Genomic DNA, 115,343 nt, shown 5'->3' on the forward strand with positions numbered 1-115,343 from the left:
ATGATAAAAACAGCCGAAGATGTGTGGGCTTCCTGCTTAAGATTTATAAAGGACAATATTACTCCAGTTGGTTACAAAACTTGGTTTGAACCTATTGTGCCGGTTAAATTAGAAGGCGGAGCTTTAACAATTCAGGTACCTAGTAAATTCTTCTTTGAATTTTTAGAGGAAAACTATGTTAAAATCATGCGAAGTGCTTTGGTTAGAGAGTTGGGGAAAGAAGCTAGACTTTTGTATGATGTTCGTCTAGAAAACTCATACAGCAGTAAAGTTCCACAAACGGTTAAGATACCAAGCTCTAACAGAGCTCCAATGAAGGCTCAAAACGTAACATTTCCCGCAAAAAGTGTTAGTAGAGAGGTAAAAAATCCGTTTATTATTCCTGGATTGCAAAAAGTAAAAGTAGAATCAAACCTAAACCCTAACTATTGTTTTGATAACTTTATGGAAGGGGAATCTAATAGATTAGGAAGATCTGCAGGAATGGCAGTTGCCAATAAACCAGGAGGAACATCTTTTAATCCGTTAATGATTTATGGTGGTGTTGGATTAGGGAAAACCCATTTGGCACATGCTATAGGTGTTCAGGTAAAAGACAAATATCCAGACAAAACAGTATTGTATGTATCTACCGAAAAGTTTATTCAACAATACGGAGATGCTGTTTTAAAAAACAACAACAGAAACGATTTTTTACATTTTTATCAAATGATAGATGTATTAATTGTAGATGATATTCAATTCTTATCAGGGAAAACAAAAACCCAAGATGCTTTTTTCCAAATTTTTAACGAACTGCATCAAAATGGAAAGCAAGTAATTTTAACATCAGACAAAGCCCCTGTAGATATGCAGGACATAGAACAACGTTTGTTGTCTCGTTTTAAATGGGGACTGTCAGCAGAGTTGCAAGCTCCAGATTACGAAACAAGAATAGGAATTTTAAAAAACCGTTTGTATAGAGATGGTGTAGAAGTTCCAGATGATGTGATAGAGTTTATAGCCAAACACATAAAAACAAATGTTAGAGAATTAGAAGGAGTTGTAACTTCTTTAATAGCACAATCTGCATTTAATAAAAAAGAATTTAGCTTAGCTTTAGCAAAAGGAATTGTAGATAAGTTTGTTAAAAACACTAAAAAAGAAGTTTCTGTAGATTATATTCAGAAAGTAGTTTCTAAATATTTTGAAATAGACTTAGCCACTTTGCAGTCTAAAACCAGAAAACGTCATATTGTACAAGCTAGACAATTGGCAATGTATTTTTCTAAGAAATTAACAAAATCTTCTTTAGCAAGTATTGGTGCTCAAATAGGTAAAAGAGATCATGCTACGGTATTACACGCTTGTAAAACGGTTGATAATTTAGCTGCTACCGATAAGAATTTTAAGACCTATGTAGAAGAAATTTCTAAAAAATTATCTTTCTAAAAAATGAAGACCACTAAGGTTTTAATGGTGTGTTTGGGGAATATTTGTAGATCTCCGTTAGCAGAAGGAATTTTAAAATCTAAAGTAGATTCAGCTATTGTTGTGGTAGATTCTGCTGGAACAGGAGCTTATCACGTAGGCAATTTGCCAGATTCAAGATCTATACAAGTTGCCAAAAAATACGGATTAGATATTACAGATCAACGAGCAAGAAAAATTCAACCATCAGATTTAGATACCTTTGATTGTATTTATGCAATGGATGAATCTAATTATAGAAATATTATTGCTTTGGCCAAAACAGAGGCTCAGAAAAGTAAGGTGGGTATGATTATGAACGAACTACAGCCTGATGAAAATATTTCTGTACCAGATCCTTATTACGGAGGAGACAACGGGTTTGAAAATGTATATCAAATGTTAGACAAAGCATGCGATGTTATTGCTAAAAAAATAAGTGAGTAAACAATGAAAGGAAATTTATATTTAATACCTACTACTTTAGGAGATAATGAACCGTTAGAGGTAATGCCAATATCTGTAAAGTCTGTGGTAGAAAGTTTGAATCATTTTATTGTGGAAAACGAAAAATCTGCTAGAAGATTTATCAAAAAAATAACTCCATCAAAATCTCAACCTAGTTTAGAATTAAAATTAATTGATAAATATGTAGATCCGGTAGAGGTAAACACGTATTTGGATGTTTGTATGGAAGGAACTTCTGTAGGTTTGTTGTCAGAAGCTGGTGTTCCTGCAGTTGCAGATCCTGGTTCTGATGTAGTGGCTTTGGCTCACAAAAAAGGGATTAGAGTTATTCCTTTGGTAGGACCTTCATCTATTTTAATGGCGATGATGGCTAGTGGAATGAATGGACAAAGTTTTGCTTTTAATGGATATTTACCTATTGATAAAGCAGATAGAAAAAGAGAAATTAAACGTTTGGAGCGTTTGTCTAAAGAACACAAACAATCTCAGATTTTTATAGAGACACCTTATCGTAATCATAAAATGTTAGACGATTTAAAGGCAACATTATCTCCCAATACCAGTTTATGTATTGCTGCAGATATAACCATGCCTAATGAGTATATTAAAACCTATACCATGGCAGAATGGAAACATCAAAAGCCAGAAATTCATAAAATTCCTGCAATATTTATTATACACGCATAAAGTTAATTTTTTAACAAAGCATTAAAAAAGCCAAATCTGAATAAGATTTGGCTTTGGTGTTTAAAATAAATTGAGGTCAATCTATTTTTATTTTGTTGATGGTGAAATTTAAATGCTCTATGCCATCTTTTACTTCGTTAATTCTAGAATTGGTATAATACAATTCGTTATTGTAAATACTAAAAGTGTCTGCCCATTTAATTTTTTCTCCCTCGGCAAAAACTTCTATTTGATTTGTTGAAGTTTTTAATCTCATTATTTTGTTGTTTTCTAAGTCTGCAAGATACAGGTTGCCAGATTTGTCTAAAATCATCCCATCAGGAGCTGGAGTTTTTTTAATAAATTGTACGCTGTTTTGAATTTCTTGCTCTGTACCATTTATCAATATATCAGTAGGAACAGCATAGAGACTATATCCGGTTAAAGAATGGTAGTAGAGTAAACCTTTAGTAGTATCTAAAGCAATACCATCAGAATGAACTGTATTTATCCACGTACTGTTGTTGAATGTTAAATAATCAGTTTCTGCAAGTGTAGAGCTATGGTTGTCTAAAACTCTTTTAAAGTTTCCTGAGTTTAAATCTAAAATTAAAAGTCCAGCATGTCCAGAATCTGTAAAATAAGCTTTGTTGTGTTTAGCATCTATACGTAAATCATTAATGTAGGAATCTTTGTGAAAGCTATTTTCTGAAAGTATATAAGTTCTACTTAATTGATGAGTATTTAAATTAAAAACGAATACTCTAGGATTACTCTCTACACCTTTAAATAATGGGTTTCGAGTATCTAAAACATATAATTTGTTGTTGTGTGCTACTACAGATTGTACGGCAACAAAAACAGAATCGTTTAAAGGAGTGTTTAGTGTCCAAGAGTTCCATTTCTGGTTAGGATAAGGAGTGGCTGTTCCTTTGGGATCAATTTGTACTACAGAGTTTTTAACACCTTGTCTCCATCTAGGAAAATTTGCAAATATTTGTCCTTTATTACTAACTGTTACACCGGTAACTTGTTGTCCTTTAAAAGAAGCAACCTGGGTAATTGTTTTAGGTTTAGAACTGCAGCTAATTAAAAATAGTGTAGATATAAATAATATAAATCTGTTCATGTCTAATAATGATTTTAATAAATTGAATTTATCTATGTACTCTTTGTTTGTTTAGCCAACGTTGGTAGGCAAAAGCATTTCTGTTGTGTTGACTTAATGTTTTTGCAAAATTGTGGGTACCAAAATTTTCGGGACTTGCACAAAAATAATAGTAAGAGTGTCTTTCTGCATTTAGAACCGCATCAATGGCATCAATGTCTGGCATGGCAATGGCAGATGGTGGAATGCCTCTGTTTAAATAAGTGTTATAAGGGGAGTTGTGTTGTAAATCTTTTTTCAAAACTCGTTTAATTACCGTATCACGTCCATATTTTTCTTTCAAAGCATAAATAATAGTTGGATCCGCCTGTAAAGGCATTCCAACTCTAATTCTGTTTAAATAAACACCAGCTACTCTTTTTCTTTCCGGTTTGTGTTGGGTTTCTTTGTGTACAATGGCAGCTATGGCAATTACTTCGTTTTTAGATAAATTTAAACGTTTAGCTTTGTTAATTCTATCCTCATTCCAAAAACGATGGTATGCATTTAGTAATTTGTTTCTTAATGCATTTGGAGAAATGTTCCAATAACAATCATAGGTGTAGGGCATACAAATATTTAAAACTGTTTTGTGTGTAAAACCTTTTTGTTTTAAAAAAGTAGGATCTGTTAAACTGTTTAAAATACTGATAGAATCGGCTTCTATTTGTTGAGCTAATCTTCCTGCTAAATCTTCTATATAATTCTGATTGTTAAAGGTAACTTTTATTGGGGTTTGTTTTCCACTGCGTAATAAATTAATCAATTCATTAGCGTTTAACCCTTCTTTTAAAACATACATTCCTGGTTTTACATGATTGTATTTTTTTAAAGACATCACTTTTTTTACATCATCAATATCTGTACATATAGAGCTAAGAGTATGAATAACATCTTTAACAGTATCTGTAGATTTTAGGTATACTTTTGTAGATTGATTGATTTGGCTACTGTAAATAATAGAGTAGTAGTACAATCCGATAGAGAGAATTAGCAAAGTAAAAATACCAAGACTATAATATATTTTTTTCATGAATGATTAAGGGTGCATCAATTGATAAAAGGCAACATCTTTAAAATTTCCATCGCTAAAAATCCAGTTTTTACGAATCCCTATACTTTGGTATCCTAATTTTTCAAAAAGATGGATGCTGTTTTTATTGTCTATAGCTATGTTAGCATATAGTTGTTTTAGGTTTAAAGTAGTAAAAGCATAATTGTTTACTAGCTCAAGGGCTTGTGTGGCATATCCTTTTTGTTGGTGTTTAGAATCTATTAAAACACCAATGCCTGCACGTAAATGTTGTGGGCTAAAATCAAATAAATCAATCATGCCCACAATGTTATGTTGTTTGTTTTCTATAGCAAATCTAAGTTGTTTTGCTTCGTAAATGTCTAAATGACTATTTTCTAAATATTGTTTTAAAAGATAACGAGAGTAAGGAGTTTGCGTACTACTAACTTCCCAATAAGCTTGGTCGTTCTCTATATTGTATAAGAACTCCAAATCTTCAGGCTCTAAAGCACGCAATTTTATTAAATTTCCCGTTAGTTTACTCATTGTAACTTAGGTTTCCTTTAAACACAAAAGTAGCAGGTCCTTTTAAAAATACATTTTTGTATCCGTTTTCTGTAGGAGTAAAAGAAACTTCTAATTCACCACCTTCTACTTGTAAAGGTACTTTAGTGTGAGTGGTTTGTTTTTGTTGATACATGGCAATAGCAACAGCAGTTACACCTGTTCCACAAGCAAGAGTTTCATCTTCTACACCTCTTTCGTACGTTCTTACTCTAAATTTTCCATTGCTAAGCGATTCTACAAAATTTACATTGGTTCCTTCTTGAAAATAAGGAGCACCATAACGAATTGTAGATCCGTTGTTTTTTACATCGTAGTTTCCAATATTTTCTACCAATTGTACGTGGTGAGGAGATCCTGTGTTTAAAAAACAGTGATTTTCAAAAACATCTACATTTGCAACATCAATCATTTGTAGGTTGGTAATTCCATTTTGGTAAGAAGCATAATGCAATCCATCTACCGCATCAAAAGTTGTTTCTGTTTCAAAAATCCCTAATTTATGAGCAAAAGCAACTAGACATCTACCTCCGTTTCCACACATAGTACTTTCTGTACCGTCAGAGTTGTAGTAAACCATGGTAAAATCATAGGTGTCAGATGGATTTAACAACATCAATCCATCAGCTCCTACACCAAATCTTCTGTTGCATAAAAAGTTGACTAATTTTGTATTTTCTCTAGGGAAACTTAAATCACGATTGTCAATTACAACAAAATCGTTTCCTGTGCCTTGATATTTATGAAAAGTAATGTCCATTTTAATTTGTATTGAGCCTACAAAAATACAAAGAAAAATAATGAAATGTAAAAGTTAATATTGCGATGTTTTATAATTATATTGTCCAAAAAAAAGAGAAATGAAAAAGAAAATTTTTGTGTTGCTATTTTTATTTTCAATAGCAATGTATTCGCAATCTGATTATAGAGATGGCTATGTTATTACACTTGAAAAAGACACCATATATGGATTGATAGATTATAGAGGAAGTTCATTAAACACTCAAAGTTGTCATTTTAAGAAAGCTAAAAGTAATACAGTACAAAAGTTTGATCCTAATGAGATTTATGCCTACAGGTTTGTTGATGGAAAGTTTTACATAGCTAGAGAATTACAGTTAAAGTATCAAAAAAAAATGGTGTTTGTAGAGTTTTTGGTTGATGGTGTGGTAGACTTATTTTATTACACAAACATGGTATATGATGAGTATTATTTGGTTGAGAACGATAAGGGAGAGCTGTATCAATTAACAAATAAAGAAAAGAAATATTATAAAGACAATCAAGAATACATTAGAAACACTAATAAATACAAAGGGGTTTTAAAGTTTTTGTTTAAAGATGCAGAAAAAACAAGAAATTCTGTAGATCATATAAGTTTAACTAAAAAATCACTAGTTAAGATTTCTGAAAAATACCATAATGAAGTCTGTACAACAGGAGAAGAATGTATAAATTATATGTATAATAGTTCTAAAGTAATATCTTCTTTTGGGTTTATTGTTGGGGTTGGTCATACTTCTTTAACGCAAGTTAAAAATGTTCCTCCCAATACTAAATACTTAGTTAATAGTAATTTTAATACATCTACATATCCCGTGTTTGGAGTATACTATAAAAAAAATCTACCTAATTGGATCGAAAAAATGTTTTTTGAATCAAGACTGATGTATTCTACTTTAGAACATACAACGGTTAATGATAATAGTAATGCTGATATTAATTCGATAAGGGATGTTTACGAGGTGAATGCTAAAGTTTCTTCGTTAGGGTTGGATTTGTTGTTAAAGTATGAATTCAATAATAATTTTTTAAAGCCTAATTTTCATATTGGTGTTTTTGGAGATTATTATTTTTCTACAGATTATAAAGCAACTAGGACTAGTACTTTTTTCTCGTCCGGAAATGAGGTTGATAGCAATAATTATGATAATGTTGAAGATAATTTTAATAATTTTAACACAGGTGTGTTGGTAGGTTTTGGTTTACGAAATTCGATTTTAAATAAAAATGAAATAACACTTGATATTTCGTATAAATATGGTTTAGGTTATAGTAGTTTTTATAACACTAACACAATTAATGTAAGTTTAGCTTACGGATTTATAAAAGAAAAAAGATGAATTATATAGTACAGTTATTGGTAAATGCTTTGGCGGTAATAATTATAGCTAATTTTTTACCAGGAGTAGAGGTGAGTAGTATGTTTACAGCAATTTGGGTGGCTTTAATATTAAGTATTTTAAATTTATTTGTAAAACCAGTATTGCTGTTGTTAACCTTACCAATAACGGTGTTTACATTGGGACTTTTTTTATTGGTAATTAATGCGATTATTATAAATATGGCAGCTTATTTAACTTCGGGCTTTTCTGTAAGTAGTTTGTGGATTGCTTTGGTTTTTAGTTTGTTGCTTTCTATTGTTAGCTCCATATTATCCTCTTTATTTGGAATAGAAGAAAAATAGGCTTAAAAGTTTATTACTTTTAAGCCTATTAAAAAATAAAATTGTATTTAATAGTTACAATTTAGGTTCCCATCCTTTTTCATATGTACGTTTGTAAAGTTTTAAAGCTGCTTTGTCTTTTTTAACTCTTCCTGTTTTGGTATCAATGTGTAAGGGTCTTCCTAATTCTTGAGCAATGTTTCCTAAATGACAAGTCATAGTTGTAATACTTGCATCTGTAATAGGAGAGTTTTGTTTTTCTCCTACTCTAATGGCATTAAAAAAGTTAGAGATGTGTTTTACATCTAAACTACCACCACCTGCAGTTCCTAAGGTAACATTTTTACCTGCTTCTTTTTCGTTTTTGATAAGTTTTCCTGATAAATCATATAAGGAATAACCTCCACGAGTTAATGTTATAGCTCCTTTGCTTCCGTATATAGTAGCTCCACGACCAGGTTGATTTGGTTGTATTTTTCCACGACTGTGTCCAGTCCATGTAATAAACTTACCATCATCGTAGGTAAATGTTGCTTGTTGGTTGTCTGCAAATTCCCAATCATCTTTATAAGTGTATTTACCACCAAAAGAAGAAACAGTTTTAGGAATATCTACACCTAAAGCCCAACGACAAATATCAATTTCGTGTGTTCCATTGTTGTGAATTTCACCTGTTCCCCAAGTTTTAAACCAATGCCAGTTGTAAGGGTGTATATTGTCTCTGTATGCTTCTCTTGGAGCAGGTCCTTGCCATAAATCCCAATCTAAAGTACTTGGTATCGCAATTTTTTTACCAACACCAATGCTTCCTCGGTTGTTGTTATAATAGGCTTCTCCTTTAAAAACATCACCAATAATTCCTTCTCTAATTTCTTGTACTCCTTGTTGACTTGTTACAGCTGAGCGTTGTTGATTTCCCATTTGAACAACTTTACCATATTTTTTTTGAGCAGCAACTAACATTTCGTTTTCAAAAAGGTTGTGGCTACAAGGCTTTTCTACATACACGTGTTTCCCTGCCTTTAAAGCTGCAATGGCCATAGGAGCATGCCAGTGTTCTGGTGTAGCTATAAACACAGCATCAATGTCTTTGTTTTCTAATACTTTTCTAAAGTCTTTTTCAACGGCAGGAATGTAGCCTAATGTTTCTTGACAGAAAATATTATTTTTCTCAATAATTTTATCATCTACATCACAAGTAATAGCAACTTTGGCTTCTTTGTATTTTCCGATAGCTTTGGTAAGAGATCTAGCTCTACTTCTTACACCAATAACAGCTACATTTAATCGTTCGTTAGCACCTATAATATTAGATCCATTTGTAGCAAAACTCAAATTAGGGATTAACATGCTACCCAAAGCAATACCAGCAGAACCAGCTGCTGTTTTCTTTATAAATTCTCTTCTTGTATCCATTTGAATTGTTTTTTTAGTGTTTTTTAATTTTAATGTTTCTGAAAGAAACTAAATCTCCGTGGTCTTGTAATAAGATTCTCCCTTCATTGAGCAATCCAAAGTTTTTCCATTTTTTGTATTTACTTTCTGATACTAGCTTTTTAAAGTGAGGGCTTTTTCTTTCGTACTCCAATACTTTTACACCGTTTAACCAATGCTCTACATGGTTGTTAACAGATTTGATATAAGCTGTATTCCATTCACCTATAGGTTTAACAGGTTTGTTTACATCTGCTTGAATTAAATCATATAAAGAAGCAATAGTTCTACTTCCTTCGTGGTTTCCTTTTTTAGCATCAGGATGTAATGCATCATCTAAAATTTGAAATTCCAAACCAATTGAAGAACCAGGTCCTTTGTTAATGTTAGTGTCTACATAATACTTAATACCACTATTAGCTCTAGGGGTCAGTTTAAAATCTACTTTTAATTCAAAATCACTAAAAGATTCTTTGGTTACAATATCTCCACCTGCAGCAGATTCAGCACCACCAGAAGCCAATACGCTAAGAATTCCGTTTTTAATTTTCCAACCTTTTTTAGGGAATTCGTCTAACTTGGCACCTTTCCATCCTTTGGTTGTTTTACCGTCCCATAACAACTTCCATCCTTCGGTTTTTTCTTGCTTTGTTAAATGGTTTCTTTTAACTGCTACAGGTGCTGTCGTTTTGGTAGCGTATTTTCTAGGATTTTCATCAATAATACGTATGTTTTTCCAACGAATTTGTGTTCCTGCTTTTCCTCTATGAACTTGCAAACCAATAAAACCACTAGCGGTCTCATTGTCTACTAAATGAGCTGCAGGTATACCGTTGATCCATGTTTTAATAGTGTCTCCAATAGCTTCAACTCTATATTTATTCCAATCATTATGTTTGAAAGCCTTTTTTGCAGGAACGTTGTCTTCTAGATCGTTCAGCCATCCTCTTTTTCCTTCTTCAAAAATTCCTCCGCTCCAAGCTCTTTCAGAAGGATCTATTTCTACTTGATAACCATGCACTCTTCCGTTTTTATATTCAGGAAAACTGTTGCTTCTTATTTGTATTCCTGCATTTGTATTTGCATCAACTAAATATTCTATTTCTAATATAAAATCACCGTAATGTTTGTTGGTTGTTAAAAAAGTATTAGGTTCTCCCTGAACTGTAGTTCCTGTAATAACACCTTCTTTTACATCGTAGGTGGATTTTCCTCCTTTAACGTTCCAACCCTCTAAGGTATCTCCCTTAATTAGGTTTTTCCAGGGACTTTTACTTTCCTGAGATTTACAAGATGTTAAAACTGTTAAAAGAGTAACAGCAGAAATAAGTAGTTTTTTCATTATTTTTTATTTTAATTACAAATCTTCGTGTTCGTGCACGATTGTAAATTTATTAATTTTTTTCAAATAATTTATTTATAGTTTATTATTTATGGGTTTTTATTAGGAATAGGTTGGTTAAGTTGAGTTTTATGACAATGTTTCCCTTGGCATAGTTTTTGAAAATTAGGCTTATAGAAATTAAAAATTTAAATAACATGAAACAGAATATTAAATTATTTGTGATGGCATTATTTGGTGGTTTTATGTCGATTCTTATATACAATCAATTTATAGATTCTAAAGAAGAAACAGAACAAGTTAAAACGACCAATATACAGCAATTTCCTGTATACACATCTAATACAAAATTAGTGGCAGCTGAAAATTTGACAGATTTTACCACTGCTGCAGAAGCAACAGTAAATGCTGTAGTACACGTTAAAAACACATCGGTAGGAGTGCAACAAGATCCTTTTGCTGAATTGTTTTTTGGACACGGATACGGAGGTAGAAAATATGAAAGAGTAGGAACAGGGAGTGGAGTAATTATATCGCCAGATGGTTATATAATTACCAATAACCATGTGATCGAAAATGCTTCGGAAATAGAAATTAGTTTAAACAATAAAAAGAAATACAAGGCTGAGTTAATAGGTACAGATAAATCGACAGATATAGCTCTAGTAAAAATAAAGGCAGATAACTTACCGTTTGTCACTTTTGGCGATTCTGATATTTCTAAGGTTGGAGAATGGGTGTTGGCAGTAGGAAATCCTTATAATTTAACATCTACTGTAACTGCCGGAATTATTAGTGCCAAAGGAAGAGATTTAGAAGGAAATAATAATATAGAATCTTTTATTCAGACCGATGCGGCTGTAAATCCAGGAAATAGTGGAGGGGCCTTGGTAAACACCAGAGGAGAATTAATAGGAATTAACACAGCTATTTCTTCTCAAACAGGTTCGTTTGTAGGGTATTCTTTTGCAGTGCCCTCTAACATAGCTAAAAGAGTTGTAGAAGATTTAATGGAAAGTGGATCTGTAAAAAGAGCAGTGTTAGGAGTTACAACTCAGGTAAAATCTGATGTAGATGGAGTTTATATTTCTGAAATTTCTAAAGGTACTGGTGCAGACAAAGCAGGAATGAAACCTGGAGATGTGATAAAGAAAATTAATGCTGTTAAAATTCATAAATTTTCTGATTTGGTAGGACAATTGGTGGCTAAAAGACCTGGTGATGAAGTGTTGGTAACTATTGATAGAGATGGAGTAGAAAAAATATTAAAAGTAAAACTATCTGAAATAAGTGAATTGGTAACAGAAGCTTTTGGTATTCAGTTTAACGAATTAAAATCAGAAGAAAAGAAAGAACTAGGTACGTTAAGTGGAGTAAAAGTGTCTAAAATAGATAATAAAGATTTACAAAAATTAGGAATAAGATCGGGATATGTAATTGTAGCAATTAACAATTATGAGTTAAATACATTAACAGATGTAGAAAAAGTAAAAGCTGCTGTAAAAAAATCTGACAACATCAACAAGCTTGTTGTTATCAACTTAAAAGGAGAAAGAGAAACTTTTTCTAGAGGGTGGTAATTTATTGAATTTATTCTACTGAAAAACAGACACTTTTTTAATTTATGTTAAATTCTTACAGCTTATTTTTATTTAGTAGATATTCTCTAAATAAAATACTAAATTTGCAGGCTAGCACAATTATTAAAGAGCATAAGTAAAAGATGAGTAGTTTTTTGGGAACAGGAGTTGCATTGATAACCCCTTTTGATAATGATGGTAATGTAGATGTTCAAACTTTAGAAAAGTTAGTTGAATTTCAGATAGATAATGCAGTTGAGTATTTAGTAGTATTGGGTACTACTGCAGAAGCAGTAACCTTAACTAATGAAGAAAAAGAATTGGTAAAAGCCACAATTGTAAATACAAACGCAGGTAGATTACCTATTGTATTGGGAATTGGAGGTAACAATACAAATGCCGTTATTCAAGAAATAAAAGAAACTGATTTTACAGCAATTAATGCTATATTATCAGTTTCTCCTTTTTATAACAAACCTTCTCAAGAAGGTATATATCAGCATTATAAAGCAATTGCAGAGGTATGTCCTGTAGATATTATTTTGTACAACGTACCAGGTAGAACAAGTTCTAATGTATTGCCTAAAACAGTTGCAAGATTGGCAGAAATTCCAAATATAATAGGAATTAAAGAAGCAAAAGGTGACATGGATCAAGCTTTAAAGTTGCTTAAAGCAGTTCCGAAAGATTTTTTAGTAATATCTGGGGATGATATGTTAGCTTTACCAATAACTGTAGCTGGTGGGGCTGGAGTAATATCTGTAGTAGGACAAGCTTTTCCAGGAGAATTTTCTCACATGATTCGTTTAGGTTTGTTAGACAAATCAAGAAAAGCATTTAATACACAATATAGAATTCAAAAAAGTATTGGATTAATTTTTAACGAAGGAAATCCGGTAGGAGTAAAAGCATTGCTAGAAATTTTAGGAATGTCATCTGCTAAAGTAAGGTTACCTTTGGTAGAAGCTACTCCAAAATTAAAAGCAGAGTTAAAACAATTTGTAGAATCGTTTTACGTTGCTTCATAAAAATAGATATATGTATAAAAATTTTAAATATAGTTTGATTGTTGTTTTAGCAACTGTTGTTTTAATATCTTGTGGAAAATACAATAAGGTATTAAATAAAGGAACGGGAGCAGAACGTTATAAAATGGCAAACGAATTGTATAAAGAAGGTGATTACGACAAAGCCATTCGTTTGTATGAGTTGGTAATGTCGGAATATGCTAATAAACCACAAGCAGAAGTTATTACTTTTAGGTTGGCAGACTCTAACTACAATATAAAAGACTACTTAACAGCAGTTTATTATTATGAAAAGTTTATAAGAAGTTATCCAAAAAGTACAGAAATAGAAAACGGACAATATAGAATTGCAGAAAGCTATTTTCACTTATCACCCAAATACAGTGTTACACAAACAGACACAAAAAAAGCACTAGAAGCTTATCAGAATTTTATAGACAGCAACCCAGATTCTGATAAAATAGCCCAAGCAAACAAAAGAGTAGACGAATTAAATTTAAAATTAGAAAAAAAAGCATTTGAAATAGCAAAGCAGTACTACAAAATAGGAAACTATAAGTCTGCCATTGTAGCTTTTGACAATGTGATTTTAGATTATTTAGGAACTTCTTACAAAGAAGAAGCTATGTTTTACAAGTTTAAGTCAGCTTATGAATTGGGAATCAATAGTGTTGTACATAAAAAAGAAACTAGAATTAAAGAAGCTTTAAAAGCTTTTAACAGATATAAAAAAGCTTTTCCTACATCAGAATACTTAAAAGAAGCTGAGGGATTGTACGAAAGACTTTTAAAAGAGAATAAAGCAAAACAACAACAAAACAGTTAAGATAATTATAAAATACTATGGATTACAAAAAAACAGAAGCTCCATTATCTACAATTACATATGATAAATCTAAAGTAGAGGCAGAAACACAAAATATTTACGAAGCTATTTCTATCATATCTCAAAGAGCTACTCAAATTGGTAGTGATTTAAAGAAAGAATTGGTAGATAAGTTAGATGAATTTGCTACTTACAACGATAGTTTAGAAGAAGTATTTGAAAACAAAGAGCAAATAGAGGTTTCTAAATTTTATGAAAAGTTACCAAAACCACATGCTATTGCAGTAGAAGAATGGTTGAATGGTAAAGTATACCATAGAAAACCAGAACAAGAATAGTTCTTTATGAGTGTATTAAGTGGGAAAAAAGTTTTATTGGGGGTAAGTGCTGGAATTGCAGCTTATAAAACCGCTCATTTAGTAAGACAATTTATAAAAGCAGGTGCCCTTGTGCAAGTAGTACAAACACCTGCTTCTAAAGAATTTGTAACTCCCTTAACATTGTCTACTTTATCTAAAAACCCGGTACATTCTACTTTTTACAATGAAGAAGATGAGAATGCGGTTTGGAACAACCATGTAGATTTAGGTTTATGGGCAGATTTAATGTTAATTGCTCCAGCAACTGCAAATACTTTGGCAAAAATGACCAATGGAGTGTGCGATAATTTATTATTAGCCACTTATTTGTCTGCAAAATGCCCAGTGTATTTTGCACCAGCTATGGATTTAGATATGTATCAACATCCATCAACTAAAGAAAGTATTCATAAATTAACTTCTTTTGGTAACATATGTATACCTGCAACTAGTGGAGAATTGGCTAGTGGATTGGTGGGAGAAGGTAGATTAGCCGAACCTGAAGATATTGTTGCCTTTATAGAAAAAGACATTCTGTCAAAACTTCCTTTAAAAGGTAAAAGAATTCTAATAACAGCCGGACCTACATACGAAGCTATAGATCCTGTTCGTTTTATAGGAAATCATTCTTCTGGTAAAATGGGGTTTGAATTGGCCAAATGTGCAGCAAATTTAGGAGCTCAAGTCACTTTAGTTTCAGGTCCATCTCATCAGCAAATAAAACATAGCTATGTAAATAGAATAGATGTAGTTTCTGCAGAAGAAATGTACAATGCATGTCATCAATATTACAAACAGGCAGACATTGCTATTTGTTCTGCTGCTGTAGCAGATTATAAGCCAGCTGTAGTGGCTCATCAAAAAATTAAAAAGAAAGATGCCAGTTTGCAAATAGAATTGGCACCAACCAAAGATATTTTAGCTTCTTTAGGAAAAAACAAAAAACACCAATTGTTGGTAGGCTTTGCTTTAGAAACAAACAACGAAGAAGAGAATGCTAAAGCTAAAATACAGCGTAAAAATTTAGATTTAATTGTCCTAAATTCTTTAAAAGATAAAGGAGCAGGGTTTGCAAAAGATACCAATAAAATTACTATTATTGATAAAGATTTTGGAATACAAAAATTTGACACCAAACCCAAAACAGAAGTTGCTACTGATATTTTAAATGCTATTATTCAAAAAATAAATGTATAAACAATTTGCTTTATGGATTTTACTGCTTGTTTTTACTGGGATAAAAGCACAAGAATTAAATTGCAGTGTAACGGTTAATGCAGATCAAATATCGGTATCTAACAATCAAATTTTTAAAACATTAGAAAATTCTTTAACAGAATTCATCAACCAAACAAAGTGGACAAACGTTCAATTTAAAGAGCACGAACGTATTAAGTGTGCGTTTACCATTTTGTTAACAGAACAAACCGGTACCAATTCATTTAAAGGAACTATTCAAGTACAAGCATCAAGACCTGTATTTAATTCTACTTATTACAGTCCGCTTATCAACCACCAAGACAATAGTTTTACTTTTAGATATACGGAGTTTCAGCCTTTAAACTTTAACATAAACCAATATGAATCTAATCTTGTATCGGTTATTTCTTATTACAGCTATTTAGCTATAGGTGTGTATGCCGATACGTTTGGTAAATTAGGAGGAGAAAGTTATTTAAAAACAGCCTTAACCATTGCCAATCAAGCACAACAATCTGGAGCAATAGGTTGGGATAACGCTATTAATAAAGTAACTAGATTTACGTTAATAGATCAATTATTAACAGATAGTAATCAAGATTTTAGAAATTTGTATTACACATATCATTATAATGCTTTAGATGATTTTGAAAGAAATCAAAAAACGGCAACAAAAAAAATAATGGAAGATATTATATCAATAAAAAAAATATATGATTCCAACCCAAATAACATTCTTATTAGAATGATGATGGATGCCAAGGCAGATGAAATTGTAAATGTTTTTAGAAAAAATAGAGGAGTAAACACTTCTCAAATCTTATCAGTATTAAAAAAAGTTGCTCCTAATAATTCAAAAAAATGGAAGCAAATTTATTCTAATTAAAAACCTAATTATATATGTTAGTTTCTTTAGCTGTTCAAAATTATGCTTTGATCAAGAAGTTACGAGTGGATTTTACCAAAGGATATTCTGTTATTACAGGAGAAACTGGAGCAGGAAAGTCTATTTTATTAGGGGCTTTAGGATTGGTTCTTGGAAATAGAGCAGACTTGTCTAATTTAAAAGATAAGGATAAAAAATGTGTGATAGAGGCAGAGTTTGAAATAGAAGCTTACCAATTAGAAGCTGTTTTTAATGAATTGGAATTAGATTACGAACCTAATACAATTATTCGTAGAGAATTATTGCCTAACGGAAAATCTAGAGCATTTGTAAATGACACTCCTGTAAATTTAAAAGCACTACAGTCTCTCAAAGAATATTTATTAGACATACACTCACAACACAATACAATGTCTTTGTCTGATAAAAACTATCAGTTTTATGTGATAGATGCTTTGGCAGGAAACTTAGAGCTTTTAAAAAAATACCAATCAGAATTTAAGAAATACAGAAAAGAAGTTAAGCATTTAGCAACACTAAAAGCTAATCAACAAGAAGCACAGCAACAATATGAATATAATTTGCATTTGTATAAAGAATTGCAAAACGCAAAATTAAAAGAAGCCAATGAAGTAGAAACTTTAGAAGCAGAAATAGAAAAACTGTCGCATGCCGAAGATATAAAAACATATTTGTTTGAAAGTTTACAAGTATCTACAGAAGAACAAATAGGAGTACAAACGTTGTTAAATCAATTGCAAAATGCTTTAGGTAAAATAGCTCCTTTTGATGTAGTATATACGCAAATACACGAAAGAGCCAAAAGTTTAAAAATTGAATTAGATGATTTGGTTTTTGAATTGGAAAAACAAGCCGAAAAAGTAGAAGCAAACCCAGATGAGTTAGAAAGTTTAAACGATAGATTAAGTTTGTTGTTTGATTTGCAAAAAAAACATTTTGTAACTTCTTTGCAAGAATTAATGGAGGTTAGAGATAGTTTAGCTCAAAAAGTAGGTCAGGTAGAAGATGCTGCCGATGTTTTAAAACAAGCAGAACATAATGTAAAAGCTCAAAAGACAAAAACATTAGAAATAGCCAAACAAATATCTAATAATAGAAAAAAAGTTGTTTCAGGTTTTAAAACAGAACTAGAAACGGTTTTGGCTAAACTAAGCATGGAAAATGCTCAGTTTGTAGTAAATATTGAACCTGTAAAAGAATTTACAGAGTATGGAATTGATGATGTTTCTTTCCTATTATCATCTAACAAAGGTTCTGATTTTGGTCTGCTAAAAAAAGTAGCATCAGGAGGAGAATTGTCTAGAATTATGTTAGGAATAAAAATGATTTTATCAAAGTTTGTGAGTTTACCTACTATTTTGTTTGATGAAATAGACACAGGAGTTTCGGGTGAAGTAGCTACTAAAATTGCTGATGTAATGGTAACTATGGGCCAAAATATGCAAGTAATTACCATTACCCATTTGCCACAAGTAGCCTCTAAAGGACAACAACATTATAAAGTTTACAAGCAAGTAGAAGGTGATGAAACCGTTACTTATTTAACACAGTTAGATACTAAAGAAAGGGTAAATGAAGTAGCAGAGATGTTGGGAGGAAAAGATAAATCTCAATCGGCAATAGAACATGCAGAACAATTATTAAGTATTTCATAGGAAAAACTTATATTTGTGGCAATCTATTTAAAATTATAGAATACACTATTTTAAACAATACATATGTACAATTTATTAAAAGGTAAAAGAGGAATCATTTTTGGAGCTTTAGACTCTAATTCAATTGCTTGGAAAGTGGCAGAATCTGCACATGCAGAAGGAGCAACTTTTGTGTTAACAAATGCACCTATCGCTATGCGTATGGGTGAAATTAAAGAATTGGCAGAAAAAACAGGTTCTGAAATTATACCTGCTGACGTTACTAAATTAGAAGACATAGAAAACCTAATAGAAAAATCTGTAGAGATTTTAGGAGGAAAAATAGATTTTGTTTTACACTCTATTGGAATGTCTGTTAACGTACGTAAAAAAATTCACTACACAGATAATAACTACGATTTTACTCATAAAGGATTTGATATTTCTGCATTGTCTTTTCACAAAGTAATGCAAGTGTTATATAAAAAAGATGCCATGGCAGAATGGGGATCTATTGTAGCTTTAACTTATATGGCTGCTCAAAGAGTATTTCCAGATTATAATGATATGGCAGACAACAAAGCTTATTTAGAGTCTGTAGCACGTTCTTTTGGGTATTTCTTTGGTAGAGACCACAAAGTACGTGTAAACACAATTTCTCAATCTCCAACAGCTACTACAGCTGGTAACGGAGTAAAAGGATTCTCTGGGTTTATTAACTACGCAGAAAAAATGTCTCCATTAGGAAATGCAACAGCTCAGGAATGTGCAGATTATACAATTACATTGTTCTCTGATTTGACAAAAAAAGTAACCTTACAAAACTTATTTCATGATGGAGGATTCTCTAACATGGGAGTTTCTACAGAAATTATGGCCGCTTTTGACGATCAAGAATAAGAGAATATTTTTATAAAATTAAAAAGCCTTTACATTGTGTAAAGGCTTTTTTTATTTGATATTAAATTTCTTCATAATCTTTTCTTTTAAGTAATGATCTAATTTTTTAGGAGGATCAAACCTATATCCCAAGTAAATATTCAATCTAAGTTTTTCATCTATTAAGGTAGATGTACTCCTCTCTTGAAAATATTTATCAAACTTTTGGGTTAAATTAAAGCCAGAAAACAATCGTCCGTTATCATACCCTAAAGTAAAATAGGTTTCTATTTGTATAGAGTTGCTATGATTTTTGCTTATTTGAGTAGAATTATTTGTATTTACAGATAAGTTGGTAAACTTATAACCCCCACCTCCTGTAGCACCTGTAGATAAAAACATAGAATTAGATAGTACATAGTTGTACAAATATCCTACCTGTAAAATAAACTCTAAATTGTTAGAATTTTGTTTCCCGTTGCTATTGGTAATACTTTCTTGATTGTTTATAGTATAATATTTATAAGCTATAGAAGGAACAAAACTCCCCACACTTAAATTTTGCTTTTCGCTTTGATTGGTTAATGATTTAAGGGAGAAATAAGGATTTAAAGCAAATGTAGAAACACCCGAATATTCCCTATAAACCATATCGGAAAACTGAATAAAATCATCTTTATCTGTATTCCAATTTGGAATAAAATCTTCGGTATTTTTTAAATAAAATCCTTTGGTTTTTTGATACAAAAAATAATGATGCCAATGAGGCATAAAAACATTTAAACCAATATCTGTAGTTTCTGTTTTTCCTTTTCTAGGATCAAAATTATTAATATAATTAATAATTGGAATGGTAACCTGAACAGATATAAACTGGTAGTTTAAGCCTATTTTTGGAATTTGTTTAGATTGTGGAGATAACGTGTATTCTGTTTGTGGAGATTTTATAGTAAAGCTTTTAGCATTGTTGCTACTACTTAACTTAACGGCAAAATATTCTTTAAAGGATTTAATGTATTGCTCTTTTTTATTTCCATTTTGTGCATTTACACTGGAAGCAAAAAAGATAAAACAACTAAGTAAAAAACATTTGGCTAATTTCAATGAAATTGATTTTATAATGTAAAAATACAAATTGACTATTTAATTAGAATAAGTTGTATACCCATATTTTTTTAATATTTGTTGAGCTTGTTTACTGTACATAAAATGATAAAATTTTAAAGAATATTGTAGAGAGTAATCATCTTGCTTTAAAACAACAATTCCTTGATCAATGGGAGCGTAGTCTTTTTTTGAAATGGATTTATAACGATAGGTAGATGCTTTTTTTTGAAGTACAGAAGCACTTGTAAAACCAATTTGTGTTGCTTTTGTACTAATAAATTGATTTACTTGAGAAATACTTTCTCCGTAAACTAATTTGTTCTTAATACGATTATACAAATGGTGCTTTTTTAAAACATTTATAGCAGCAACACCATAAGGTGCTGTTTTAGGATTTGCAATTGCAATGTGTTTTATTTGAGAAGAACTCAAAGTATTTAAACTAGGTTGTACACTGTCTATACAAGTCCAAAGAATAAGTTTTCCGTAGGCATATGTTTTAGGCTTGTTGTGTGTTAGTCCTTTTTGAAATAGAGTAGTAGGGTATTTTAAATCTGCAGATAAAAAAATGTGGTAAGGAGCTCCTTGTTCTATTTGGGCGGTTAATTTGCCCGATGAAGCTACAATAGTGTTAATGTTAATTCCTGTTTGTTGTGTAAACACATCAGACAATTCTTTAATAGCGTATTGCATATTGGCAGCAACGGCAATGTTTAATTTTTTTTTAGGGGCATTGTTGCAAGCATTTAGCCCAACAATAATTGCGAATAAAATAAAAACATTTCTCATAATTTTAATTACGGATGTTTAAAATATTGGGAGTCCAGTTGATTGATAAATAAGTAAACTGAGCAATTTTATTTACATCTCCATTTTTTCCAGTATCTATAGCGGTTATATTGTCATTTGGCAATAAAAATAAATGTGCTAACTCTACCTTTGTATACTTATTGGGTCTATAAAAAAATCTAAAATCGTTTTCCCAGGCATAAAAAGGATTGTGGTATTTAGAAGAGTTGCTGGTTGCTTTTTTTAGTTGAGTTTGACTACCTAAAAGATGACTTTGCCAGTTTAAACTAAATGTAGGTGAAAATATAAAATTTTGCATAATATAAGGGTTTATAATTCCCTCGTGTTCATTAGTTCTAACAGTTCTTTGTGTATAATCCATCCCTCCATTGTGTCTGTGAAAAGCTCCGTATTGTGCCAAAAAAGAGGTAGATTTATTATCTGTTTTGTTATGGTCTCCACTAAAAACTTGAGCTCCTAAACGAATGTTATAATCCTTGTTTTTAACCCATTTTATTTCAGGTTCTAAATAATAAGCATTGTGTTGTTTTCCATTTTCTATTTTACCCCACTGATAATATCCTGCGAATGTAAGTACAATTTGTTTTTTCTTATAAGTAATTCTTCCTCCGTTGGTAGATTTCCAAAAACCTTTTATGTTATTGGTAGATGGATCTGTGTATTCATCAGCAATATTTATAGCAGTAAGACTAAGATTTGAATTGACATTGTATTTGATGAAATTTGCAGCCATTGCTCTATAAATATCCCAGTCTACATTGTAAGCTACATCAAATTCATTTGCTTGGTTTTGATTGTATGCACCAATAAGATCTACATTTAAGTTCTCTTTTTTATACATAAACCGAACAGCATCATGTTGTCCACCTGCTTGTCTCCAATTGTTTTCTGCAAACAAACGTTGGTTATCGTACATAATTCTTTGTCTACCAATACGGGCTGTTAGGTTGTTGGTAAGTTTTGGTTCTACATAAAATTCATAAAATTGAGCTTTACCATTTGCATCTCTAGGGTTGGTATCTCCCCAAACTCTAATATCTTGTAGAGTTGTGTGGAATAAAAATTTTTCAGTTTTAAAATCTACATTTATTCTTGCTCTGTGTGATATAAAAAATGCTGCGTTTGAGTCTTGTTCGGGCAAACTTCTATATCCTTTTCTGTATTCTGCTCTAGGTCTATACTCCAAACTTAAATTAAACTCTGAGTTTTGAGTATTAAAAAAAGAATGATTGGTTTGAGAAAAAGAGCAATAGGTAATGACTAAAAATAACTTATAAATATTTTTTTTAGAAATAAACATTAAATAGATGTATTGTCTGGTTAATAATTTACAAACCTAAACAAAATCTATAGAATTTACGTATTTAATAAATATTGTGTGTACAAGAAATTTGTTTATAAATCGTCTAATTTCCATGTTCTAACCCAATCGTATTTTGTGGTCAAATCATCAAAAGAACCTGTTTCAAAAATACTTCCTTCTGGGTCTATAGGATTCCAATCATAGGTTTCTATAGCCATTGTTATATGTCCTTCCAAATCAAATTCGGTAGTAGGTGTAATGGAGTACACGTATTTTCCATCTAAATAAAATAAAATTTCTGTTGGAGATTTCCACCAACAACCATATACAAAAAAGCGACTGTTGTTTTGTTCTGTTAAATTTATTTTTCCAGACTTTCTAGTTTCTTCTCCAATATCACAACTTCTGTTATGTCTTATTGCGTTTGAATGAAAAATTTTATCCCAATGACTTGCCCAAGAATCTGTATTGGCATGGGTTCTACCTACACATTCTTGTATGTCTAATTCTAATTTTCTGATAGGTCCAGAATTGCAGTTTTGCTTAAAAGCAATCCAAAATGTAGAAGACATAACGGTTTTGTTGGCTTTCATTCTACATTCGTAATAGTGCCCTTGTTTGGCAGTTGTTTTAGATCTAATAATAGCTCCACCGTGTGTCCAGGTTGTGTTGTTAACGTTTTTTGGAGTTTTGTATTTTAGGGTGGTAACATTCAAGTATCCATCATCTACACTTACGTTTTCAGATTCAAACAATGCAGGAGGTCTACCGTACCATTTAAATCCATCAGTAGCAGGATTTCTATGCCATTTATCATCATCAAAAGTAGTTGCGTTAAATTCGTCTGAAAGAGCTTCTACTTTTGTCCATTTCTTTTGTCCAGGGGTTGGATCTTCATTACTTAGAAAGTAAGGATGAGTGTCGGGAAAAGGAATATTTTCGTTATTGTTTTCATTTTCCTCGGTTTCATTTTCTGTTTGTGTAGGAGGAGGTGGAACAAAATTTACAGTACTGTTGTTTTTTGTACATGCGGTAATACAAATGTAACTAAGTAGTAAGGGTGTTCTAAGGTATTGAAAAATAAAAAACATATTTAGTAGTTAAAATGTATACAAAATAACTAATAAATATGTTTTTTTAAGGTAACAAACTGTTTATTAACAGGCACAAAGGTTGAATTTAAGCACCGAGCCAGTTTTTTAATTTTGCTAACAGTTCGTCTCTAATAATTGGTTTGGTAATATAATCTACAGCACCTAGTTGCAAAGCTCTTTCTTTTTCTTCGGCTCTTACAAAGGCAGATTGGACAATTATTTTGGTGTCTGGATATGTTTTTAGAATTTCTTGCATAGCATCAAACCCATTAACAATAGGCATTCTAATATCCATTAATATAATATCTATTTCTTCATGTTTTTCGTTGTATATTTCAATGGCCTCTGCTCCGTTTTCTGCAAAAATTAAATTGATATTAATATTTTTAAATACTTGTTGAAAAAATATTCGAATCAAACGTTCGTCTTCTGCTATTAATATGGTTTTGCCTATTAATGTATTGTTGTTATCTACTTTTGGTTTTTCAATAATTTTTGTTTCAACAACGTTTTTAATTTCCGATTTATTTAAAGGGATTTGTACCGTAAACTCTGTTCCTTCACCTAGTTTGGAAGTAAAAGAAATATCACCACCTAACAAATCTAAAATTCCTTTGCAAATGGTAAGTCCAAGACCTGTACCTCCATATTTAGCATTGTCGTGATAATTAACTTGTTTGAATCGTTCAAAGATTTCATTGTATTTGTTTAAAGGGATTCCAATTCCTTCATCTTTTACAAAAATGTGTAGTTGCGTATTTATAATTCTAAATCCGAAACGAATAGTTCCTTTTTCAGAAAACTTTAACGAGTTGTTTAATAGATTGGAAATGATTTGTTTAATACGTAGCTTATCTGTGGTTATTTGTATTTGACTATATTCTTGAGGTATGATTAATTGAAATTGAATATTATTTTTATTCTTATTAACCTTAATTTGATTAAAGGTTTCTAGAATTTCATTTAAAATTTTAGGTAAGCTAAATGTTTCGTTGTGTATTTTTAATTCACCAGATTCAATTTTAGCAATGTCAATAATGTCATCAATTAGGTTTAACAATTGTTTAGAATTGTTGTCTATAATTTTTAAGAAATTAGTTTTGTCTTTTTCATTTAGGTTTTTTTCTTTTAACAATTCAGAAAAACCAATAACGGCATTCATAGGAGTTCTAATTTCATGACTCATATTGGCAACAAAATGATTTTTTTGCGAGTTAGCGTTTTCGGCTGTTTTTTTTGCCAAAATCAATTCTTCTTCTATAGATTTTCTTTCGCTAACATCTTGTGCGGCTCCTCTAAGTCCAATAATGTCTCCATGCTCATCCTTAATGGCTTCTCCAATTACCCACATCCAACCTTTGGTTCCGTTGCTGCGTATTGTTTTTAACTCTAATTCATATGGAACTCCAGTTAATCTAGTTTTTTCTAAAGATGTAGACAATAGTTCCCAACTTTCAGGGGTAAATAGTTTTTGATGTTCTGGATAAGGAGGTACGGGCTTATTAGGGTCAAAACCATACATTTTATAGAGTTCTCTAGACCAGGTTACTTCATTGGTTTCTGTGTCTAAAGACCAACTACCAATGCGTGTTATTTCTTGAACCTTTTGAAGTTCATCTTTACTGTTTTTTAAAGCTTGTTCTTTTTTCTTTAATTCAGTAATATCTGCAAATGTAGCTGCAAATTCTCCTTTTTTAGGAGAAAAAGCATGTACAATGTAGTATTTTTTTAAAATAGAAGTATAGTTTTCTAAATTTTGTTCGGTACCCTCTATGGCTGTTTTACCGTAAAACTCAACCCAATTAACATTGTCTTTTGTGATTTCAGGAAATATTTCGCTTACTTTTTTTCCAATAATATCTTTAGCACTAATACCTACTTGCTTTTCAAAAGCTGGGTTTACGTTTAGGTATTCCCAATCTATAGGTTTGTTATTGGCATCGGTAATAATTTTGGCATGAATAAAACCTTCATTAAGGTTTTTAAATAAATTCTTGTATCGTTGTTCTGTTAAGGCTAGTTCTTCTTCTGTTTTTCTTAATTCGTTTATATCTATAAAAGTAATAACAACTCCTTCTATTTTTTTGTCTACTGTAATAAAAGGAAGTATGCGTTTTAAGAAAATATTACCATCAGCATCTGTTATTTCTCTTTCTATGGTAATTAATTTGTCAAGAACTTCTTTAGAGTTATCAATGATAGAACGTTTAATTTCTTCTCCAAAACTAGAGGTGAAATTTGTTATAGATCTACCAATATCTAAAGTTTGTAAATTAAAGTGTTTTTGAATAGAAGGGGTAAATTTTCTAATGTTTAGATTAGTGTCTAAAAATAGCGTAGCAATATTAGTACTATTTAAAAAGTTTGTAATATCGTTGTTAAGATATTCTAACTCTTTATTCTTTTCTTGCAATTCAGAATTTACGGTATAAAGTTCTTCGTTTACAGATTGAAGTTCTTCGTTAGTACTTTGTAACTCTTCATTAGAAGCCATTAACTCTTCGTTAGAAGATTGTAATTCTTCGTTACTTGTTTCTAATTCTTCAACTACATTTTGAAGTTCTGAACGTGTTGCTTTTAATTCTATTTCTAAATCTTCGTAATGCTGTTTAGATATTTCTTCAATAGGAAAATCACTAATAACAATAGTGTTTTGTTCATCTTTACTTTCTTTACTAAATTCAAGAACATAAGTGCCTATTAAATCGGTGTTGTTTTTAGATTTGTGTATTGTTAAATCAAAAGTATAGATTTTGTCTTCTTTTTTGTTAACAATATTTTTAATTGTAATGTCTTTATTTTCTTTTTCTACCTTTTGCACACTACTTCTTATAATAGCTGCTAAATCTGGTTTTACAATTTTTAACAAATTGTTTTGAAACAAACCTTCAACATGTGTTAATTTGGCCCCAGCATCTCCAATTATATATAATATATTAAAGTTTTTATCTATAAAAATAGAATCGGGGCTGTGCTTTTTGCTTAAGTATTTATGGTATACAGATTCTGTATTTTCTTTAGGTTTGTAATCTGTTAAAAAAGAGGTTTTTCTTAGTGGACTATTTTTATAACTAAAAGAATTTATTTCGTTGGAATGAATAGATTCTGTATATCTAAATTTTTCTTCAGAAATGTTTTTGTAAACTTTCCATTTGGTGTCTATTACATCGTAACATTTAGAAATTTCACCTAAAGATTCGCTATTTCCTAAAAACAAGTATCCGTTTTTATTTAAAGCAAATTGAAAGTTATACATAATTTTTTTCTGAGCATTATTGGTAATGTATATCAATAAATTTCTACAAGAAATAAAATCCATTTTAATAAATGGAGGATCGCTTAATATGTTGTGGTTAGAGAAAACAATTTTTTCTCTTAAATTTTTAATTACAGCTATTTGATCTCCAGATTTGATGAAATATTTTTCTAAATATTTTTTTTCAATTTCTGTAATTGTGTTGATGTTAAAATAACCTGCACTAGCTACAGATAAAGCATCGTTATCTATATCGGTAGCAAATATTTTAAAGTCTAGCTGTAGTTTGTTTTGAGTTATATAATCATCAAAAAGCATGGCTAAAGAATATACTTCTTCACCAGATGAGCAGCCCGCCGTCCAAATTCTAATAGTATCTAATGGTTTTTTAGTAGAACAAATATTAGGAATTACTCTATTTTTTATAATGTTAAATGCTTCTTCATCTCTAAAAAAACGTGTAACACCAATTAAAAAATCTTGTTTTAATGCTGCTTTTTCGGGATCAGATTTGCGTAAGAATTTTAAATAATCAATAATTTTTTCAATATTATTGATGTTCATTCTTTTTTCTATTCTTCTTACAATGGTGTTTTTTTTGTAATTCTTAAAGTTGATGTTGGTGTGTTTGTACACTTCATCTAAAATAGAATACAATAATTCTTCGTTGCTTTTTGCGATTAATTCTTCGTCTAAAGAAGTAAATTTATTGTTGTAGGGAATTTTTTTGATTACGGTAGCAATTCCTTCAGGATCCAAAACATAATCTACTAATTTTGTTTTAATAGCAGAATTAGGCATTCCATCAAATTGAGATGAAATAGGGTCTTGAACAATAACAATACCGTTGTTTTCACTAATTGTTTTAATTCCTCTAGATCCATCAGAACCTGTTCCAGATAATATAATACCAACGGAATTTTCTTGATATTCTGCTCCTAACGTGTGGAAAAAAATGTCTATAGGAAGATTTAAATTAGGGGTTTTATCTATTAAATGTAACTCTGTACCTTTTATTTGTAAGTTTTTATTTCTTTGATTTAAGTATATACAGTTAGGATGAATGGTTTGGTTCTCATCTGCTGTATAAACGGGCATTTTAGTATGTTTTGCTAAAAGCTCTGGCATTAAACTTACAAAATTGGGTGACAAGTGCTGAATAATTATAAAAGCCATGCCTGTGTCTTCTGGAATTTGATCAAATAATTGTTGAATTGCATCTAGTCCTCCAGCAGATGCACCAATAGCAACAACCTTAAAATTTTGTTCATTCTTAATCATGATAGGCAGGTATAATAAATTAGGTAAATAAGTACTGAATACGTATCACTAATATAGTTTTTTTACTCTTTATTTTAAAAGAAAAATAAAGAGTATTTTGTATAGTAAAAATAGATTTGCTTAGAATAAAGCAACTGCCATTCCTAACAGAATAGCAATAAACTTAGGGTAGCTAAACTTGTGGTTTTCGGAGCTTTCAAATAAAATTACAGTAGAAATGTGTAAAAAGATTCCAATAATAATAGCTGTAATATAGTTTTGATAATGTTGGAAAAAATAAATTTTAGAAGCTAATAAGCTTCCTAAAGGACTCATTAATGCAAAAGCAGTCATAAAAAACACAACTTTTTTTAAGTCGTATTCATGTTTTAAAAAAAAGGAAGTTAACACTATTCCTACCGGAATTTTATGAATAACAATGGCCCATAAAAAAGATTGATTGTTTTCGTATCCTAAAGGAATTCCTTCTGAAAAGGCATGTAAGCACAAACTGGCAAACAGCATCCAGGGAAATTGTTTTTTTTGATTGTGAATGTGTACATGACCATGTTCTGCACCTTTGGAAAACGATTCTAAAACTAATTGTACTAAGATTCCTAATAGTATAAAAACTCCAATAAGTTTGGTGTTAATTTCTTCTGAATGTACATGTGAATGCTCTGTGTTGTATAAACCAAAAGTTTCGGGCAATAAATGGCTAATAGTCATAGACAACAAATAGGCACCACTAAAAGAAAGTAACAATTGAATGAACTTTTTTTTAGGATGGCTAACGCTTACAAAAAGAACACTAATTAAAACGGAAGCTATTAAGTATATATAAATCATTTGCTTAAAATCAAGATCAATCTATCTGAAGTTTGGGTGTTGAATTCTGATAAATTATAATCGCCAAAGATATGGTTAATTTTTAAATTTGCTTGCTTGCAATAGTTTCTGAATTTGTCTAAATCTATAGCTTTTACTCTCTCTTGAAAATGAAATTCTTTTCCATCATCTATTAAATCTATATCTTTAGTAATAAACCCGTTGGTAACGTGTCTTTTAATCTTAAAATCAAGATGATCTCTGGTAACAGTTTCACTTTTAACTAGGTTTTTAATTACTTTAGGAACGTTCATGTAATCAATAACAGCCACTCCGTTTTGCTCAATCATACTCTCTATGTTTTTTAGTACTTTAATGTCATCATTATCATCATCAAAATACCCAAAACTGGTAAACATATTAAACACGGCATCTACCTTTATTGGAAAGGGCTTTCTCATGTCTTGAACCATGAATTTTAAAGTGCTGTTTGCAAATTGATTGGCATATTGTATGCTGTTTTCAGACAAATCTGCACCAATAACATTGTATCCTAAAGAGTTTAAAAAAATTGAATGTCTTCCTTTTCCACAAGCTAAGTCTAGAATAGTAGCACTTTTAGGTAGGTTTAAAAAACGAACTAAGTTTTGTATAAATTTTTGAGCTTCTGTATTGTTTCTGTGCTTGTATAGTGTATGGTAATAGGTGGTATTAAACCATTCGCTAAACCAAGTTTTTGTGTTCTCCATTTATTTTTATTTGTGGGCTGTCAAATTTAGTTAATTTATTCTTTAGTAGTTTTATTCAAAAGACATTACAAAGAATTACTTTTGTACAAAATTTAAAAGTTTATGAGTAGTAATTTTAAAATGGTGGCAACAACCTTACAAGGGTTAGAAGAAGTGTTGGAAACCGAATTAAAAGAGTTAGGAGCGCAAGATGTAAAGGCTGGAGTAAGAATGGTAGAGTTTGTTGGAGATGAAGGGTTTATGTACAAGGCCAATTTGTACCTAAGAACTGCTATTAGAATTTTAAAACCCATTATGAAGTTTAAAATCAGAAATGAAGATGATTTGTATAAAAGCTTGTTAAAAATTAGATGGGAAAAATACCTTGCTGTTACGGGAACTTTTGCTACCAAAGGAACCAATCAATTTAGTGGATTAACAAACAACACTCATTATTTAGCTCTAAAAACCAAAGATGCAATTGCAGATTATTTTATGGCCAGATACGATTCTAGACCTAATGTAGATATTAAACACCCAGATTTAAAAGTAAACGTACATGTTGATAGGAATGGTGTTGCTACGGTTTCTTTAGATAGTTCTGGAGATTCTTTACACAAAAGAGGGTATAGGTTAAACACCAACTTAGCTCCAATAAACGAAGTTTTGGCTGCCGGATTAATTATGTTATCTGGTTATAGAGGTGATGAAAATTTTATAGACCCAATGTGTGGTTCTGCAACACTTTTAATAGAAGCTGCCATGATAGCTTGTAACATTCCTGCTAACATTAATAGAAAAGAGTTTGCTTTTGAAAAGTGGAATGATTTTAATGAAGAGTTATTTTTTGTGATACAAGATTCTTTGATTAAAAAAATTAGAGATCCAAAATTTAAAATTATGGGGTTTGACAAAGCTCCATCTGCCGTAAGAAAAGCAAACGAAAATATTGCCAACGCTAATTTAGAAGAGTTTATAGGAGTACACCACGTAAACTTTTTTAACTCTACTAAAGAAGTACATGGGCCTACCACTATTTTATTCAATCCGCCTTACGGAGAACGTTTAAAGCTTGATGATGTTGAAGGGTTTTATAGAAATATTGGTGATACGTTAAAGCATCACTATCACAATTCATCTGCATGGTTTATTACTTCTGATATTGAGGCTTTAAAATATGTAGGTTTAAAAACCAGTAGAAGAATTGCTATTAAAAACAGTGATTTAGATTGTAAATTTGTAAAATATGAAATTTACGAAGGAAGTAAAAAAGCCAAAAAGAACGATTATTAAAACACCACAGTTTTTTTAAACTAAAAAAGAGCTTTCATTTTTTTTTGAAAGCTCTTTTTTGTTAATCAATCGTATCAAATTCTATAAGGTAAAGATGTTCGTCTTTTTTCTTATAATGGTATTTTTCTCTTGCGTAATTGTTTAAGTTTTTCTGAATAGAAAGTTCTTCTATGGTTTTTCTGTTTTTCTTTATTTCTTTCTGATAAAATTCAATACTTTTTTCCAATCTTTTTATTTCTCTATCATGTTCTAGTTGATATAAATAGGAATTGGCATCAAAAAAAAGCATCCATATAATAAATATAAAAACAACTATAGGAACAATAATTTTTTTGTTTTTAAGAAGTTTTAACTTCATGTTTTATATAGGTTTTTTCTTTGTAAATATGTTTTTAATGTGTTGGATTATAGATGTTTTTTCATCGGAATGATATCCGTAGGAACCATAACCATAACCGTAACCATAACCATAACCATATCTGTAACCATATTTAGATGATTGAGCAAAATCATTCAATACAAAAGCTATATTCACTACCTCGTAGTTGGTGTATTTTTGATCAATCATTTTCATCATTCCTTTTTTGGTGTACCCTTGTCGGGTAACATAAATGTTGGCATCAGAAAATTTCATTAAATCCAAAGCATCAGATACCAAACCAATAGGAGGGGTGTCTATAATAATGTAATCATAAATCATTTTTAATTCTGCAAACAATTCTTTAGTAGCATCGCTTAAAATTAATTCTGATGGATTTGGAGGAATGGTTCCTGTTAAAATAATATCTAACCCAGGAACTTCGGTAGGTTGTATTACTTGTTCTAGGTTTAAATTTCCTATAATATAATCCACCAATCCAATTTCATTATTCTTTAAATGAAAGTCTTTGTGTATTTTAGGTTTTCTTAAATCGAACCCTAATAAAACTGCTTTTTTTCCACTTAAGGCATAAGAACTAGCAATGTTCATAGAGGTAACCGTTTTTCCTTCTCCACCAATAGAAGAGGTACACAATATGGTTTTGCTGTTTTTGTTTACGTTTTCTTTATGAAATAGGTATGGAATGTTAGATCGAATAGCTCTGTATGATTCTGCTACCGATGAATTTGGAGAATTTAACAACACCAAATTAGAATTGGTTTTGTTTTTTCCAATAACTCCTAAAACAGGTATTTTGTAGAGTTTTTCTATTTGTTCTACGGTGTATACGCTATCATCTAAAGCTTCTATAATGGTAATAAAAATTAAAGGTAAAATAATGGCCAATAAAATGGCAACAACATAATTAAAAGAAGCTTTACTTGCCAAAGGACCTTGACCTATATCTTTAGCGCTGTCTATAACCTTTATGCTAGATGAGTTGGCTGCAATGGCAGCTCCAGTATCGTAACTTTTTTGTTTTAAAATGTTATAGTTACTTTCAGACATTGCGTAGTCTTTTTCTAACTGCAATAACTGATGTTCTTTTAAAGGTAAATCTTTAATAGAGTATTTAATTTCGCTAATATGAGTGTTTATTTTTTTAGACTTTTCTGTGTTGTAAACAATTAAAGCATTAATTCTGTTTTTAATATTAGCTTTAGAAAGGTTGATTTTGTTTTCTAAATCGATAAAATCAGGATGTGATGGATAAATGTGGTTGCTAAGTAGTTTGTTTTTTAGCATTAATTGATTGATAAGCTCTGACAACGATGTTTGTAAACCTACATCTTGAATTTGAGAAATAGGTATGTTCTGAATGTCTAAGTCGTTGTTAAGGGTATTGTTTTTAAAACCAAGTAACAATTCGGTATTGTCTTTAATTTCTTTTAATTGGTTTTCGTAATCTAGAATTTGATCATAAGCTCTTTTTCCTTCATCAGATAGTTTTACAGAATTGTCTGTTTTAAACTTAATTAATTGATCTTCAATATTGCTTAGTTTGTTAGTTTCTATTAAGAATAAAGAGTCAATAAACTTTTTGGTGTTTACAGCATATGTAATTTTTTCTTGTTTTTCTTCTTCACCTAAAACTTCTACCGTTTTATTAATATAATCAATTAAGCGTTTTTTGTTACTCCCTTCTAAACTTAGGTTTAATAAAGAGGTTCCGGTAACAGCTGTTTTTATATCAATATTTGTATACAATGCTACTGTTCCGTTAAAAGAGTTAAAGCTAATGTAATAAGGTTTGTTTAAAATAGGTTTGTTAACCAAATGCAAATCAAACTCACAAAAAGGGGTTTTAATACTTTTTGTAATGTTAAATGTTTTCTGATAAAAATTACTTTTTAAGCTAGTGTTAGCTGTGGTGTGTGTAAAGTAATTGTATGTGGTTAGGTTTTTAGTTTCATCGTTTAACTTTAACGATAGCTGTATGGTTGTTGGGCTTGTAAAAATTAACTCTATTTTTTTGTTTAAAACTTGGTAGCTATTAGGGTTGTTTAACTTAAGAATAAACGGAGTGTAACCATAAATGTCTTTGTATCTGGTTTTAAAAAGAATTTCCTCTTTTTCCAAATAGTTAATGTAAAACTGTAGTTTTTCAACCACTTTTTCGTTATGAGTTCTAGATTTAAACTCTGCTTTTACAGATTCTACCATATCACTAGCACCACCCCAATTAAAGGAAATGTTGGTGTTAGAAGAAAACATAGGGTTCGACTTTTCGTTGATGGTTATTTGAGTACCAATGTTATAGATACTAGTATTCATCATATTTTTATATTTAGCAAAGGCTAAGGATATTAAAATAGATAATATAAACAACTTCCAGTAACTAACTACTTTTAGTAGGTATCCTTTTAAATCTATAGAACCAAAATCTTTGGTTATGTTATGTAGGTTTTTAGAATCCATATATTTTACAAAGTATTGATAAATAAAAATGTAGTAACCGCTACTGTAAACGTAGAAAGCACGGTGTTAAAAACCCCTAAACCAGTAGTTCCTACACCAATAGGTTTTTGTTTAATAGGTTTTATGTTGATGATATCATTGTTTTTTAACAGAAAAGCATTAGAGTTTAAGCTTTCCACATCGGTTAAGTCTACCACATATTTTTGTACTCCATTTTTTTCTTGTCTAATAATTTCTACATTGGTTCTGTTTCCATATTCTTTAATATCTCCAGAATTTGCAATGGCATCAATAATAGTAGCTTCATAAGCTTGTATTGTATTGGTACCAGGGCTTCCTATTTCTCCAACAATGGTGTATTTTATTCCTGCATTTTTAACGGTAACAAAAAAGGCATCTTTGTTTTGAATGTATTTAGACAATTCAATTTCAATTTTTTCTCTTATTTGATCTAATGAATATCCTAGCACATTCATTTCTCCAATATAAGGCAACCTAATGTTTCCGTGAGTATCTATTCGGTATCCTGTAAGATATGGGTTGATATTCATTCCGTTATTTTGGGTGTTGTTGGAGTTGCTTAATGAATTAAAAAATTCAGTTAATTCTTTATCTTTAGAGGTAACCGTAATTAAAAGGATATCATTTACTTGAGTTTTAAAGATCCCATGAGGAAAATCGTATTTTTTATTAGAAAGATCTCCTTGTAAATAAGTTATTCTTTTATTGCTTACGCACGATGTTAATAAAATAAGGGTAATTAAGGTCGTAACAATGTTTTTCATAGAGTCAGAAATGTCTTTAATAACAAATATAAAATTATAAATTAGAGTTTCTAACTTTAATTTACTTTACTTTTACACTTGTTTTTTAGTGAAAATCATGATTAAAGAATACTTCCGTTTTATAATTAATTCCACCAATCAGCACGGTGTACATTCACCCTTTGTATATAAGTTAGTTACGTGTTGTTTTTATCAAAAAACAACCAAAAACATTAAGGATCAAATACAAGCTTATCAACAAAAATTAAAGAAAAATAAAAACCACATATCGGTTACAGATTTAGGTTCAGGGTCTCGTGTTTTTAAATCAAACAATAGAAAAATAGCAGATATTGCTAAAACAGCATCTGTATCTATTAAATACGGACAGTTATTAAATAGGTTGGTAAATTATTTAAATTGTGAAAATATTTTAGAGTTGGGAACCTCTTTAGGAGTAGGTACTTTTTGTTTAGCAGTTAACAATCCTACGGCAAAAATAACAAGTATAGAAGGTTGTCCAGCAACTTTACAAATAGCCAAAGAACAATTAAAAAACTATCACAATCAGCTAAATTTAATTCAGGGAGATTTTAACAATGTACTGCCAGAGGTATTAAAAAACAAACAATACGACTTAATTTATATTGATGGCAATCATCAAAAGCAAGCAACCCTTACTTATTTTGAACAATGTTTAAAAGCAAAACATAACAATTCTGTGTTTATTTTTGATGATATATATTGGTCTGATGGAATGAAACAAGCTTGGGAAGAAATTAAAAACCATCCAGAAGTAACAGTGACTATAGATTTGTTTCAATGGGGATTGGTGTTTTTTAGAAAAGAACAAAACAAAGAACATTTTAAAATAAGATTCTAAAAAATGAAAATATATACAAAAACGGGAGATAAAGGTCAAACTTCTTTGTTTGGAGGCAAAAGAGTATCAAAATCTCACATAAGAATAGATGCTTACGGAACCGTAGATGAATTAAATTCTTATTTAGGATTAATTAGAGATCAAAACATAGCACCGCAACACAAAAACTTTATCATTAACATTCAGAATCAATTGTTTGCTGTAGGTGCTTTTTTAGCCACACCTCTAGAAAGTGAAACCTTAAAAAATGGAAAAAGTAGATTGGGGTTAGATCCTTTTGATGAAAAAGAAATTAATGAGTTAGAATTAGAAATAGATAGGTTAGATGGTGAGTTACCACAAATGACACATTTCGTATTACCAGGAGGACATATGGCGGTGTCATATTGTCATATTGCTAGAACAGTGTGCCGAAGAGCCGAAAGAATAAGCGTACTATTACACGAGAATGAACCTGTCAACATACATATAATATCTTATTTAAATCGCTTGTCCGATTACCTATTTGTATTGGCACGAATGTTGTCAAAACAATTGTGTGCGGATGAAATAAAATGGATTCCAAACAAATCAAAATAAGTTCTTTAAAAGACTAAAAAAAAACTTGACTTTTTTAATTAAAAAATTATTTTTGCAATAATTATAATTTGAAAAAAAATGTATTGGACTTTAGAATTAGCTAACTATTTAGCAGATGCACCTTGGCCAGCTTCAAAAGACGAACTGATTGATTTTGCAATTAGAACAGGAGCACCACTAGAAGTTGTGGAGAATTTACAAAGTTTAGAAGATGAAGGAGAAATCTACGATGATATTGTAGAAATATGGCCAGATTATCCGACTGAAGAAGATTATCTTTGGAACGAAGAAGAATATTAAATTACAACAGAATTAAATAAAAAAAAAGTCTCATTAGAGGCTTTTTTTTTATTTATTTTTGAGACATAAACAATAAAAATAAAATGGGGATATTAGACTCAGTAATCAAAATATTTGTTGGTGATAAACAACAAAAAGATTTAAAATTACTACAACCTATAGTAGCAGAAGTAAGAAGTTACGAAGAAGCATTGCAAAAATTAACAATAGACGAATTAAGAGCAAAAACTGTAGAGTTTAAAAGCTTAATTCATAAAGCAACAAAATCTATAGAAGAGGAGATTACTGCTTTAGAAGAAAAAGCTAAAACAGCTCAATTAGATGATAAAGAAGGAATCTATAATCAAATAGATGTTTTAAAAGATCAAGCCTATGAGGCTTCAGAAAAAGTATTAAAAGAAATACAAGCAGAAGCTTTTGCTGTTGTAAAAGAAACAGCTAGAAGATTTACAGAAAACACACAAATAGAGGTAACAGCAACTGCTTATGATAGAGAGTTGTCAGCAACTAAAGAATATGTACAGTTAGTTGGAGAGGATAAAGCAGTTTGGCAAAACTCGTGGGATGCCTCTGGAACGCAAGTTACTTGGAACATGATTCATTACGATGTACAGTTAATAGGAGGATCTGTATTGCATCAAGGTAAAATTGCCGAAATGATGACCGGGGAGGGAAAAACCTTAGTAGCAACCTTACCTATATATTTAAACGCTTTAGCAGGAAAAGGAGTACACGTAGTAACTGTAAACGACTATTTAGCAAAACGTGATAGCGCTTGGATGGCACCATTGTTTCAATTCCATGGGTTAACAATAGACTGTATAGATCATCATCAACCCAATTCCGATGCACGTAGAAAAGCCTACAATGCAGATATTACTTATGGAACCAATAACGAATTTGGTTTTGATTATTTGCGTGATAATATGGCTAGTACCTTAGAAGATTTGGTACAACGCAAACCTAACTATGCTATTGTTGATGAGGTAGATTCTGTATTGATAGATGATGCTCGTACACCTTTAATTATTTCGGGTCAAGTACAAGATGGAGATAGACATGAGTTTAACGAACTAAAACCTAAAGTAGCAGATATTGTTAAGTTACAGAGTCAATATTTGGTGAGTGTTTTAGCCAATGCTAAAAAATTAATCAAAGAAGGTGATACCAAAGAAGGAGCTTTTCAATTGTTAAGAGTCTATAGAGGTTTGCCTAAAAATAAAGCTTTAATCAAGTTTTTATCTCAAGAAGGAATTAAACAGTTGTTGCAAAAAACAGAAAATTACTACATGCAAGACAACAACAAAGAAATGCCTAAGGTAGATAAAGAGTTGTATTTTGTTATAGAAGAAAAAAACAATTCTATAGAATTGACAGAAAAAGGAATTGCAGCCTTATCTGGTCAAGAAGGAGGAGACTTTTTTGTGTTGCCAGATATTGGAGTTAAAATAGGAGAAATTGATGCAGCAGCCATTTCTGATGAAGAAAAAATAGAACAAAAAGAAGATTTATACAGAGATTTTAGCATTAAAAGCGAAAGAATCCATACGTTAAATCAGTTGTTAAAAGCATATACTTTGTTTGAAAAAGATGTAGAATATGTGGTTATGGACAACAAAGTAAAAATTGTTGACGAACAAACTGGTCGAATTATGGATGGTCGTCGTTATTCAGACGGACTACATCAGGCAATAGAAGCTAAAGAAGATGTAAAGATTGAAGCAGCTTCTCAAACCTATGCTACCGTAACGCTACAGAATTACTTTAGAATGTATCGTAAATTATCTGGTATGACAGGTACTGCCATTACAGAAGCTGGAGAATTTTGGCAAATTTACAAGTTAGATGTTGTAGAAATACCAACCAATAGACCTATTGCAAGAGAAGATAAAGAAGATTTAATTTACAAAACAGCAAGAGAAAAATACAACGCTGTTATAGAAGATGTTGTGAAACTAGTAGAAGCAGGTAGACCTGTTTTGGTAGGTACTACCTCTGTAGAAATATCTGAGTTGTTAGGTAGAATGTTGTCCATTAGAAAGATAAAGCACAATGTGTTAAATGCAAAATTACACAAAAAAGAGGCAGAAGTAGTTGCCGAAGCTGGGAAACCAGGAATTGTAACCATTGCAACCAATATGGCAGGTCGTGGTACCGATATTAAATTGTCTGAAGAGGTTAAAGCAGCAGGAGGTTTGGCAATTATTGGTACAGAACGTCACGATTCTCGTCGTGTAGACCGTCAGTTACGTGGTCGTGCTGGTCGTCAGGGAGATGTGGGGTCTTCTCAGTTCTACGTATCATTAGAAGATAACTTAATGCGTTTATTTGGTTCTGATAGAATTGCCAAAATGATGGATAGAATGGGGTTAGAAGAAGGAGAGGTCATTCAACACTCTATGATTACCAAGTCTATTGAAAGAGCACAGAAAAAAGTAGAAGAAAACAACTTTGGAATCCGTAAGCGTTTGTTAGAGTACGATGATATTATGAACTCTCAACGTGAAGTAGTTTACAAACGTAGACGTCATGCTTTAGATGGTAAACGTTTGCAAGTAGATATTGCTAATATGATTTATGATGCCTGCGCAGCCATTGTAGACAACAACAAAGCAGCAAACGATTACAAAAACTTTGAGTTTGAGTTAATTGTTTCTACTTCTATGAGTTCTCCATTTACTCAAGAAGAATTTGAAAATACGTTACCACAACAATTATCTGATAAGTTGTATGAGGTGGTAATGAAACATTACCAAGATAAAATGGCTAGAAATGCCAATACAGCTTTTCCTATTATTAAAAACGTTTTTGAAAACGAAGGAGATAAATACGAGCGTATTGTGGTTCCTTTTAGTGATGGTGTAAAATCATTAAGAGTTGTTACTGATTTGAAAAAATCTTACGAAACAGAAGGAGCAGAGCTAATTTCTGATTTTGAGAAAAACATCACCTTAGCCATTATAGATGATGAGTGGAAAGACCATTTACGTAAAATGGATGATTTGAAACAATCGGTTCAAAACGCATCTTATGAACAAAAAGACCCTTTGTTAATTTATAAGTTTGAAGCTTATGAATTGTTTAAAAAGATGTTAGAAAAGGTGAATAAAGAAGTGTTGTCTTTCTTATTTAAAGGAGAGTTGCCAGAAAGTAATCAGCAAATTTCTGAAGCAAAAGAACAAAAGAAAGCTCAGAATATACAAACTTCTAAGCAAGAAGTTTTAAATTCATCAGAAGCAGCTAATAAACAAGCTATTCAGAATTCACAAGCAGCTCAGCAACCAGTACAAGAAACAATTGTTAGAGATCAACCAAAAATAGGAAGAAATGATCGTGTTGTAATTCAGAATGTGCAAACAGGAGAAAAAAAGGAAACAAAGTTTAAGCAAGCAATTCCTTTGTTAGAAACAGGTCAATGGGTGTTGACTGGTTTGGCTTAAGAGATAAAAAACACACAATAATTCAGATAAAAAACCGTCAATATTGACGGTTTTTTTATGTATTAAAGTTAATATAGAGGCTTACCAAATTGTAATTCTATTTACATTTTTACCTTGGTAGTTGTCTATGTCATCAGAATTAAAACGAAAAGTAACGTCTGCTTTGTTAAAAGAATGGTGATCTCTGTATTGATAATATCTAATAGAACTAGTTTCGTTATCGTAGGATCTTTTTGTTGTGGGAATTCCAAAAATTTCAATCACTTTATCCATTGTAATGGTATGATTGCTACTTAGCTGTCCTAAGTTATTTAAGTAAGAATATGGATTCATTATGTATCTAGAACCGTTAATAGTAAAATTCGTCACTTCTGCATAAATATATACTTCATGTATCCAACCATTTACAGTAATATTTCCTCCTTTGGTTCCTACAAGTAAAGAAAATGCAAAACCTTTGCTAAAATAAAACCAATCTTCATATAAATAAGTTGTTGAGGTACCATTTAGAGTCTCTTTAGTTTCATAACTATAAACAAGTTCTGGTTCACCATGTAATTGTTTTATTCTGCCAGAAGTGTCATCATCTAACGTAATTCCTTCAAACGTAAGAAAATCTTCTGTACCGTGTTTACTGAATTTAATAGATAAAACTTTATTAATTGTTTCTGCTTTGTTTTTAAGGGTTATAACAATAGGAGCGGCAATAGCTGTAGTAGAAGAAATTTTGAATGAATTAGATGAGTTTTTTACGATAGATAATGCAGAAGCGGTACTTTTTACTTCTATAAGATCAGCATTATCAACATCAATATTTAAAGTAGCTACATCGTTAACAAATAGTTCGTTTTTACTTAGTTGTACATTGTTAATGTTAATTTTTTGAGTTGTAATTAGTGGGGTTTCTTCAGTAATTTCTTCAATTTGAGATTCTTCTGAACAAGAAAATAGAATGCACAGCAATGCTGTTGCAAATAAATAAGCAATTTTTTTCATAGTTTTTTATAATAACGAATGTAAAATTTCACATAAATTATTAGTTGTCTCTATGGTTTATTATACAAACCAAATTCAATTTTTGGGAAACTATGAGTGTTGGAAGGAATACGAATCGTTAATTTTTATAACAATATTTATATGATTGATTTTTTTAAGAAAGAAATAGGAGAATTTTAATGTTTGCTTAAAATTAAATCAATGATTTGTTCTGTTTCATCAGGATAATCAACTGGAATATATTGATCTTCGGCAATCCATTCATGTAGAATTTGAATGTGTTTGTTTTTTAGTTTTTTTATTACAGGGACACCAAGTTGTTTTAATGCTTCTGCATTGCATTGTTGTTCGTATTGGTTTTTCATAGGAACAACTAATAGCTTTTTTTGTAAAAATAAGGCTTCTGCAGGAGTTTCAAAGCCAGCACCACAAATAATTCCTTCACAACTTTCAAAACTTTTTATAAAAGCCTCATTGTTTACAGGTTCAATTGATATGTTTTTTTTACGATACGATTTTTTGGTATGTTTAGAAAAAATGTGCCAGTTTACTTTTTTAAATTGACTAAAGAATTTAATTAATTTCTCATCGCCGTAAGCAGGTAAATATACCGTAAAATAGTTTTTAACAACCGGATTTAAGTCTCTAATTTCTTTTCTAATAATAGGAGTGAAAATTTGTGAGTTGTATTTTTTAAAGTGAAAACCGTAGTAAGTTTGGGTAGGAGCGTAACGTTTTAAGATACGTTCTCCTAAAAAATCTCTTTTTTTGGGTTTTGGACTTTCTTTAGCTTTTACTGCGGCTTGATGACTCATTGAAACGCAAGGAATTGACTTTAGTTTTGCAGCCCATGCTGATAATGGTTCAAAATCATTAATTACCAAATCGTATTGACCAATATTTATTTTGTTCATTTCTTTACGAAATGTTTTAAAATCTGAATTTTTAATGGTTTTCCATAAATCAACACCTCCTTTTTGACCAAAAATAAAACTCAAGCCTTGTAACTGATGTTTGATGGGAAATGGCAATTGTACATCTGCTTGTACACCACTCACTAAAATATCTAAATCAACCTTTTGTTGTAAAATAGGAATAATATCTCTAGCACGACTAAGGTGTCCATTACCAGTACCTTGAATGGCATATAAGACTTTTTTCATGCTTATTGAATAGTTTTGTTGTCTATTACGTTAATTTCTTTCATTAACTCTTTAAATAGATCTTTGTTTTTTAAATCGGCTTTTCCTAAATCATTTTCATGATCGTGTTCTGTAGGTAGTAGTTTTTGAGCGATGGCATCTTCTTGATAATGATAAATTGTCCAAGCTTTGTTATTGTATTCTAAAGCTGTTAAATTTTCAATCCAATCTCCAGAGTTTAAATACTCTACAGAATCATTTTTTTCATTCTTAATAATTCTTTGTTGAGGTTGGTGAATGTGTCCACAAACTACATAGTCATAACCATTTAAAAAAGCAATATCGGCCGCTGTGTCTTCAAAATTATTAATGTGTTTTACAGCAGATTTTACACTGTTTTTTATTTTTTTTGAAAAAGAAATACGTCCTTTTCCAAGTATTTTTTCACTAATCCAATTTACCAAGGTGTTAATCATAATTAAGGCATCATAACCAACACCACCTAATTTAGCAAGCCATTTAGAATGTTGCATGGTAACATCAAAAACATCTCCGTGAAAAAACCAAGCTTTTTTACCGTCTAATTCTAGGACTAATTTGTTTACTAGTTGAAAGTTGCCAATTTCAAAGCCCACAAATTTACGAAGCATTTCATCGTGATTTCCTGTAATATAATACACTTCTGTTCCTTTGGTTACTAAAGAAGTTATGTATTTTATTACTTTCATGTGTGGTTTAGGAAAGTATCTTTTTTTAAACTGCCAAATATCTATAATATCTCCGTTTAAAATTAGTTTTTTAGGTTCTATAGTTTTTAAATAATTCAATAATTCTTTGGCTCTAGAACCGTATGTTCCTAAGTGTATGTCAGAAACAACTACGACATCTACTTTTCTTTTTTGTTTCTTTTTAGATGTAGGCATAAAATATAAAAACTATTAATCCCACAAACGTATGTTTATATTGTTAGAGACGGTTTAAATAAAGGTTATGAAAACACGTTTTTTAACTGTTTTTTTGTTAAATCTGTGTAAATAAAATTTAGAAGCTAAAATATAGCCTCTAAGATGTGTAAAATCATGAATTTCTATATGAATATGAAAATTAACATAGATTAATTTTTATATATTTGACCATCATATAAAACAATTTTTTTGGAAAATTATATACTCATAAACTTAGAGCAAGTAGAACAATTAAAAAAACAAGGATGCCAGTCGGATCATTGGGATAAAGTTTATATAAAGAGTACTACTGATTTAACTAGAATAATAAATGTAACATTTTCTGGAGAAAATTACATAGGAAGAATAGAGGGGGAAAGAGTTTTTTATGGTGGAATTGTAAAAAAGAACACCATTAAAAATGTACATTTAAATAATTGTAAAATAGGAGATGATCCGTTTATTAACAATATTAAAAGTTACATTTCTAATTACAATATAGGAAACAATGTTGTGATAGATAACGTTGATATTATTGCTGTAAACGGTTCTTGTAGTTTTGGGAATGGAGTAGAGGTTGATGTGATTAATGAAGGAGGAGGAAGAGATATCCTAATCTTTAATCAACTATCTGCACAAATAGCTTATTTATTGGCATTGTATAGACATAAAACAGTGTTGATAGATGAGTTAAAAAGAATGATTGGAGAGTACACAGAATCGGTAACAGATACTGTAGGTAGAATAGGAAATAATGTCAAGATTTTAAATACAAATACCATAAAAGGTGTTTGTATAGGAAACGGAGCTTCAATAAAATCAGCTTCAAAACTTGTGAATGGAAGTATCAATTCTACAGATACTGCTCGTGTTAAAATTGGAACAGGAGTTATGGCTACAAATTTTATTATTTCTAGCGATTCTAGTGTAGATAATTCATCTATTTTATCAAATTGTTTTATTGGTCAAGGTTGCCAAATAGACAAGCATTACTCTATAGAGCACTCTATATTTTTTGCAAACTGTCAAGGGTTTAATGGAGAAGCTTGTTCTGTGTTTGCAGGCCCTTATACGGTAACACATCATAAATCAACCTTGTTAATAGCTGGCTTATTTTCGTTTATGAATGCAGGTAGCGGATCTAACCAAAGCAATCATATGTATAAATTAGGACCTATCCATCAAGGAATTATGGAGCGTGGAGCTAAAACAACAAGTGATTCTTATGTGTTATGGCCTTCTAAAATAGGACCTTTTACATTGGTTATGGGAAGACATTATCAGCATGTAGATTCTTCTGATTTTCCATTTTCTTATTTAATAGAAAATAAAAACAAATCTTATTTAGTACCAGGTGCCAATCTAAGAAGTGTAGGTACTGTTCGCGATGCTCAAAAATGGCCTAAAAGAGACAATAGATCCGAAGGAAATAAAATGGATATTATCAATTTTAACTTATTGAGCCCTTATACCATTCATAAAGTTACCAAAGGATTAAAGCACTTATATGATATTTTAGATATTTCCGGAGATAAACTAGAAGAATACAATTACAGAGATATGGTAATTAAAAAATCTAGTTTGCATAGCGGAATTAGAATGTACAATATTGTTATTAATAAATTCTTAGGAAACTCTATTATTTCAAGAGTAGAAAAAGAAAATATAACCACTTTAGAGCAACTTAGAGAAGTGCTAAAACCAAAATCAAACATAGGGCAAGGAAAGTGGATTGATGTTAGTGGTTTGATTTGTCCAATTACAGCTTTAAATATGTTTGTAGATAAAGTTGAAAAATTAGAAGTCAATACTATTGAAGAAGTTATTTTAGAATTGTCTAAAATCAATAGCAAGTATTATAAATACGAATGGAATTGGGCTGTAGAACTTATAGAAAGTTATTACGGTATTAATATAGAAACCATAACTCAAGATCAGTTTATATCCATCGTTAAAAAGTGGAAAAAATCTGTAGTAGAGTTAGATGAAATGCTTTACAAAGATGCTAGTAAAGAGTTTGATTTGCATACACATGTAGGTTTTGGTGCCGATGGAAATGAAGAGGAAAGATTGGCCGATTTTAAAAGTGTAAGAGGGGTTTTTGAAAATAATTCTACAGTAGTAGAAATATTAAACCATATAAAAAGAAAAGAAAAATTAGGAGACAAGATTATTGCTCAAATAAAAGAAATTAAAGGATAAATTATGTGCGGAATTGTTGGATACATTGGAACTAAAAAAGCATCAGATATTTTAGTAGAAGGCTTAAAAAAGCTGGAATATAGAGGTTATGACAGTGCTGGAATTGCAGTTTTAGATAAAGACATTTTAATATATAAACAACCAGGAAAGGTAGTTAATTTAGAAAAAAGTATAGATGATAAAGTAGAAGGTGTAACTGTGGGAATTGCACACACTCGTTGGGCAACACATGGTGAACCTACACAAGAAAACGCACACCCACATAAGTCTAATAACGGAGAAATTGTAATTGTGCACAATGGAATTATAGAAAACTATAAGTTTTTAAAAGATGAGTTGTTAGATAATGGATTTTCTTTTTTAGGACAAACAGATACAGAAGTTTTAGTAAACTACATTCAGTACATACAAGACAAAGAAAAATTAAACATAGAAGATGCGCTTAAAAAAGCCTTACAAAATGTAAACGGAGCATATGCACTGGCTATTATAGATAAAAAAGAACCTAATAAAATGGTGGTTACTCGTAAAGGGAGTCCACTTGCAATTGGTTTAACAGATAGTAATGATGAATTTTATGTTGCTTCGGATGCTATTCCAATTATTGAGTACACACAATCTTTAGTGTATTTAAATGATGATGAAATTGTAGTCTTAGAAAGAGGTCAAAAAATGAAAGTGACCGACATTTACGGAGTAGAAAAATCATACAAAGTAAAAAACATAGACCTTAATTTAGATAAAGTTAGCAAAGGAGATTATGAACACTACATGTTAAAGGAAATTTTTGAGCAACCTTCTACAATTAAGAATACTTTATTTAGTCACTTAAATACCGAAAATGCTAATATTCATTTCGAAAATTTAGATGAATTAAAAGAAAAATTAGTAAAAGCCAAAAGAATAATTATTGTTTCCTGTGGTACTTCTTGGCATGCAGGTATTGTTGGAGAATATATTATAGAAGAATTAGCGAGAATACCCGTAGAGGTAGAGTATGCTTCTGAATTTAGATACAGAAATCCAATTATAACTAAAGATGATATTGTAATGGCTATTTCTCAATCAGGAGAAACAGCAGATACATTGGCCGCTTTACGTTATTCTAAAGCGCAAGGAGCTACAACTTTCTGTATTTGTAATGTTTTTAACTCTTCTATGGCAAGAGAGTGCGATTTTACTGCTTATACTTATGCAGGTGCAGAAATTGGAGTAGCCTCTACCAAAGCATTTACAGCTCAAGTAGCAGTTGTTTCTTTATTGGCTATTCAGTTAGGATTAGAAAGAAATGAAATATCTAAAGAAAAAGCTACTGCTTTAGTTCAAGAAATTAAAACAATACCATCCGTTGTAAATCAAATATTTGCTACCGATGACCATATTAAAACAGTGGCTAAAAACTACACAGAAACAACAAGCTTTTTGTTTTTAGGTAGAGGGATTAACTTTCCTATAGCTTTAGAAGGAGCGTTAAAGTTAAAGGAAATTTCATACATTCATGCCGAAGGATATCCAGCAGCAGAAATGAAACACGGTCCTATTGCTATGATAGAGGAATCTTTACCAACAGTAATTATAGCCACAAATAATGAATATTATGATAAGTTGGTTTCTAACGCTCAGGAAGTAAAAGCTAGAAAAGGACCAATTATTGCAGTTGTAAATGATGATGATAATGAAATGATTGATACAGCAGATTATGTGTTTAAAGTACCAAGAGTTTCAGATATGTTACAACCAATTGTCTCTGTTATTCCATTACAGTTGTTTTCTTACCACGTAGCGGTGCTAAAAGGATGTAATGTAGATCAGCCAAGAAACTTAGCAAAGTCTGTTACTGTAGAGTAGTAAAAACAAACAAAATAAAAAAAAGCCTCATAAATTTATGAGGCTTTTTTTATGGAAAAATAGCATTGTAAAACAGGAGTTTTTTGTTATGAATTGATTGTTTTAAGGGTGTTACAGTTGATTTGTGTGTTGTGAAGATACAAGCTAATATTATGATGAATTTATATTATATAAGACAATCAGACAGTAATTTAGTTATTGTTTAATTTTAATTAAAAAAGTATTGTAGGTCATTTTTTATAATGATTAAGCTTATATAGTGTTAATATTGTTGTTTTTTATAAGTTATTTTTAAATTAATTTAAAATTTAAAAATAATGAGGCTTTCAAACTTCTTTTTATTTAAGGCTAAAAATCAAACTTTATTCTTGTTGCTTTTGGTGTTGTCTTGCTCAACAAAAAATAATGATGACAACGTATTAGAAATGATTGATGATTTTTCAGAAGTAGAAGAAGCTAAAAAAGAAGAGGAATTGCCAAAAGTATATCCGTTTTCAGATAAAGTAAATAAAGGGAATTGGGTATTAAATAAAGACTTAACAGACGAATTTGAGGCTACAGTATTAGATGAAGAAAAGTGGCTTGTTCAAGGTAGAAATGGAGAGTATAGATCTAGATTTAAAGGAAGAGCTCCTTGGCAATTCTCAACAGAAAATATAAGGTTAGAAAATGGAAAATTAAAAATAACCATTAAACATGAGCCTAATTTTAATTGGGTAGATCCTGGCAATGAAGAATATAAATACACAACTGCAGGAATCAATACTAAAAAATCGTTTACGTATGGCTATATAGAAATAAAAAGCAAACTACCTAAAGCTAAAATAGTAGGATCTTTATGGACTACAGGTGATGGTGTTTTATCTGAATTAGATGTATATGAGGCAATTGGTAAGGGAAATAGAGAAAAATTAATGTGGTCTACCATTCATGATTGGTCTATTCCTAACCCTAATAAAGTTTGGACAGAAACAAATAGTTTGCCTTTTAGTTTTTCTGACGGATATCATGTATATGGGGCAGAGTGGAGTAAAGGTTCTGTAAAAATATATGCAGATGGTGAATTGGTAAAAACAGCTACGCAACAGTGGGTGGAAGAAAACGGTATAGATTCTAATAAATGGCCTTTAAATGGTGCACAGCGTATATGGATTGACTCAGAAATATTTCCATGGTGGGGTGAGCCTGAAATAAAAAATTTACCTGTAGATTATGAAGTTGAATATATAAGGGTTTGGCAAAAGGAAGAATAAGTTTATTCTATTTCTCCTCCTACTTTTAAGTTACTAGGTACTTCATTAGGAATTTCTTTATCAAAGTCTTCAGAATTTAAAGTGTTAAAAAAAGAAATAATAGAAGACATGTCTTTTACTTTAATGTTTATTTGTGGAACTAAGCTGTCCATTTGAGAGTTGTCAACCAAAGGGTTTTGAGAAATTCCTGTAGAAATATCTTCGTAAAATTCTAAAACTTCTAACAAAGTTTTTAACTTCCCGTTATGCATATAAGGTCCTGTATGTCTTAAATTTCTTAAGGTTGGAGTTCTAAATCCGTAAGAGTTTTCAAATCCATCATCGGAAAAATTTAGTTTGAGATTGTCTTTCATACCTAACGTGTGTATTTTATAATCGCTAAACATGGGACCAGAGTGACACAAATTACATTTTGCTTTTTTAAACAATTCAAATCCATCTTTTTCTGCTTGAGAAATAGCGTTTTCATCACCTTGTACATAACGGTCAAAACGAGAGTTAGGAGTAACCAAACTACGTTCAAAACAAGCAATAGCTTTTGCCAGATTGTTTTTATCAATGGTTGGGTTTTCTGGAAAAGCACTACTAAACAAGTTTTGGTATTCAGTAATTTGTTGTAGTCTATTTACAATAGTATCTATTATTACAGCTTCGTCAATTTTATGACCACGCATTTCTTCTAATGCTTGTATGGGTTTTAACGCTTGTTCTTCTAAACTATGAACTCTATTGTCCCAAAACATAGGAGCGTTGCTAGGGTTGTAATTACCTTTAATGTTAATTCCGTTGTATGCAGCATTTAGAACAGTATGTGCGTTTCTTTTTACAAGCGGAATGGTATTGTTCTTATTAAACTTTCTGCGATTACCTAAGCCAGTAGCATTGGCTCCTAACGATAAATCAATGTTTTCTGCATATGCAAATTTAGGATGGTGACAGGTGGCACAAGCAACATCTTTGTTTCCGGATAATATAGGGTCGTAAAAAAGTAGTTTTCCGAGTTTAATTTTTTCAGGAGATGTAGGATTGTCTTTGGGATGAATTACTTTAGGTAGAGGTATATATACATCATTGTTGTTATTAAATACAGCTGTTTTCTTTTGCTGACAAGCCCATAAAAAAACAAAAACAATAATGTATATATACTTACTCATTACTTTAATTTACACCAGCTACTAAAATTGGTTTTTTGTTCTTGTCTACAAATGTTTTTATATGATCTGTAGTTACTTTTGTTTGCCATAAATATACCTTTTCTAACTTTTTAAAAGAAGCAAGTATAGGTAAACAATTGTTATCAACTTCTGTAGCATACAAACCTAAAGCCTTTAAATTAGGTAAATTCTTTAACAAATCAACTCCTTTGTTGGTAATTGAATTTTTGTTAAGTTTTAACTGTCTAAGATTGTTGTAAGAAGACAGGCTACTTAAATGTTCATCAGTAATATTGTTTTTTTCTAAAGAAAGCCATAATATATTGTCTTTCATTTTGTTTAAATTTTCAAGTAGTTTTAGAGCATCTTCTGGAGATTTTGCGGTGTTGTTGGGTAATACAACATCATACAAATGACCTCCGTAAACCAATTCTCGAATAGCAAAACCTTTAGATAATAATTTTCCAATGTATAAACTGTCTACAGGTTGTACAGTTGGCATTTTATCTGTACTGTTTCCTTCTAATTTTAAATATGCCAACGCTATTTTAAGAATTTCATCTTTGTTAGGAGCATTGTTTAATTTAAAGTTAAAATCTGTTTTGTTGCTAGCAATCCAAAAACTTAATAATTTAATTTCTTCTTCGGTTAAAGGAGTTTTTCCTTCAGGAGGCATAAAACCTTTGTCGTGTGGATTCATAGTTACACGATGAATTAATTCAGATCCATCAACGTCTCCAGGGCTAACGGCTACACCTTCTTTTCCTCCTTTAAGAACACTTTCTAAATCATGTAAAGCCAATCCCCCTTTTTTCTTAGAAGGATTGTGACAGCTAGTACATTTTTCTTCTAAAATAGGAAGTACAACGTGTTCAAACATAGCTACTTCTTCTATCGTTTTAGGTTTTGTTTTTTCTTTAGGTTTTTCTCCAAAGGGTGCGTATTCTGTTAGATATTCTGAACCGTGAGTTAAGTTTCCTCCGTAGTGACCTGTAATGCTGATTAAAACAACCAAAAGAGTTAAGGTAGAAATGTTGGCTTTGAATCCTTGAAAAGCATTAATCTTAATTTTTTCGATGGAAATTAACCAGGCAATTAATGTAACAGCGGTAGTCGCAATTCCAAACCAAAAGTGACCGTCAAGCATAGGTCCATCATATTCACCAGTCATAGATAGCATATATCCTAACGCACAAGCTTTTACAGCTGTTAAAAAGGCAAATAATAATGCATAGGGAATGGCAGCTCTTAATTCATTTAAGTTTTTCCATTTGCTTATTAATTCTAAAAGAAAAGCAAACATTATAAATCCAATAGGTAAGTGGACAATTAATGGGTGGAATCTTCCTAGAAAGATGACTATATCAGCTACTTCGTTCATTTTGTATTGTGTTAAGTACCTTAAGAAAGGTACAAAGTTTAGTTGTTGTGTGTTTTAGTTTAGAGGTACAATAGGTAAGTACAAATTATTATTTTGTACTACTACTGTTTAAACTCTAGTTAATTTATATGGAGCAGAATGATTTGCGTTCCATTGACAGATGTATAAATTTTTGTCATTGTCTACGCAAACATCATGGCCATGTAAAATGGGTTTTTGAGGTAATTGATATGTTTTTTGCAACTCTCCATTTTGATAAACAGGTTGTGTTCCTCCAGGATTAGAAACTACTTTGTCTCCTTCCATAATGGTTACAAAACCTGTGTGGTCTTTCCAGTTTGTTTTTCCTTCTTTAGGTTGTGACCAACACACACCTGCATATAAGTTATCATCATCAAAAACAGCTCTACAAACTTGCATGTTTGGCATGTTTACAGTTTTAATGTATTTACCATCTAATGTATAGTATTTAAAACATTGCTGAGAACGAGAAGTACACACCACCATTGGATTATTTTTGTCTCTATAATCTATAGCCACACCATGGGCACTTACCAATTTATAATTTGGATCTGGATTGTCTTTTCCTCCCCAGTGACGAATGTATTGTCCGTTGGCATTGTATTGTATAATTCTACTTTCACCATAACCATCTGCAACATAAATATCTCCGTTAGGACCTATAGCTGTTTCGGTAGGACAAAAAGATTCACTTGGTTTGTAAACTCCAATAGTCATTGGGTGACCAATGTCAAAAAGAACTCTACCATCAACAGTTGTTTTAGAGATTCTACCATTGTGTTTAATCATTTTACCATTTGCCCCCATAGCCCATCCAGAATCTGCTATGTATAACATGTCTTCACCACCTTCATCATGAAGTGTCAATCCATGTCCACCTTGATAAGCTGTACCCCAGTAATCTAACAATTTACCAGATTTATCAAAGATTAAAATATTGTTTTGAGGATGATCACCAATCATAATTAAACGACCTTTGCTATCCATAACCATTTCATGACAATTCAACAAAGGAATTCTAGTAGGGTTTATTTCTGCCCAATTTTTTTCTAGTTTGTATTTGTAATCACCATGACCTAAAATCATATCCGTTTCGTTCAAAAGCCAATCAGATTCAGATTCACCTCTTTTAGAAATAATGGAAGCTCCAAAAGCCGAGGGAGCTGCAGCTACCATAGAGGCTGTAGTAGCTTGTTTTAAAAAATCTCTTCTTGTAGACATATGTATGTTATTAAAAACTGAAAGAGGTGTATAAAAATGATTTAAAACCGATGCACTTTCAGTTTGATTGTGAATATTTTTAAGTTAGTAAATCTTTTACTACATGACCATGTACATCAGTTAAACGGTAACGTCTACCTTGGTGTTTAAATGTTAGCCTTTCATGATCTACACCAAATAAATGAAGTAAGGTTGCATGAAAATCATGTACATGTACAGGATCTTTAACCACATTGTAACTAAAGTCATCAGTTTCTCCAAAAGAAAAACCTGGTTTTACACCTGCTCCAGCCATCCACATAGTAAACGCTTTAGGATGATGATCTCTACCATAGTTTGTTTTGGTTAATTGTCCTTGAGAATATACCGTTCTACCAAATTCACCTCCCCAAACAACTAAAGTGTCTTCTAACATTCCACGTTGTTTTAAATCTTTAATTAAAGCAGCTGTAGGTTGATCTGTTTTTCTAGATTGACTTTTTACACCTCCTGGGCAATAGTTGTGTTGGTCCCAACCTTGATGATACAATTGGACAAATTTTACTCCTTTTTCTAATAATTTACGAGCCATTAGACAGTTTGCAGCATAGGTACCAGGATCTCTACTATCTTTTCCGTAAAGTTCAAAAATATGATCAGGTTCATCACTAATATCGGTTACTTCAGGAACTGAGGTTTGCATTTTGAAGGCCATTTCGTATTGAGCCATTCTTGCTTGAATTTCAGGATCTCCATAGGCATCATCTTGAATATTATTTAAATGACCTAGATAGTCTAACATATGTCTACGATCGTTACCATCATAGTTTTCAGGATCACTTAAATATAAAACCGGATCTTTTCCTGATCTAAATTGTACTCCTTGGTGTTCTGTTGGTAAAAAACCATTCCCCCATAAACTAGCGTTTAAGGGTTGTCCTTTACCGTTTTTAGAAACTAAGGTGATGAAAGTTGGTAAATTTTCATTGTCAGAACCCAAACCATAACTCAACCAAGAACCGATAGATGGTCTACCTGGTAATTGGTTTCCTGTTTGCATAAAAGTAATGGCAGGAGTGTGGTTAATCTGATCTGTTTGCATTCCTTTTATAAAACACAATTCATCTACAATTTCTGCAGTATATGGCATTACTTCACTAACCCAAGCTCTAGACTCTCCGTATTGTTTAAATTTAAATGAAGATGGGGCAATAGGTAAGGTACTTTGAGCTCCACTCATTCCGGTTAATCGTTGGCCACCGATAATAGATTCCGGTAGTTCTTTTCCAAACATGTCTGTTAACTTGGGTTTGTAATCAAACAAATCCATTTGTGAGGGTCCACCACTTTGAAACAAGTAAATAACACGTTTTGCTTTAGGTAAATGATGAGGTAAACCTAATCTGTTTTTGTTGTAGGTTTCTAATATTTTTTCGGTCATCTTTTCTTGACTTCCAGCAGCCCATAATTTTTCGGCACCTAATAAATTTCCCAAAGCCAAAGCTCCCAAACCTAAAGAAGTCTTTTTTAAGAAATGTCTTCTATCTATTTGTTTTTCTATTTGTTGTAAATCTCTATTATTAGATCTAAATTTGCTGTTTTCTAAATCGTTACACATAGTTTTTTTATTTGGAGGTTCACAAATTATCTTTTGGTAATACTAGCATCAGCATTCATAATTGTACTTGCTACAATGGCATTGGCAGTAACTAATGCTTTATCATCTGTATTGTTAACTTTAAATACTCCTGTATTTAACCATCCTTTGGTTTTTTCTGGATGATTTTTAAATTTTTCGTATTCTTTTTGTTGTAATTCAGTTAATATTTTTAATTCTTTTTCTGTAATACTTCTACCTGTTAGTTTTCTAAATGTAGTTTTAATTCCTTCGGTAATGTTGTTTGCTTCTGCCATTTGTTTCCCTAACACTCTAGAAGCTTCTATATAAGTTGGGTCGTTTAAAATAACCAAGGCTTGTAATGGAGTATTGGTTTTTTGTCTACGAGAAGTACACAAATCTCTTGTAGGAGCATCAAAGGTCGCTAAGGTTGGGTTGGGAACACTACGTTTCCAGATGGTGTACATACTTCTTCGGTACAATCCTTCTTCACCATCTTGTTTGTATTCTGCACCGTTTACTTTCCACAATCCTTTAGGTTGATAAGGTTTTACACTTTCTCCTCCAATTTTTTTGTTTAACAAACCAGAAGCAACAAGGGCATTATCTCTTAACATTTCACCAGATAATCTTACAGCAGGACCTCTTGCTAACCATTTGTTATCTCCATCAACTTTTATTAATTTTTCTGATACTACAGAGCTTTGTTGATAGGTGTAAGACATCATAATAGTTTTGTGTAGTTTTTTTACATCCCATCCAGATTCTACAAAGTTTGTAGCTAACCAATCTAATAGTTTAGTGTGTGTTGGCAATTCTCCTTGGTTTCCAAAATCTTCAGAAGTGTTTACAATTCCACGTCCGAATAAATTTTGCCAATATCTGTTAACAGTAACTCTTGCTGTTAATGGGTTACGTTTGTCTGTAATCCATTTGGCCAATCCTAATCTGTTTTTTGGATATTCTTCTGGCATTGGAAAAATACGTTCTGGTACATTAGGAAAAACAGAGTCTGTTGGTGAGTCGTACAAACCTCTATCTAACACATATGCTTGACGATTGCGTTTACTTTCTTTAAGTACCATAATTTGCTTTACATTATTAATACTATCTACATAAGCCAATCTGTCTTTTTCTAATTTATGAAGAGCTTGACTGTAAGCATCTGAATTTGTTGCTAAATAATATTGAGTCAATTGCTTTTTTTGATTAGTAGATAAATCTGCATAATTTGCTTTTTTAAGTTCGTTAAGTGCATTTGATTTTGCCAATTGCATTACTTCAATGTCACTCAATTCTCTTTCGTATACCATTAAATCATCTACAATAGCATCTTTTATTCCTTTTCCTCTCCATACTGCTCCTATTCGTAATCCTGGTTCTATACGTTTGCTCTTTTTTCCGTACAATTGCAATCCGTGGAAAATAATGTCTTTATACAAGTTGTCAAAAATGGTTTCGGTTTTTTGTTTTTCACCGTTTACAAAAATTCCTACACCGTTGGCTGTACTAGAACCATCATAGGTCATGGTTAAGTGTACCCATTTTTCTCTAGGAACATCGTTAAGTGTTTGAACTACAATAGCGTTGTCTGGGTAAACATGTGCTAATAGAGCTTCTAATTTATTGTCTTTAATTTTTAAATGATATCCTCTAAAACTGTGTAGTTCTGGGCTGTTCATTTTATGAAAAATAACACCATCTTTTAAGTCTTTAGGAAGAAACACTTCAATACCAATTGTAAATGGTTCGTTTCTTTGAAAAATACCAATTTTATCTAAATCCATCCAAGTATCACCATTCATAGCCAAACCTTTTCCGGTTTTTCCTTTTTTAGTGATGATAGGTTCGTTTCTAACAAACTCTTGTCTCATTTGGTATTTTTGTTTTTCTTTGGTTTTAACTTTATTGGTTAATTTTCCATCGTTAAAATCAAAGTGCGCTACTAAATTTTTTGAGTTTGGTTTGTTGGGTATGTTTTTAAAAGCATTGCTAGCCATCCATTTGTTAGCTTTGGCAGCTTCTTTTTGAGCTACACTTTTGGTTTCTTTTTTTGTGTCTTCTACAATTCCTTTTAAATATGCTAAAACTTCTTCTTGCTTTTTAGTAGGTAGTAACATAGCAGGCACAGGTGTTGCTCTGTCCCAAGGAATCAGTCCTGTTTCGTCTACATTGTTAAAAAACGCAAACAATTCGTAATAGTCTTTTTGAGATATAGGGTCGTATTTATGATCGTGACATTTGGCACAAGCATAAGACAAGCCTAGCATTCCTTGGCTAACAGTTGCTGTTCTATCTGCAACGTACTCAACTCTAAATTCTTCATCAATAATTCCTCCTTCAATATTTTGTGGATGTAATCGGTTGTAGGTTGTAGCCAAACGTTGCTCTCTAGTTGCGTTTGGTAATAAATCTCCTGCTAATTGCCATGTAATAAATTGATCATAAGGCATGTTTTCATTAAACGATTTGATGACCCAATCTCTCCAAGGAGATACGTCTCTATAAAAATCGTTACTATAACCATGCGTGTCAGCATAACGAGCAACATCCATCCAGTCTAAAGTTCTTTGTTCTCCGTAATGAGGAGAAGCTAGTAAACGATCTATTTGTTTTTCAAAAGCGTTGGCAGATGTATCGTTTAAAAAAGTTTCGATTTCTTGTTCTGTAGGAGGCAATCCTGTTAAATCTAAAGAAGCACGTCTTAACAAAGTTTCTTTATCAGCTTTTTTAGAGGGATTTAGTTTTTTTTGTTCTAATTTATTTAAAACAAAATTGTCAATAGGGTTTTGAACTTTATCAGCCAATTTAACTTTTGGAATTTCAGGATTGTCTACAGGTTCAAAAGCCCAATGTTTTTTGTACTCTGCACCGTCTTCTATCCATTTTAACAATACGGCTTTTTCGTAATTGGTTAAGTTAAGATGAGACTCTGGTGTGGGCATTACATATTTAGGGTCGTTAGATAAAATTCTGTGGACCATTTCAGAGTTTTTTAAGTTCCCTGGATCAATAGCTACTTTTCCTGGAGATTCTGATAATTCTGCATATGCTTTTTCGGCAGTGTGTAATTGTACACCACCTAGTATTTTTTTCTCATCGGGTCCGTGACACAAATAACACTTATCCGATAAAATTGGTTTTACATCTTGATTAAAGTCTAGCTTTTTTGGCAGGTCTTTATATGCTACTTCTACTTCTTCAGGAATGCTAATTCCGCAAGAAAAAAGACAAAAGGCAGCAATTGTGTAAACGATCTGTTTCATGTAAAAGTTGTTTTTTACAAAATTAACTTTGAACCTTATGTGTTTTCTTATATTTGTCAGATATTTTTAAGTATAAATCCGACTTTTAATGCTCTTTTTATGTATTAATCTTAATAAAGTATGTATAAATCTATAGAAAATATAACATTATCTCTTTTAAATGTAGGATATGTTAGTTTAAATAAGAAATGGAATTACGAGAATGTTATGAGTCCTTTTTTTAGAATGTATTATATAACAGAGGGTGAGGCAAAGGTTTTTCATCACAATCAAGAATATGTTTTAAAACCCGGATATATGTATTTGGTGCCTAGTTTTACCTATAGTCATTATAAATGTGATGAACATATGAATCAGTACTATATAAGTGCTGTTGAGGTTTCTGAAACAGGACATTCTATTTTTACGTTGTTGAATTTTATTTATGAGGTTAAGGCAGATCATATAAGTTTACTTTATTTTAAAAGACTTTTAGAATTAAATCCTAATAGAAGAATAGTAAGAGATGACCCTAAAGTGTATGACACAGAAGACGGACTTAGAAATTTTAAAACAGAAAATCAGAAATTATCAGAAGGAGCTTATTTAGAAACTGCAGGACTGCTTAAAAGCATACTTGCCAAATTTGTGGTTGCTTATAAAAGACAAGAAGCTTTAAAAGAAGATAAATCTAAGTTAAAAGGAGTGATCAATTTTATAGAGGTTAATTTGCACACACAAATAACAGTTAAAGATTTGGCAGATTCTCAAAATTTAAATGTTGATTATTTTTCGAGGTTATTTAAGAAAATATATAAAATAAGACCTAATGAATATATTCAAAAAAAAAGGGTAGAAAGAGCTCAATTGTTGTTAATGGCTTCTTCTAGTTCTTTGCAAGAAATATCTGATACAGTAGGTTTTTCTAACATTTCTTATTTTTCTAGAGTATTTAAAAAATATACACAAAAAAGCCCTTTGCAGTATAGAAAAGAGAATTGGACAGTATAACCACAAACTGCGTTAAAACGCAGTTTGTGATTTTTTTCGACGAAATGTTTTTTTTTATCGTTAAAATGTAGTTTCTTTGAGGTAAGAGAATAAAATGTAATATTAACTAATTATTTACTTATTACGTTTTTTTAAATTTTAAATGTTGTGGTTTAAGGTTTACAAAACAAACTAATAGGAAATAATACAAATTATCTTAATGCTATGAAAAAGATAAAAACATTAATAATAACTGGAATGGTTGTGGTTCTAGGATTATGCAGTAAAGCGGTAGCTCAAAACGGAATTATTCAATTGTCTATAGATCCAACAATGTTGGCAAACGGTCCCTATGCCGATAGCGAACATGGAGAATTAGACATTGTGTTTAAAGGAGCTAAAATTTTTAAAGAAAATAATGAAATAGGTATTTTTGTAGAGCAATTTTCTGCAATGAAATATACAAGTGCAGGGTTTTTGTACAATAGAAAAGCAAATATATTTCCAGAATCATCGGCTATGTGTGATAGTGTTGAAACATTGTTTGGAGTTGATGCAGGAACTATTAAAAGAAAAATAGAAGGACATAATGATATGTATCTAACAGTAGGTTTAAATGCTGAATTTAGATTTTTATTATCGAAAAAGTTTGGTTTTAACCTAACCTCAAATTACAGATACAGAGGAGATTTAGATAAAATTTACAATGATAATTCACCATTTGTATTCAGCGGTTACGTTGGGGTGTTTTATAAGCTATAACTCATAGCGTTAATTAATTATTAGGGTTAATTAGTTAATTAAAGACTCACTTGGGCTACCCTGCCTTAGTGGGTCTTGCTATTTTAAATAATACACTTTTACTAGGCATATATTAATTGTGTAAGATTATCTTTGTAGTCTAAAAGTATTATATGCCTGTAAACACTTTATTAATAACACCTCCTTTTACTCAATTAAACACAGCTTATCCTGCAACGGCTTATCTTAAAGGATTTTTAGAATCTAAAAATCTAAGAGTATCTCAAATGGATTTAAGCATAGAGTTGTTTACAGCTATTTTTACCAAAGAATTTATAGATGCAATATTTAAACAAGCAAAAATGCTTGAAAACAATGACTTTCCTTTGGTTTGGAAACAAAAGGAAGCATATATAAATAAAGTAGATACAGTAATGAACTATTTAAGACAGCAAGAAGTTACAGCTGCTTATCAAATAGTTCACAAAGATTTTTTGCCACACGGACATAGAAGAATAAAACTTCAAAAAGATTTGAGTAATGAGTTTGGTAAACTTGGAATTTTAGACAAAGCCAAACACATAGCAACCTTGTTTGTAGAAGAATTAGGAGATTTTATAAATGCCAATGTAGATGAGTTTTTTTCTTTTACAAGATATGCAGAACACATAGCTAGAGCAGCTTCTAGTTTTGATACGATTGATGAGTTTTTACAATACGAAACCACTTTGATAGAAGATGAAATGTTGTATCTCCTAAATGAAAAATTACAACAAGAAGAATACAATTTAATATGTTTTACAGTTCCATTTCCAGGAAACTTGTTTTCTGCTTTGCGATGTGCTCAGTTTATAAAAAACGAATATCCACATATTAAAATAGCTATGGGAGGTGGGTATTGCAATACTGAACTAAGACGTTTGTCTGATTCTAGAATTTTTGAATTTGTTGATTTTATTACGCTAGACGATGGAGAAGGCCCTTTGTTAAAAGTTATAGAGTTTGTTGATGGATTGATTACCTCTGATCAATTAGAAAGAACCTATGTGTTAGAAAATCATAAAGTTGTTTATTTAAATAAAACTCCTAACACCATTTTTCATCATAAAAACTTGCCGGCTCCTAGCTATGTGGGCTTGCCAAATGATAAATATCTATCGTTTTTAGATGTAATGAACCCAATGCACCGAATGTGGTCCGATGGAAAGTGGAATAAATTGACCATTTCTCATGGTTGTTATTGGAAACAATGTTCTTTTTGTGATGTAACTCTAGATTATATAGGGAATTATGAGAATACCACAGCTGATGATTTGGTCAATAAAATTGAAAAAATAATTTCTGAAACAGGAGTTACCGGTTTTCATTTTGTTGATGAAGCCGCTCCACCCAAAATGTTGCGAGCTTTGGCTAATAAACTAATAGAACGCAACGTATATATAACTTGGTGGACCAATATTAGATTTGAAAAAACGTTTACAGCAGAACTATGTTCATTATTGTCTAAATCAGGATGTATTGCGGTTACAGGTGGTTTAGAAGTTGCATCGGATAGGTTGTTGGCTAAAATGAAAAAAGGGGTAGATATTAAACAAGTGGCTAATGTAACCAAAGCTTTTTCTAATGAAAATATTATGGTACATGCGTATTTAATGTTTGGGTTTCCTACAGAAACAGCGCAAGAAACCATAGATTCTTTAGAGGTTGTTCGTCAATTGTTTTATCACAATTGTATTCAATCTGCTTTTTGGCATCAATTTGCTTGTACGGCTCACAGTCCTGTTGGTAAAAATCCAGATGCATTTGAAATTCAAATCATAGGTCCTAAGTTTAAAGGGTTTGCCGAAAATGATCTGTATCATGAAGATCCTAAGGGGGCAGAACATCATTTATTTAGTGAAGGGCTAAACAGAGGCTTAAACAATTATTTAAATCACAAAGGCTTTGATATTCCGTTGCATACATATTTTAATTTTAAAGTACCCAAAACAACTTTACCTAAGAATTTGATTGAAACTTATTTAGAAAATTAGGGATTATACTAAGTGCGGAGCAAAACTCTTTAAAGCTTCTTCGTAACCTTTGTAAATTAAACGTTCGGTTTGTGAAGTGTTAATTCTATCAAAGGCAGATAGATCTGGAGTAATCAATATATCGGCTCTTTGAGTTTGTGCTTTGGCTGCTGCTTCTAATGTAAAGTGAAAACTATTTTGTAAAACCTCTATCATATTCTGAGGTTTACCATACATGTGTTTTGCATTCAAATCTATAGCTACAATATTTGTTGCGTTCATTTCTTCTAAAGCAGAAATAGGTACGTTTTCAGAAACAGCACCATCAACAAGCATTGTATCATTAATAATTATAGGTTTAAAAATACCAGGAATACAAGAACTGGCCATTACAGCTTTAGAAACACTACCTTTTCTTAAAATTACTTTTTCACCATTAGAAATATCGGTAGCTAAAATAGCTAAAGGAATTCTAGCATCTTCAATATTTACTTTTCCAATATTAGCCTCCATAAAATCAGCAATTTTGGTATTGCTAAGCAATCCGTATTTGGAAATAGAAAAAGCAGTAATGTCTCTCCAACTAATTTCTAAAGCAATATCTTTTACTCTTTCACAATTATTGTCAAAAGCATATAAACCGGCAACCATAGCACCAATACTTGTACCAGCAATCCATTGTATGTCTAAACCAAGTTCTTCTACAGCTTTTAAAACACCTACGTGTGCAGCTCCTAAAACAGCCCCACCTCCTAAGGCTAAACCAATTTTGTCACCTTTTTTTAGTGTTTTCATTGTGTGTGTTTGTGGGTTTACTTTTCAAAAAAACTAAACATGCAACCACCATACCTTTTAACTTGTGTAAAGTGTTCTAAATGACTTAAATCTGTTTGTTGGGAGTGTTCTATTACCAAAGTACCCTCTTCATCAAGCAATCCTTTTTCAAAAACCAAATTGGCTATGTTAGAAAATTGTTCGTCACTAAAATCGTATGGAGGATCTGCAAAAACAACATCGTATGTACCTTGATGTTGTTCTAAAAAAGAAAAAACATCTGCTTTAATGGTGTTAATATTAAATTCTAATTCTTTGGCTATTTTGTTAATGTAATAAATACATCCGCTGTGTTTATCTACCGACAAAATGTCTTCTGTTCCTCTAGAAGCAAATTCAAAACTAATGTTTCCTGTACCGGCAAACAAATCTAAAACATGAATATCATTAAAATAATACCAGTTGTTTAAAATGTTAAACAATCCTTCTTTAGCCATGTCTGTTGTAGGCCTAACAGGTAAATTGTTGGGAGCGGTTAATCGTCTAGATTTATATTTTCCTGAGATAATTCTCATAAATGTAATTGTAATAAGTTGTAATGTTCTTGAGGTAATGTGTTGATGTTACGATCAAGATTGGTGTTTAATTTAGAGTATACAGACAGGTTTCTAATATAGGTATATGCTAATTTAAAAAGGTCTGTTTGTTCATGAATGGTACCAAATAATGTTAAATTAAATTGGTTTGGATCCATTTTTAGTTGTTCTGCTACAAATAATATGTAATATACAAAGTCTTCTTTGGTTTGATAATTAAAATGATTGGCAAGAATTAGTTGATTGTTTTCTAAAACTACCAATTGAAAATCACGTTTAAAAACATTAATGAACATTTCTTTTTTAGAAACATTAAAGGTTTTTAAAAGATTTATTAAAAATACAGAAGAACTATGTAGGTATGTAAATTCACCAAAAGAATCAAAAATAAAATTATTAATATTTACAAAAGGAATGTATACATTATTGGCTTTTATAGAATGAATTTCATCGTAGCTTATAAAATCATTTTCAAAAGTTTTGATGGTGTTTTGTAAATATACAGACAACATACTTTCATCAAAAAAAGTTTGAGGAACATATGTGCTTAAGTTGTTGTGGTGTATAATAGTTACTTCATTATATGTATTGTGTAGTATTTCTTCTTGTTCAAAAATTTGTTTTACTTCTTGTAAAAGAAGGTTTGGGTTCAGAATGTTTTGCTCTGAAAAGTAAATATGTTTAAAAAAAAGATATTTATTTTGTTCAGGAGAATACGTACAAAAAGAAAATCCATCCGAACTTAATTGGATGGATAATCTTTTAATATTTTGTGTAAGAGTTTCCTTATTCATTTCTTACCATTGCATCAAATAAAGGTGGCCAGTTTCCGTTTACACTTACTTCGTTTAAAGAACCAATGCTAATAAATGCACCAGGAATATCATCTCCACCTAAAGCTTCTTTTTCTTGCTTTATTAAAGATTTATTCATTCCTGCTAAAACTTCTGCTTTGTCAATTTTTACTTCAAACACTGAAGCTAAAATTTTATTAGCTCTTAATATAGCCGATGTTTCAATTTTAAAATCTTTATCAGTACCAGGAATTGTTAGCATGTTTTTGTAATCACGTCCTTCAAATACTTTATCCTTTACAGATTCGTATCCAATAGTGTCTGTAACTTTCTTTTCTACTTCTACCCATAAAGGAGACCAAGAGGTTCCTCTGTTTTCTTTTACAATTTCTGTATGTGTATCTGTAACAGGGTATTTAGCTGTGTCAATAAACTTAATTAAGTCATCACCATTGCTTGTGAATTTTCCTAAAATTTCATTGTGAGCATCTTCTGCATCTGCAATCATTTTTAATTGCTTAATTACTTTTGCATAACGTACTTTTTTCTCTTCATGAAATTTAATGGGTTCCATAATACCGCTGTAAATTAAATAAGATAAGTATCCTGCTGCTCCTAGTAATACAATAGATACAATTGGAGTTAATTTAATAGGTAAGAATTTTACAATAAGTAATGCCAATCCAAAAGCTACTACTACACCTAAAAGAATAAATAAAATCATTGTTTTTTATTAATTTTATAATGAACGAAGACAAATCTACAATTTTTTTTTATTGATAAAAATTTTTAGGAGGTTTTCAATCTTTATATTTGTGTAAACTTTTTACATGATAAAAACAGCTCCCGAATTTTACAAAAGATTACATCAAAAATTTCCTTTTGATCCTACCAAAATTCAAGAAGAATTATTAAATCAATTGGCCGAATTTTCTTTTGATAAAGATGACGATGCCATTTTTATACTAAAAGGTTATGCAGGTACAGGAAAAACAACAACCATTAGTACCTTTGTCAATCATTTATGGGAAGTTGGTAAAAAAGCTGTGTTGTTAGCTCCAACAGGTAGGGCTGCTAAAGTAATTTCTAATTACTCTAAAAAAAAGGCCTATACCATTCACAAAAAAATATACCATCCTAAAAAACAATCTAACGGTAATGTTGCTTTTGTAAAACAACCAAACAAGCATACCAATACGATGTTTATTGTAGATGAATCTTCTATGATTGCAGACAATTCTGGTGAAGTAAGTTTGTTTGATAACAATTCTTTGTTAGACGATTTGATGGATTATGTGTACAATGGTTTTAACTGTAAGTTAATTTTTATTGGAGATACTGCACAGTTACCACCGGTAAAATCGGAGTTAAGTCCTGCGTTATCGGAAGATCTATTGTCAATAAACTATCATAAAAACCCTTATTTGTTAGAATTAGATCAGGTGATGAGACAAAATGAAGGGTCTGGAATTCTAACCAATGCAACCACCTTAAGGGGTCAGTTGGAAAGAGATGGTTTTTATGATTTTCAGTTTGATTTAAATTTTCCAGACATTGTTCGTTTAGAAGATGGTTATGATATAGAAGAGGCTATTGTAAATGCATATGATAGAGCAGGAGTAGAAGATACAGCGTTTATTGTACGTTCTAACAAAAGAGCAAATCAATACAATCAACAAATAAGAACCAAAATTCGTGGTCAAGAAAGCGAAATTTCTGCTGGGGATTATGTAATGATTGTAAAGAACAATTATTTCTGGTTAAAGGACACCACAGAGGCTGATTTTATTGCCAATGGTGACATTGCCGAAGTACAAGAGATTTTTAATATTAAAGAATTGTATGGTTTTAGATTTGCCGAGGTAAAATTAAGATTGATTGATTATGCAGATTTAAAACCTATAGAAACCGTTTTGTTGTTAGACACCATAATGTCAGAAACTCCTTCTTTAACTTATGAACAGTCTAACAGACTGTATCAAGAAGTTTTGCAAGATTATGCTGATGAAAAATCTAAATACAAACAAATGTTAGCGGTTAAAAACAACCATTACTTTAACGCTTTACAAATAAAGTTTGCCTATGCAATGACTTGTCACAAATCGCAAGGAGGGCAATGGGATACTGTTTTTATAGAGCAACCTTATTTGCCAGATGGGTTAACAAAAGACAGTATGCGTTGGTTGTATACAGCCATTACTAGAGCCAAAGAAAAAGTGTATTTAATAGGTTTTGAAAAAGATTTTTTTGAAGATCAGCCTTAAAAAATAAACCAATCGTTACAGCATCAGGAACATACGTAGTATCGTATTAGGTTTTAAACTCATAATTTGAGCAGGTAAATATGAATCAAATAATTATGTGTAAAAAACTTACGTTTCTTTTTTTAGCAATGCTATCTATTGTTTCCTGTAAAAAAAATAAAGAATCAAATTTAAACAGTCTTAAAGAGACCAAAGAAATTTATACTCCAGATTGGGAGTCTTTGTCAAAACATAAAACAGTACCAGATTGGTTGAGCGATGCTAAATTTGGAATTTATTTTCATTGGGGAGTTTATACAGTACCTGCTTATGAAAACGAATGGTATCCTAGTAAAATGTATATTAAGGATCATCCTGTTTACAAGCATCATTTAAAAACCTATGGTTCTCAAAAAGAATTTGGGTATCATCATTTTGTGCCCGATTTTAAGGCAGAGCATTTTGATGCCGATGAGTGGGTTTCTTTGTTTAAAAAAGCGGGAGCTAAGTTTGCTGGACCTGTAGCGCAACATCACGATGGTTTTGCCATGTGGAAGAGTAAAGTAAATCCTTGGAACTCTTTTGATAAAGGCCCTAAAAAAGATATTACTGGAGAGATAGCTAAAGCGATTCGTAAAAACGACATGAAGTTGATAACAACCTTTCATCATGCAAGAAATTTACAGAGAAATGCAGATCAACCAGAAAATTGGGGAGATTTTAATAGTCATTACACCTACAATCCAGACTGGCATACATCATCTAAAGATCCAGAGTTAAGTATTTTGTATGGAAACATGCCTAAAGAAAAATTTCATCAAAATTGGGCTCGTCAAATTAACGAAGTCGTAGATCAATACCATCCAGATGCTATATGGTTTGACTCTTGGTTGGATTTTATTCCTGAAAAGATAAGGCAACAAATGTGTGCCGATTATTTTAATGAAGCTGCTAAAAATGATCAAGAAGTATTTATAGGTTACAAACAACGAGATTTACCTAAAGAAATTGGAGTATTGGATATAGAGCAAGGAGGTAAAAAAGATATTACAGAAAAGTTATGGATGACAGATATTACCTTGAGTTACAAATCTTGGAGTTATGTTGAGGGACAAACCTATAAGGATACACACATGGTAATGAGTAATTTGATTGATGTGGTGAGTAAAAATGGAGTTGTTTTGTTAAATGTTTCTCCTAAGGCTGATGGAACCATTCCACAAGAACAACGCAAGATTTTATTAGAAATGGGAGATTGGTTTTCTAAGTATGGAGAGGCTATTTACAACACCAAACCTTGGGATGTATTTGGATTTGGAAATGCTCAGAGTGAAGAGGGAGTTCACGGAGGTCAGTCGGCTACAATTAAATACACCGCAGATGATATACGTATCACCCAATCTAAGGATGAAAAAAGTATGTATTTAATTTTCTTAGGAAAACCCAAAGTAGGCAAAGAGGTTTCTCTTCGTTTATTGGCAAAGCATAGATTGCCTCCGCGTTCTAACATAAAACGTATTGTGGTTTTAGGTTCTGAAACTGAAGTAGCTTATGATTGGGGACATTCAGGTTTTAAACTAACCATTCCCGATGCTCCTATGAGTGATATTGCCACAGTATTAAAGTTTGAATTGGAATAAAATAAAGAACCACTTAATTATTAAGTGGTTTTTTTAGCTGTTATAGATATTGATTTCTTTTCAAAATATTTAACTGTATATAGTTCTTTTTTGTTTTTAATTATTTCTAAATTCACTTTTAATAATCAACAAAATTAGAAATGGATATTAATGCAGATTTAGGAGAGGGTTTTTTGTTTGATGAGGAGTTAATGCAAAAAATTTCTTCATGTAATATTGCTTGTGGAGGCCATGCAGGTACAGAAAACTCCATGAGAGCTACCATTCGGTTGGCTAAAAAATATGGAGTAACTATTGGAGCGCATCCTTCGTATCCAGATCCAGAGCATTTTGGACGTAAAGAAATGGAAATTGCTCCAGAATTGCTAAAAAATAATATCCAACATCAAATATTAACGCTAATTAACATTGCCAGAGAAGAAGGTGCTGTAGTTCGGTATGTAAAACCTCATGGGGCTTTGTATAACAAAGCCGCTGTAGATGAATTTACAGCCAATTTGTTGGTAGATGTGGTTAAAAACATAGAGCCTAGCGTAGCTTTAATGGGGTTGTCGGGTTCTGTATTAGAACCTATTGCTAAAAAGAATTACGTATTGTTTTTAAAAGAAAGTTTTGCAGACAGACGTTACAATAGTGATGGTAGTTTGGTAAACAGATCCGAAGAATTAGCGGTAATTCACGATAAAAAAGAAGTTTGGCAACAAATAGAAAAACTTTTAACCACTAAAGAAATAATAAGTGTGCAAGGGGAACCGTTAGTAGTAAATGTAGACAGTATTTGTTTTCATGGAGACACTCCAGAAGCGGTAGACTTAGTTTCTTATGTTTGTGAGCAGTTAAAGAAAAAAAATATAGAGATAAAAAATGCAATATGATGTAATTACATACGGAGAAAAAGCACTTTTAATGAGGTTTAAAAACGAAATTTCTTTAGAAGTTCATTACCAAGTAAAATCATGTTATTATTATTTAAAAAACAATCATATTAAGGGTGTAGAGTCTTTAATTCCTGCATACAACTCTCTTACAGTACTTTTTAATCCTGATAAAATTGAGGGAAAAACATTAAAAGTATTTTTAGAAAACACTCCTTTTCAAGTTTCAGATGAAATTTTACAAAGTCAAAAAACGGTAGAAATTCCTGTTTGTTATCAGGGAGATTTTGCTTTAGATCTAAATGAAGTTTCTAAAAAATTACAATTATCTCATCAAGAAATAATAGACTTACATACAGCAAAACCTTATTTAGTTTATATGTTAGGGTTTGCACCTGGTTTTATGTATTTGGGTGGTTTAGACAAGCGTTTGCATATGCCTAGAAAAGCCAATCCACGATTAAAAATACCTGCCGGAGCAGTAGGTTTGGCAGATCAGCAAACGGGAGTATACCCATTAGAAACTCCTGGCGGATGGCAAATTATTGGACAAACTCCTTTAGAGTTATTTTCTAAAGAACAACCTGCGTTGGTAGTTATGGGAGATTTGGTGCAATTTGTACCTATTACTGAAAATGAATTTTATAAAATAAAACAATCATGCGTATAGAAATTATTGCTCCAGGACTTTTTTCTACAATACAAGATCATGGTAGGTATAATTTTTTGGACAAAGGAATACCAACTGCTGGGTTTATGGACGTAGCAGCAGCACATTTGGCCAATTTATTGTTGCATAAAAATCCTTGTTCAGCATTAATAGAAACCACATTGTTAGGGGTAAAATTTAAAGTAAGCAAAGCTGTTACTATAGCCATAACAGGGGCTGACATGCAACCTAAAATTAACGGAAAAAAAGTAGCAATGAATAAAGTGCTACAAGTTCCAAAAAATGGAGTTGTTTCTTTAGCTGCTGCACAACAAGGGATGTATGGTTATGTTGCTTTTTCTGGAGAAATAAATGTAGAGTCTGTTTTTAATAGCAAAGCAACTTATGTACCAGCAACTATTGGTGGTTTTAAAGGAAGAGCATTGCAAAAAGGAGATGTTTTAACCATTGCTGATGCTAAAACAATAGAAAGCAATGCAAAGGTAAAAGCAACAACGTATAAAAATAATATTGAAATTGATTGTTTAAAAGGTCCAGAATGGGATCGGTTTAAAAAAGAAACACAATTACAATTTTTACAAACAGTTTATACGGTTAGTAAAAATAGCAATAGAATAGGAATTCGTTTAGAAGGAACCCCTTTAAAAATGCCTGTTGTTGATGAAATTATATCATCAGGAATAGTAAAAGGAACAGTACAAATTACCAAAGCAGGAACTCCCATTGTTATGATGGCCGATGCTCCTACCACAGGAGGATATTTGCGAATGGTAAACTTAACAGAAAATTCTATAAACAAATTAGCTCAATTACCAATAGGAGGTAGCGTTACTTTTAAAATTAAAGAACAAGCTTAATATTTTTATGTATTAAGCTTGTTATAAATGCTTACATAGCCAAGGACACATAGTTGTAAAAGTTTTGGTGTGTAGAAAATTGAAATTCAAACTCTCTTTCTTTTTCTTCTAATTTTTCATTTTCAGAAATCCATAAACGCATCAATTCATCAAATTCCTCTTCTGGCAATTCTTTTTGATTGATAATGGTGTCATAAATTCTATTTAAATTTTTTCTTTGTTGGTGTAAGGATAATTCTGTGTACATAATATTTAATTTTTTATTTATGACAAATATGAATGTTATGTGTGTTTTCTTTGTGCACAATTGATTATTTTCGTTTTTAGATAGAAGATAAAATTTTAAAAGAATAGCTCATCAATCACAAAATCTTAGAAAATGGCAACTAATAAAAACGCAATAATTCGTTACCAAGCATTAGATAAATGTTTTAGAAACACAGGAAAAAATTATTCTATGGTAGATTTGATTGAAGCATGCAATCAGGCTTTGTACGATTTTAATGGAACCACCACGGGGATTAAGCGTAGACAAGTGTATGAGGATATTAATTTTATGAAAAGTGAACAAGGTTATGGAGTAGAGTTGGAGATAACCAAACAAGGAAGAACGGCTTATTACAGATATACAGATCCTAGTTTTTCAATCAACAACCAGCCTATGAACGAGACAGAGGCTCTACAATTAAAAGAAGCTTTGTTAACGTTAAATAGAATTAAAGGAATGCCTCAGTTTGGTTGGGTAGAGGAGTTAACATTAAAACTAGAAAAAGATTTAGATATACACGAAACTCCTAGAGAAATTTTAGGGTTTGAAAACAATCCTTATTTAAAAGGACTGGAACATTTAAACGAGTTGTTTAATGCTATTTTGTATAAAAAAGTACTGTCTATAGATTATAAAACGTTTAGAAAAAACAAAGTAGAAACATTTGTAATGCATCCGCAATATTTAAAACAATACAACAACAGGTGGTTTGTGTTAGGAACACACTCTAAATACAACCCTGTAACTACTTTGGCCATTGATAGAATTGTTGCTGTCCAAGAACGACCGGAGGATTACATAGAATCGGATATTGATTTTACAGAACGTTATGAAGACATTATAGGAATTACAAGAGGGTTAGATACAGAATTAACAACTATAAAATTACACGCAAATGCAAGTTTGGCATCATATATTTTAACATCTCCACTACACGGAAGTCAGAAAAATAATGATGTTACAGAACAAGGATTGATATTTACTTTAGATGTTATTCCAAATTATGAATTGGAACAACAAATTTTATCTTATGGAGAAGCTATAAAAGTAATAGAACCCCATTGGTTTGTAGAAAAAATTAAGAATAGAATTAAAGCTAGTTTAGAAAATTATTAACAAACACCTCAAAAGACATATAGCCTTTTGAGGTGTTTGTTTTTTTAACAACAAAAGTGTTTATTTGTTATTATTCTTTTTCCAAGCAGCTCTTAATGCTTTGTTTTGCTCTTCAGATAAAACCTCTTTTACTTTATCGTTTTTTATTTTTAATTCTGGTTTTAATGCCACCCATAATTCTTTTTTATCTTTTATGGATTTTCCTTTTTCAGCTCTAACTACAGCAAACTCTTTATAAATTGCAGAAATTTTTTCAGTTTGTTCAGCTGTTAAAACTAAAGTTTTGTTTGTTTCAGCTAACATTTTGTTTGTTCTCTCTACTTCATTGCTTACTTGTTTGTCAATCCATTTTTGCGAAAAAACACTTGTACTTAATACTAAGGTCAATCCAAATAAAATTTTCTTTAAACTCATTTCTAATGTATTATATATTGGTTAATACCGTAAAATTAGTTGAGTGTGAGTAAAAAAAATGTTCTATGCGTACATAAAAAGTGCATGACTGTTTATTTTAAGACTTTTAAGGCATAATTTTAAAAAAAGCATCTTTATAAGATCTTCCAATAGGAATTTGATGTTGCTGATGCAATAACAAGTGATTTCTACTTACTTTAATAATTTGTTTAAAATTGATTAAATAAGATTTATGAACTCTTATAAAGTGATGAGGTTGTAGTTCTTTTTCCCAAAAATGTAAAGGTTCAGACGATAGAATGTTTTGTTCTTTAAAAACAAAAACAGTGTAATCGGCATCTGATTTTATAAATAGAATTTGATCAATTTGAATGCGGATGTGTTCGTATCCAGATTTGATAAACATTTCGTTGTTCAGATGCTTTACCTCTTTAATATTTTGGTTTTGTTGAGTTTTTTGTAGGGCCTTAACAAAACGCTGAAAAGAAAAAGGCTTTAATAAATAATCAACAACATTTAATTCATACCCGTCTAAAGCGTAATCAGGAAAAGCTGTTGTAAAAATTACTTGAGGAGGATGATTTAAACTTTTTAAAAAATCTAACCCAGATATTTTAGGTAAATGAATGTCTAAAAAAATAAGTTGAACTGTGTGGTTTTTTAAAAATTCCATGGCAGCTATAGCATTGCTAAAAGTTGCTATAAGTTGCAATTGACCATAATCTTGAATGTACTTTTTTAAAATACGTTGTGCAGGTAGTTGGTCTTCTATAATAATACAATTCATAGGTTCCGTTTAAAAGAGCTGTATGTTTAAGCACACGCTATATTGTTGCTGATTTTTTAAAATATTTAAATCATACATGTCCGTATAAAGCAAATCTAATCGCTTTTTTACATTTGCTAGGCCAATACCTTTAGATAAGTTTTGGGTATTGGTGTTGCTTAAGTATGTGTTATCACAAACAAAAGTTAAAAGTCCTTTTGGATTTATAGTAAGGTTTATGTTAATTAAAATATCATCAGTTTGACTGCTGGTACTGTGTTTAAAAGCATTTTCTACAAACACCATAAAAATAAGTGGTGCTATTTGGTAATGTATGCTATTTCCATTGTATTTAAAGTGTACTTTACCTCTACCTTCAATTTGCATTTCATTTAGTTTGATGAAATTTTTAAGATGTTCAATTTCTTTATCAAGAGCTACAAATTGTGCTTTACAATCATACAACATATACCTAAGCATGTCTGATAGTTCTAAAATAAATTCAGGTGTTTTGGCCGATTTTTCAATAGCCAACGCATATAAATTATTAAGATTGTTAAATAAAAAATGAGGATTGATTTGGGTTTTTAAAAACTGCAACTCACTTTCTTTAGCCAATAATTCTAGTTGTTGTGTTTTTTTACGTTCTTTAATGGCATCCCAAGCAAATTTTGCTCCTAATAAAATTAAAAGTGTAGGCAATACATCAAGCACATCAAAAATTTGAGCAGCCAAATTTCGTCCTCTTGTAGTAGGATAATAAATACGCTCCATAATTCCTTCTTCTACAAAAACAACCCAAGAGATTGTTAAAAAACTAAAGAGTGTAAAACGTAAATATTGTTGAGTATAATAGTACTTAGGGAGTAAAATAAATCCAATAAAAAAGGCTCCCATAGCATGATTGCTAAAGAAAAATAATTCTTGTAATGTAATTACTCTATCATGACGTCCGTAGGAATATAAAATAAAAACAAGTCCAGTTAAACACAACTGAAAAAGAAATTCTTTAACAAAGGAAGAAAATTTGTTTTTTACAATCATACAATCAAAACTATAAAAATAGCTAGAATAATAAGAATCTAATCTGTAAACTCCTTTTTAAACAGGTTCAATAACAACTTTATATAATTAATGGTTGTTTGTGCTAAAAAAATGGTTGTTTGTAGATTAGATTTTAAGGTGAAATTTTGAAATGCTTTTTTTGTAGAAGCTAAAAAATACATATTCAAATGCTTTATAAAAATAGTTTACTTTTTACCTTGTTACTTGTGTGTTTTACTTTAAATGCTCAACTAAAAAATGCACATGTTTTATTAGGAGAAATAAAAGATTCATCAACCCAAACACAAGTTCCATTTGCAACTGTTGTGGTAAAAAATGCTGAAAATAATCAGGTAATAGAAGGAACTACATCTAACGAAAACGGGGTTTTTAGCATAGGTACAACGGCTACTAATTTTTATGTGGAAATAAGTTTTATGGGGTTTAAAACCAAAATAATAAAAGATTTTAATGCTTTACAAAGCCGTATTAATTTAGGAACCATTTTTTTAGAAGAAGATAGTCAGCAGTTAGAAGCGGTTCAGGTTAGAGCAGAAATTTCTAAAACACAGTTTAAGTTAGATAGAAAAGTATTTAATGTAGGTAAAGACATTGCCAGTACAGGAGTAAGTGCTTTAGAAGTGTTAAACAATGTTCCTTCTGTAAACGTAAATATAGAAGGAGAGGTTAGTTTAAGAGGGAGTAGTGGGGTACAAATTTTAATAGATGGTAAACCTTCTATTTTATCAGATGATAGTAGCAATGCTTTAGGAACTATTACTGCAGATATGATAGAAAGTATTGAAGTGATTACAAATCCATCAGCAAAATATGATGCAGAAGGAACTGCAGGACTGTTAAACATTATTCTAAAAAAAGAAGAAAAAAAAGGATTGAATGGTTCGGTGTCTCTTAATACCGGAACACCAGATAATCATAGTGTAGGACTAAGCTTAAATAGAAGAACAGAAAAATTTAATTTGTTCACTCAATTAGGAGGAGGATATAGATCTATGCCAAGAGAAAATAGCAATACAAACACAAATAAATTAACCAATAAAACTGTTGAGAGTATTGGAAAAGAATATAGAAATGAAACGTTCTTTAATTTAATATTAGGAACCGATTATCATATAGATGATTACAATGTACTAACCCTATCAGGTAATTTTGCTTATGAATGGGAAGGTCAGCCTTCTAAAACAAATTATAGTTCTTTTGATGATGATGTGTTGAATAGCGAATGGCAAAGAGAAGAAGAAACAACGGCTAAAAATCCAAAGTGGCAGTATGAATTTAACTACAAAAAGGAGTTTAAAAACAACAAAGAACATACATTGTTATTTAGTGCCTTGGGAAGGTTTTTTGGAAAAAAAACAGATTCTGAATTTAACAATACAACTACTTTTGGAACAAACAATCAAGATCAATTACAAGAAACCAATACAGATTTTCAACAAGCAGATTACACGTTTAAGTTAGATTACACCAATCCTATTACAGAAGAATATACAATTGAAGCAGGAAGTCAATATGTTATTAATGATGTAGGAAATAATTATGAAGTAAGAGATTTTAATGGAACTGAGTTTGTTGTAGACCCTAATTTGACTAATAATTTTGAATACAATCAAAAAGTATTGGCTTTTTACGGAACAGGAGCCTATGAAGCAGCCCAATGGGGATTAAAGTTAGGTGTGCGTTTAGAACACACCAACTTACATACTTTGTTAACCAATACTAATAAGGATAACACTCAGAATTATACCAACTTTTTTCCTACAGTTCATACCTCTTATAAACTAACAAATGACTTTTCGTTACAAGCAGGGTACTCTAAAAGAATTTATCGTCCACGATTGTGGGATTTAAATCCGTTTTTTAGCATACGTGATAATTTTAACATTCGTGCCGGAAATCCTAATTTATTACCAGAATTTACAGATTCGTATGAGTTAACAGCTGTGTATGATTTAGGAAAGGCAAGCATGAATACAAGTGTATATCATCGTTATACTACCGATGTTATGGAACGTATTTTTCTTTTTGATGAAAACAGTAACGTTACTACTACCACCCCCTTTAATATTGGAACTAAAAACACAACAGGAGTGGAGGTGAACGGAAAATACAGTCCGTTAAAATGGCTTACTGTAAATGGAGATTTTAACTGGAATTACTTTACAAGAGAAGGGGAGTACAAAGCTCAAAATTTTGATTTTTCTGGAGATAGTTGGAGTTCTCGTTTGACTTCTAAAATAGGATTGCAATCAGATATAGATGTAGAAGTTACAGGAAATTATAGATCAAAATATAAAACAGTACAAGGACAAACATCAGGTTTTGCGTTTATGGATATAGGTTTGCGTAAAAAACTGTTGAAAGGTAAGGCTGTGATTAATTTTGCTATTCGTGATGTGTTTGCTTCTAGAATTAGTGAAAGTGAGGTAAATAATGACACTAGATATCAATATAGTTTTGGTAAACGAGGACGTTTTTTTACTTTAGGCTTTAGTTATGGTTTTGGTAAAGGTGAGGCTATGACATATTCAGGAAAAAGAAGATAATTAAATAATGTATTCATATGAAAAAACAACTATTAAGTAATAAGTCTTGGGGAGTAAATATAGCCATGCTTTTATTACGTGTAACTTTTGGTGCCACTATGCTTTTTGGACATGGTTTAGGAAAGTGGACTAATTTATTCTCTGGAAAAGAAATTAAATTTTTTGATTTTTTTGGAATAGGAGAAACAGCATCTTTAGGATTGGCTGTTTTTGCAGAAGTGATTTGTTCTGCACTATTAATTTTAGGATTGTTAACTAGATTGGCTTTACTTCCTTTAATTATAACAATGTCTGTAGCTTTGTTTATGGTACATGCAACAGATGCTTTTGCTGTGCAAGAAAAATCTATATTGTACTTGGTCGTTTATATTACCATTTTTATAAATGGTGCAGGTAAATTATCTGTAGACAATTTTTTGAAAAAATAATTATAAAAAAAAAGGAAATCAAAAAATTTGATTTCCTTTTTTTTGTTGCTATTTCTTTTTAACTAAACTTTCGTTAAAAACTTGTGTTTGAGAAGGAGATAAGACTTCTCTAATTTTTCCATTAGCTTCTTTTGTCAATGGAAATGTAGTACTCCAAAACTCTTTTTTATCAAAAGTTCCTGCTTTTTTCATTTTTTCTTTTACTGCCGACTTGGCTAACATTAATTCTTTGTACACAACATTAATTTTAGATGATTGTTCATCTGAAAGTTTTAAATCGGAACTAGAAGTAGTTAATGTAGTGTTTAATTGTGAGGTTAATACCTTAGCTTGTTTGTCTGCCCAGTTTTGAGAAAATGCTGTAGTAGATACAATTAAAGTAAGTACAAGTATAATTTTTTTAAAATTCATGGATGTTTGTTTATAAGTTTTCATCCAAATATATATTGTTTTAGTAATACTTTAATAAAACAAATCAATATTGGGTAATACCATGTCAATATTCATCTTTAATTGTTTTTAATGCAATTGCAATACGTGTGTTTTCTGAAATAAAAAAAATCAACATTAATTGTTTTTGTAAAAACCATATGTATTCTTAAGTACATATAATCCTGTTTAGTTTTGGAGGGTATTCATAAACCAAATAAAAATGAAAAAAATAATTTGGGCTTTGTTAGCCTGTATGCAAACCGTAAGTTTTGCTCAAAACACAACTTACTTTAAAAAACTACAAACACAGCAAGTTTCTAGTGATGATAGACTTACTTGGACATTAATAGGACCAGGGAATTCTGGTTATAGTGAAGATTTGTTTATTCACCCAACAGATGCAAACACCATGTTTTTAAATTACGACATGGGAAATGCTTACAGAACAACAAACAAAAGTAAATCGTGGGTAACCTTAAATGATTTTGATGGAAAAGGAAGTCAAATCCGTCCTAATTGGATTGCATTTTCGGTGCAAGATCCTAATTTTGGATTGATGTTAGAAAAAAGTTCTTTAAGCAAAACTTATAACAAAGGAAAAACATGGATTTCTTTAAAGAATTTCCCAGGAACAAAGAAAAATTCAGTAGTTGCTATAGATCCTAATGATAAAGATACCTGGTATGTTGGTGCCGGACAATATTGGAAAGTTAAAGAAATACACAGAAGTTTAAAAGATCCACACGGAACAAAATCTAACAATACAGATTATGGTTATTTATTAAAAACCACAAATGGAGGTAAATCTTGGAAAAAAATACTAACGCATGTTTCTAATTATTTAGATGTAGGTCGTATTGTTGTTAACCCAAACAATTCTAAAAATATTATTGTTTTAACAAACTATGGATTGTATCAAACCACAGACGGTGGAGATTCTTAGCAACAAAGTAACAATGGCTTGCCATACAATGATGTTAGAGATTTAACTTGGTATTATCACTCTAAAGACAAAAAGTTTTATTTGTATTGTGTGTTGCAAACCCATTACAAGTTAAAAGATCAAACAACCATAGCTACTGGTGGTGTATACAAAAGTGTAGATGCAGGTGCTAGTTGGACAAATATAACAGGAAATTTAGCAGCAAATTATAATTTACAAAAAATCAATCATAAATCTAAAAGTTGGTTGTATTATAAAACTATAGGATATTGGTTAAATCAGCCATTAGGAAAAGTTAGAAAATTAGCTCCAGAATATCCAACAGCTACCTTACCCGTTTACAATAGAATTGCAGTCAATTCAGAAAATCCAGATGAAATATATATATCTAACAACTTAAAACATGATTTTAGCTTTGGTCCTGGGGAATTAATGCAAACAACCGATGGAGGAAAAACATGGAAAGTCGCTTTACGAGCAGGAAAATATTGGGCAGACAAACAAGATGCTGCTTATTGGCAATCTTTAGGAACTCCATTAGGAATAAATGCCAAATTTGCTCATTTAGAAAGTGTCAATCATGAAGATGGTACAATTGGAGTTAGAGTAATGCAAACCAATGCCGATGGAGAAATTATTATTTGTTACGAACAACAACATTTAATTTCTACCGACCATGGAAAAACTTGGCAACAAATAGATGATGATGAAACTAGCCCTGGAAGTGGAAACTGGGTAGGACGTGGAGATAGTAATTTACCAGGTTTTGGGTTGAATTTAAATACACATGAAAAAGGACAATATTTGTTTTATACAGAAGAGCATGGTATTTGGAAAAGCACTTTGGATGGCGATAAGGTATATAAAGGAGCTACAGCTCTAAGGCAAATAGAAGGGCAGTCTGTAAATCATAAAGAAAATTCAGTAAGTATTACTGCTTTAACCGTAGACCCTAATAATTCTAAAACAGTATATACGCTTACCAACAGACAGAAAAATGCAGGATGTTTTAGAAAATCTACCGATGGAGGAAGAACATGGGTAACCATTTCTAAACCTATCAAAAACATGAAGTCCAATAATTTACTGTATTTGTTTAGTATTGTGGTAGATAAAGATACTCCTACCAATATTTTATTTTGCGTTCCTTCTCAAACAGAAAGAGGATGGCATCCTTCTAAATGGAACAAAAACAATAAAAAATATGCAAGTTTTTCTGATTATGGAATTTATCAGAGTAAAGATGGAGGAAAAACATGGAGACATAACAACACTGGGTTGCCAGAAAATTTAAATGTTACACATCTTTCTTATGATGAAAATTACGAGGTTTTATATGCAGCTTTGGCCACAAGCAAAGGAAACACACCAGGAGGTTTGTATAAGAGTATTAATAATGGAGATTCTTGGGAGCAAATGAAATTACCAAATGGAGTAACAAGTGTTAAGTTTGTAAAGTTTGATAAAAACGGAGTGTTATATATAGCCACTGGAGATGGAAGTACAGCTGTTGGCAAAGGGGGTGTGTTTAGGAGTTACGATAAAGGAAATGAATGGGAGTTGATCTTTAACATGCCTAATACCAATAGGGTAGATGTATCTAATTTAGACCCTGATTATATAGGTGTTGTGGTGGCTCCTAACAGAAAAACACAGTTGCTAAATCCAGGAATTTATATTTCTAGAGATGGAGGAAAAACATGGCATAAAAGCAATAAAGGTTTAGGGCAGCCAGATAAAATAGAAGGTTTTGGATTTGATCCGTTTGATAAAAATATTTTTTGGTCTGCCAGTCATGGTAGTGGTTTTGCCAAAGGGGTGTTTAAAAATTAATTGTAAATAAAAAAATCGATGAGAATTTCTCATCGATTTTTTTTATTGTAATAACAATAGAATTATTTGTTTACCAATTTGTATTGTGTTTCTAAAGGCACACCATACAAACCTTCAAGTTCCGATTTAATTCTTTTAAAAAATTTAGTATCTGGTGGCATACTTAAATCGTTCCAAAATTTAGGATTGTAAGGTAATTCTAAAGATCCCATATCTTTATCAATTCCATAAGGAGTAATTTTAGCTTTTTTTCTATCAGTAATTACATTTAAAACAAAAGCTTCAATTTTGTATTCCAAAGTTTCTGCAGGTGTTCCTAATAGGTTTGCTGGTATTTGATCTTTAGGGAAATTCCATTCATTTTTAAAGTAACTTAAATACATTTTACCGCTTTTGTGTTTTTTGTAAATAAATAAAGAAGGTCCTCTTTCTATTCTATAAATTTTGTATTCATCAATACCTACGTACAAGGTAATTTTTTCCCATTTTTTATCGGGGTTATGACCTTCAAGTATTACAACATCAGCACCATCATAAGAAGAGCTACCTGTTTTTTTCCAAATAAACTTTTTTAAATTTCTTTTATGAAAAGAATCTCCAGGTCTTATAGGGTTTACATCACACATATTGTTTATAGAGTGTCTCCATTGGGTACGTTTCCAAGTTCTATAATCTGCAGATTTTCTAGCTTCGGTAACTTGTATTGTTCCCATCCAATAAGCAGGTCCTCTGTCTTTAAACTTAACAAAGTTTTCTACAAAAAATTTAGATTTTCCTTCTTCTGTAGCGGCTCTTCTATATAAAATTTCTTTAACATGTGGTTTGCTAAGTGTATTTTTCTTTAAACTTTTAAGAGCATTTTCTACATAATCAATAGGGTGTAATAAAACTACAGTGGTTAGGTTTACTACATTTTCTTTTAGAACAATTTTTTGAATTTTTTGATTGATGTACTCTTGAACTTTAATTTTATAACTATCAAAACCTAATGATGATACGTACAAAGTGTCTTGAAGTTCGTTCTCTGACAATAATAAAGAGAACTCACCATCTTCTGTACTTGCAGTACCAATAGTTTTGTTTACAATTCCTACCGTAACAAAAGGAACGGTTTCGTTGGTTTCATCGTAAATAGTTCCGTTAAGCACAATTTTTTTTTGCTGTGCAGTGGCAGATATAAAAAATAGTAAAAAAAGGAGATGAAATATTTTATTTAGTTTAAGTATCATTGTTGTTATTTTAGTTTGTTGTAAATAAATTATATAGGGTAGTAGTTAGGTTTATTTATTTACAAGTTGATATTGTTGTTCTAAAGGAACTCCGTACAATCCCTCAAGTTCTGATTTAATTTTTTTGTAAAATTTAGTATCAGGTGGTAACGTAAGTTTAGACCAAAACTCAGGATGATAAGGCAAGTCTAAAGATCCCATGTCCTTATCTACCCCATAAGGAGTAATTTTCATTTTTTTCTTATCTGTAATCACATTTAAAACAAAAGCTTCTGATTTGTATTCTAATGTTTCTGCAGGAGTACCATGTAAATTTAAAGGAATATGTGTTTTAGGAAAGCTCCATTGATTTTTGTAGTAGCTTAAGTACATTTTACCGCTTTTGTGTTTTTTATAGATAAAAAGATTTTGACCTCTTTCTATTCTAAAAACTTGGTAATTGTCTATACCCACATACAGTGTAATTTTTTCCCATAAAATATCTGGGTTCTTACCTTCTAAAATAACCACGTCTTCACCTTCGTAAGAAGAGCTCCCTGTTTTTTTCCAAGTAAATTTTTTAAGATTTCTAGCGTGTTCAGAATCGTTTGGAGTTAAAGGGTTTGTATCATTCATTCCCATAACAGCATGTCTCCATTGTGTACGTTTCCAAAACCTATAATCTGCCGATTTTCGTGATTCTGTCACTTGTATTGTTCCCATCCAATATGCAGGACCTCTTCCTTTTAATTTAATGTAGTTTTCTACAAAAAACTTAGCTTTTCCTTCTTCTGTAGCAGCTCTCCTGAATAAAATTTCTTTAACATGTGTTTGACTAAGTGTATTTTCTTTTAAATTTTTAAGAGCTTTTTTAACATAATCTATAGGATGTAATAAAACAACAGCAGTAAGGTTTACTACGTTTTCTTTTAGAACAATTTTTTGAGTTTTTTGATTGATGTATTCTTGAACTTTAATTTTATAAGTATCAAAACCAAGAGAAGAAACGTATAATGTGTCTTGTAATTCTTTGTCCGATAACATTAAAGCAAATTCACCATCTTCTGTACTAGCTGTACCAATCGTTTTGTTTACAATTCCTACCGTAACAAAAGGAACGGTTTCGTTGGTTTCATCTAATATAACACCGGTAAGAGTTATTTTTTTATTCTGACCAAAAATATGTATGGTACTAAGAAATAAGAAACTTAATAAAAGTGTTTTTTTGAGTAGTTTGTGTATCATATTTTATTGTTTTACGTTTCAAAAATAGAAATTAAGGACATGTATTATGGCTATAATTGTCCAATTTACTATAATAAAGGTTTATTTTGTGTAGATATTACAGTAATATTCCTTGAAATATTAATTTTTGTTATGAAAACAACAAATTTTTTATGAATTTATCTTTGCTCAGATTTTTCTTTTTTACCCTTTAAAATAAACTTATCTGCTTTTTGAATTAAAGATTTTTTTGTGGTTTGTTGATTGTTTTGTGTTTTGTATACACAAAATTTAACAGATAAAGGTAAATGATCTGAGTTGATGTTTTTTAGAGTTTTTAAAAGGTCTACATGTATATCACTTGTGTGATATAATAAATCTAAAGGAATTTTAAAAAATCTATAATTTGCCGGAAATGTAGAAACAAGTCCTCTACCAATTCTTGCATCTTTTAATCCAGAAATTTTAGAAAACAATTTAGTGGCTCTAGACCAAGCTACACTATTAAAGTCTCCAACCACCACAGTAGGCTGTTTTTCCTCTTTTACTTTTTTGGCAATACTTAGTAATTCACCATCTTTTTCTTTAGAGTTGGGTTCTTCGGTAGGACTTGCTGGTGGCGGATGTATGCCGTAAAAAATAAAATGAGTATCGTTATTTGTTTTTAGACAGGCTTTAATACTTGGAATGTCATCAGAAATAAAATAATTAACTTCTAAATTTTCAACTTTTAGATTGGTGTAAAAATGCATTCCATAAGTGTTTTCTAAAGCAATTTTTTTAGAAGTAGCATACATGCTATCTAAGGGTAGTAAGGCTTTTTCCCAGTCTTTGTTAGATTCTATTGTTAATAATATATCGGGTTTTTGTTCTTTAATCAAATCAATTAAGTGATGATATTCTGTATTGTATTGATATACATTTACAGAAATAAGAGAAATCAAATCATTACACCCGTCTGGTTTTCTGCTTCTTTTTTTTAACAATAAATACGGATACAATACATATATATTGTAAATAGTTGTAGGTATCAATACACCGTATGTGATTTTAAAAAAGATAGTTTGTTCTATAAAAAACAAACCAACTAGAAGAAGAGCTAACTGAAGTGCTGTTAGTTGAATTTTTCCAAAACTGGCAATTCTAAAAAACCAATATTGAGATTGAACCTTTGGTAAAAAAGAGAAAACAATGGTGAGAATACATAATAGATAAAATACAATGTCCATATTTTTAGGGTTTACTCTTTAACATAATCATTAACTAATACCAGCGTTTCTTTTTTGCTTTAGAAGCTGCAGATTTTCTCCCTTTTTTATGTTTGCTTCCTTGTTTTTTATGAATTTCTGGCTTTGCTTTAGGGTCTAAAGGATAAGGATGATTTTCTTCAATAGGAATTAGTGTACCTAGTAATTGTTGTATGTCTTTTAAATATGCTTTTTCATCAGCAGAACAAAAAGACAAAGATCTTCCTTGTTTTCCCGCTCTACCTGTTCGTCCAATTCTATGCACATATGCTTCAGGAATGTTAGGAAGGTCAAAATTAATAACAATATCTAATTCTGGAACATCAATTCCACGAGCAGCCACATCTGTAGCTATTAAAATATTTACATCGTTGTTTTTAAACTTATTCAAAGCTTTGGTTCTAGCTGCTTGAGTTTTATCTCCGTGAATAGTGTCTACTTTGTAGTTGTTTTTTAATAAAGTAGCTTCAAGTTTATCAACTCCAAATTTGGTACGTCTAAAAATAATAATGTTTCCTCTTAAATTGTTTCTTAAAAGATGCAAGCACAATTCAATTTTTTTAGGTTTGGGAACCATGTATAATTCCTGTTCTATGGTTTTTGCTGCAGATGATAGTGCTGAAACAGAAACTTTTTCAGGTTCGGTTAGCAATTCCTTGGCAAGTCCTTCTATTTTAGGAGGCATAGTGGCAGAAAATAATAAGGTTTGTTTTTGAGATGGACACAATCGGGCTATTTTCTTTACATCATCAATAAACCCCATATCTAACATTAAGTCGGCTTCGTCTAAAACTAAAACCTGAATATAATCTAGGTTGATTACATCTCTTTTATGCAAATCTAACAAACGACCAGGAGTAGCAATTAATACATCTATTCCTTTGTGAACTTGGTCTATTTGAGGTTCTATAGATATTCCCCCATAAACAGCTGTAGTTCTTATGTTGGTGTAAACACTATATTGTTTAAAGTTTTCTTCTATTTGAATAGCCAATTCTCTTGTAGGACTTACAATTAAGGCTTTTATTTTTTTTTGTTTGCTACTTGCACTAGTTTCAGAAAAAATACGATCTAAAATAGGCAATGCAAATGCAGCTGTTTTTCCTGTTCCTGTTTGTGCACTAGCTATTACATCCACACCATCTAAAACTAGAGGAATGGTAGCTTGCTGAATTGGAGTAGGTGTGGTGTAGTTTTGTTCTGCAACTGCCTTTAAAATTTTAGCGTTTAAGTGTAAGTCTTTAAATGTCATAAATAGTGTTTACTAGTAATACAAAGATAAGGAAGTATTTATGTAGATTTAGATTTTGTGAGTTCTAATCTGTGAAAAGATTGTTCTGATAACGTGTTAATATCCAGTTATGCTTTGTTTTTACAGTGGATAAGAAGGGATGGTGATTTTAATCAACACAGCAGTTGATAGAGGTTGTTATAAAAACAGCAATGTCTGTTTACCTTTGAATAAGTATTAATCAAAAAATAAAAGATATGAAAACGTATACAGAAAAAATTGGAATACAATTAAATTCTTTATTAGAGAAAAATTATGATGCAGAAAAAGGATATAAAAATGCAGCAGAAAATGTAGAGAATCAAGAATTGAAAAACTTTTTTATTAAAAAGTCTGCAGAAAGAAAAGGTTTTTCTCAAGAGTTAAAAACAGAAATTGCTTCTTTTAATCAGGATCCAGATAAAAATGGAAGTGTAACTGGAGACTTGCACAGAACTTGGATGGATTTAAAATCAATTTTATCATTAAACAACGATGAAGCTGTTTTGGAAGAGGCTATTAGAGGAGAAAAAGCATCGGTAGAAGAATATGAAACCGTTTTAACAGAAACAGCTTTGCCAAGTAGTACCAAATCTATTTTAGAATCTCAAAAGAGAAAAATTGAAGCAGATTTGGCATCTGTTAAAGTATTAGAGTTTTTACACTAATAGCATATAAAAAATTAAGTTTTATCTATAAAAAAAGCATTAAGAGTTTGTCTCTTAATGCTTTTTTATATTGGGTGATTTTTTTTAATAAAACTTACTTTGTTAACCATTCTTTAGCGTTTACAAAAGCTTCTAACCATGGAGAAACTTCATCGTTTCTATCTGCAGGGTAGTTTGCCCAGTTCCATTGAAAAATAGAACGCTCAATATGTGGCATCATTACCAAGTGACGACCATCTTCAGAACTCATCATTGCTGTATTATAGCTAGATCCGTTAGGGTTGGCAGGATATCCTTCATAACCATATTTACCAACCAAGTTGTATTGGTCTTCTGTATATGGTAAGTTGAATTTTCCTTCTCCATGAGAAATCCAAACTCCTAATTTACTTCCTGTTAAAGTGCTTAACATAACAGAGTTGTTTTCTGTAATTTCTACAGATGTAAATCCAGATTCGTGTTTGTGAGAATCGTTGTGTTCCATTACAGGCTTTTCTGCATGCTCTGGGTTAATCAATCCTAATTCTATCAACAACTGACATCCGTTACAAATTCCTAAAGACAAGGTGTCTTTACGAGCGTAGAAGTTGTCTAAAGCAGCTTTTGCTTTTGGGTTGTATAAGAAAGCACCCGCCCATCCTTTGGCAGAACCTAAAACGTCTGAGTTAGAGAAACCTCCTACAGCCGCTAAAAAGTTTACATCTTCTAAAGTTTCACGACCAGAGATTAAATCGGTCATGTGCACATCTTTTACATCAAAACCAGCCAAATACAAAGCATTGGCCATTTCACGTTCAGAGTTAGATCCTTTTTCACGTAACACAGCAGCAACAGGTTTCTTTCCACTTTCTATTTTAGGAAGTTTTCCTGTAAAGTGTGCAGGGAACGTAAAGTCTAAGGCTTGATTTTTATAATTGTCAAATCTTTCGGTAGCTTTTGCTTCTCCAGATTGTTTTTTGTCTAATAAATAAGAGGTTTTAAACCAAACATCTCTTAACTCAGCTACATTAAATACTTCGGTAGCAGCTCCGTTTACTAAAGTTACCACTTCAGTTTCAACAGTAGTACCAATGTTGGCAAATTTTAATCCTGCTTCTGTTAATGCTGCTTCTACTTCTGATGGATTTAGGGTTTGGATGATAACTCCAGCATTTTCAGCAAACAATACTTTGGTTGTATCTGCTTCTCCCAATGCAGAAATATTGATGTTGGCTCCTAAATTAACATCTGCAAAACACATTTCTAAAATAGTGGTAATCAATCCACCTGCAGAAATATCGTGACCTGCTGTAATCCATCCTTTTTCTATTAAAGATTGAACGGTGTTAAAAGCGGTTTTAAAAATAGCACTGTCTTTTACATCAGGAGTTTCTGTTCCAATTTTGTTAACTGCTTGTGCAAATGATGATCCTCCTAATTTAAATGCATCAGAAGAAAAATCTATATAATAAATAGCGTTCCCTTCTTTTTTAGAAAATACAGGTTCTACTACTTTTTTAATATCGTTACAATGTCCTACACCAGAAATAATTACTGTTCCAGGAGCAATTACATCTTTGTTAGGGTATTTTTGCTTCATAGATAAAGAATCTTTTCCTGTTGGAATGTTGATTCCTAAATCAATCGCAAAATCTGAAACTGCTTGTACTGCGTTGTACAAACGAGCATCTTCTCCTTCGTTTTTACAAGGCCACATCCAGTTGGCAGATAAAGAAACAGAAGTTAATTTATCTTCTAAGGGAGCCCAAACCAAATTGGTTAAACATTCTGCAATGGCATTACGAGAACCTGCAGCCTCGTTAATAATAGCAGAAATGGGTGCATGACCAATAGAAGTAGCAATTCCTTCTTTTCCGTTGTAATCTAAAGCCATTACCGCAACATCATTCAACGGTAATTGCAAAGGACCAGCACATTGTTGTTTGGCTACTTTACCACCTACACAACGGTCTACTTTGTTTGTTAACCAATCTTTACAAGCTACAGCTTCTAATTGTAAAACGGTTTTTAAGTTTTGTTGTAATTCACTATTGCTATATGTTACATCTTCGTATTTTCTAGCAACTGTTTTGTCGTGCATGTATGTTTTTGGAGAAGAACCAAACATGTCATTTAAATCTAAATCCATAGGAGCTTTTCCTGTTGTTGCAGATTTAAAAGTAAAACGATTGTCGTTGGTTACATCACCAACAGTGTGCATTGGAGAACGCTCTCTTTCTGCCACACGGTTTAAATAGTCAATATCTTTATCGTGAATAACCAATCCCATTCTTTCTTGAGATTCGTTTCCGATTAATTCTTTTGCAGATAAAGTAGGATCACCAACAGGTAATTTATCCGTATCAATCAATCCTCCAGTTTCTTCTACCAATTCAGACAAACAGTTTAAGTGTCCACCTGCACCATGATCGTGAATAGAAACAATAGGGTTGATGTCACTTTCTACCATACCACGAATGGCATTGGCAGCACGTTTTTGCATTTCTGGGTTAGAACGTTGTACGGCATTCAATTCAATTCCAGAATCCATAGCACCTGTATCTGCAGATGATACGGCAGCACCTCCCATACCAATACGGTAGTTGTCTCCTCCTAGAATTACAATTTTATCACCTGCTTTAGGTTCGTGTTTAATGGCTTGCTCTGCTTTACCATATCCTACACCACCTGCTTGCATAATTACTTTGTCAAAACCTAAAGTTCTTAAATCAGCATCTGCTAATTCTTTGTTGGCTTCTTCGTGCTCAAAAGTTAACAAAGAACCAGAAATTAAAGGCTGACCAAATTTGTTTCCAAAATCTGAAGCTCCGTTAGAAGCTTTGATTAAGATGTCCATAGGTGTTTGGTACAACCACTTTCTTTCTTCAATATTTTCCCAAGGTCTGTTTTCTTCTAATCTTGAGTAAGAAGTCATGTAAACAGCAGTTCCTGCCAATGGCAAAGAACCTTGACCTCCAGCCAAACGGTCTCTAATTTCTCCACCAGCACCTGTTGCAGCTCCGTTAAATGGCTCTACAGTGGTAGGAAAGTTGTGTGTTTCTGCTTTTAAAGAAATTACAGAATTAAATTCTTTGGTTTCGTAAAAGTCTGGTTTGTCTGCTGTTTTAGGTGCAAACTGAACCGCTTTAGGTCCTTTTACAAACGCTACGTTGTCTTTGTAGGCAGATACAATTCCGTTAGGGTGTTCGTTAGAAGTTTTACGGATTAATTTAAATAATGAGGTTTCTTTTTCTTCACCATCAATTACAAAAGTTCCGTTAAATATTTTATGACGACAGTGTTCTGAGTTGATTTGTGAAAATCCGAATACTTCAGAATCTGTTAATTTACGTCCAATACGCTTAGACATGTCTTCCAAATAAGCAATTTCATCATCGCTTAAAGACAATCCTTCTTGTGCATCAAAAGCTTTAATGTCTTCAATTTCTAAAATTGGCTGAGGTTCTACATTAATGGTGTAGGTTTCTTGGTTCAATCCTTCGTACATTTTTTGTAACATAGGATCTATTTCAGCATCTTTAGTATCTACTTTCGTAAACTCTTCAATTCTTTCAATTCCAGAAATACTCATGTTTTGAGTAATTTCTACAGCATTGGTACTCCAAGGAGTAATCATTTCTCTACGAGGTCCTATAAAAAAACCTTCTAATGTTTCTTGGTTTACTTGTTTAGCATTTCCAAATAGCCATTCTAATTTTTGAATGTTTTCAGAGTCTAGAGCTGAAGTTTGTACTGCAAAAACAGTCGTATTTTTTTGAAAGAATAATATCATTATGAATGAAGTTTGTTCAAATTTTACTTAAAGCGCAAATTTAGATAAAATCAGGGACTTTAAAGTAGGTATTTTTTAAAGTTTTTTTAGGATAGAAAACTTAGATGATACTTGTTTTGTAAAGTGTTTTTCTTTTGATGATTTTATATCGAATTTTTAAGCGATGTATTTTTAAAAATAAAATAGGTTCGTATTGTGTGTATGCTAAAAATAAAAAAACAAAAAGCAATGCTCCTAAAATAGAAAAAAATGGATTCAGCTTGGCTTTTATCAAAGAGTCCAATCGGAAACCAAAAAAACCTTGATACAAAATAATTACATGTAAAACATATACGGAAAGTGTGTTTTGTCCTATTTTGATAAAAGTTTCATAATTCCAGTTGGTTAATTTCCATATGGCAATAACAATAGGAATAAAAAACAAACTATAAGTAACTACCTTTTGCAAAGGAGAGGTTAAAGGAGTTGTAAACAAATAACAACTTATTCCAAAACAAACCATTATGCTATATTGAATAACAATATTAGGAATAGAAAAAAGGATTTGTTGACGAAAGGCAACTATACTTTTTTGTAGTAAAATAATACTACCAATAACAATTAATACTTGACAAAAACGGATAGGTTCGTATTCGTATTGAAACGGACTTAGTTGATTGAACAAAGGGAGTTTTTGCAATAAAGAAAGTAACGGATAACAAAGTTGTTTAAAAATAAACCCCGCCATAATAAGAGTTAAAGGAAATAGAAAGTGGCGAGTTTTATGGTTAAACTGATAAATAATACTACCTAAGCATCCTCCTAAAAATACATAAGCAGACCATGGAAATAAAGGAAAAACAGATGTTTTTAGTGTTGTGTTTTTACTAGTAATTAAAATGTTTTCTATAAAACGAGGGGTGTTTGCGTAATTTAAATTGTAAAGTGTAGGACTTATAACAATTACCATCAATCCTAAAAAAACTAAAAGTACACCTATTGGAATTTTTAAAATATACGTTTTAATTAAATACACTGTAATTAAAAGCAATAAAGAGGTTCCAATACATTGTAGTACATGAAATATTTGAGTTAAACTAGTAAACAAAGGTCTTTCTAAAAAGAAATGAGTATACAAGTTAAATTGCAATAAGTATCCGGTTACAATTAAAATAATAGCTCTTTTGCATCCTTTCTGAACTCTAGGGTTCTTCCATCCCTGAGTTTTATTTTGTACTAATAAATAGGTGAAAATTAATCCGGAAACAGACAAAAACAAAGGAGCTGTAAGACCTCTTGTGAATTTCCAAAATTCGTAAATTGGGTTTGATGAGTCTCGGTAAACAGGTAGCAAACTGTGGGTCATAAAATGACCTTCTAACATCATAATAATAGCTACAGATCTAAGAATATCAATATATTCTAATCTATTTGATTTCAATGTTTTGTGGTTGATTATTTTGCGCGAATGTAATAAAAAAACAAATGAGATAATCAATTATTTTTAAAGAAGATTTAAAGAATTCTCAGCCTTATTCTATAAGACCTTTTGTGTTATAATACACTGTGTTTGTTGTTGTGTAATTATATAGATAAGAATAAAAAGATATGTTTTTTTCATCCGTTAATAAAACCTAATTTTGCGTTATGGAAGAATTCAACCCACTTTTTGAAGAAATTAAAAGTAGCCTAGTAGCAGATACTTTTGTAAAAATAACTTTAAGCAAACCAATCCGTAAAAATGATGGTTTAAGAAATGTGTATATACGGTTAATTTCCATTCAAAATCAGCAAAAATTTCAGTTTACCTACCGCAACAAAACCAATGATGTGGTTAAGAATTTTTCTGTAGAAGAAGCTATGGAACAAATAGCAGATTTGCTTACCAATACATTCCGTTCTGGTGTGGTGTTTACCTTGCCAGATGATATACAAGTATTTGTTTCTAAAAAGAAAGCGATTACATTAAAAAAAGTAGCTCCTAGTTTTACACACAAACTACCAGAAACACACGACAGACCCAAAGAAAAAAGAGCTGCTAATAAAGATTATTTATTCTATTTAGGGGTTACAGACAAAGAAGGGAGTGTAATTCCTAAAATGGCTGATAAGTATCGTCAGATTAATAAATATTTAGAAATTATAGAAGGCTTAATTAATGGAGTAAAACTGCCTAAAAAAATTCAGATTGTAGATATGGGATCGGGCAAAGGGTATTTAACATTTGCTTTGTATGATTATTTAAAAAATGATAGGAATAAAGAAGTTTCCGTTACAGGTATTGAATTGCGAGATGGTTTGGTAAACTACTGTAACAACATTGCAGAAAAATGTGGGTTTGATGATTTACAGTTTGAAAATAAATTAATTCAAGATTACGACAATAAAAAAATTGATATTCTAATAGCTTTGCACGCTTGTGATACTGCTACAGATGATGCTATTGCTAAAGGAATTATAGCCAATGCAGGTTTGGTAATTTGTGCACCTTGTTGTCATAAACAAGTTCGTCAGCAAGTAAAAGGAATAGAGCAGGAGAGTCCTTTGTTAAAATACGGCATTTTTAAAGAACGTCAGTTCGAAATGGTGACAGATACCATTCGTGCCTTAATTTTAGAAAAAAACCAGTATACAACCAAGGTGTTTGAGTTTATCTCTAACGAACATACTCGTAAAAACGTAATGCTAGTAGGGTCTAAGAACAATAAAAAAATAGATACAAAAGAAATTAATAAGAAGATTAAAGATTTAAAAAATGAATTTCATATCGATTTTCATTATTTAGAAAAACAAGTCTAAAAAAATCCCTGAAGCAATTCAGGGATTTTTTTAATATAATTTTATTTTTTGTTTCTTTTTTTGGGCAAATTGTTCTTGCAAATTTAGTTTGATGAGTTTGCTATTATCTAGTTTAGGAATGATAAACATTTTCATTTCTGATAAATTGATAAAACTTGTATAAAGAGTACCTCCCATATTCCCTGTATTAGGATCTTTTTTAGGTAACTGTGCAGTGCCACCAATGGTGTTTCCAAAAGATAAAAAATTGATGGTTTCTTTTTGTTTTAAATCGTTAATTCTTTTTTGAATCGATTGATATCGATAACAAGGAAAATTTCCTGCTTGTGGTTTAGACAATAGGTAGTTGGTTGCTATTAAAACATGATCTTTTATGTAGATTGTTTTTCTTTTTCCATCAATCCATTCTACCACAACTGCATTTCCGGTTTTGTCTCCAAACATTATATGGCCATTGGCAATAGCTATTTTTTCTTTTTCAAGGTAATCTAAGGCTTGTGAGGTTGTTGTGCATTGTGCTAAAATTTCATCACCTATATTTCTACCGTTTGGAGTGTTGTAATTTTCTGGAATTTTTTGAGTGGGAGTGACAGCAGCATCAAAAAATAATCCTGCTTTGTTAACTCCTCCTTGTGCAAATTCTTTCCAACCGTACCATAGTCTAGCCATTCCTTTTTTAGAGTCGGGAATGTATTGTATATAAGCTTTGGTGTTTAGCCAAAAATCTTCGTTGTTGGCAATGTAAATAGTACCTGTTTTTTCATCAACAAAATAAACAATACTACAAGCTTTGCTGTAACTGGAATAAATAATAAGCAAAAAGAGAATGGTTAATTTTAAATGTTTCATGATTGGTTGAACAGATCTATGAATTGTCTTTTTCTATTTTAACACTAAAACTAGGTGCTTTGTAGTCTTTATCTAAATAATCTTTAGGAATGGTGGTCATATTTCCATCTCTATTTGCACGGTAATGCGGAGATAGTATTTCAATACCATTTTCGTTACATACATCTTGAATGTTTTGATGTAATTCAGAATAAATAATAGCTTGTTTGGCTACTACTTTTGTATAAGCGTTTAATTCATAAGAAACATAATAATCATCTAAGCTAGTTTGTAAAACAAAAGGTTTAGGTATGTTAGATATTGCTTCTGTTCTTATTGCAGCTTCTATCAAACTTTCGTGTACCAATTTCCAAGGAACATCATATCCTAGGGTAATTGTTGTATGTAGTATTAGACCATTTTCATCGGCAATACTGGTGTAGTTAATAATATTACTAGCTAGAATAGTAGAATTGGGAACTGTAATAATTTCATTTTTTACTGTTTTAAGTCTGGTAATTAACAATGTTTTTTCTACAACATCTCCCATAATATCCCCAAATTTAATTCGATCTCCTAATTTAAAAGAACGCATATAAGTAATCACCAATCCGGCAACCATATTAGAAATAGCTGTAGATGAACCTAAAGAAAATAACACCCCTACAAACACAGTTACTCCTTTAAATACATGCGAGTCAGAACCTGGTAAATAAGGGAAAATAAGCACCACCATAAAAGCATACAATAGTACTCTTACAATTCCGTAAGTAGGCATTGCCCAATCTGCATGAAATCCATTAATTTTTAGTTTCCCATATTTAATTTCATTAAAAATATATTTTACAAAACGGATAAAATAACGCATCACAAAATAAATAACTGCAATGCTGAATAGGTTAGGTAAAAAAGAAACAATATTGTTTAAAACCCCTTTAAAAGGATTCCATATTAATTTAAAAAGAGTGTCGGCCCAATCTCTTGTAAATGGAAAAATACTAAACAAAATAGGCAGAGTAATGTAAAGTATAATGGCATAAACAATTATTTTTAGAGCCTTAATAATATAAGAAATCAATACAAGTGCTTGTTCTGTAGACACAATAACATAATCGTTGTATTTAATGTCTTTTAACCAAGATTCTTGTTTTTGTTCAATAATAGCATCTACTTTTAAAAACATTTTACGTACTAGTTTTATTACAAGCCAAATGATTAAAATAGCGAGTAAAACCAACCCAATACGCATGGCAATTTTTTGTAAGCTATTTTCTTTTTTAGCTGTTACAATAGCCGATTTTATATTGTCTTTAAATAAATTGGCACTGCTTTCTATAGATTGATTGTACCAAATAGCATCTGCTTCAGAAATACTCATAATAATTAGTTCGTTATAAACAATATCATAAGTGTTTTCAAAAGGATGAACTTTAATGTTGTCAATATTCAGAAAATCATCGTTGTATAGTTTTTCTATTTTTCTAGAAATATTAGCAGCTCGTTCTGCAGGTGTAGAAGATCCTATTTTTGCATAAACTAAAAATAAAGTGTCTTTAAGAACTCCAATAACAGGATGTCCTTTTGCTGTATTTCTTAAAGCATCTATTCTTGCTTTTTTCTCAGAAATTCTTTTTTTCTCACTTTCCTCAATTTGTTTTAATTGGTTTAGTAATTCTTCTTTTTTTAAATTGTCTGTAGTTTTTAAAGAGCGCAATGTCTTTTCTAATTCAATTTTTTTAATAGAATCTTGCTTACGCTGTTCTTTAATTTCAGAAATTTTTTGATTAAACTCATTTAAAAGTTCATTGTTAATACTATCGGTTTTAGTGGCAATACTATCAACTATGGTTTCTTGTGCATGTACATGTAATGGCATATTAAAACAAAAAACAAGTACAACTAGTAATAGGTGTTTTTTCATAATTTTAAAATCAAATCATCATCATTAATATGAAGATGTAATTAAATGTAGTTTAAAAAAAATTAAGAAGCTTTTTTTTTAGATAATTGTTAGAGGTTCTAGAGACAGAAGGTGAATTTGGTTATGATAGTCAAATTGTAAATCAGGGTGTAAAGTTGTTGTTTTTCTCTTGATAAGTTTTAACTCTCTGTGATATAAATTAAGCAATTGTTGGTTTTTGGTAATACTAGGACGTAAGTGCTTTAGTTTTTTACAAAAATACAACAGTAGTTCAACCTCAGTTTCCTTCACACTAGAATACCTAATATAGGTTTTAAGCTGTTTGAGTATTTTACGAATTGATTTTTTTATATAGAAATAAGATGAAGTGTTTATTTGGTCAAATAAAGTATCTATTTCTAATTTTATTTCAGAAATATAAGCATCCTCATTTTGAGCTTCAAATAATAAATAAGTTAAAAGTTCTTTATTTTCTTTTTTAAATTTCGATAGTCTTAAAACAAGTTCGATAAGTTTGTTTTTATCTAAATTGTTAAGCTCTGTTTTAAGTTGTTTTATATTTGCCGTTTCCATATATAACGAATATAATCTATTTTCTTAAGAAGTTTTTAATCGCTATAAAAAAAGAAAACCTCGCTAAGTAGCGAGGTTTTCTTTTATATAAATGTTAGGTTTTATTGTACACCTACTAAGTCTCCAGCAATATCTTTAGATGGTAAATCAGATTTACCCATTAAGAAAATATCAACTTGACGAGCTGCTTCACGACCTTCAGAAATTGCCCAAACAATTAAAGATTGACCTCTACGCATATCTCCTGCAGCAAATACATTAGGAATGTTAGTCTGGTATTTACCATATTCTGCTTTGTAGTTAGAACGAGCATCGGTTTCTATACCTAATTGCTCAGCAATAGTAGCTTCTGGACCTGTAAATCCTAAGGCTAATAAAGCCAAATCACAAGGCCAAATTTTTTCTGAACCTTCAATCTCAATTAATTGAGGTCTTTGTCCAGGAACCATTTTCCACTCTACATTAACAGTTTTTAAAGCTGTTAACTTTCCGTTTTCATCTTTAATGAACTCCTTTGTGTTAATCAACCAGTTTCTTTCACATCCTTCTTTGTGAGAAGTAGATGTTTTCAACTGTAAAGGCCAATAAGGCCATGGAGTTGTAGGTGATCTGTGTCCAGGAGGTTTTGGCATAATTTCAAAATTAGCTACAGATTTTGCTCCTTGACGATTAGAAGTACCTACACAGTCAGAACCTGTATCACCACCACCAATTACAATTACATCTTTACCTGTTGCTAAAACTTGATTTTTTACTTCTTTACCTAAAACAACTTTTGTTTGTTGCGTTAAGAAATCCATAGCCTGTACTACACCATCAGCATCAATACCAGGAGTAGGTAAAGAACGTCTTTGTGTAGCACCACCACATAAAGTAATAGCATCAAAAGCTTTCAATTCTTCTACAGAAACATTAACTCCAACATTCGCATTTACTTTAAAAGTAATTCCTTCTGCTTCTAAAATAGCCACACGACGGTCTATGATTCCTTTTTCCATTTTAAAGTTAGGAATACCGTAGCGCAACAATCCTCCAACTTCATCATCTCTTTCAAAAACAGTTACAGTGTGTCCGGCTCTGTTTAATTGTTGAGCAGCAGCCAATCCTGCAGGACCTGATCCTACAACAGCAACCGTTTTACCTGTTCTTTTTTTAGGAGGTTGAGGTTTAATCCATCCTTCTTTAAAAGCACGTTCAACAATGTTTTTTTCAATATTTTCTATAGAAATAGGATCTTCTATAATTCCTAATACACATGCTTTTTCACAAGGTGCAGGACATAAACGTCCAGTAAATTCAGGAAAGTTGTTTGTAGAATGTAATATTAAAGAGGCTTTTTGCCACTCTCCTTGATGTACCATGTGGTTAAAATCAGGAATTAAATTTCCTAATGGACAACCACTGTGACAGAAAGGAATACCACAATCCATACAACGAGATCCTTGTTCTGTAATTTCAGCCTCGCTTAAAGGGACTGTAAATTCATTATAATGTTGTACACGCTCTTCTACAGCTTTGTACGATTCGTCTTTTCTTTCGAATTCTTTAAATCCAGTTACTTTTCCCATATTTACGATACTGTTAATTCTTCAACCATTGGTTCTTCATTTGCAATACGCTCTAAAGCTACTTTGTATTCTTTAGGCATAACTTTTACAAACTTAGCTAAGCTATTTTCCCAGTCAGCCAACACTTCTTTTCCTCTGTTACTGTCTGTATAAGCCACGTGTTTTTCAATCAATCCTTTTAATTCAGCTGCATCTTCTGCAGTAATAGGATCAAAGTCTATTGTTTCTTCATTACACAATCCATCAGTAAATTTACCAGTAGTGTTTAATACATATGCATAACCACCAGACATTCCTGCTGCAAAGTTACGACCTGTATCTCCTAACACAACAACTCTACCTCCAGTCATGTATTCACATCCGTGATCTCCTACACCTTCTACTACTGTAGTAGCTCCAGAGTTACGAACTGCAAAACGTTCACCTGCAATACCGTTAATAAATGCTTGACCTTTTACAGCACCAAACAAACAAACGTTACCTACTATAATATTGTCTTCTGCTATAAAATCAGCTTTAGCAGGTTTTTTTACTATAATTTTTCCTCCAGATAATCCTTTTCCTAAATAATCGTTTGTATTTCCTTCAACAGTATAAGTAATACCATGAGCTCCAAATACTCCTAAACTTTGTCCGGCAGAACCTGTAAAATTTAAGTTTAATGTGTCTTCAGGTAATCCTAAGTGACCGTATATTTTAGAAATTTCATTAGATACAATAGCTCCTACAGAACGATCTGTGTTTCCAATAGGATAATTAAGAGTAGTAATTTCTTTTCTAAAAATAGCAGCATGTGCATCTTTTAAAATTTGGAAATCAATAACATTGTCTAAATTATGATCTTGTTGTTCTATATTTCTAACAGGTAAATCACTGTAACCAGCAGGTTGGTGTAAGATTGCAGATAAATCTAATCCTTTAGCTTTATAATGATCAATTGCGTTGTTAGCGTTTATTTTTTGAGTTTGACCAATCATTTCATCCATTGTACGGAATCCTAATTGAGCCATAATTTCTCTTAATTCATTTGCTACGTAGTAGAAAAAGTTAATTACGTGTTCAGGAGTACCCTTAAAGTTCTTACGTAATTCTTTATCTTGAGTAGCAATACCTACAGGACATGTGTTTAAGTGACACTTACGCATCATAATACATCCTGAAGCTACTAATGGTGCGGTTGCAAATCCAAATTCTTCTGCACCTAATAAAGCAGCAATAGCAACATCACGTCCAGTTTTTAACTGACCATCACATTCAACAACAATACGAGAACGTAAGTTGTTCAATACCAATGTTTGTTGTGCTTCTGCCAAACCAAGTTCCCAAGGTAAACCAGCGTGCTTTAAAGAGGTTAAAGGAGAGGCTCCTGTACCACCATCATATCCAGAAATTAAAACGACATCTGCTTTTGCTTTAGCAACTCCGGCAGCAATGGTTCCAACACCTACTTCTGATACTAATTTTACGTTGATACGTGCCTCACGGTTCGCATTCTTTAAATCGTAAATTAACTGAGCTAAATCCTCAATTGAATAAATATCGTGGTGTGGTGGAGGAGAAATCAACCCTACAAAAGGAGTTGAGTTACGTGCATCTGCAATCCAAGGTAAAACTTTTGTACCTGGTAATTGACCACCTTCTCCTGGCTTAGCACCCTGAGCCATTTTAATTTGAATCTCTTTAGCAGAACTTAAGTAGTGAGATGTTACCCCAAAACGTCCTGAAGCTACTTGCTTAATAGCAGAGTTTTTATTGTCTCCGTTTGCATCTGGTTGGAAACGTCTTCTGTCTTCACCACCTTCACCTGAATTAGATTTTGCACCTAAACGGTTCATGGCAATGGCTAGGTTCTCATGAGCTTCACGAGAAATAGACCCGTAAGACATAGCACCCGTTTTAAAACGTTTTACAATTTCTGTCCAAGGTTCCACTTCATCAACTGGAATAGGATCATAGTTTGTAAATTCAAACAATCCACGAATGGTTAACAATCCTTTTGCTTGTTCGTTAATTGCGTTTTTATATACATCGTAAGAAGCTTGGTCATTTAAACGTACAGCTTGTTGCAATTTAGCAACGGTTGTAGGGTTAAATATATGACGTTCACCATTACGTCTCCATCTATAATCACCACCAATGTTTAATCCTAAACGTTTGTCGATGTATGTGTCTGGATATGCATATTTATATCTTTCGTTGATTTCTTTTTCAATTTCGTACAATCCAATACCTTCAATTCTAGAAGCAGTGTAAGGGAAGTATTTGTTTACAAATTCAGAATTGAAACCTACGATTTCGAAGATTTGAGATCCACGGTACGAGTGTAACGTAGAAATACCAATCTTGTTCATTACCTTTAAGATTCCTTTTCCAATAGCTTTGTTAAAGTTATCTACAGCTTTTTGCTCATCTAATTTGATGAATCCTTCTTTTACTTGTAAACGGATAATTTCGTTTACCATGTAAGGGTTTACAGCAGAAGCACCATATCCGAATAAGGTAGCAAAATGATGTGGTTCACGAGGCTCAGCAGATTCTATAACAATATCAAAATAAGAACGCTTACGTAAACGGTTCATTTGATGGTGTACATAAGAACAAGCTAATAAAGCAGGAATTGGAGCTTTTTCTTTAGAAGCACCTCTATCTGATAAAATAATGATGTTAACTCCGTTATCTACAGCTTTGGTAATTTTAGTAATGATTTCTTCTAAACCATCTTCTAGACCATTCATTCCCTTTACTTTGTCATACAACATTTCAATAGTTTCAGCTTTAAAACCATCTACGTTTATATGACGGATTTTCTCTAAATCATTATTGGAGATAACAGGGTTTTGAATTCTTAATTTATGACATTGTTCAGCAGTAATATCAAAAATGTTTTTGTCATTACCTAAAGCTAAACTAATATCCGTAACTACTTCTTCACGAATACCATCCAAAGGTGGATTGGTAACCTGAGCAAATAATTGCTTAAAGTAGTTCGGTACTAATTGAGGTCTGTCTGATAAAACAGCAACAGGAGTATCAATACCCATAGAACCTAAGGCTTCTTTACCTTCTTGTGCCATTGGTACAATTACTTCCTGAATATCTTCAATAGTATAGTTGTACAAACGTTGACGAGTTTTTAAATCCAACGTTTCTATTGGACAATTTTTATTATCGTTAGGAACGTCTTTTAATCGTAAGCTATTTTTATTTAACCATTCTTTGTAAGGTCTTTCAGAACAAATTTTATTCTTAATTTCTTCGTCTTCAATAATTTTACCTTTGTTCATGTCTACTAAGAACATTTTACCAGGTTCTAAACGACCATGGCTTACAATGTCTTCTGGAGCTATTTCTACCACCCCAACTTCCGATGACATGATTAGTTTACCACTCTTAGTAACGGTATAACGAGAAGGTCTTAAACCGTTACGGTCTAATAAAGCTCCCACATAATCTCCATCTGTAAAAGGAACTGAGGCAGGACCATCCCAAGGCTCCATAATACAAGAGTTGTATTCATAAAACGCTTTTCTGTCTTCAGACATGGTAGCGTGTTTTTCCCAAGCTTCAGGAATCGTCATCATCATTACTTCTGGTAAAGAACGACCTGTTAGGGTTAATAACTCAACAGACATATCCATAGAAGCAGAATCTGATTTTCCAGGTAAAATTATAGGAAATAACTTTTCCATGGTAGCAGCATCAAACACGTCAGATTTCATGATTTCTTCACGCACACGCATTCTAGAAACGTTACCTCTTAAAGTATTAATTTCTCCATTCTGACATAAGAATCTAAATGGTTGTGCTAATTCCCAAGCAGGCATTGTATTGGTAGAGAAACGTTGGTGTACCAATGCTAATCTGGTTACTAAGTCTGGTTGTTGTAAATCGGTATAGTAAGGTCCAATATCTTCTGGCATAATAATACCCTTATAAATAAGTGTAGTATTAGACAAAGAAGGTAAGTAAAAGTAACTAGCTTCAGACATTTTTGAGTTGCGAATAGCGTGCTCTGTAATTTTACGTGCAGCGTATAGTTTAGCTCTAAAAATATTTTCTTCTAAATCACCTTGAGCAATAAAAATTTGCTCAATATTTGGTTCAGAGGCTAAAGCAATTTCACCTAGTTGAGAAGAGTCCACAGGAACTTCTCTCCAACCTAAAACTGTTAAGCCTTGGTTTGCTATTTCTTTTTCAAATACATCTTTACAGAATTTGTGTTGATTGGTGTTTTTTGGTAAAAAAACCATTCCTACAGCATATTTACGCTGTTCTGGAATTTCAAATTCACAAACTCTTTTAAAATAGTCGTGAGGGATATCAATTAATAATCCAGCACCATCTCCGGTTCTCCCGTCGGCACTAACACCTCCACGGTGTTCTAGTTTCACTAAAATTTCTAATGCATCATGAATAATTTGGTTGGTTTTTTCACCTTTTAGGTTACAAATAAAACCTGCACCACAGTTTTCATGCTCAAATTCTGGTAAGTATAGTCCTTGTTTCTGTATCATATTTTAAAAATATAGGCGACAAAATTACGCAAATATTAATGAAAATCAAACTATCGTAAGACTTACATAACTTTGTTCGTTAGATATTATTGTTTTGTTATGGATAATTCAAAATTTATGATGTTTTATTGGTAATGTGTTAAATTTTAACCTTGTTTTTTTGGGGGTTAAAAATAACTAAGTATGAATGTGTTAGCTTGATATATAATAAACTCCTGTTTTTTAAAAGGTTAGCTTATTTAGAATGGTTATGTATTATTAAAATGTGTTTTTCTTTGTTTTTTTGATAAAAAAAGAAGGTTGCCAAATAGGCAACCTTCTTAAATGGTTTTTGTAAAAAGTAGAATCTATTTAGCAAATTTTAAAACTCCTTTATCGGTAGTTAAAATGTATACACCGTTTGCTAAGTTAGTAATACTTACTTGATTGTTTACTTTTCCTGTTTTTACAGACTGTCCAACAATGTTGTAAATTGTATAGTTGTCGTTTATGTGTTCTGAACTAAAAGAAATTGAATTAGCATTTACAGTAACTCCTTCTAAAGCAAGTTTATCTGTAGATAATGTGGTAGCATCAATGTCGAATAACTCAGGTGATACATAGCTGAATATAGTAGCATCTGTACTACCGTTGTAACCGTATGCAACAACTTGTATTCTTGCTTGAGAAACAGATTCAGATAAATCTGGTATGGTAAGACTAACTGTTGTAGATTGTTCTGTAGCGCTATTTGTTACAATTGCTGTTCCTTCTACCATTAGAGGGATTGTTTTGTAGTCATTTGTAAGGAATCTTACTCTAACGTCTAAGTTGTCTCTTACAGGGTCCTTTTTCAAGGCTTTATAATTCACTCCAAAAGTTAGAGTAGCTCCTTCGCTTACGGTACCGCTTACAGAAGTGTGGTAATCTGTAGGAGAAACACCGTTAATAGTTGTAATAGAAGTTGCAGCACTTACTTCTACACTTTCGTCTGCGTTAATTTCAAAAGTTGGAGAAGTACCATTAACAAAACCACTACCATTATTAGCTCTAATTTGAATTCTTGCAGGGTCAATTCCAGGATTAACAGCAGGAATTGTTACTGTAAAAGTTGTGGTAGTTGGTGTTGCACTTTCTGTTACAGTTTGTGTTTGTTTGGTGCCTGCTATTTCAGCCCAGTTGTTTAACACCCTAATAACAAGATTGTCGGTTCCAGCCACTACGTTTTCGTATTGCACAGTTACTGTTAACACGGTACCACTATCTAAACTAGGGTTAGCTGTAAAAAAAGCTGAAGCAGTAGAGCCATTAATATCGGTAATGCTAATGGTTTGTGCAGTTAATGCAGATGTAATCATAAAAGAGATTACGGCAAAAAATAAAGTAATTTTTTTCATTATATATAGTTTTTGAGTTATAATATTAAAGATAATTTATTTATTGATGTGATTTATAGTCTTGTTAGTAAATGAAAAAAGAAAAGAACTTTGGTTAGTTAGCTGCTTAGATTTTATTGGGGTTGTAGAAAGTTAAGTATAGTAGCAGTCTAGTTTTTTTATTATAATTTTTGGGTTTGTATCGAGCTAGTTTAGATATTTGTTATGTTTTTGTTAAACATTTGTTTTATTTTAAAAAAAGAGAAACGAGGAAAGAACAATTGTTAGGGTAAAAGAGAAGAATTGGTTGATAGAGTAAAGTACAAAACCTAACAAAATTGTTTTGTTAGGTTTTGTAAAATTTTATTGTTTATATGGTGTTTTTTATTATCCGTTCATAGATATTAAAAATTCTTCATTGTTTATTGAAGTTTTGATTCGGTCTCTTATAAATTCCATAGCCTCAACAGGATTCATGTCAGCTAAATACTTTCTTAAGACCCACATGCGTTGTACTGTTTTTTCATCTAACAACAAGTCGTCTCTACGAGTACTAGATTTAATTAAATCAATAGCAGGGTAAATACGTCTGTTGGCAATATTTCTTTCTAGTTGTAGTTCCATGTTACCGGTACCTTTGAATTCTTCAAAAATAACTTCGTCCATTTTAGAGCCTGTTTCTGTAAGAGCTGTAGCAATAATACTTAAAGAACCACCCCCTTCAATGTTTCTAGCAGCACCAAAGAATCTTTTTGGTTTGTGCAGTGCATTGGCATCAATACCTCCAGATAATATTTTACCAGAAGCAGGAGCAACGGTGTTGTAGGCTCTTGCTAAACGAGTAATGGAGTCTAGAAGAATCACTACGTCGTGACCACATTCTACCAATCGTTTTGCTTTTTCAAGTACAATGTTTGCAACTTTTACATGTTTGTCTGCGGGTTCGTCAAAGGTTGAGGCTACTACTTCACCACGAACGCTACGTTGCATATCTGTTACTTCTTCGGGTCTTTCATCAATTAATAAAACTAATTGATATACTTCTGGGTGGTTGGTTGCAATGGCATTAGCAATGTCTTTTAATAACATTGTTTTACCTGTTTTAGGTTGTGCTACAATCATACCACGTTGTCCTTTACCAATAGGAGCAAATAAGTCAATAATTCTGGTAGATAAAGAGCTTTTTCCGTTAGATAATTTAAATTTTTCTTCAGGGAAAAGTGGAGTTAAATGTTCAAAAGAAACACGATCTCTAACTTCTTTGGGGTTTAATCCGTTAATTTTTGAAACACGAATTAAAGGAAAATATTTTTCACCTTCTTTAGGGGGTCTTACCACACCTTTTACAGTGTCACCAGTTTTTAAACCAAAGAGTTTAATTTGAGATTGAGATACATAAATATCATCAGGAGAAGATAAGTAGTTGTAGTCAGAGGATCTTAAAAAACCATATCCATCTGGCATCATTTCTAAAACTCCTTCGCTTTCAATAATTCCGTCAAATTCGTAATTAGGGTCTTTTAAACTTTTACCCTTGTTGTTTTTATTATTTCTTGGGTTGTTGTTTTTTCTAGCATTGTTGTTTGCTGGTGTATTGTTTTGTGGAGTGTTGTTATTTTGTGGAGAAGGGGTGTTTTTTTTGTTTTCACTAGTTGTTGTGTCGTTATTTTTGGCACGTGGTTTTCTAGTGGTGTTTTTCTTCTCGTTAACAGCGGCAGGAGTAGGTGTGTCTGGAGTTATAGCTTTGTTAGTCGTGTTTTCGGTAGGGGTTTCCGGAGACTTTTTTGGTTCTTTTTTATTTAATTCCTCAGAACTTTCAGTTTCTTTTTCTTTAACAGAAGAAGTTGGTTTTGTTTTGGTAACTCTTTTTCTTTTAGGAGGCTCTTGTTTAGTGGCTTCGTTATCTAAAATGGTAGGAGTTGGATTACTTGCTTCGGTAGCAGCTTGCTCGTCAAGAATTCTGTAAACTAAGTCCATTTTTTTTAATTGACTTGTTTTTTTTAATCCAATTGTTTTTGCAATTTCGTGTAAATCCGCAAGTGTTTTTGCTTTTAATTGTGAAATTTCGAACATTTATAATATGTATGATGATAATAAAATATGCAACAATAAGTATAGTTGTGAAAAATTATACGGTTGCAATTTGATATTTGATTTTTTTTGAAAATTAGTTACAATATATAAGTGTTTGTACTGTAACAGCTTACTAAGCCAAAACAAATATAGTTTTTTTTTTAATGTAACAAAGTCTTTAATAAATAAAAAGAAAATGTAAATTTGTGCTAGTTATTAGAAAAAGTTATGATTCAGAGAATTCAAACAGTTTATTTATTTGTTGCATTTATAATTGCAGGAGTATTAACTAGTTTTTTTTCATTTTTTACACTTTTAGATCATGTAGAGCTATATTTAGCAACTACTTTTAGTAATAACTCAGTTCTTTTAAAATCAGTAGGAGTGTTTTTTGTTTTATCATCTGTTTTGTCTTTAGTCGCTATTTTTAATTATAAAAAAAGACAAAATCAATTTGTGATTAATAGAGTAAACATTCTGATCAACTTCTATTTATTGAGTGTATTGATATACTTATCTCTAAAACTACCTGGAGAAATGAATATTTCTGAGAAGGGTATTGGGATTTACTTTCCAATTGCTATTATTGTTTTGCTAGTCATGGCAAACAAGGCAATTAAAAAAGATGAAGATCTCGTAAAATCTGTAGATAGGTTACGATAAACTTAACATCTTAGTTTATTTAGTGCGACTAAAACCTCAAAACTTTTGTTTTGGGGTTTTTTTATGTTTTTAAAACAAGATGGGATATGAATATTAATTCTAAAATTCAATTATAAATTGTAATTTTGCATTCTACAAAAAATAAAACATGTTAGATAAATTAAAAATAGTTAAGCAACGTTTTGATGAAGTTTCAGATTTAATTATACAACCAGATATTATTTCTGATCAAAAGCGATATGCAAAACTTAATAAGGAATATAAAGATCTAAGCAAAGTAGTTGAAAAAGGAAACGAATATCAGAGTATACTTTCAAATATAGAAGAAGCAAAAGAGATTATAGCTGACGGATCTGATGCCGAAATGGTAGAAATGGCTAAAATGGAGTTGGAAGAAGGAAATGAAAAAATTCCTCAATTGGAAGAGGAAATTAAATTTATGTTGATTCCTAAAGATCCAGAAGATGCCAAGAATGTAATTGTTGAAATTAGAGCAGGTACTGGTGGTGATGAAGCAAGTATTTTTGCTGGAGATTTGTATAGAATGTATACTAAGTATGCAGCTTCTAGAGGATGGAAGTGTGAAGTAGAAGATATAGCTGATGGTACTTCTGGAGGGTTTAAAGAAGTTATATTTAGTGTAACTGGTGAAGATGTTTATGGAGATTTAAAATTTGAATCTGGAGTACACCGTGTACAACGTGTGCCACAAACAGAAACACAAGGGCGTGTGCATACATCTGCAGCTACTGTAATGGTATTGCCAGAGGCAGAAGAATTTGATGTTGAAATAAACAATGCAGACGTTCGTGTAGATTATTTCTGTTCATCAGGGCCAGGAGGTCAGTCGGTAAACACCACTTATTCAGCAGTACGTTTAACACACATACCAACAGGAATTGTAGCTCAATGTCAAGATCAAAAATCTCAGCATAAAAACAAAGACAAAGCCATGAAAGTATTGCGTTCTCGTATTTATGAAATGGAATTGGCTAAAAAATTAGAAGCAGATGCAGCTCAACGTAAAACAATGGTAAGCTCAGGAGATAGATCTGCAAAGATTAGAACTTATAACTACCCTCAAGGTCGTGTAACAGAACATAGAATTGGTTTAACACTTTATGATTTAAGTAATATTGTAAACGGAGATATTCACAAAATTATTGATGAGTTAAAATTAACTGAAAATACAGAAAAGTTAAAAGAATTAGGTGAAGCCAATATTTAAAGACTTTAAATTATAGATATAAAAAAAGCCCCTTGCTATGTTAGGGGCTTTTTTTACTTTTATTACCATCTGTTGTGGGTCCGGTATTGTTTAAAACTGTTACAGTATAATGTTTTCGGGAAATTTGCTATGAACCTAAACGTTATATGTTGTGTTTGTAATCAAATTTTAAACTTTTATAAAAGTGTAAAAGAAAAAAATGTTGTATTGTAAAGTTATGAATGAAATAGATTTAAAAACGACAACTTCGATTAAGTGTTGTTTGTTGTAGTTAAATGGTTTGTTTTATTCTTTTTTTGGTGTTTGTATCCTTTTTTTAGGATAAGGTTGGTCGTTGATAAGTAATCGTATTTTCATAGTATTAAACCCATAAGGTTTGTACTGATTTTTTTAAATTTACTTATATATATAAACTCCATGAAATTAGAATTAACAAGACCTATCGTATTTTTTGATTTAGAAACTACAGGAATCAATATAGCTAAAGATAGAATCGTAGAAATATCAATTTTAAAAGTATTTCCTAACGGAAATAAAGAAAGTAAAACTTGGTTGGTCAATCCGGAAATGGAAATTCCAGCAGAATCTTCAGAAATTCACGGAATTACAAACGAAAAAGTTGCAACAGAACCAACTTTTAAACAATTAGCTCCTCAAATTCATGAGTTGATCAAAGGTTGTGATTTGGCAGGATTCAATTCAAACAGATTTGATGTGCCTTTATTGGCAGAAGAAATGTTAAGAGTAGGGGTAGATTTTGACTTAGACAATGTAAAGTTTGTAGATGTTCAAACAATTTTTCACAAAAAAGAACAAAGAACTTTAACCGCAGGGTACAAATTTTATTGTGATAAAGATTTAGAAGGGGCACACTCTGCAGAGGCAGATACCAATGCAACTTATGAAATATTATTAGCTCAAATAGAGAAGTACGACGATATTGGAACGAATGTTGCTGATTTAAGTGCATATTCGTCTCATAAAAAAAGAGCAGATTTTGCAGGTTTTATTCAGTTTAACGACAAAGATGAAGAAGTTTTTACGTTTGGAAAATATAAAAACAGAACCGTTTTAGAGGTGTTGGCAGAAAATCCGGGTTATTACAACTGGATTATGAATGCAGATTTTCCATTATACACTAAAAAGGTGTTAACTAGTATTCGATTGAAAACATTGAACAACAAATTAAAATAATTATGTACGTACCTTATTATACATTACCAGATACAGCAAGAGTTTGGATGTATCAATCTAACCGAAAGTTTACAGCACAAGAGCAAGAACAAGTAGGCAAAATGACTACTGATTTTGTAGAACAGTGGACAAGACATGGAGAAAATGTAAAGGGGAGTTTTACCATTCTTTACGATCAGTTTTTAATTATTGCTGTAGACCAAAGTTTTGTAGAAGTTTCGGGTTGTTCTATAGATGCTTCGGTAAAACTAGTACAACAAATACAAGTGCAGTTTCAGGTAGATATGCTAAACAAATTAGCTGTGGCTTATAAAGAAAACGAGGAGATTAAAGTTGTTCCAATGAATCATTTTGCTGCTTTGGCAAAAGAAAACAAAGTAACTCCAAATACGGTTGTTTTTAACAACATGGTAAATACTAAAAAGGGTGTAGAAACTCAGTGGGAAGTTCCTGCTAAAGATAGTTGGCATGCACGTTGTTTTAATTAGTATTTAGAGTTGTTTATGAAGTATATTTTTCGGGTAGTTGTTTTTTTTGTTTTTTCTAATTGTTTTTCACAACAAGTAGAATTAGGTGCGCAACCTTTGGTGGCTAAAGATAGTTTGGCTCAAAAAGTTTGGGTAGATAGTATCCTTAAAAACATGTCTTTAGATGAAAAAATAGGGCAGTTGTTTATGGTACAAGCCTATTCTAATAAAGATGACAAACACAAACAGGAAATCAATAGTTTGATTCAAAATCAGCACGTTGGGGGTTTGATTTTTATGCAAGGAACTCCTGAAAAACAAATTGATTTGTACAATGAGTATCAGGCGAATAGTAAAATTCCTTTACTCATTGGTTTTGATGGTGAATGGGGCTTGTCTATGCGTATTAAACCATCCTTTGCTTATCCTTGGAACATGACTTTAGGAGCAATTCAAAACGATTCGTTGATTTATCGTGTTGGACAGCAAATAGGAAAGCATTGTAAAGAGGTTGGAATTCATATTAATTTTGCTCCTGTGGTAGACATTAATACCAATCCTTTAAACCCTATTATAGGAAATAGGTCTTTTGGAGAAAACAAAAAAAATGTAACTCAAAAATCAATAGCTTTTGTACAAGGAATGCAGAGTGTTGGAGTGTTAGCCAATGCCAAACATTTTCCTGGACATGGAGATACAGCCTCAGATTCTCATAAAACATTGCCTGTTGTAAATTTTAATGTAAATAGATTAGACAGTTTAGAACTGTATCCCTATAAACAATTAGTGAAATCTAATTTAGCCAGTGTTATGGTGGCTCATTTGGATGTACCTGCTTTAAAAACTGAAAAAGGAAGACCTACTTCTATTTCTAAAAAAGTAGTTACTGAGCTTTTAAAGAATAAAATTGGTTTTAAAGGATTGGTGTTTACCGATGCTTTAAACATGAAAGGAGTGGCTAATTATACAGCTGCAGATAGTGTGGCTTTGGAAGCTTTAAAAGCTGGAAACGATATGTTGTTAATTCCAGTGGATGTAGAAAAAGGAGTTAAAACAATTAAGAATGCCATTCTTAAAAATGTACTGACAGAAGCTAGGTTAGATAGTTCTGTAGTTAAAGTGTTAATGGCTAAATATTGTGTGGGTTTACAGCACAAAAAAGTATTAAACAAAGTTGATGTTCAACAAAGAATTCACACGATAGAAGACGATTTGTTGTTTAAAAAAGTTGCCGAAAACGCAATTACCTTAGTAAAGAACGAGAATAATTTACTTCCTTTAAAAAGATTAGATACGCTTAAAGTTGCATCTGTTTCTTTAGGAGATGATGTTTCTGGAACTTTTGTGCAAACTCTTAAAAAATATACCACTGTTGATGAAATAAATCAACTAACGGTTGCAAATTATAAAAGCAAATTAAAAAAATACAATACTATTGTTGTTGGGGTTCATAAATCTGATGAACATCCTTGGAAATCTTATAAATTATCTAGTACCGAAGTTGCATTAATTCAAAAAATAGCTTCTTACAAAAAGGTGATATTAACAGTGTTTACAAGCCCGTATTCTTTGTTAAAATTAAACGGGTTTGATGGAATTTCTAACGTAGTTGTCGCATATCAAAACAATTCGGTATTTCAATGGGTAGCTGCACAACAATTATTTGGAGCGGTACCTTTTACAGGAAAATTGCCAGTTTCGGTATCTCAAAAGTTTAAGGAAGGAAGTGGTATTACTACTCAAGCACTGCAACGTTTGCAATATGGTTTTCCTGAAGAAGAAGGAATGAATTCTTATCAACTAAAAAAAATAGATTCTGTAGCCCAACTTGTAATTAAAGAAAAAATGAGTCCTGGTTTGCAAGTATTGGTGGCTAGAAAAGGAAAAGTGATTTTTGAAAAATCGTATGGATATTTTACCTACGATGCAGTACAAAAAGTAAACAATACTTCTATGTACGATTTGGCTTCTTTAACCAAAATATTAGGTGCGTTTCCTTTGTATGTAAAAGTTCTGGAAAAGGGAGTGTATAGGTTAGATCAGACTTTGGGAGATTTGTTACCTATGTATAAAAATACTCCTTTGGAAAAACTGTTGGTGATAGATATGTTTGCGCATCAATCGGGTTTACAAGCGTGGATTCCTTTTTATGTAAAAACCTTAGATAGTGTTTCTAAAAAGCCCATGGATATTTGGTATAGAAATAAGGCCGAAAAAGGATTTGATTTAAAAGTTGCTGAAAACTTGTATTTAAAAAACGAGTATATTGATAGTATTTATCAGGAAATAAAAGTGGCTCCTTTGCGTAAAACCAGAGACTATAAATACAGTGGTTTGCCTTTTTTTTTATTTAAAAAAGTGCTAGAAAACCATTATCATCAACCGATGGATGTGTTGCTTAACAATCAGTTTACAAAAAAAATAGGAGCCTCTACATTAATGTACAATCCTTTAGAAATGTATGCAAAAGACAGCATTGTCCCTTCTGAATTGGATACTTATTACAGATATCAAAAATTACAAGGAACAGTACATGATATGGCAGCAGCCATGTTTGGAGGAGTCTCTGGAAATGCAGGATTGTTTGGAACTGCCAATGATGTTGCTAAAATGATGCAACTGTATTTAAACAAAGGAATGTATGGTGGAGAAAGGTATTTTAGAAGCAATACATTTGATATGTTTAACAAGGCTTATTTTAAAAGTAGAGACAATAGAAGAGGTTTGGTTTTAGACAAACCATCGGGTGATGATGTTGTTAAAAGTACGTGTAATTGCACGTCTATGGAAAGTTTTGGACATAGTGGTTTTACCGGAACCTTTGCTTGGGCAGATCCTAAAACAGAGTTGATTTATGTTTTTTTATCAAACAGAACTTATCCTACCATGGCTAATAATGCTTTGGGTGCTAATGATATTAGAACGGATATTCAGCAACTTATTCAAGATGCTATTGTAGAGTAGTTGTGCGTAATGCGACAAAAAGTCCCATGATTATAATACATGTACTTTATTTTGTATTTTTGGTACGTATTGTAAAAATGTAAGACATAATGTCCCCAATAAAAAAACTTGATAAACTTCCTCCTAAAAGAGAAAAAGTAGAAACTTTAGAAATTCTAAGACAATTAAGTAAATCATCAAAATCTTTAGGAGAATTAAAAGGAATTGCTCAAACAATGCCCAATCAAGAAATGCTTATTAATGCAGTAGTTCTCCAAGAAGCAAAAGATAGTTCTGAGATTGAAAATATTATTACAACTCAAGATGAATTATATAAAGCTTTAGCTACAAAAACAAAACAAGGTTCCCAAGTAAAAGAAGTAATCAATTATCGAAAAGCTATTTTTTCTGGACAAGATTTACTTAAAAAACAGGGTTTCTTAAGATTGAAAGATATTGAATTCTTACAAAAAACAATTATTGAAAATAATGCAGGAATAAGAAATATGGCTGGAACTGTTTTAAAAAATGACAAAACAGGAGAAGTAGTTTATACACCACCACAAGAGAAAGACGAAATTTTAGATTTATTAGGTAATTTCTTAGAACATTTTAATATAAAACAGGACGACTTTCCTCCTCTTATAAATTTAGCAATATTACATTACCAATTTGAAAGTATTCATCCCTTCTATGATGGTAATGGTAGAACAGGTAGAATACTAAATATTCTATATTTAATTATAAATGAATTTCTTGATATTCCTATTTTATATTTAAGTTCATATATAAATGAAAACAAATCAGATTATTATAGACTTCTAAATAAAGTAAATAAATCTGACCAATGGGAAGAGTATATTTTATACATCTTAAAAGCTATAGAAGTAACATCTGATAGAACTATTCAAAAAATAAATTCTATCAATAATTTACTTTCTGAAACCATTGAAATTGTACAAGAAAAAGAACCTAAAATATACAGGAAAGAACTTATTGAATTACTTTTCGAACAACCTTATTCAAAAATCGAATATGTGGTGCAAAAACTAAATGTAGAAAGAAAATCAGCTTCAAGATATTTAAATAGTCTCGAGAAAATTGGAATTATTACTTCTGAAAAAGTTGGTAGAGAGAACATTTATGTTAACAGAAAATTAATCGAAATACTAAAAAAGCACTAACTACAACAACGGCTAAAAACCATTTGGGCTTTCCTCTTTTCTCTAAGTTTATTGCTTTTTACTTGGTCACAAAAGCCTTTTGTTTGTTTTGTGGCTGAAAGTTCCGTTACTTTTTTACCCAAACATTTCCTAGCGAAAACCGTTATACTGTTAGTGATTGACCGGCCTGTTTGAGCTCTTTTATTTTTTAAGTATTCAAAAAAGCTTTTTTGTAAGCTCCTTTTGTTTTCAAGAAAAAAGTGTTTTTGTTTGTGATGATAAAAATAAAAAGCGAGTAGGGAAAGCACGACCCAAAGGGGAACACCCTAATCAATAAATTAAAATTCCATTCCTACCTTAAAGTTTAAAATTCTACCCGTTAATACATTGGGAACTCCGTTGTATTGCTGATTGTCTACATCGTAAATCCAAGTATTGGTGGTGGTGTTGTTAATGTCAAAAATGTTAAACAACTCCAAACCAAAATCTAGTTCTTTAAAATGCTTTAAAAAACCAGTTTCGTATCTTTTATTTTCGTCTACAATAATATAAGCCACTCCAATGTCGGCTCTTCGGTATGGTCTTAATCTTGTTTGAAAGTTGTATCGGTCTACTTGGCTATTAGGATCGGCACTGGCATTGGTAGGAGATCCACCTGGTAAGCTAGAATTTAAGACTAGGTTTAGATAGGCTTTAAAATTGGGATTGCTGGGCACATAGTCTTGAAATAGCATGGCAAACTTAAAACGCTGATCGGTAGGTCTGGCAATATAACCTCTGTTATTGGTGTTTTCTTCGGTTTTTAAGAATCCTAAACTAATCCAGCTTTCTTTACCTGGAACAAATTCTCCGCTCAACCTTAAATCTAATCCAGCCGCGTATCCTTGCGTGTTGTTGTTGGCATCGTAGCGAATTCTAACATTATCCAAGGTATAAGCATTGATGTTGTTTAATTGTTTGAAATAAACCTCAGACGTCATTTTAAACGGACGTTTCCATTTGGTAAAACTATATTCGTTAGAAAACACATAATGAATAGATTCTTGTGCATCTACATTAAACTGAAGCACTCCTTGAGGATTTCTTAGTTCTTTGTAAGACGGAGGTTGGTGGTAATATCCTGCAGAAAGTCTAAAGACCATGTCGGTATGATTCCAATCGGGTTTTAAAGAAAGTCTAAACCGTGGACTGATGGTTTGTTTAAGGTCTGATTGAATGCCAGTAACGTTGTCTTTTAAATACCAAAGTTGTGTTCTAATTCCTGCATGATGCCATAGAATATGATTTCCAATCCACCATTTTTTATTCCATTGTGCGTATCCAGAAAAACGAAAAATATCGGCATTGTTTTGTGCTCTTACGCTGTAAAAAGGAGTAATGGGTGCTGTAAACGGAGTGTTGGGTTGGTTGTTTTCTATATTCTCATTAGGGTTTCTTAGTGTAATTCCGTTGTCATCAATGGTTGTCCATTCGCTAATTCGGTCTCTAATGTTTTCTTGTTGGAACTTTAAACCTGCTTCTAGTTTGTGTTCATCAATACTGTGCTGAAATGTAGCTTTCAGGTTTTGAATTAAAATGTCTAAATCGTTTCTTGCGTGGTCTAGTTGAGAACCTACTCCTGTGGTAAATAAAGGTTCTCCGCTTGTAGGGTCTATTTCTGAAATTCTGTAAGCTCCAGAAATATCGTAATGTTCTTGTTCTTGTGTGTTGAACAAAGAAGCGGTCAGGTTGATGTTTGTGTTTTTATTGAACTTGTATTTGTAGCTAAAAGCACCAAAATAGGTTTCAAAATTATCTTGTTCGTTTCCTTCGTAAAAAACAACTAGTTCTTGTGGTTTTATCAATCCACCAAATTGAGTAACTCTAGAAATAGGTGTAAAATTATAGTTGTTAATGGCAATATTTCCTAAAAAGTCTAAACTGCTTTTAGGGTTGATTTGATAGGACAAGTAAGTTTGGAGGTCTACAAAAACAGGTTTAAAGTTAGTCTCGGTATCCTTACTATTTACCAATAGTTGATTGTTTCTATATCTGGCTCCAATTAAAGTAGAAAGCTTGTTGTTTAAGAAAATATTCTCATAAGTATAACTAGCTCCTAATAAATTTAGGTTAACGGTAGAAAGTTCTTTGGTAGGTTTTTTATAGTGAATATTTAGTACGGAGGATAATCTGTCTCCATACTTAGATTCAAACCCTCCTGCAGAAAAATTGATGTTTTCTGTCATGTCTGAATTTAAAAAACTCAATCCTTCTTGTTGCCCCGATCTTACTAAAAAAGGTCTGTAAATTTCAATTCCATTTACATAAACTAAGTTTTCATCAAAACTACCTCCACGAACGCTGTATTGTGTGCTTAGTTCGTTACTATTATTAACTCCTGGTTGAGTCATTAATAAATTTTCTATTCCAGCATTGGCTCCAGGTACACGCTTAAATTTTTTGGCTTTTAGTTTGATGACTCCCTGTTGCGCAGCTTCGTAACTTTTGAGGGTTACTTCTTCAATTTCTTGAGACTGTTCTTTTAGAATAGGAGAGTAGTTAATGGTTTTGTTTTTATAGCCTTTAAAGGTTTTTATGACAGATCCATAACCAATGTGTGAGAATTTTACGACTGTTTTTTCGTAAGCTATAATTTCAATGGTATAGGTACCATCATCATTACTAATAGTTCCTTTGTTTCCATACGTAATGCTAGCTCCACTTAAAGGTTCTTTGTTTTGATTGGTAATGGTACCTGTTACAAAACCTGTTTGTGCAATAGTTACAGAACTAATGAATATAGTAAGGAGCGTGAGTATATTTTTCAAACAGATAGGTTTATTTGGTAAAGTTAGCTTCAAAAGTTTGCGTATTGCCTAGCAAATCTTCAATCTTTAGTTTAAATATATGTTTTTTACCTGTAGGTTCTAAATCATTTAGATCAAAAGTAAGTCTATTTTTTTTAGGCTCATATTCCATTAAAATCCATTGATTGTCTACGGTAGCATAATAGTTTTTAATTCCTGTTTCGTTATCTTTTATATGAATGTACAAAGATTTGTGTTTGCTAATGTTTTGATGGTTGTAAAAGCTAGGTTTGTATATTTTAGGAGCAATGCTGTCGTATTTTAAATAGAAATCTCCTAAGTATTTGGTATTGGTGTATATTTTATTCTCTTTTTTATATGTAGTTACATAGTTGTAATATTTCCCGCTTTTTTGAGCAAAATAGACATGCTTTTTTTGATGAGCGCTTAAACTATCTGTAAAATAGGTTAAGGTATAGTTTTTATCAAGCGGTAATTCAGGTTTGTGAACTGTTATTTGATCACCTTTATACTTGTAGTCTATATAAGTGTCTTGATAAAATGTGTTTTTTGGAAAACGAATTTCGGACAAACCTTGTTTAAAAACCGTGTATTTGTTTTGAGGAACAAAATAAGGTGTTTTTATATTTTCTTGAACAATGGGAATGATAGATTTGTTTCCTTTTATAGGAATTCTAAGTGTGGTTTGGTTGTTGGCAACATCTTTAGCTACAATTTCAATCCTAAAATTGTCAGTTTCCTGAACGGTTAAATAACCTTTGTTAGTAGCTTGTTTGTATATAGACAAGGGGTTTACTTTTTCTATATACGTTTTTTGAAACTTTCTATATTTCTGTTTGTAGTAAGGATAATCAATTAATAAATTAATGTATTTGCTTTCGCTAAAAGCAAAAGTCTCTAAGTTGTGGTAATATACCAATGTATCGTTCACATGCATTTCTATACTGTACACACCATTTTTGTTAAAAGGAGCGTGATTTAATAAATCGTGGGTTCTTACAGAAAGACCAATTTTTCCAATCGCAGTGATTTCATCAGCAACATATAAGTTATTGTTTACTTTTTTGATTTGTATTTCTTGTGCTACAGGTATTTGATTGATAGCCGATTTTTCTCCAAAAGGAGTCGCTCTTAACCCTCTAAAAATAGGAGGGATGTTATCGGTAACTGGGTAACCAAAAAGCAAAGGATTGATGATTTTTTCAGTCTTTGTGTCTCTAATTTCAAAATGTAAATGTGGAGCGGTAGAACCACCAGTATTCCCAGAGTAGGCAATAATTTCATCTTTAGCAATAGGAAGTGCTGTTTTACTTGGGAATAGTTGAATTTCAAAAGATTCCTTTTTGTATTGCTGAGCTTTTACATAAGCTTCTATTTTGGGACTGAATTTTTTTAAATGACCATATACAGTGGTATATCCGTTAGGATGTGTTATGTATAAAGC

General features: G+C 31.5%; 90 protein-coding genes (1 of these 90 running past the window's edge). 42 read left to right on the top strand and 48 right to left on the bottom strand.

Annotated features, from left to right (window positions below; translation table 11 throughout):
* Genes dnaA through ACY2IJ_RS00015 form a run of 3 tightly spaced genes read left to right on the top strand, consistent with a single transcriptional unit; the run spans window position 1 to window position 2,604 of the window.
* Window positions 1–1,431 carry a chromosomal replication initiator protein DnaA gene (gene dnaA / locus ACY2IJ_RS00005; RefSeq protein WP_476725103.1) on the top strand — a complete coding sequence of 477 codons (1,431 nt, stop codon included), beginning with the start codon at window positions 1–3 and terminating at the stop codon, window positions 1,429–1,431.
* 3 nt (window positions 1,432–1,434) lie between these two features.
* Window positions 1,435–1,896 carry a low molecular weight protein-tyrosine-phosphatase gene (locus ACY2IJ_RS00010; RefSeq protein WP_476725104.1) on the top strand — a complete coding sequence of 154 codons (462 nt, stop codon included), beginning with the start codon at window positions 1,435–1,437 and terminating at the stop codon, window positions 1,894–1,896.
* A gap of 3 nt (window positions 1,897–1,899) precedes the next feature.
* Entirely contained in the window at window positions 1,900–2,604 is a 705-nt protein-coding gene (locus tag ACY2IJ_RS00015; protein WP_476725105.1) for an SAM-dependent methyltransferase, read from the top strand.
* A gap of 76 nt (window positions 2,605–2,680) precedes the next feature.
* Here ACY2IJ_RS00015 and ACY2IJ_RS00020 read toward each other — a convergent pair whose 3' ends face one another.
* The 4 genes from ACY2IJ_RS00020 to dapF are packed head-to-tail and all read right to left on the bottom strand — an operon-like array spanning window position 2,681 to window position 6,069.
* Entirely contained in the window at window positions 2,681–3,712 is a 1,032-nt protein-coding gene (locus ACY2IJ_RS00020) for an L-dopachrome tautomerase-related protein (RefSeq protein WP_476725106.1), read from the bottom strand.
* Between the two features lie 28 nt (window positions 3,713–3,740).
* A complete protein-coding gene (mltG, locus tag ACY2IJ_RS00025; RefSeq protein ID WP_476725107.1) occupies window positions 3,741–4,763 on the bottom strand; it encodes an endolytic transglycosylase MltG in 1,023 nt (340 codons plus the stop codon).
* Between the two features lie 6 nt (window positions 4,764–4,769).
* Window positions 4,770–5,291, bottom strand: a complete 522-nt coding sequence (locus ACY2IJ_RS00030) for a GNAT family N-acetyltransferase (RefSeq protein ID WP_476725108.1) — start codon at window positions 5,289–5,291, stop codon at window positions 4,770–4,772.
* Window positions 5,284–6,069, bottom strand: a complete 786-nt coding sequence (dapF, locus tag ACY2IJ_RS00035) for a diaminopimelate epimerase (RefSeq protein WP_476725109.1) — start codon at window positions 6,067–6,069, stop codon at window positions 5,284–5,286. The genes ACY2IJ_RS00030 and dapF overlap by 8 nt, the downstream gene beginning before the upstream one ends.
* A 100-nt stretch (window positions 6,070–6,169) precedes the next feature.
* Here dapF and ACY2IJ_RS00040 point away from each other — a divergent pair, with 100 nt between their 5' ends.
* Window positions 6,170–7,432 (top strand): porin family protein, encoded by a 1,263-nt coding sequence (locus ACY2IJ_RS00040; RefSeq protein WP_476725110.1) that lies wholly within the window; start codon window positions 6,170–6,172, stop codon window positions 7,430–7,432.
* Window positions 7,429–7,776: a phage holin family protein gene (locus ACY2IJ_RS00045; RefSeq protein WP_476725111.1), complete on the top strand. Its 348-nt coding sequence runs from the start codon at window positions 7,429–7,431 to the stop codon at window positions 7,774–7,776. The genes ACY2IJ_RS00040 and ACY2IJ_RS00045 overlap by 4 nt, the downstream gene beginning before the upstream one ends.
* A 54-nt stretch (window positions 7,777–7,830) precedes the next feature.
* On the opposite strand, the gene ACY2IJ_RS00050 is transcribed toward ACY2IJ_RS00045, so the two are convergent.
* Together ACY2IJ_RS00050 and ACY2IJ_RS00055 are read right to left on the bottom strand one after the other, a co-directional pair.
* On the bottom strand, window positions 7,831–9,171 hold the full coding sequence (locus ACY2IJ_RS00050; RefSeq protein WP_476725112.1) for a Gfo/Idh/MocA family protein: 1,341 nt from the start codon (window positions 9,169–9,171) through the stop codon (window positions 7,831–7,833).
* 13 nt (window positions 9,172–9,184) lie between these two features.
* Entirely contained in the window at window positions 9,185–10,531 is a 1,347-nt protein-coding gene (locus tag ACY2IJ_RS00055) for a 3-keto-disaccharide hydrolase (RefSeq protein WP_476725113.1), read from the bottom strand.
* A gap of 197 nt (window positions 10,532–10,728) precedes the next feature.
* On the opposite strand from ACY2IJ_RS00055, the gene ACY2IJ_RS00060 reads away from it, so the two are divergent.
* From ACY2IJ_RS00060 to ACY2IJ_RS00095, 8 genes are all read left to right on the top strand, one after another.
* Window positions 10,729–12,111, top strand: coding sequence for a trypsin-like peptidase domain-containing protein (locus ACY2IJ_RS00060; protein WP_476725114.1), 1,383 nt, complete (start codon window positions 10,729–10,731; stop codon window positions 12,109–12,111).
* A 143-nt stretch (window positions 12,112–12,254) separates the two neighbouring features.
* On the top strand, window positions 12,255–13,139 hold the full coding sequence (dapA, locus tag ACY2IJ_RS00065; protein WP_476725115.1) for a 4-hydroxy-tetrahydrodipicolinate synthase: 885 nt from the start codon (window positions 12,255–12,257) through the stop codon (window positions 13,137–13,139).
* A 10-nt stretch (window positions 13,140–13,149) separates the two neighbouring features.
* On the top strand, window positions 13,150–13,965 hold the full coding sequence (locus ACY2IJ_RS00070; protein WP_476725116.1) for an outer membrane protein assembly factor BamD: 816 nt from the start codon (window positions 13,150–13,152) through the stop codon (window positions 13,963–13,965).
* Window positions 13,966–13,982: 17 nt separating this feature from the next.
* Complete coding sequence (locus ACY2IJ_RS00075) at window positions 13,983–14,303, top strand: DNA-directed RNA polymerase subunit omega (protein ID WP_476725117.1); 321 nt, start codon at window positions 13,983–13,985, stop codon at window positions 14,301–14,303.
* Between the two features lie 6 nt (window positions 14,304–14,309).
* Window positions 14,310–15,521 carry a bifunctional phosphopantothenoylcysteine decarboxylase/phosphopantothenate--cysteine ligase CoaBC gene (gene coaBC, locus ACY2IJ_RS00080; protein WP_476725118.1) on the top strand — a complete coding sequence of 404 codons (1,212 nt, stop codon included), beginning with the start codon at window positions 14,310–14,312 and terminating at the stop codon, window positions 15,519–15,521.
* Window positions 15,514–16,410 (top strand): type IX secretion system protein PorD, encoded by an 897-nt coding sequence (porD, locus tag ACY2IJ_RS00085; RefSeq protein WP_476725119.1) that lies wholly within the window; start codon window positions 15,514–15,516, stop codon window positions 16,408–16,410. Before coaBC ends, porD begins: the two co-directional genes overlap by 8 nt.
* A gap of 14 nt (window positions 16,411–16,424) precedes the next feature.
* Complete coding sequence (gene recN / locus ACY2IJ_RS00090; protein ID WP_476725120.1) at window positions 16,425–18,086, top strand: DNA repair protein RecN; 1,662 nt, start codon at window positions 16,425–16,427, stop codon at window positions 18,084–18,086.
* 63 nt (window positions 18,087–18,149) lie between these two features.
* On the top strand, window positions 18,150–18,965 hold the full coding sequence (locus ACY2IJ_RS00095; RefSeq protein WP_476725121.1) for an enoyl-ACP reductase FabI: 816 nt from the start codon (window positions 18,150–18,152) through the stop codon (window positions 18,963–18,965).
* A gap of 51 nt (window positions 18,966–19,016) precedes the next feature.
* Here ACY2IJ_RS00095 and ACY2IJ_RS00100 read toward each other — a convergent pair whose 3' ends face one another.
* The 7 genes from ACY2IJ_RS00100 to ACY2IJ_RS00130 all read right to left on the bottom strand — a co-directional run bounded on the left by ACY2IJ_RS00100 (window position 19,017) and on the right by ACY2IJ_RS00130 (window position 29,351).
* Complete coding sequence (locus tag ACY2IJ_RS00100; RefSeq protein WP_476725122.1) at window positions 19,017–20,048, bottom strand: DUF4421 family protein; 1,032 nt, start codon at window positions 20,046–20,048, stop codon at window positions 19,017–19,019.
* 39 nt (window positions 20,049–20,087) lie between these two features.
* Entirely contained in the window at window positions 20,088–20,840 is a 753-nt protein-coding gene (gene modA / locus ACY2IJ_RS00105) for a molybdate ABC transporter substrate-binding protein (protein ID WP_476725123.1), read from the bottom strand.
* A gap of 4 nt (window positions 20,841–20,844) precedes the next feature.
* Entirely contained in the window at window positions 20,845–22,161 is a 1,317-nt protein-coding gene (locus ACY2IJ_RS00110) for an alginate export family protein (protein ID WP_476725124.1), read from the bottom strand.
* A 95-nt stretch (window positions 22,162–22,256) separates the two neighbouring features.
* Window positions 22,257–23,255 carry a LamG domain-containing protein gene (locus tag ACY2IJ_RS00115; RefSeq protein ID WP_476725125.1) on the bottom strand — a complete coding sequence of 333 codons (999 nt, stop codon included), beginning with the start codon at window positions 23,253–23,255 and terminating at the stop codon, window positions 22,257–22,259.
* A gap of 88 nt (window positions 23,256–23,343) precedes the next feature.
* Entirely contained in the window at window positions 23,344–27,795 is a 4,452-nt protein-coding gene (locus ACY2IJ_RS00120; protein ID WP_476725126.1) for a CheR family methyltransferase, read from the bottom strand.
* A gap of 120 nt (window positions 27,796–27,915) precedes the next feature.
* A complete protein-coding gene (locus ACY2IJ_RS00125) occupies window positions 27,916–28,623 on the bottom strand; it encodes a ZIP family metal transporter (RefSeq protein WP_476725127.1) in 708 nt (235 codons plus the stop codon).
* Window positions 28,620–29,351, bottom strand: coding sequence for a class I SAM-dependent methyltransferase (locus tag ACY2IJ_RS00130; RefSeq protein ID WP_476725128.1), 732 nt, complete (start codon window positions 29,349–29,351; stop codon window positions 28,620–28,622). The genes ACY2IJ_RS00125 and ACY2IJ_RS00130 overlap by 4 nt, the downstream gene beginning before the upstream one ends.
* 102 nt (window positions 29,352–29,453) lie before the next feature.
* Here ACY2IJ_RS00130 and ACY2IJ_RS00135 point away from each other — a divergent pair, with 102 nt between their 5' ends.
* On the top strand, window positions 29,454–30,623 hold the full coding sequence (locus tag ACY2IJ_RS00135; protein WP_476725129.1) for a THUMP domain-containing class I SAM-dependent RNA methyltransferase: 1,170 nt from the start codon (window positions 29,454–29,456) through the stop codon (window positions 30,621–30,623).
* Window positions 30,624–30,684: 61 nt separating this feature from the next.
* On the opposite strand, the gene ACY2IJ_RS00140 is transcribed toward ACY2IJ_RS00135, so the two are convergent.
* The 3 genes from ACY2IJ_RS00140 to ACY2IJ_RS00150 are packed head-to-tail and all read right to left on the bottom strand — an operon-like array spanning window position 30,685 to window position 34,247.
* Window positions 30,685–30,981 (bottom strand): FtsB family cell division protein, encoded by a 297-nt coding sequence (locus tag ACY2IJ_RS00140; protein WP_476725130.1) that lies wholly within the window; start codon window positions 30,979–30,981, stop codon window positions 30,685–30,687.
* A 3-nt stretch (window positions 30,982–30,984) separates the two neighbouring features.
* The gene (locus tag ACY2IJ_RS00145; protein ID WP_476725131.1) at window positions 30,985–33,462 is read right to left on the bottom strand and encodes an exopolysaccharide transport family protein; all 2,478 of its coding nucleotides are present in this window, start codon (window positions 33,460–33,462) and stop codon (window positions 30,985–30,987) included.
* 5 nt (window positions 33,463–33,467) lie between these two features.
* Window positions 33,468–34,247, bottom strand: a complete 780-nt coding sequence (locus ACY2IJ_RS00150) for a polysaccharide biosynthesis/export family protein (RefSeq protein ID WP_476725132.1) — start codon at window positions 34,245–34,247, stop codon at window positions 33,468–33,470.
* A 97-nt stretch (window positions 34,248–34,344) separates the two neighbouring features.
* Between ACY2IJ_RS00150 and ACY2IJ_RS00155 the strand changes: the two genes are divergently transcribed.
* The 4 genes from ACY2IJ_RS00155 to secA all read left to right on the top strand — a co-directional run bounded on the left by ACY2IJ_RS00155 (window position 34,345) and on the right by secA (window position 39,428).
* Complete coding sequence (locus ACY2IJ_RS00155) at window positions 34,345–35,109, top strand: O-methyltransferase (RefSeq protein WP_476725133.1); 765 nt, start codon at window positions 34,345–34,347, stop codon at window positions 35,107–35,109.
* 3 nt (window positions 35,110–35,112) lie between these two features.
* Window positions 35,113–35,688 carry a cob(I)yrinic acid a,c-diamide adenosyltransferase gene (locus tag ACY2IJ_RS00160; RefSeq protein ID WP_476725134.1) on the top strand — a complete coding sequence of 192 codons (576 nt, stop codon included), beginning with the start codon at window positions 35,113–35,115 and terminating at the stop codon, window positions 35,686–35,688.
* A gap of 78 nt (window positions 35,689–35,766) precedes the next feature.
* The gene (locus tag ACY2IJ_RS00165) at window positions 35,767–35,988 is read left to right on the top strand and encodes a DUF2795 domain-containing protein (protein WP_068825177.1); all 222 of its coding nucleotides are present in this window, start codon (window positions 35,767–35,769) and stop codon (window positions 35,986–35,988) included.
* Between the two features lie 83 nt (window positions 35,989–36,071).
* Window positions 36,072–39,428, top strand: coding sequence for a preprotein translocase subunit SecA (gene secA / locus ACY2IJ_RS00170; RefSeq protein ID WP_476725135.1), 3,357 nt, complete (start codon window positions 36,072–36,074; stop codon window positions 39,426–39,428).
* Between the two features lie 81 nt (window positions 39,429–39,509).
* Here the strand turns inward: secA and ACY2IJ_RS00175 are convergent, their stop codons facing one another.
* The 3 genes from ACY2IJ_RS00175 to ACY2IJ_RS00185 form a co-directional block, all read right to left on the bottom strand.
* On the bottom strand, window positions 39,510–40,424 hold the full coding sequence (locus ACY2IJ_RS00175; RefSeq protein WP_476725136.1) for a hypothetical protein: 915 nt from the start codon (window positions 40,422–40,424) through the stop codon (window positions 39,510–39,512).
* A 176-nt stretch (window positions 40,425–40,600) separates the two neighbouring features.
* Complete coding sequence (locus tag ACY2IJ_RS00180) at window positions 40,601–41,587, bottom strand: glycosyltransferase family protein (protein ID WP_476725137.1); 987 nt, start codon at window positions 41,585–41,587, stop codon at window positions 40,601–40,603.
* Window positions 41,588–41,589: 2 nt separating this feature from the next.
* Window positions 41,590–42,489 carry a UDP-2,3-diacylglucosamine diphosphatase gene (locus tag ACY2IJ_RS00185; protein ID WP_476725138.1) on the bottom strand — a complete coding sequence of 300 codons (900 nt, stop codon included), beginning with the start codon at window positions 42,487–42,489 and terminating at the stop codon, window positions 41,590–41,592.
* Window positions 42,490–42,720: 231 nt separating this feature from the next.
* Between ACY2IJ_RS00185 and ACY2IJ_RS00190 the strand changes: the two genes are divergently transcribed.
* The 3 genes from ACY2IJ_RS00190 to ACY2IJ_RS00200 all read left to right on the top strand — a co-directional run bounded on the left by ACY2IJ_RS00190 (window position 42,721) and on the right by ACY2IJ_RS00200 (window position 47,813).
* Window positions 42,721–44,712 (top strand): DUF4954 family protein, encoded by a 1,992-nt coding sequence (locus tag ACY2IJ_RS00190; RefSeq protein WP_476725139.1) that lies wholly within the window; start codon window positions 42,721–42,723, stop codon window positions 44,710–44,712.
* Window positions 44,713–44,715: 3 nt separating this feature from the next.
* Complete coding sequence (gene glmS, locus ACY2IJ_RS00195; RefSeq protein ID WP_476725140.1) at window positions 44,716–46,560, top strand: glutamine--fructose-6-phosphate transaminase (isomerizing); 1,845 nt, start codon at window positions 44,716–44,718, stop codon at window positions 46,558–46,560.
* Window positions 46,561–46,877: 317 nt separating this feature from the next.
* Window positions 46,878–47,813: a glycoside hydrolase family 16 protein gene (locus ACY2IJ_RS00200; protein ID WP_476725141.1), complete on the top strand. Its 936-nt coding sequence runs from the start codon at window positions 46,878–46,880 to the stop codon at window positions 47,811–47,813.
* A 2-nt stretch (window positions 47,814–47,815) separates the two neighbouring features.
* On the opposite strand, the gene ACY2IJ_RS00205 is transcribed toward ACY2IJ_RS00200, so the two are convergent.
* The 5 genes from ACY2IJ_RS00205 to ACY2IJ_RS00225 all read right to left on the bottom strand — a co-directional run bounded on the left by ACY2IJ_RS00205 (window position 47,816) and on the right by ACY2IJ_RS00225 (window position 56,453).
* A complete protein-coding gene (locus ACY2IJ_RS00205; protein ID WP_476725142.1) occupies window positions 47,816–48,967 on the bottom strand; it encodes a cytochrome-c peroxidase in 1,152 nt (383 codons plus the stop codon).
* A 4-nt stretch (window positions 48,968–48,971) separates the two neighbouring features.
* Window positions 48,972–50,348 (bottom strand): c-type cytochrome domain-containing protein, encoded by a 1,377-nt coding sequence (locus ACY2IJ_RS00210; protein ID WP_476725143.1) that lies wholly within the window; start codon window positions 50,346–50,348, stop codon window positions 48,972–48,974.
* Window positions 50,349–50,456: 108 nt separating this feature from the next.
* Window positions 50,457–51,590: an NHL repeat-containing protein gene (locus ACY2IJ_RS00215; protein ID WP_476725144.1), complete on the bottom strand. Its 1,134-nt coding sequence runs from the start codon at window positions 51,588–51,590 to the stop codon at window positions 50,457–50,459.
* Between the two features lie 79 nt (window positions 51,591–51,669).
* Window positions 51,670–53,187 (bottom strand): DUF1501 domain-containing protein, encoded by a 1,518-nt coding sequence (locus tag ACY2IJ_RS00220; protein WP_476725145.1) that lies wholly within the window; start codon window positions 53,185–53,187, stop codon window positions 51,670–51,672.
* 26 nt (window positions 53,188–53,213) lie between these two features.
* A complete protein-coding gene (locus ACY2IJ_RS00225; protein WP_476725146.1) occupies window positions 53,214–56,453 on the bottom strand; it encodes a DUF1553 domain-containing protein in 3,240 nt (1,079 codons plus the stop codon).
* Window positions 56,454–56,573: 120 nt separating this feature from the next.
* Between ACY2IJ_RS00225 and ACY2IJ_RS00230 the strand changes: the two genes are divergently transcribed.
* From ACY2IJ_RS00230 to ACY2IJ_RS00240, 3 genes are all read left to right on the top strand, one after another.
* Window positions 56,574–57,443 carry a helix-turn-helix domain-containing protein gene (locus ACY2IJ_RS00230; protein ID WP_476725147.1) on the top strand — a complete coding sequence of 290 codons (870 nt, stop codon included), beginning with the start codon at window positions 56,574–56,576 and terminating at the stop codon, window positions 57,441–57,443.
* A 204-nt stretch (window positions 57,444–57,647) separates the two neighbouring features.
* Window positions 57,648–58,184 (top strand): hypothetical protein, encoded by a 537-nt coding sequence (locus ACY2IJ_RS00235; RefSeq protein WP_476725148.1) that lies wholly within the window; start codon window positions 57,648–57,650, stop codon window positions 58,182–58,184.
* 152 nt (window positions 58,185–58,336) lie between these two features.
* Entirely contained in the window at window positions 58,337–60,196 is a 1,860-nt protein-coding gene (locus ACY2IJ_RS00240) for a B12-binding domain-containing radical SAM protein (RefSeq protein ID WP_476725149.1), read from the top strand.
* A 3-nt stretch (window positions 60,197–60,199) separates the two neighbouring features.
* On the opposite strand, the gene ACY2IJ_RS00245 is transcribed toward ACY2IJ_RS00240, so the two are convergent.
* The 4 genes from ACY2IJ_RS00245 to ACY2IJ_RS00260 are packed head-to-tail and all read right to left on the bottom strand — an operon-like array spanning window position 60,200 to window position 63,063.
* A complete protein-coding gene (locus tag ACY2IJ_RS00245; protein ID WP_476725150.1) occupies window positions 60,200–60,970 on the bottom strand; it encodes a patatin-like phospholipase family protein in 771 nt (256 codons plus the stop codon).
* A 17-nt stretch (window positions 60,971–60,987) separates the two neighbouring features.
* Window positions 60,988–61,524 carry a 16S rRNA (guanine(966)-N(2))-methyltransferase RsmD gene (rsmD, locus tag ACY2IJ_RS00250; RefSeq protein ID WP_476725151.1) on the bottom strand — a complete coding sequence of 179 codons (537 nt, stop codon included), beginning with the start codon at window positions 61,522–61,524 and terminating at the stop codon, window positions 60,988–60,990.
* Window positions 61,521–62,339, bottom strand: coding sequence for a DUF3822 family protein (locus tag ACY2IJ_RS00255; protein WP_476725152.1), 819 nt, complete (start codon window positions 62,337–62,339; stop codon window positions 61,521–61,523). The genes rsmD and ACY2IJ_RS00255 overlap by 4 nt, the downstream gene beginning before the upstream one ends.
* On the bottom strand, window positions 62,332–63,063 hold the full coding sequence (locus ACY2IJ_RS00260) for a hypothetical protein (protein WP_476725153.1): 732 nt from the start codon (window positions 63,061–63,063) through the stop codon (window positions 62,332–62,334). Before ACY2IJ_RS00260 ends, ACY2IJ_RS00255 begins: the two co-directional genes overlap by 8 nt.
* Before the next feature lie 106 nt (window positions 63,064–63,169).
* On the opposite strand from ACY2IJ_RS00260, the gene ACY2IJ_RS00265 reads away from it, so the two are divergent.
* The 5 genes from ACY2IJ_RS00265 to ACY2IJ_RS00285 all read left to right on the top strand — a co-directional run bounded on the left by ACY2IJ_RS00265 (window position 63,170) and on the right by ACY2IJ_RS00285 (window position 68,624).
* Entirely contained in the window at window positions 63,170–64,603 is a 1,434-nt protein-coding gene (locus tag ACY2IJ_RS00265) for an ATP-dependent DNA helicase (RefSeq protein WP_476725154.1), read from the top strand.
* A gap of 80 nt (window positions 64,604–64,683) precedes the next feature.
* Window positions 64,684–66,222, top strand: coding sequence for an alpha-L-fucosidase (locus tag ACY2IJ_RS00270; RefSeq protein WP_476725155.1), 1,539 nt, complete (start codon window positions 64,684–64,686; stop codon window positions 66,220–66,222).
* A 140-nt stretch (window positions 66,223–66,362) separates the two neighbouring features.
* A complete protein-coding gene (gene pxpA, locus ACY2IJ_RS00275; RefSeq protein ID WP_476725156.1) occupies window positions 66,363–67,097 on the top strand; it encodes a 5-oxoprolinase subunit PxpA in 735 nt (244 codons plus the stop codon).
* Window positions 67,087–67,767, top strand: a complete 681-nt coding sequence (gene pxpB / locus ACY2IJ_RS00280) for a 5-oxoprolinase subunit PxpB (RefSeq protein WP_476725157.1) — start codon at window positions 67,087–67,089, stop codon at window positions 67,765–67,767. The genes pxpA and pxpB overlap by 11 nt, the downstream gene beginning before the upstream one ends.
* Window positions 67,758–68,624, top strand: a complete 867-nt coding sequence (locus ACY2IJ_RS00285; protein ID WP_476725158.1) for a 5-oxoprolinase subunit C family protein — start codon at window positions 67,758–67,760, stop codon at window positions 68,622–68,624. The genes pxpB and ACY2IJ_RS00285 overlap by 10 nt, the downstream gene beginning before the upstream one ends.
* A gap of 31 nt (window positions 68,625–68,655) precedes the next feature.
* Here the strand turns inward: ACY2IJ_RS00285 and ACY2IJ_RS00290 are convergent, their stop codons facing one another.
* Window positions 68,656–68,871, bottom strand: a complete 216-nt coding sequence (locus ACY2IJ_RS00290; RefSeq protein WP_476725159.1) for a hypothetical protein — start codon at window positions 68,869–68,871, stop codon at window positions 68,656–68,658.
* A 132-nt stretch (window positions 68,872–69,003) separates the two neighbouring features.
* On the opposite strand from ACY2IJ_RS00290, the gene ACY2IJ_RS00295 reads away from it, so the two are divergent.
* Window positions 69,004–70,008, top strand: coding sequence for a helix-turn-helix transcriptional regulator (locus ACY2IJ_RS00295; RefSeq protein ID WP_476725160.1), 1,005 nt, complete (start codon window positions 69,004–69,006; stop codon window positions 70,006–70,008).
* Window positions 70,009–70,068: 60 nt separating this feature from the next.
* Here the strand turns inward: ACY2IJ_RS00295 and ACY2IJ_RS00300 are convergent, their stop codons facing one another.
* From ACY2IJ_RS00300 to ACY2IJ_RS00310, 3 genes are all read right to left on the bottom strand, one after another.
* Window positions 70,069–70,422: a hypothetical protein gene (locus ACY2IJ_RS00300; RefSeq protein ID WP_476725161.1), complete on the bottom strand. Its 354-nt coding sequence runs from the start codon at window positions 70,420–70,422 to the stop codon at window positions 70,069–70,071.
* Between the two features lie 106 nt (window positions 70,423–70,528).
* Window positions 70,529–71,209 (bottom strand): LytR/AlgR family response regulator transcription factor, encoded by a 681-nt coding sequence (locus tag ACY2IJ_RS00305; protein WP_476725162.1) that lies wholly within the window; start codon window positions 71,207–71,209, stop codon window positions 70,529–70,531.
* 9 nt (window positions 71,210–71,218) lie between these two features.
* On the bottom strand, window positions 71,219–72,232 hold the full coding sequence (locus ACY2IJ_RS00310; RefSeq protein WP_476725163.1) for a sensor histidine kinase: 1,014 nt from the start codon (window positions 72,230–72,232) through the stop codon (window positions 71,219–71,221).
* A 188-nt stretch (window positions 72,233–72,420) separates the two neighbouring features.
* Here ACY2IJ_RS00310 and ACY2IJ_RS00315 point away from each other — a divergent pair, with 188 nt between their 5' ends.
* Window positions 72,421–74,799, top strand: coding sequence for a TonB-dependent receptor (locus tag ACY2IJ_RS00315; protein WP_476725164.1), 2,379 nt, complete (start codon window positions 72,421–72,423; stop codon window positions 74,797–74,799).
* A 17-nt stretch (window positions 74,800–74,816) separates the two neighbouring features.
* The gene (locus tag ACY2IJ_RS00320; protein WP_476725165.1) at window positions 74,817–75,227 is read left to right on the top strand and encodes a DoxX family protein; all 411 of its coding nucleotides are present in this window, start codon (window positions 74,817–74,819) and stop codon (window positions 75,225–75,227) included.
* Window positions 75,228–75,275: 48 nt separating this feature from the next.
* On the opposite strand, the gene ACY2IJ_RS00325 is transcribed toward ACY2IJ_RS00320, so the two are convergent.
* Window positions 75,276–75,638, bottom strand: a complete 363-nt coding sequence (locus tag ACY2IJ_RS00325; protein WP_476725166.1) for a hypothetical protein — start codon at window positions 75,636–75,638, stop codon at window positions 75,276–75,278.
* A gap of 241 nt (window positions 75,639–75,879) precedes the next feature.
* Between ACY2IJ_RS00325 and ACY2IJ_RS00330 the strand changes: the two genes are divergently transcribed.
* Window positions 75,880–76,602, top strand: coding sequence for a WD40/YVTN/BNR-like repeat-containing protein (locus ACY2IJ_RS00330; RefSeq protein WP_476725167.1), 723 nt, complete (start codon window positions 75,880–75,882; stop codon window positions 76,600–76,602).
* Between the two features lie 18 nt (window positions 76,603–76,620).
* Window positions 76,621–78,435, top strand: coding sequence for a hypothetical protein (locus ACY2IJ_RS00335; RefSeq protein ID WP_476725168.1), 1,815 nt, complete (start codon window positions 76,621–76,623; stop codon window positions 78,433–78,435).
* 62 nt (window positions 78,436–78,497) lie between these two features.
* Here the strand turns inward: ACY2IJ_RS00335 and ACY2IJ_RS00340 are convergent, their stop codons facing one another.
* From ACY2IJ_RS00340 to ACY2IJ_RS00355, 4 genes are all read right to left on the bottom strand, one after another.
* A complete protein-coding gene (locus tag ACY2IJ_RS00340; protein WP_476725169.1) occupies window positions 78,498–79,664 on the bottom strand; it encodes a carboxypeptidase-like regulatory domain-containing protein in 1,167 nt (388 codons plus the stop codon).
* A gap of 51 nt (window positions 79,665–79,715) precedes the next feature.
* Window positions 79,716–80,888: a carboxypeptidase-like regulatory domain-containing protein gene (locus ACY2IJ_RS00345; RefSeq protein ID WP_476725170.1), complete on the bottom strand. Its 1,173-nt coding sequence runs from the start codon at window positions 80,886–80,888 to the stop codon at window positions 79,716–79,718.
* A 158-nt stretch (window positions 80,889–81,046) separates the two neighbouring features.
* Window positions 81,047–82,096, bottom strand: a complete 1,050-nt coding sequence (locus tag ACY2IJ_RS00350; protein ID WP_476725171.1) for an endonuclease/exonuclease/phosphatase family protein — start codon at window positions 82,094–82,096, stop codon at window positions 81,047–81,049.
* Between the two features lie 34 nt (window positions 82,097–82,130).
* Window positions 82,131–83,366 (bottom strand): DEAD/DEAH box helicase, encoded by a 1,236-nt coding sequence (locus ACY2IJ_RS00355; RefSeq protein WP_476725172.1) that lies wholly within the window; start codon window positions 83,364–83,366, stop codon window positions 82,131–82,133.
* A 236-nt stretch (window positions 83,367–83,602) separates the two neighbouring features.
* Here ACY2IJ_RS00355 and ACY2IJ_RS00360 point away from each other — a divergent pair, with 236 nt between their 5' ends.
* Window positions 83,603–84,052 (top strand): ferritin-like domain-containing protein, encoded by a 450-nt coding sequence (locus tag ACY2IJ_RS00360; protein WP_476725173.1) that lies wholly within the window; start codon window positions 83,603–83,605, stop codon window positions 84,050–84,052.
* A 94-nt stretch (window positions 84,053–84,146) separates the two neighbouring features.
* Here the strand turns inward: ACY2IJ_RS00360 and purL are convergent, their stop codons facing one another.
* On the bottom strand, window positions 84,147–87,824 hold the full coding sequence (gene purL / locus ACY2IJ_RS00365; protein WP_476725174.1) for a phosphoribosylformylglycinamidine synthase: 3,678 nt from the start codon (window positions 87,822–87,824) through the stop codon (window positions 84,147–84,149).
* 100 nt (window positions 87,825–87,924) lie between these two features.
* Entirely contained in the window at window positions 87,925–89,244 is a 1,320-nt protein-coding gene (locus ACY2IJ_RS00370) for a heparan-alpha-glucosaminide N-acetyltransferase domain-containing protein (RefSeq protein ID WP_476725175.1), read from the bottom strand.
* A 206-nt stretch (window positions 89,245–89,450) separates the two neighbouring features.
* Here ACY2IJ_RS00370 and ACY2IJ_RS00375 point away from each other — a divergent pair, with 206 nt between their 5' ends.
* Window positions 89,451–90,602 (top strand): class I SAM-dependent methyltransferase, encoded by a 1,152-nt coding sequence (locus ACY2IJ_RS00375; protein ID WP_476725176.1) that lies wholly within the window; start codon window positions 89,451–89,453, stop codon window positions 90,600–90,602.
* Window positions 90,603–90,632: 30 nt separating this feature from the next.
* On the opposite strand, the gene ACY2IJ_RS00380 is transcribed toward ACY2IJ_RS00375, so the two are convergent.
* From ACY2IJ_RS00380 to rho, 7 genes are all read right to left on the bottom strand, one after another.
* Window positions 90,633–91,451 (bottom strand): carcinine hydrolase/isopenicillin-N N-acyltransferase family protein, encoded by an 819-nt coding sequence (locus ACY2IJ_RS00380; RefSeq protein WP_476725177.1) that lies wholly within the window; start codon window positions 91,449–91,451, stop codon window positions 90,633–90,635.
* Window positions 91,452–91,467: 16 nt separating this feature from the next.
* Complete coding sequence (locus ACY2IJ_RS00385; RefSeq protein ID WP_476725178.1) at window positions 91,468–93,351, bottom strand: mechanosensitive ion channel family protein; 1,884 nt, start codon at window positions 93,349–93,351, stop codon at window positions 91,468–91,470.
* Window positions 93,352–93,429: 78 nt separating this feature from the next.
* A complete protein-coding gene (locus tag ACY2IJ_RS00390; RefSeq protein WP_476725179.1) occupies window positions 93,430–93,924 on the bottom strand; it encodes a hypothetical protein in 495 nt (164 codons plus the stop codon).
* 101 nt (window positions 93,925–94,025) lie between these two features.
* Window positions 94,026–95,492 carry a glutamate synthase subunit beta gene (locus tag ACY2IJ_RS00395; RefSeq protein ID WP_476725180.1) on the bottom strand — a complete coding sequence of 489 codons (1,467 nt, stop codon included), beginning with the start codon at window positions 95,490–95,492 and terminating at the stop codon, window positions 94,026–94,028.
* 2 nt (window positions 95,493–95,494) lie between these two features.
* On the bottom strand, window positions 95,495–100,006 hold the full coding sequence (gene gltB, locus ACY2IJ_RS00400; RefSeq protein WP_476725181.1) for a glutamate synthase large subunit: 4,512 nt from the start codon (window positions 100,004–100,006) through the stop codon (window positions 95,495–95,497).
* A gap of 347 nt (window positions 100,007–100,353) precedes the next feature.
* Window positions 100,354–101,382 carry a hypothetical protein gene (locus tag ACY2IJ_RS00405; RefSeq protein WP_476725182.1) on the bottom strand — a complete coding sequence of 343 codons (1,029 nt, stop codon included), beginning with the start codon at window positions 101,380–101,382 and terminating at the stop codon, window positions 100,354–100,356.
* Between the two features lie 366 nt (window positions 101,383–101,748).
* Window positions 101,749–103,434, bottom strand: coding sequence for a transcription termination factor Rho (rho, locus tag ACY2IJ_RS00410; protein ID WP_476725183.1), 1,686 nt, complete (start codon window positions 103,432–103,434; stop codon window positions 101,749–101,751).
* Between the two features lie 228 nt (window positions 103,435–103,662).
* Between rho and ACY2IJ_RS00415 the strand changes: the two genes are divergently transcribed.
* The 6 genes from ACY2IJ_RS00415 (at window position 103,663) to ACY2IJ_RS00440 (ending at window position 111,113) form a co-directional block, all read left to right on the top strand.
* Window positions 103,663–104,097: a DUF4293 domain-containing protein gene (locus tag ACY2IJ_RS00415; RefSeq protein ID WP_476725184.1), complete on the top strand. Its 435-nt coding sequence runs from the start codon at window positions 103,663–103,665 to the stop codon at window positions 104,095–104,097.
* Between the two features lie 148 nt (window positions 104,098–104,245).
* Window positions 104,246–105,325, top strand: a complete 1,080-nt coding sequence (prfA, locus tag ACY2IJ_RS00420; protein ID WP_476725185.1) for a peptide chain release factor 1 — start codon at window positions 104,246–104,248, stop codon at window positions 105,323–105,325.
* A 417-nt stretch (window positions 105,326–105,742) separates the two neighbouring features.
* Complete coding sequence (locus tag ACY2IJ_RS00425) at window positions 105,743–106,519, top strand: exonuclease domain-containing protein (protein WP_476725186.1); 777 nt, start codon at window positions 105,743–105,745, stop codon at window positions 106,517–106,519.
* Window positions 106,520–106,521: 2 nt separating this feature from the next.
* On the top strand, window positions 106,522–107,007 hold the full coding sequence (locus ACY2IJ_RS00430; protein WP_476725187.1) for an ABC transporter ATPase: 486 nt from the start codon (window positions 106,522–106,524) through the stop codon (window positions 107,005–107,007).
* Window positions 107,008–107,022: 15 nt separating this feature from the next.
* Complete coding sequence (locus ACY2IJ_RS00435) at window positions 107,023–109,950, top strand: glycoside hydrolase family 3 N-terminal domain-containing protein (protein ID WP_476725188.1); 2,928 nt, start codon at window positions 107,023–107,025, stop codon at window positions 109,948–109,950.
* An 89-nt stretch (window positions 109,951–110,039) separates the two neighbouring features.
* On the top strand, window positions 110,040–111,113 hold the full coding sequence (locus ACY2IJ_RS00440) for a Fic family protein (protein WP_476725189.1): 1,074 nt from the start codon (window positions 110,040–110,042) through the stop codon (window positions 111,111–111,113).
* A 317-nt stretch (window positions 111,114–111,430) separates the two neighbouring features.
* Here ACY2IJ_RS00440 and ACY2IJ_RS00445 read toward each other — a convergent pair whose 3' ends face one another.
* Entirely contained in the window at window positions 111,431–113,899 is a 2,469-nt protein-coding gene (locus ACY2IJ_RS00445) for a TonB-dependent receptor (protein ID WP_476725190.1), read from the bottom strand.
* A 10-nt stretch (window positions 113,900–113,909) separates the two neighbouring features.
* Window positions 113,910–115,343: the 3' portion of a M23 family metallopeptidase gene (locus ACY2IJ_RS00450; protein ID WP_476725191.1), read on the bottom strand. The gene runs 255 nt beyond the window's last position; 1,434 of the gene's 1,689 nt are visible here — the last part of the coding sequence; the start codon falls outside the window, past its right edge; it ends in the stop codon at window positions 113,910–113,912.

Source organism: Wenyingzhuangia gracilariae (assembly GCF_056387575.1).

Coding starts and splice junctions, on each gene's coding strand:
- ACY2IJ_RS00095 (WP_476725121.1), top strand. CDS start 18,150: ATGTACAATTTATTAAAAGGTAAAAGAGGAATCATTTTTGGAGCTTTA.
- ACY2IJ_RS00210 (WP_476725143.1), bottom strand. CDS start 50,348: ATGAACGAAGTAGCTGATATAGTCATCTTTCTAGGAAGATTCCACCCA.
- pxpB (WP_476725157.1), top strand. CDS start 67,087: ATGCAATATGATGTAATTACATACGGAGAAAAAGCACTTTTAATGAGG.
- ACY2IJ_RS00270 (WP_476725155.1), top strand. CDS start 64,684: ATGAATCAAATAATTATGTGTAAAAAACTTACGTTTCTTTTTTTAGCA.
- ACY2IJ_RS00435 (WP_476725188.1), top strand. CDS start 107,023: ATGAAGTATATTTTTCGGGTAGTTGTTTTTTTTGTTTTTTCTAATTGT.
- ACY2IJ_RS00075 (WP_476725117.1), top strand. CDS start 13,983: ATGGATTACAAAAAAACAGAAGCTCCATTATCTACAATTACATATGAT.
- ACY2IJ_RS00425 (WP_476725186.1), top strand. CDS start 105,743: ATGAAATTAGAATTAACAAGACCTATCGTATTTTTTGATTTAGAAACT.
- ACY2IJ_RS00330 (WP_476725167.1), top strand. CDS start 75,880: ATGAAAAAAATAATTTGGGCTTTGTTAGCCTGTATGCAAACCGTAAGT.
- ACY2IJ_RS00345 (WP_476725170.1), bottom strand. CDS start 80,888: ATGATACACAAACTACTCAAAAAAACACTTTTATTAAGTTTCTTATTT.
- ACY2IJ_RS00405 (WP_476725182.1), bottom strand. CDS start 101,382: ATGAAAAAAATTACTTTATTTTTTGCCGTAATCTCTTTTATGATTACA.
- ACY2IJ_RS00115 (WP_476725125.1), bottom strand. CDS start 23,255: ATGTTTTTTATTTTTCAATACCTTAGAACACCCTTACTACTTAGTTAC.
- ACY2IJ_RS00040 (WP_476725110.1), top strand. CDS start 6,170: ATGAAAAAGAAAATTTTTGTGTTGCTATTTTTATTTTCAATAGCAATG.
- ACY2IJ_RS00050 (WP_476725112.1), bottom strand. CDS start 9,171: ATGGATACAAGAAGAGAATTTATAAAGAAAACAGCAGCTGGTTCTGCT.
- ACY2IJ_RS00150 (WP_476725132.1), bottom strand. CDS start 34,247: ATGAAAAACATTGTTACGACCTTAATTACCCTTATTTTATTAACATCG.
- ACY2IJ_RS00125 (WP_476725127.1), bottom strand. CDS start 28,623: ATGATTTATATATACTTAATAGCTTCCGTTTTAATTAGTGTTCTTTTT.
- ACY2IJ_RS00200 (WP_476725141.1), top strand. CDS start 46,878: ATGAGGCTTTCAAACTTCTTTTTATTTAAGGCTAAAAATCAAACTTTA.
- ACY2IJ_RS00310 (WP_476725163.1), bottom strand. CDS start 72,232: ATGATTGTAAAAAACAAATTTTCTTCCTTTGTTAAAGAATTTCTTTTT.
- ACY2IJ_RS00255 (WP_476725152.1), bottom strand. CDS start 62,339: ATGAATAAGGAAACTCTTACACAAAATATTAAAAGATTATCCATCCAA.
- ACY2IJ_RS00240 (WP_476725149.1), top strand. CDS start 58,337: ATGCCTGTAAACACTTTATTAATAACACCTCCTTTTACTCAATTAAAC.
- recN (WP_476725120.1), top strand. CDS start 16,425: ATGTTAGTTTCTTTAGCTGTTCAAAATTATGCTTTGATCAAGAAGTTA.
- ACY2IJ_RS00140 (WP_476725130.1), bottom strand. CDS start 30,981: ATGAAGTTAAAACTTCTTAAAAACAAAAAAATTATTGTTCCTATAGTT.
- ACY2IJ_RS00285 (WP_476725158.1), top strand. CDS start 67,758: ATGCGTATAGAAATTATTGCTCCAGGACTTTTTTCTACAATACAAGAT.
- ACY2IJ_RS00260 (WP_476725153.1), bottom strand. CDS start 63,063: ATGATTTTATTTATTCTTTTAGGTGTAGTAGTAGCTTTTGGATTGGCA.
- glmS (WP_476725140.1), top strand. CDS start 44,716: ATGTGCGGAATTGTTGGATACATTGGAACTAAAAAAGCATCAGATATT.
- ACY2IJ_RS00305 (WP_476725162.1), bottom strand. CDS start 71,209: ATGAATTGTATTATTATAGAAGACCAACTACCTGCACAACGTATTTTA.
- secA (WP_476725135.1), top strand. CDS start 36,072: ATGGGGATATTAGACTCAGTAATCAAAATATTTGTTGGTGATAAACAA.
- ACY2IJ_RS00230 (WP_476725147.1), top strand. CDS start 56,574: ATGTATAAATCTATAGAAAATATAACATTATCTCTTTTAAATGTAGGA.
- mltG (WP_476725107.1), bottom strand. CDS start 4,763: ATGAAAAAAATATATTATAGTCTTGGTATTTTTACTTTGCTAATTCTC.
- ACY2IJ_RS00220 (WP_476725145.1), bottom strand. CDS start 53,187: ATGTGTAACGATTTAGAAAACAGCAAATTTAGATCTAATAATAGAGAT.
- ACY2IJ_RS00290 (WP_476725159.1), bottom strand. CDS start 68,871: ATGTACACAGAATTATCCTTACACCAACAAAGAAAAAATTTAAATAGA.
- ACY2IJ_RS00415 (WP_476725184.1), top strand. CDS start 103,663: ATGATTCAGAGAATTCAAACAGTTTATTTATTTGTTGCATTTATAATT.
- ACY2IJ_RS00070 (WP_476725116.1), top strand. CDS start 13,150: ATGTATAAAAATTTTAAATATAGTTTGATTGTTGTTTTAGCAACTGTT.
- porD (WP_476725119.1), top strand. CDS start 15,514: ATGTATAAACAATTTGCTTTATGGATTTTACTGCTTGTTTTTACTGGG.
- ACY2IJ_RS00380 (WP_476725177.1), bottom strand. CDS start 91,451: ATGAAACATTTAAAATTAACCATTCTCTTTTTGCTTATTATTTATTCC.
- ACY2IJ_RS00120 (WP_476725126.1), bottom strand. CDS start 27,795: ATGATTAAGAATGAACAAAATTTTAAGGTTGTTGCTATTGGTGCATCT.
- coaBC (WP_476725118.1), top strand. CDS start 14,310: ATGAGTGTATTAAGTGGGAAAAAAGTTTTATTGGGGGTAAGTGCTGGA.
- ACY2IJ_RS00385 (WP_476725178.1), bottom strand. CDS start 93,351: ATGAAAAAACACCTATTACTAGTTGTACTTGTTTTTTGTTTTAATATG.
- ACY2IJ_RS00235 (WP_476725148.1), top strand. CDS start 57,648: ATGAAAAAGATAAAAACATTAATAATAACTGGAATGGTTGTGGTTCTA.
- ACY2IJ_RS00395 (WP_476725180.1), bottom strand. CDS start 95,492: ATGGGAAAAGTAACTGGATTTAAAGAATTCGAAAGAAAAGACGAATCG.
- ACY2IJ_RS00355 (WP_476725172.1), bottom strand. CDS start 83,366: ATGACATTTAAAGACTTACACTTAAACGCTAAAATTTTAAAGGCAGTT.
- pxpA (WP_476725156.1), top strand. CDS start 66,363: ATGGATATTAATGCAGATTTAGGAGAGGGTTTTTTGTTTGATGAGGAG.
- ACY2IJ_RS00060 (WP_476725114.1), top strand. CDS start 10,729: ATGAAACAGAATATTAAATTATTTGTGATGGCATTATTTGGTGGTTTT.
- ACY2IJ_RS00315 (WP_476725164.1), top strand. CDS start 72,421: ATGCTTTATAAAAATAGTTTACTTTTTACCTTGTTACTTGTGTGTTTT.
- ACY2IJ_RS00130 (WP_476725128.1), bottom strand. CDS start 29,351: ATGGAGAACACAAAAACTTGGTTTAGCGAATGGTTTAATACCACCTAT.
- ACY2IJ_RS00165 (WP_068825177.1), top strand. CDS start 35,767: ATGTATTGGACTTTAGAATTAGCTAACTATTTAGCAGATGCACCTTGG.
- ACY2IJ_RS00225 (WP_476725146.1), bottom strand. CDS start 56,453: ATGAAACAGATCGTTTACACAATTGCTGCCTTTTGTCTTTTTTCTTGC.
- ACY2IJ_RS00265 (WP_476725154.1), top strand. CDS start 63,170: ATGATAAAAACAGCTCCCGAATTTTACAAAAGATTACATCAAAAATTT.
- ACY2IJ_RS00375 (WP_476725176.1), top strand. CDS start 89,451: ATGGAAGAATTCAACCCACTTTTTGAAGAAATTAAAAGTAGCCTAGTA.
- ACY2IJ_RS00160 (WP_476725134.1), top strand. CDS start 35,113: ATGAAAATATATACAAAAACGGGAGATAAAGGTCAAACTTCTTTGTTT.
- ACY2IJ_RS00245 (WP_476725150.1), bottom strand. CDS start 60,970: ATGAAAACACTAAAAAAAGGTGACAAAATTGGTTTAGCCTTAGGAGGT.
- rho (WP_476725183.1), bottom strand. CDS start 103,434: ATGTTCGAAATTTCACAATTAAAAGCAAAAACACTTGCGGATTTACAC.
- rsmD (WP_476725151.1), bottom strand. CDS start 61,524: ATGAGAATTATCTCAGGAAAATATAAATCTAGACGATTAACCGCTCCC.
- ACY2IJ_RS00145 (WP_476725131.1), bottom strand. CDS start 33,462: ATGGATTCTAAAAACCTACATAACATAACCAAAGATTTTGGTTCTATA.
- ACY2IJ_RS00010 (WP_476725104.1), top strand. CDS start 1,435: ATGAAGACCACTAAGGTTTTAATGGTGTGTTTGGGGAATATTTGTAGA.
- purL (WP_476725174.1), bottom strand. CDS start 87,824: ATGATATTATTCTTTCAAAAAAATACGACTGTTTTTGCAGTACAAACT.
- ACY2IJ_RS00055 (WP_476725113.1), bottom strand. CDS start 10,531: ATGAAAAAACTACTTATTTCTGCTGTTACTCTTTTAACAGTTTTAACA.
- ACY2IJ_RS00390 (WP_476725179.1), bottom strand. CDS start 93,924: ATGGAAACGGCAAATATAAAACAACTTAAAACAGAGCTTAACAATTTA.
- ACY2IJ_RS00300 (WP_476725161.1), bottom strand. CDS start 70,422: ATGAGTTTAAAGAAAATTTTATTTGGATTGACCTTAGTATTAAGTACA.
- ACY2IJ_RS00185 (WP_476725138.1), bottom strand. CDS start 42,489: ATGCCTACATCTAAAAAGAAACAAAAAAGAAAAGTAGATGTCGTAGTT.
- ACY2IJ_RS00155 (WP_476725133.1), top strand. CDS start 34,345: ATGATTAAAGAATACTTCCGTTTTATAATTAATTCCACCAATCAGCAC.
- ACY2IJ_RS00045 (WP_476725111.1), top strand. CDS start 7,429: ATGAATTATATAGTACAGTTATTGGTAAATGCTTTGGCGGTAATAATT.
- ACY2IJ_RS00325 (WP_476725166.1), bottom strand. CDS start 75,638: ATGAATTTTAAAAAAATTATACTTGTACTTACTTTAATTGTATCTACT.
- ACY2IJ_RS00430 (WP_476725187.1), top strand. CDS start 106,522: ATGTACGTACCTTATTATACATTACCAGATACAGCAAGAGTTTGGATG.
- ACY2IJ_RS00440 (WP_476725189.1), top strand. CDS start 110,040: ATGTCCCCAATAAAAAAACTTGATAAACTTCCTCCTAAAAGAGAAAAA.
- ACY2IJ_RS00295 (WP_476725160.1), top strand. CDS start 69,004: ATGGCAACTAATAAAAACGCAATAATTCGTTACCAAGCATTAGATAAA.
- dapA (WP_476725115.1), top strand. CDS start 12,255: ATGAGTAGTTTTTTGGGAACAGGAGTTGCATTGATAACCCCTTTTGAT.
- dapF (WP_476725109.1), bottom strand. CDS start 6,069: ATGGACATTACTTTTCATAAATATCAAGGCACAGGAAACGATTTTGTT.
- ACY2IJ_RS00110 (WP_476725124.1), bottom strand. CDS start 22,161: ATGTTTATTTCTAAAAAAAATATTTATAAGTTATTTTTAGTCATTACC.
- ACY2IJ_RS00360 (WP_476725173.1), top strand. CDS start 83,603: ATGAAAACGTATACAGAAAAAATTGGAATACAATTAAATTCTTTATTA.
- dnaA (WP_476725103.1), top strand. CDS start 1: ATGATAAAAACAGCCGAAGATGTGTGGGCTTCCTGCTTAAGATTTATA.
- prfA (WP_476725185.1), top strand. CDS start 104,246: ATGTTAGATAAATTAAAAATAGTTAAGCAACGTTTTGATGAAGTTTCA.
- ACY2IJ_RS00320 (WP_476725165.1), top strand. CDS start 74,817: ATGAAAAAACAACTATTAAGTAATAAGTCTTGGGGAGTAAATATAGCC.
- ACY2IJ_RS00350 (WP_476725171.1), bottom strand. CDS start 82,096: ATGGACATTGTATTTTATCTATTATGTATTCTCACCATTGTTTTCTCT.
- ACY2IJ_RS00215 (WP_476725144.1), bottom strand. CDS start 51,590: ATGTCTACAAGAAGAGATTTTTTAAAACAAGCTACTACAGCCTCTATG.
- ACY2IJ_RS00175 (WP_476725136.1), bottom strand. CDS start 40,424: ATGAAAAAAATTGCTTATTTATTTGCAACAGCATTGCTGTGCATTCTA.
- ACY2IJ_RS00180 (WP_476725137.1), bottom strand. CDS start 41,587: ATGAAAAAAGTCTTATATGCCATTCAAGGTACTGGTAATGGACACCTT.
- modA (WP_476725123.1), bottom strand. CDS start 20,840: ATGAGAAATGTTTTTATTTTATTCGCAATTATTGTTGGGCTAAATGCT.
- gltB (WP_476725181.1), bottom strand. CDS start 100,006: ATGATACAGAAACAAGGACTATACTTACCAGAATTTGAGCATGAAAAC.
- ACY2IJ_RS00015 (WP_476725105.1), top strand. CDS start 1,900: ATGAAAGGAAATTTATATTTAATACCTACTACTTTAGGAGATAATGAA.
- ACY2IJ_RS00135 (WP_476725129.1), top strand. CDS start 29,454: ATGAGTAGTAATTTTAAAATGGTGGCAACAACCTTACAAGGGTTAGAA.
- ACY2IJ_RS00340 (WP_476725169.1), bottom strand. CDS start 79,664: ATGATACTTAAACTAAATAAAATATTTCATCTCCTTTTTTTACTATTT.
- ACY2IJ_RS00030 (WP_476725108.1), bottom strand. CDS start 5,291: ATGAGTAAACTAACGGGAAATTTAATAAAATTGCGTGCTTTAGAGCCT.
- ACY2IJ_RS00205 (WP_476725142.1), bottom strand. CDS start 48,967: ATGAGTAAGTATATATACATTATTGTTTTTGTTTTTTTATGGGCTTGT.
- ACY2IJ_RS00020 (WP_476725106.1), bottom strand. CDS start 3,712: ATGAACAGATTTATATTATTTATATCTACACTATTTTTAATTAGCTGC.